Here is a 115,343-nt window from a genome sequence, read left to right on the forward strand (position 1 = left end):
ATTGAAACATTGATGTATCTGCAGCAAAACTTTGAATACTGCTCAAACTAAATAGAGATGCATAAAGAAATACATTTTTTTGCCATTTCATAAAAACCTCCTTTAGATAAAAAAAATCTCCTCTAAGAGAGGAGATAATGGATTACTTTAACTCAGTGTGGTCACCAACCATTGCGTTAAAAAATGCATAAGTCATATAATAATTACCATCTTCACCAGCGGTTTTTCCCCAAGAATTTCTGATTTTTAATAATTGTTGTTTGTCATCATAACCAAATATAACGATTTCATGACCTGCTTTTTGATCAGAGCAATAGTTAGTTGAATTTCCTGGTTGTTTACATGCCCATAAGCCACCATCATAAGATTTATTGGAGCCTTTTATTGTAACATCAAATCCATTTACAGAAATAGGATCGCCACTGTCGTCTAAAAGTCCAGTTCCAATTGTCACCCTATAACCAGCTTTTAAAGTTGCTTTTACAACATTTAAATCAGCTTTTTCAGTATAATGATAAGTAATTTGGCCTGTATAACTTTTATCACTTCTTGATTCATATTTTGCAACGGAAACTTTTTGACTTCTCTTTGGATAAGTTGAACCAAAACATTGACCTTTTGGTATAATTCCATGTTCTTTTAATGGTTGAAGAATTTCAACAGCTGTATATGCTCCATCCCAAACATCGTTTCCAAGAAATTTATTAAGTGCTAAACTGCATTGTTGATCTATGTAATCACCGAGTTTTAATTTAGCATCAAGAGCTGCAGTAGAAGCAAAAGTAACACAAGTACCATACGCTCCTTGATCGAGTACTGGTACTTTACCCATGCCTAAATCAACTGATGTGGCGGAGTTTGTGAAAGGTTGAATTCCTTTTGAATAATCTTGTTCACCGCCATCAGCTTCCATTTGTGCAAGAGCTTTTCTATTTTTCTCTCTAAAAGCTTCTGTCGGAACAATAGTTAAGAGTTGAATTCTTTTCACTCCGGTTAATCTATCTAAATCAAATTCTCCATTAGCCTCCATTGTGGAAGCTTTAATAGGAATGATTACTTCATGAGATCCTTCAATTTTGTAATATTCATGCGCATAAATAGAATATGAACAAAATCCTACTGCAACTAGAGAAAGTTTACTAATCAAAGAAAATTTCATGGCAACCTCCAAAAGAATTATAAAATTAGCAAACATTCATGCAGAAATATTTTGCAATATTAAAATAGTTCAGAGCAAAGGGTCATGAGTGTTTGACTAAAAATACTGTAAAGCATAAAAAAATATTCGTAAAGATTCGTATTATTTTACAAATGGAGTAATTTAGTAGCTTACCAAAAATATTAAGATCAAGTTCTAAGAAACTCATCTTTGTGGTATAATTATCCATAATTAATTCTATTAAAATATTGAATTTATTGATTTAAAATTATTTTTATATTATTTTATAAATTAATTTTGAATATTTTTTCTTGTTCAGTATTTTTATCATTATAAAATGATTACCCAGCCAGAAAGTTTTCAAAATTATAAATTTATTTCAAAATTTTAATTATATTAATTTTATAATTTAAAAAACAAGTTATTATAATTAAAAATATAATAAAAACTTATTAAAATAAAATATTTTTTATTTGTTCTTAATTTGATAAGAATTATTAGCAATAATATTAGAAATAAATGAGTACTAAAAAATAAATTATACTGTAAAAAAAATAAGTACCCTTTTATTTGTTATTAAATATGAAGAAAATATTAATTTTATAAAAAAATAATATATTAAGATAACTTCAGGAATAACAATGTCTTTTGTACCTTAAAAAGTATTCTTTAATTTACATTTTGTTATGTAAGAATTTGTCAAAATTTTGACAAAAAAATCTCTTGAAAAAATATAATTTTCGAAATCATTAATATTTTACTTCTTTTTTGTTTTTTTTCAAACTAATCCATTTGTTATTTTTTATCACTAAATACCGAAATAGACCTTGGAGAGTGCGGTTTTATTTTAATTGTATTGAAGGAGCTTACGATGACTGATGGAAAATCAGAACATCTTCGAGTGGTTGTCATAGATGACCAGTTGAATATGCGTAAAGCTCTATTTAGAATTTTTGATAAAACTGGAAACTATGATGTAGAAGATTTTGGAAATGCAAAAGAAGCAATTGCTTGGTTAAAAACTCACGCTGTTGATTTAGTCATAACCGATATTTATATGTCTCAGGGAGATGGTTTTGAAGTTTTAGCATATATTCGTGGGCGTGCGATGCAAAATGATATACCTGTTTTGTTTATTTCTGGTGAAGCGACAAAAGAGGATATAGTCCGGAGTGTTGACTTAGGTGTTAGTGACTATATTTTAAAACCTTTTGAGCCTCAAGATATTATTCAAAAAGCTGAATCTATTTATGCTAAATATAAAAATCCACCCGAAAATATAAAAAAAGTAAGATTTGCTGAAAATCTTTTTTTTACTGAAAAATATGCAGAAGCCAAAAATGAATTTTTAAGTATCAATGAAAAATTTAAACCAACAGCAAGATCATTAATTGGATTAGCACAAACTGAAGCAAAACTTGGAAATGTTTCGGCTGCGCTTGATTTAGTTAATCAGGCTATTGAAATTAACAGTATGTATTATCCCGCATATGCTGCAGGTGCTGATATTTTATTAGGAAATAAAAAGAAAGTTGAAGCGATTCCTTTCTTGGTAAAAGAATTAAAGATAAATGGAAAACAAATTCATAGACGCATGTTATTAGCTGATATTTATATTGAAAATATTAAAACACCTGGAAATTTTGACAAAGCTATAGAACAAATGAAACTGGCATTACATGATGAACCTACCGATGAGACATTGCTTTTACGTTATGCTGAAATGCTATGGAATTCTGGAAATAAAGAAAAAGGAGTTCACTATTGTTTAAAAGCTCGAAGACAAAACCCCGAAAGTACCAAAGCACTCATGCAACTAGCGAATTTTTATATTCAAGATGGACATCCAATTAAAGCTGTAAATATGTTTTCAGACATATTAAATAAAAGTCCAAATCAGTATGATGTTTATTTATGTAGAGCTAAAATTTTTGAAAAGCTAAATGAAAATGAGAAAGCTATAACAGATCTAAATAAAATCCCTAAAACCATCGTTTCGCTAAGATTAGAAGTGCTAAAAGCAAAAGGCAGAATTTACGCCAAAATGGGAAAAATACCAGATGCAATTGCAGCTTGCGAAGAAGTCGCAAATATGGAGCCAACAGCGGACAATTTAGCAAGAGTAGGTTTATTATTTATAAGGCTTAAAAACTATAGAAGTGCTTTGGGATGGTATGAACAGTCAACTTTAATGGATCCTGATCATTCAAAATATACCTATAATTTAGGTTGTTGTTATGAAGCTTTAAAAGATAAAAAGAAAGCTATTGAATGTTATGAGCGATCTTTAAAATTAGATCCAAATGGTAAGGAAACAATTGTTGCTTTAGCAAGAATAAAAGGAACAGCAGTACCAAATACTAAAACAGTTTCAAAGGCGAACCCACCAAAAGCTAGTTAGGATAGTTTTTGCTTTTCGTTTGTGAATGACTTATGTTTCATATTGACTTTTGCCTGTTAACTGAAAGGCTTAAATATGACACAAAATAAAAATTCTGATAGATTTAAAAAAAGAGTTTCCCCAGATGATGAACATCAAAAATGGCTGGATCGTGAAAATTTTCAAGATTTAGCGAAAATAGGAGGAGATATTTTAAAAAAAACTGTTGCGACAGGTCGTGATGTTATCAAGGAAGTAAAGGAAAATTTCCCGAAAGAAGCTACGCAATTATTAAACAAGGGAAAAGAAGAAATATTAAAAGGACTTAGCCAGGACGTTGTAAAAAATATTATGTCTTTTGGGATTGAAAAATTTTTTTCTGTAGCGAGACAACACAGAATAGAATTTTCTATTCGGTTTAGGAAAAATGAAGAAGAACCCAAGCGAGATGATTTGAAAAAAACTAAAAGACGTGAGGTTTAGTGCTTTTTTTCTTTTACTATTCCCCGATAAATTAAAAATGTTGCTGTCAATCCCAATGCTCCTGCAAAAGTGATCCAAAAACCAGGAGCTGCTTTGTCGTTTATTTTTTGCCATTTATTATAATCATTTTAAAGAGTTTTTTAATGAAGAATATTTTTTTTGTAAATTAAGTTAAATTTTAAACAATATCGATTAAAAATCTATATATAATTATTGACTGTCTGATATAAAAATAGATATAAATATTTTACACAAATTAATATAAATTTAGTTAAAAAAATATTGCTTATATTAATGAAAATTGTATTTATATATAGATACTAAATCTTTATGAAGAATCTTCAGAAGGTAAATTTTAAAAAATAATGTATTTATGGAAATTTAAATGAAAATAGCCGTTTTTGATTTCGATGGTGTAATAGCAGATAGCTATAAAGCTATTTTAGAGGTTATAAAAGAAATTTCAAAAATAAAAAATATTCCTCCTTTAACTCAAGAGGATATTTTAAATAAAAGTACCAAAGATTTATTTAAATATTTAAAGATCCGTTGGTATGAAATTCCTAAATATTATAAATTAGCAAAAAAAATAGTAAACTTAAATAAAAATTTGATAACGCTAAATCCACAAATAACAGAAATGTTTCAAAATTTAAATAAGGATAAAATTGAAGTAATCATTTTATCATCAAATTCAACAGATTTAATTTTGAATTTTGTCAAAACAAATTTAAATTATGTAAATTTTAAAGCAATTATTGGAGATGTCTCTCTTTTTAAAAAATCTAAAAAAATTAAAGAAGTAATGAAGTGTTTTGGAATAAAAAACGCTGACATGATTTATATTGGTGATGAAGTGCGAGATGTTTTAGCTGCGAGGAAAGCTGAGGTATTATCAATCGCTGTATTGTGGGGTAAAGAAAATGCGGCACTTTTATCGAAAGAAAAACCAAATTTTATTGTTAGTACAGGAAAAGAACTTTCCGAAATCCTAAATGAATTTAGTACAAAAAAAAGTAGCTAATTATTACATCAGCTACTTTTTAAACTAGAATAATACTAATTTATTCTGCAATTACATTTTAGTGGCAGCAGCAACAGTTGCAGCAACTTCAGCAGCAAAATCTTCAGCTTTTTTCTCAACACCTTGTCCTAATTCAAGACGGATAAAGGAAACAACTTTAAGATCAGAAATGCCAAGTTTTTTTCCAGTTTCTGCAACATGTGCAGCAACTGATTTACTGTCATCTTTAACAAAAAGTTGATCAATTAAACAGATTTCTTTGAACCAAGTTTTAATACTACTTGGAACTATTTTAGCTAATGCAGCTTCTGGTTTTCCTTGTTGTAAAAACTTGTTCCGAATAATTTCTTCTTCAGCTTTAATTGTTTCAGCAGGAATTTCTTGTTCATTTAAATATTGTGGTTTCATCGCAGCAGCTTGTAGGGCAACGTCTTTTCCTAGATCATTCAATGCAGAATCATTTAAATGATTTTCAATTCCAGTGCCAGAAAGTTCAACAAGAACGCCAATTTTTCCGCCGCCATGGACATAGGAAGTAACAAAGTTTTTGCCTGAACCAACCCGCTCAAAACGACGAACAGTGATATTTTCACCAATTTGTGCAACTAAAGCAGTTGCAGCAGCTTTTACATTTCCTGTTGAGTCATAGTTAGCTGCCAATAATTCATCTAAATGTGCCGGTTTAGTAGCGCTAATAATTTTATGTAAATTTGTTACAAAAGCTTGAAAACCGTCATTTTTTGTTACGAAGTCAGTTTCACAATTCACTTCAAAAACAAACCCAATGTTATTTTCAACTACGGTTGAAACAACACCTTCACTAGCCGCACGTGAAGCTTTTTTCGCTGCACTTGCAAGGCCTTTTTCACGTAAAATAACGACAGCTTTTTCCATGTCTCCTTCAGCAGCATCGAGTGCTTTTTTGCAATCAGACATTCCAGCTAAAGTCATTTCACGTAGTTCTTTAACCATTTGAGCAGTTACAACAGCCATTATGATTTCCTTTTAAAAATGTTTGTAAGCAAGAAAGGTGTTCCTAACGAGGAACACCTTGGAAATTAGTTTGCTTCGTCTTCGTCACGAGATTTCAAGCGTTTTACTTTTACTTGTGAACGCCCGCTATCGGAAGAGAAAGAAGAATCATCTTTACCAGATTCTGCTTTACGACGTTGCTTTCCAGCAATCGCAGCATCAGAGATAAGGCTAGCATAAAGCTTAATCGCTTTAAGGCTGTCATCGTTACCTGGAATGATGTAGTCAACGCCATTTGGGTCACTGTTTGTATCAGTAACTGCAATTACAGGAATTCCTAGGCGATTTGCTTCTGCAATAGCTGTAAATTCTTTCTTTGCATCGATAACAAAAATAGCAGAAGGCAAGCCAGGCATATTTTTGATTCCACCTAATGAGCGTTCTAATTTGATACGAAGACGTTCTTTTAAAGCAACTTCACGTTTAGTAATGTTGTCATAAGTTCCGTCGCTCGCCATTTTTTCAATGCGTTTTAATTTAGTAATACTAGAACGAACTGTTTGCCAGTTAGTCATCATACCACCTAACCAACGGTGGTGAATATGAAACATGTTTGCTCTTTCAGCTTCTTCAACAATAATTTCTTGCGCTTGTTTTTTTGTAGCTACAAAAAGAATGTGTCCGCCTTCAGCAACAGTTTGTTCAATAAAACTTAAAGCATCTTTAAATAGTTTTTGAGTTTTTTGGAGGTCAATAATGTGGATTCCATTGCGCTCACCATAGATAAATGGACGCATTTTAGGATTCCAACGGCGTACTTGGTGACCAAAGTGAACGCCAGCATCGAGTAAGTCACGCATTTGAACTTCAATAGACATAGATAAACTCCTACTTGGTTTATTGGTTTAACCCCTTGTAATACCTAGGTTTTACAACCCACCAAGTTTGGGTATTACAGAGAATGCTCTAATCAGGCTCAGAACTTAAACAATTTTTTGCTAATGAAGTCAAGGATAATTAAAATGAGCATTTACCAACGATATAATTTTAGATAGTCTGCCCATGACTTTCGCATACCCGCACAGTAGGTGGGGAGCGCTAAACTAAGGAGACAATTTGTGAGTTCTTTAAGTATATTTTTGCCAGATGGGTCCTCTCGTTCTTTTCCTTCATCTTCAACTGTATTTGATGTGGCGAAAAGCATAAGTTCTGGGCTAGCCAAAAGTGCTATTGTAGGGAAAATTAATGGAAAATTAGTTGATTTAGATCATCCTATTCACGAAGGGGATAAGGTTGAAATCGTAACAGATAGAAATTCTGAAGGTCTTGAGGTTATCAGGCACTCAACTGTGCACGTAATGGCAATGGCTATTCAAGATGTTTTTCCTGGAACACAAATTACTATTGGGCCTGTGGTAGAAAATCAATTTTATTACGATATTTACCCAAAAGAAGGGGTAAAAATTGGAACTAATGAGTTTCCTTTAATTGAAAAAAGAATGCAGGAAATCATTGAAAAAAATATTCCTTTTACCAGAAGAGTTGTCTCTCGAGAGGATGCAGTAAAGCATTTTGATAGATTAGGTGAAAAATTTAAAGTAGAGATTGTAAAAGATCTTCCAGCTGATAGTGAAATAAAAATATATGCCATAGCTGATTGGGATGATCTTTGTCGTGGTCCTCACGTTCAATCTACAGGAAAATTAGGTCATTTTAAACTAATGAGTGTGGCAGGTGCATATTGGCGTGCAAATAAAGATAACGAACAATTAGTACGTATTTATGGTACCGCTTGGCCAACTAAAAAAGATTTAGATGGCTATTTAAACATGCTGGAAGAAGCCAAAAAAAGAGATCATGTTTTGCTCGGTAAACAATTAAACTTGTTTACTTTAATGAGTGATATTGCTCCAGGCGCAGCCTTTTTCTTCCCAAATGGGGCTAAAATATTTACACTATTACAAAATTATATTCGAGTGAAATGGGCGCAATTTGGCTTTCAAGAAATACAAAGTCCTCAGGTTATGAATGTTAACTTATGGAAAGTAAGTGGGCATTATGAAAAATATCGTGATGACATGTACATTTTTAAAGATGACCATGATGATGAATTTGGTATAAAACCAATGAGTTGTCCGGGACATGTGCGAATGTTTATGGTTGGACAAAAATCCTATCGCGATCTTCCGTTACGTTATGGTGAATTTGGAGTTGTTCACAGAAATGAATTAAGTGGAACTTTGCATGGTTTAACAAGAGTAAGACGTATCACCCAAGACGACGGGCATATTTTTTGTATGCTGAGTCAGGTACAAACTGAAATTATGTCTGCTCTTCAATTTGTAAAAGAAGTCTATGCAGATCTTGGATTTAATGAAGTAATTTATATGCTTTCAACACGGCCAGAAAATCGGATAGGTTCTGATGAAATTTGGGATACAGCAGAAAATGCACTTGAAGAAGCTTTGAAAAAATCAGATGTAAATTATCAGGTAAATCCTGGTGATGGTGCTTTTTATGGGCCTAAAATTGATTTTAAAGTAAAAGATGCTATTGGACGTATGCATCAATGTGCAACCATTCAGTTAGATTTCCAAATGCCTGCACGCTTTGGAATTAGTTATCAGGCTGCAAATAACACTCAAGAATCACCTGTAATGGTGCATAGAGCAGTGTTAGGATCTGTCGAAAGGTTTATGGGAATATTTATTGAACATTGTGCAGGACATTTTCCTGTTGGATTAGCACCAGTTCAATGTCGAGTTGTCACTGTAACAGAAGCTCAAGACGGTTATGCACATAAAGTAACAAATTTCTTAAAAGCGAACGGTGTAAGAGTGGAAACTGATTTTAGCAATGATAAATTAGGAGCAAAAATTCGCGATGCTCAGTTGCTTAAAATTCCTTATATGTTAGTCATTGGTGACAAAGAGGTTCAAACGAATACTCTAACTGCTCGTTATCGTGATGGTAAAAACCTAGCGCCAATGTCACCAGAAGATTTTCTGACTTTTATTAAAAACGAAAGCGGAATTTTCTGGGGCTTAGATACTAATCAAAGATAGTTATTTGGAAGGAATCGAAATGATAAATTTATTAATGAAGACAAATTATGGTGAAATTTCTATCGAATTAAATGATGAAAAAGCTCCGATGACAAGTGAAAATTTTGTTAAATATGTTAAGTCACAACATTTTGATGGATCTATTTTTCATCGAGTTATTCCAGGCTTTATGATTCAAGGCGGTGGTTTTGACTCCAATATGAAAGAAAAATCAACAAATAATCCTATAGAAAATGAAGCAAAAAATGGCTTAGGAAATGAACGCGGTACAATTGCAATGGCGCGTACAAACGATCCTCATTCTGCAACTGCTCAATTTTTTATAAACCTAACAAATAATGATTTCTTAAATAATCGTGGTGAACAATGGGGCTATGCAGTTTTTGGAAAAGTCACACAAGGAATGGATGTTGTTGACGCTATTGCAAAAGTAAAAACTGGAAATCAAGGGTTTCACAGAGATGTACCGGTTACTCCTGTAATTATCGAATCAGTTACTTTGGTTTAAGCATAGTTAAGTAAATATTTTTGAATAGCCATTTCATAATGGCTATTTTTTTTATATTTTTCTTTATAAGGAAATAAAATTAAGGAGCAATAAACATGCTTGAAGAATTAAGAAAACTTCCTAAAGCTGAACTGCATTTGCATATTGAAGGAACTCTAGAACCTGAGCTTCTGTTTACTTTGGCCAAAAGGAATAATATTTTATTGCCTTATAAAGATATCGATGAATTGAAAGATAAATATCATTTTCATGATTTACAATCTTTTTTAGATATTTACTATAATGGAACAAATGTTCTTATAACGAAACAAGATTTTTATGACTTAACTTTTGCCTATTTAGCTAAAGCAAAGCAAGATGGGATAAGGCATGTTGAAATCTTTTTTGATCCACAAAGTCATGTTTCGCGTGGGATTGAGTTTAAAGATGTAATTGAAGGTATTAGTGAAGCATTAGAACAAGGGAAAAAAGAGTTTGGGATTAGTTACTTTATAATTATGAGCTTTTTAAGACATTTATCCCAAGAAAACGCTTTAGAAGTGTTAGAGATGGCTTTACCTTATAAAGATAAAATAAAAGCAGTAGGTCTCGATTCTTCTGAATTAGGGAATCCTCCAAGTAAATTTGTTGAGTTATTCAAAAAATGTAAAGAGAATAATTTCCTGACAGTAGCGCATGCAGGTGAAGAAGGGCCCGCGAGTTATATTTGGGAAGCTTTAAATCTACTAGAAATTGAAAGAATTGATCATGGTATACGCTGTACTGAAGATCCTGAATTATTAAAAACAATCATCCAAAAAAATATTCCTTTAACTGTTTGCCCATTGTCTAATATAAAATTAAAAGTGTATCAAGAAATGAAAGAGCATAATGTTAAAAAATTATTTGATTTAGGAGTTAAAGTAACTATTAATTCGGATGATCCTGCTTACTTTGGCGGTTATCTCCTTGAAAATTATATTCAGTGCCACAATGAACTAGGATTCACATATAAAGATATGTGTGATATTTCTAAAAATTCTATTGAAGCATCTTTTCTTTCAAGTGCAGATAAATTAAAATTAATTAAAGAAATTGATTCTCTAAACCAAAAGACAATTGTATGAATTCTGATAAACAAGAAGAAACTAAAAAAATATTAATTATGCTTCCAAGGCAACTAGGTGATGTATTACTAGCCACACCGCTAGCTGCTGAATTAAGAAAACAATTTCCTGCCGCTGAACTCCATTGGTGGTCGCATCCCATGGCAAAGGAAATATTAAATGATAATCCTTTTTTAAATGAAGTTTATTACTTACCAATTTGGGACAAAAAAAAGTATAAAAAAACTTTTTTCTTGAAGAAATTTTTCCTTTGGCTTGGTTATATTTTTTCTGAGTTGAAACTATTTCTCAAACTTATGTTAAACGGATATGATATTGTAATTGATGCTATTAATTATCCTCGTTCTAGTTTACAAGCTGTAGCTACTTTTGCGCCAATTAGAATATCCTTTAAATGTAATTCAGTTCGAGATTTTGCATATAATAAGTTAGTTGACAGAACTAAACTGGATGAGGGATATTTAGGTTATACACGTTTGTTACTTCTTGAGCCTTTAGGTATTAAAATAAGTAACATAGATCCATTGCAAATAAAATTAAATTTACCAATACTTTCCGAAAATAAAATTAATCCAGAGCTTTGGTTAAAGGAACAATTGGAAATATTACATGCTAAAGAATTTGTTGTAATGAGTCCCACATCTCGTTATCTCGATAGATGCTGGCCAATAGAACATTATACTGAATTAGCGTTGCTTATTATCCGTGAATTTAATGTCCCAGTTGTTTGGTCCAGAGCTCCAGGGGAAGAAGAATATATTTTAAAAGTTCATCACAATTTAATTAAAAAATTGCGTCTAAATAAAATTCAAGAAAATTATAGTTTATTACCCCCTTTAATGACTATCCGTGAAATTACATACTTGACAAGTTTATCGTTAGGCTGTGTAGCAAATAGTAATGGAATGAGTCATTTTGCTGTTGCTTCTGGAACAAAAATGATTCAATTGCATGGTCCAACTGTTCCGTTAAATTGGATTCCACCTGATACTAAGAAATATTTAGGTATCCAAAAAAATACGGGTTGTTTTGGTTGCTCGAGTAATATTTGTAAAATGCCAAGACATGAATGCATGGAAGATATTTTGCCAATAGACGTATTTAAAAAAGCTGTTGAGTTATTTGCTTTAAAGAAAGAATAGGTTGAAAATAAATTATTCAATATCTATTCAGTATAAAGTTGAAATTAGTAAGTATAATAAACAACAACTTATTTAAAATTAAACATCGTATTTGTATTTGCTAAATTTTGTGTTGGTATTTCTTGAATGACATCCCAATGTTCAACAAGTTTATTATCTTTTACCCGGAATAAGTCATAAAAAACTTGTTGTTTTTTATTCCAGTTTCCTTCACTAATAGCAAGAATAAAATTTCCTTCTCCTAAAATTTTATGAATTTTAGTATATTTAGACATATTATTTTGTGATGTAAGATATTTCACTGCTTCATAGATTCCTTCTAAACCATCTTTAACCATAGGGTTATGCTGATGATATTCTTTACTACTAATATATTTTGTTAAGTTATCAGGATTTTTACCCATCAATATATCTTCTAAAAAGCCTTGCACAATTTTTTTATTAGCTTCAGTGCTGTTTCTATCTTCAGGTGTTATGGGCCCGTCTGTTTGGGATCTGCCGCTAGCCGTTTTTTCAACCAATGTGGTCATAGCATTCCAATGTTCCGCAATCATCCCTTTGTCATCAACTCTTAGAATATGAAATGCAACCATTTTATCTGCACCAAATGGTTTAGCATTTCTCCATATGTTATGCAAAAAAAAGTAATTCCCATCTTGGAACATTCGTACATTTTCAAGTGTGGTTTGGTTTTGCTGTAAAATATTTAGCATAGAAATAAATGATTCTAGTCCTGTAGGAACATAAGGGTTGTGTTGAATATAATCTGAATTGGCTAATTTGCGTATTGTTGAGGGGTCGTTATTTTTTACAGCTCGCAGAAAATTACTCACTGTTTCTTTCGGATTTTTTGCAGTGTAAATTTGGGTATTTTCTTGGATTTTTAAATTTTTTTCTGTGGTGATTTTTTGATCACTTTCTTGAATCGTTTTACTTCTTTCTTGGGTTGAAACGCAAGCAGTCGATAAAGCTAAAATTGATATTAATGAAAAAAGTAAATTCACAGAATCTTTAAAAGATACATTCAACTTGTTCAGCATTTCGTTACCTCAGGTTAGAATAGTTATTGCATTTATAGAAAAATATTTTTATGTTTGATATTCATATCTTTATCTTAAATTTTTTACAATTTAAATTATATTTGTTTCTTAATTACTTTTTGTTACTAAGTGTATATCAGAAAGTATTATGTAATTACTTTATTTATATAAATTTAAGCATAAAATTTTCAAATTCTATGATATTTCCATAAAGTTGAGAAACGATTAAATTTTGTCAAAAAAATAATAATTATTAATTTTTTGCAAATTTATTTGCAATAATTTTTTTTTTAATATTATTTTTAAAATTTACTAAGAATTTTAAATAATTAATTCATACTAGAATGTATTGACATACAAAATTTATTGATTTAAAACAAAATAATATAAAATAAATAAATTTCTAAAGGATAGGTATGAACAATCTTTTTGACATGCTAGAATATTCTGCACAATTAAATCCAAATAAAGTAGCATTTACTTTTTTAGAATTTGAAACAAAAAGTGAATGTAGTATAACATATTTAGAGCTTTCTGAAAAAGCGAAAGAACTAGCATGTGTTTTGCAGTCAAAACTTAATCAAAGTAACATTGCAGAAAGAATTATTTTAATATACCCACCAGGACTCGATTTTATTGTGGGTTTTTTTGCCTGTATTTATGCTGGTTATATTGCTGTTCCAGTCGTCCCTCCTGAAAATAAAAAAAATATTGACAAACTAAATCTCATAATTAATGACTGCGATGCTAAAGTTTGTTTATCTACAGAAAGTTTGCTGAAAAAATTTGAAGAAGATATAACAAATTGTATTCCGTGGTTAGACAGTACTTTAATTGTCTTAAATTCGCCTGATAAATGGGTTCAGCCTTTAATCAAAGATTCTGATATCGCATTCTTGCAATATACATCTGGTTCTACTGGAAATCCGAAAGGAGTGATGGTATCGCATGGAAATATAATTAGTAATTTAGAAATGATTTCTGCACGTACTGCAACAAATCAAGATTCCATAATGGCAAACTGGTTACCGCATTTTCATGACATGGGATTAATTAATGGAATTTTACATCCAATATACAAGCAGTTTTTTTGTTTAGTAATGTCACCATTATCAATCATGATAAAACCATTCCGTTGGTTAAAAGCTATTAGTGATTACAAAGTTACTATTAGTGGTGGGCCCAATTTTGCATATGAACTTCTTATAAATAAAATAAATGCTGAAGAAAAGCTTAACATTGATTTAAGTTCATGGAAAATTGCATTTAATGGAGCTGAGCCCATTCGCTCTAATATTTTAATTAAATTTGTTGAAGAATTTAGTATTTGTGGATTTAAAAAAGAAGCTATTTATCCTTGTTATGGGCTTGCAGAAAACTGCTTATTCGTAGCAAGTGAAAAAATAAATAATGGTGCAGTAATTAATTATTTCAAATTTCATAAAAATTCTGATTTAGAGTCTTTTGAATACTTTGAAAATATTTCTGAAAAAAAAGATAATGTTAAAGCAATGGTTAGTTGTGGTTTTGGGCACGAAACACAAGTAATTAAAATTGTTGATTATGAAAATAAAAGTGAAATTACCGACAATCATATCGGTGAAATATGGGTGAGAGGACCTAGTGTCGCTTTGGGATATTGGAATAAAGCAGAATTATCAAAAGAAATATTTCAAGCTTACTTAAAAAATGGAGAAGGTCCATATCTTAGAACTGGTGATTTAGGTTTTATAAATAGTGATCAATTATTTATTGCTGGCCGAGTTAAAGATTTAATTATTATCTCTGGAAAAAATTACTATCCTCAAGATATAGAAGAAGTGTTTGATCGCATTTATCATAATAGTAGAAATTCTGGCAATACAGCAGCATTTAGTATTGATTTATTTGATCATGAGCAATTAGTTATTGTTACCAAGTCTATTCAGAGAATGACTGAAGTTGAATTAGAAGATAAGGTAGCAGAAATATGCAATGAAATTTCAAAAAATTTTGGGCTACTTGTTTATAGTATTTTATTTGTAAACAAAAATTGTATTGAAAAAACAAGTAGTGGTAAAATAAAGAGGCAAGCTATCCGATCTAAATATTTAAATCGGGAACTAAACTGTATAAATGAATGGATAGATAATAGTCAACAAAATACAAATTTTGATAAAAACACAAATTTGTCATCTACAGTTTTTGATTTAGCTTCAATTTATTCAAAAATGCTTACAATATGGTCTGATATACTAGAAATTTCTGCTAGCGAAATTAAGTTCCATTCTGATTTTTTTAATTTAGGTGGAAATTCATTAAAGATAGTGCAGATTTATAGGGTTATCCAAAAACATTTTGGAGCGTCTATTTCAATAAAAGAATTATATGATAAAACAACTATTGGAGATTTATCTAAATTAATCTTCGAAAAGCAAAAAAATAGTAGTGATTTATATCAAGACACTCTGGAAATTGAAGTAGACAGCAAAAATCGTTTTCAACCATTTCCTTTGACTGATGTTCAGCATGCTTATTTAATAGGACGCAATAATCAGTATTCACTTAGTGGTGTATCTACTCATGGGTATAGTGAATATCATTTTTCTGATTTAAATTTACCTCGGTTTGAAAAAATATGGAATTTATTAATTAAGAGGCATGATTCACTGAGATTAATTTTTCAAAGTGATTTGCAATACGTTCTTGAAAACGTACCATATTATGAAATTAAAGAATATGATTGCACTGTATTATCGGAGATAGAAATTGAAAAGCATTTCACTTTTATTCGCAATGAATTATCTCATCAGGTTTTTTCTGCCGATAAGTGGCCTTTATTTGAGATTCGAGCAAGTAAGTTTTCAGATCATATTATATTACACTTAAGTCTCGATGCTTTAATATTAGATATGTGGAGTGTCCAAGTTTTATTTAATGAAATTAAAGATCTTTATTTTAATCCCGAATTTAATTTAGCACCGTTAAAAATAACATTTCGTGACTATGTTGTAAATGAAAATAAAAGAAAAGAGACAACTCAATATAAAAAGGATGAAGAGTATTGGAAAAATAGAATAAAATATTTTCCAAATTCCCCGCAACTACCAATAAAAAATTCACCTGAAAGTATTAAGAAAACTAAATTTAAAAGAGAATCGTGGATTTTAACTAATGACAAGTGGGAGAATTTCAAAGAAATATCTAATCAATATAAAATCACCCCTGCAGCAGCTTTAGGTGCTTTATATGCTAGTATTTTATCTGTATGGAGTAGCAATTCAAAATTTGCAATTAATTTAACTCTTTTTAATCGCTTGCCGGTTCATCAACAAGTAAATTCTATAGTTGGAGATTTTACTACTTTATTGTTACTTGAGGCTCAATGTGAAAAGTTAGAGATATTTTTAGATCAGGCAACACGTTTACAAGAGCAATTGTGGACGGACTTAGAACATAACTTATATAGTGGTATAAGTTTTCAACGTGAATTAACTAAATATCAGCAAAATAAATTAAGTTCAATGCCAATCGTGTTTACCTGTATGTTAGGAAATGAAAATAATGATTTTAATCTTTTAAATGGTAGAGAGATTTATGGAATAACACAAACTCCACAAGTTTGGTTAGACTTTAAAGTATATAACCGTTCAAATAATTTAATAATTGAATGGGATTATGTTGAAAATTTATTCCCAGATAATTTAATTGAAACTATGTTTAGTATGCTTAAAAAAAACCTGTTGGTGTTATCAGAAAGTAGTAAAGAATGGTCGAATAAATTAGTGATTTTACCCGCAGAACAAAAAGCTCAACAAGAAATCTTGAATTCAACTTATTGGCATACAAGTGAGGTATTACTCCATGAACTTTTTTGTAAACAAGCACTAATAACACCTAATAATATAGCTGTAATTAATGATAAAAAAGAAATTACATACTCTGATTTATATTATTCAGTTAATGTAATTGCAAACGAATTACGCCAACTTGAAATTAAAAAAAATGAAATTATTGCTATTATAATGGATAAAGGATGGGAACAGGTTGTTGCCTGTTTAGGTATTATGCTATCAGGTGCAGCTTATTTACCTATTGATTCAAATACTCCCATATTAAAAATACAGCAAATATTGGAGGAAAGTGATTCAAAAATTATTATAACACAATCCACAAATAAAAAGATTCAAAATGAATTACCATATAGTAAAACAATTGGCGAAAGTAGAGTTATTTTACTTGACATTTTTATTGATAAAATTTCAGAAAAACAATTAAATTCTTATCCAATTTTATCATCTATTCAGTCTATAAGTGATTTAGCTTATGTAATATATACTTCTGGTTCTACTGGAAAACCTAAAGGTGTAATGATAGATCATAAAGGAGCTGTTAATACAATATTGGATTTAAACGATCGTTTTAAAGTAACTGAAAATGATCGTATTTTAGCTCTTTCAAATTTAAATTTTGATTTATCCGTTTATGATTTTTTTGGAATTTTAGCGGTTGGTGGTTGCATTGTGATCCCTTCATCAAACAAGCAAAAAAATCCAGAATATTGGTCTGATTTAATTTTGAAACACAATATTTCTATATGGAATTCTGTTCCAACTTTTATGTCAATGCTCATTGAATCCTTAGATTTAAATTACATAAATAAATCATACTTAAGATTGATTTTATTAAGTGGGGATTGGATTCCCCTAGATTTACCTGAAAAAATTAGAAAATATTTTAAAGAATCTGAAATAATTAGTTTAGGAGGAGCTACTGAAGCATCTATTTGGTCAATTTATTATCCTATTAAGTCAATTGATAAAAATTGGAAAAGTATTCCTTATGGAAAACCGTTAAGAAATCAACATTTTTATGTGTTAAATGATAGAATGGAAAATACTCCGCACTGGGTGGTAGGTGAGCTTTATATTGGTGGGATAGGTTTAGCAAAAGGATATTTTAACAATGAGGAGCAAACTTTAAAATCTTTTATCCATCATCCTGTAACTAATGAACGACTTTATAAGACAGGAGATTTGGGTAGATATTTACCAGATGGCAATATCGAATTCCTAGGCCGAAAAGATTTTCAAGTAAAAGTAAATGGATTTAGAATTGAACTAGGTGAAATTGAATATAATTTGCAACAGTATCCAGGAGTGAAAAAAGCAATTGTAAATATAGTAAAAAATAATTCAAAATTAATTGCTTATATTTTATCTGACTCTTATGTTGATAATGATATTATAACAAACTCTATAGAGCGAGCTCAATTTAAAATAGCAAGACATAACATTATAAATGATTTAAATGAACCTAGTGAATCTATACTGCTCTCTATTCAAGAAGATAAAGAACAAAGATTAAGTAAATATTTCTTTAGGAAAAGTTATCGGAATTTTGATGAAAAAATATCTTCAAAAAAAATAATTGAAGAATTAATATCAAGAATTACAGGATATATTTTAGAAATAAATCAAAGAAAATCTTTATTAGATAGTTTGAACTTTGAAAAATTTAGCTTATTATTATCTGTTCTTGCTTCAATTAAGTTTAAAGAAGATCAATTACCAAAATATTTATACCCTTCCGCAGGAAGTCTTTATCCAGTTCAAGTGTTTATAGAATTTTGTGAGTCAGTTCATTCTAAATCTAATTTTTATTATTATCATCCTGATAAAAATCAATTAATCTCTGTAAGAAATAATAGTAATAGTAGTGTAGACTTAAATTCTCAAATAAAAGTTCATTTAATTGGTAAACAATATGCAATTAGGCCAATGTATGGAAAATTAAGTACTTCCTTTTGTTTACTTGAAAGTGGTTATATTTTAGGATTATTAACTGAACAAGCAAAAGAACTTAATTTAGAGTTACTTTTCCAAGAAAGTAATGGTATTAATTTAAGGCAAGAATTAAATCTTGATATTGAAGATACTATAGTTTCAGTTGAAATTAGTAATAATTTAAATAGACAAAATGATAAAATTAAAAATTCATATAATCTACCCGATTTATATGTATACGTAAAAAATATTAATGAAACAAATGAGAGTCAATGGTATTTATATAATTTTAATAAAGAATTATTAGAGTTAGTTAGCATATCAATCGATTTAAAAAATGAGTTACTGCCGTTTGGAACTGAATGCATGGTTTTTAATGACGCATCTCTGGCAATATTTTTAGTAGGAAATAGCAATCAATATGTAGCAGCAGGTATGCTATCACAATGGCTTATGGATGAAGGTATTAAAATTAATATTGGAATGTGTCCCATAGGTATCCCAAATCAAAAAATTAGCAAATATTTTATGGAAAATGATAATAAAAATATTTTACATTCTTTATATGTTGGAAAAATCAGTGATGCACAAAAGCAAGAAAAAAAGGAATCAAAAGTCCAAGAAAATTACAGTTTTTTAAAGGATTACTTAAAATTAAATTTGCCAGAATATATGATTCCAAATTATTTTCAAATAATTGATAGAGTTCCCTTAAGTAATAATGGAAAAATAGATAGGAATTTATTAGCAATACCTGTTGATGAAGAAAATTTAGATTTTAATAAAAAAGTTTATCCAGTAACTGACTTAGAAAAGAAAATTGCAAAAATTTGGTCTGAATATTTGCATATTGATGCAAATAAAATTGGGGTTTATGATGAATTCTTTCAAATAGGAGGAAATTCTTTAACTGCAATAAAATTAATAAATCATATGCGTAAGTTGTTTAATATAGAAATTCCTTTTCAAAAAATCTTTGAACTTCAAACCATTTCAGAATTATCAAATTTGATAATAAAAATGCAGAAAGTAGAAATGTAAATATAACTAATTAAAGGAATTTAAAAATGCAAAATCAATCATCAAGTATTTACCATGTCTCAGATACAGCATTGTGGATTGCTGCTTATCGAGCAATGGAATCTAAAAGAAAAGATTCAATTTTTGAAGATCCTTTAGCAATACTGCTTGCAGGAGAACGTGGTAATCAAATGGCGAAAAAAATGAAATCAACTTCACTTATGGCTTGGGTTGTTGCTATTAGAACGAGTGTTATTGATAGACTAATTTTGAAAACTATAGAAAGTCAAAATATTGATACTGTTATCAATTTAGGATCAGGATTAGATACAAGACCTTATCGTTTAAATTTTTTATCAAATATAAATTGGTTTGAAATTGATTTTCCAAATATGATTAATTATAAAAAAGAAGTTTTAGTAAATGCTAAACCTAAATGTTCTTTAAACCATATAGAACTTGATCTCTCTAATATAGAGGGTAGAAGAAATATTTTTTCTTCTTTAAATTCATCTGCGAAAAATGTATTACTAATTTCTGAAGGTTTTATTTCTTATTTAAAAGAAGATGATGTTTCTTTATTATCACAAGATCTAATAAGTAATTCAAATTTTAATTACTGGATACAAGATTGCTATACATTAAATATGTATAAAGTTTTTCCAAAGAGATGGAAAAAGAATATGAACAGTTCTCCTTTTCAATTTTTTCCTAAAGATTGGTTTGATTTTTTTACAAAACAGGGATGGAATAAAAATGAATTTATTTCCTTTTTAGCTGAAGGAAATAAATTGGGACGTTTAACTCCAATGCCTTTTCCTTTTAATGTATTTAATTTTTTGTTATCTAATTTATCACATAATCCATTTGAAAATTTATATGGAGCAGTTCTTTTTTCAAAGAACAATATTTTACCAATTAATTAATAAAAAGAAATGAATTAATATGTTATTAAAGCTTAAATCGGCAATTAGTGGTAATAAAATTTATCTTATATGTTTTCATCATGCAGGGGGTAATGCTTATTCGATTTATCCCATGATAAAGTATTTAAAAAATATCCCTGAGCTTGAAATATTGTCGTATGAATTTAAAGGAAGAGGTAAAAGATCTAATGAAAATCTATGTGATAGTTTCTCAGATAATCTAAAAGAAGTAATAAACTGTTTAGATATGGAATTAGACAAAGTATCTCCAAGAATTTTTTTGGGGCATAGTATGGGTGGTATATTTGCATATGAATATCTCAAGCAAAATATAAACGAAGCAATACAGTATGGGCTTATCATTTCATCTAAGCTACCCCCTATTTTTCAATATTTACAAAAAATATATTTCCCAGCTATGGAAGATAACGATTTTTTTAATTTAATTACTGAATTTGGTGGAATTGAGCCAGAAGTTTTAGATAACAAAGAATTAATAAATTATTTCTTTCCCATACTTAGAAATGACTTTAACTTGATATATAATTATGAACAACACATTAGTGATCGAAGTATTGTAAAAATTAATGCAGATATTCTGGTTATATATGGATTAAATGATAAATTTATTACTTCCAATGATATTAAAATGTGGCAAAATTATTCTAATTTAAATTGTAAAATTTTGCCATTAAGTGGTGAGCATTTTTATTTTAAAGATAATCAAAATATTTCTTTATTAGAAAAAGAAATAATACAATTTTTTAAAATTCCTAGGATAGTAATTTAAATCAATACACTTCTATATTGTGAGTAAAAAATTTTAAAATTTTAATGAATTAATGAGATAAAATAAAATACTTTATCTATATAGATAAATTTTGTATAATATATTGTATAAAAATATTATTTTTTTTCTACTCTATAATATACTGTTTGAAAAATATTATAATTTTTTTTAGTTTTATTTCTTTTGATAGGTGAAGTTGTTATAAGAAATGGTGGAAGATTTACTGGTACGTTAACAGGAGGAACAGTGGAAAAATAGTTTTGAAAATAGTAAACTGTCTTGTTAAATTTCCTTAATAAATTTCTAATCCATATGTTTTGAATTGTTCTAAGGCAATAAGATATTTTTTTTAAATACATTTAGTCGCATACCGCAGCTTCTAAAATCTCAAAATTAAAATTTTCATTTTCTGCTTCAATTTTCACATTGAGCATTTGCGCTAATGTGTGTGACGGATGCGTATGCCCACAATCAAATTGGCTTATTATAGGGTAGTTGCGTTTACCTACAATCTCCAATATAAGATCTTCATAAGTGAACGGAGCATTTTTATTTTCTAAAACCTCTGGTTTGCCGATGATTAGACCGACAATTTTATCGAATACACCCAAAAATTTTAAATGTGTTAATGAGCGTTCTTCTTCGGGAAAAGGGGCTTGTTCTTCTTCAATTAGTAATATTTTTCCTTTTAAATCAGGAAAATATTTTGTTCCTGCAAGTGCACATAATGTATTTAAATTAGCAATAATTATTGGAGCTTCAGCGTAACCATTATTTAAAATTTTTCCACCATTATTTGAATTGTATTTCCTTTCACCGGTTTTCCATTCTAAATTTAATGCATTGCGAAAATGATTGCTCCAATATTTAAAAGGTTTTATTTTATAATTATTTAATTTGCTTTCAGAAGATAAATTTTTAAAAGAGGCAATTGAATCAGAAAATCCTTCGGGCCATTCACCAAATGTAGGGATCACTGCGGGACCATAAAATGTAGATAAATTCGCTTGAGTTAATATCCCCATGTGGAGTGAAGTGATGTCGCTATAACCTGAAATTATTTTTTTAGCTTCGGCAATTTTTTCGAAATTAAGATAGGGTAACAAGGAAGAAGAATTATAACCTCCTATTGTAGCAATTAAGAAATCTACTTTGGGATTTTCAATCAGTTCCATGAATTCTTGCGCACGTTCTTTAGGAGGAGCTGTTCTATATCCCTGGGAAATAAACTGTCTTGTTAGATGTCCTTCATAAATTTCAAATCCATTTGTTTTGAGTTGTTCCAAAGCATGAAAATATTTTTCCTTAAACCAAATATGGGCTGGTGAAGATGAAGTAAATATTCCTGCTGTAGCGCCTAATTTCAAAGATTTTGGTTTAATAATTTTGTTAAGAATCATTGCAACGTAATTCCTTAGCAGCAGAGACCATATTTTTTAAGGCAGGTTCAACCTCATTCCATGATCTTGTTTTTAAACCACAATCTGGATTTACCCAAATTTTATTTTTCGCAAAAATATGTGCAGCTTTTTTCAATAAAGAAACAATTTCTTCTTTGCTTGGAATTCTTGGTGAATGAATATCATAAACCCCAGGCCCAATTTCATTTGGATAACTAATTTTAGAAAAATCAGAAAAAAGTTCTAGTTGTGAACGAGACATTTCAATTGAAATGACATCTGCATCCAGTGCTATGATAGCAGGTAGGATATCGCCAAAACTAGAATAACACATATGGGTGTGAATTTGTGTTTCATCTTTTACTCCACTAGTGGCTAACTTAAAAGCTTGAACTGCCCAAGATAAATAATTTGGCCAATCTTTACTTTGCAAAGGTAATCCTTCGCGAATGGCTGGCTCATCGACTTGAATAATTTTAATCCCTAACTTTTCTAGTTCAAGAATTTCTTCACGTAAAGCGAGTGCAATTTGAAAGCACGTTTCACTTTTTGGTTGATCTTCTCTGCAAAATGACCATTGAAGGATTGTTACAGGTCCTGTTAGCATTCCTTTTAAGGGTTTGTGAGTCAATGATTGCGCATAAGTTGTCCATTCGACTGTTAAAGCTGATTTTCTGGAGACATCGCCATAAATAATTGGTGGCTTCACGCAGCGTGAGCCAAAACTTTGCACCCAACCATTTGTTGTAAAGGCAAAACCATTTAAATTTTCTGCAAAAAACTCGACCATGTCATTTCGCTCAAATTCTCCATGAACTAAAACATCAAGTCCTATTTCTTCTTGTTTATTTAGACATTTTTGAATTTCCTGTTGCATAAAGTGATTATAATTTTCACTTGATAAATTTCCATTCCGCCAGTTAGCTCGAGCTTTTCTAACTTGTTCTGTTTGTGGAAAAGAACCAATTGTAGTTGTTGGATAGTCAGGCAATTTTAACTTTTCTTTTTGAATTTTTTCTCGTACTTCATGGGGAGAATTTCTGTTAAAGAAATTATCTTTTATTTTTGTTTGTTCTTCTAATGATATTATTTGGGAGTTTAGACTAGAGTTATTTCTATTTGCTAAAATTTCAACATTTTCTTTTAGTAAATCTAAATTTTTTGTCAGAAATACATTTTTTAATAGACTTAGTTCTTCTAGTTTTTGAACGGCAAAAGATAACCATTTTTTTATTTTTAAATCTAACTTTTCTTCATAGTTCAAGTTAATTGGTGAATGAAGCAAAGAACAAGATGGAGCTAGTATAATATTTTGTGAATTTCTTTTTGTAATTACATAAGTTAAAATTGAGTAAGCATGATTTAAATTACCTTTCCATATATTTCGTCCATCAATTATTCCAAGGGATAGTATTACATTTGTAGGAATTTTTGTTAATGCGAGTTCGAGTTGTTCTTCTGCTCGTATTAAATCAAGATGAATTCCATCGAGATTTATTTTTGCAAATAAATCAAAATGTACTTCGACAGAAGAAAAATAAGTAGTTAACATAATTTTAGGTCTTGATATTATTGCTGTTAATTTATGGTATGCTTTTTCAAAATATTGCAATTTGGTGTAGTCAAGATCACAACTAAGACAAGGTTCATCTATTTGGATCCAATCAACTCCAATTTGGGTAAGTGCTGAAAAAAGTTCTTCATAAATTGGTACAATATTGTCGAGAAGTGTCAAAGTAGATTTTTCGATTTTACTATCTGAAAATTTTGCTAACAATAAAAAAGAAAATGGGCCAATTATTACTGGGCGTGTATTTATTCCTAAAGATTTTGCATCTAGAAAATCATGCATTATTTTAGTTGCATTTAATTTAAAGGTTTGAAATTCGTCTAATTCAGGAACAATATAGTGATAATTTGTATCAAACCATTTTGTCATTTCAAGTGCTACTAAATCAATATTTTTGTCACTATTTTGGAAACCTCTTGCCATTGCAAAGTATCTATCAAGAGGATTTTCAATCACTAGAAATTTTTTTGGGATTGCTCCTAATAAAATAGCCATATCTAAAACATGATCATAAAAAGTAAAGTCGTTGCTTGGGATGTAATTTATCCCTAATTCTTTTTGTAAAAACCAATTATTAAGTTTAATTTTATAGGCAACGACATTTAACTCTGATTCACTTATTTTTCTTTGCCAAAAATTTTCCAACGCTTTTTTTAATTCTCTATTATCTCCAATGCGGGGAAAACCTAAATTTGCTAACGAAACTGACATAAGCTCCTCCTTCGGGAGAGAGCGAAATATTCAAAACTGAAAAGGTTTAAAACCTTCAAAAAAATAATAATATTTTTGTGAAAACCCTTTCCATCGAAGAGAACATTTCACTCATTGTTAGGCAGTTTGGGGGGATCGGACTAAGAAAGATGATCTTTCATCACCGTTGCGGGACAGAGCCAGAGTTTCACTGGGCTTCACCACACCAAATGCAGTTATAAATTGAATTATTAATTAATGTTAAGATTAGATATTTGTCAACTATTTTAAAAGAATAAAATAAATTAAATAAATTTAAAATTTATTTAATGAAAAAAAATATTTAATAAATTTATTTTTATTTTTTTTGACATAAAAATAAATTTCTAATAATGAATTAATTGATTTTTATTTAACTCATAAGGAAATATTTATGAAAATAAAATCTTTAATTTTTAGTACCTTAATATTTGTAAGTTTTTCTGCATCAGCTAGTGTGATAAATAATTCAGCACTAATTATAAATAAAGAGGAAACGCTTTATGATAAAATGCAAAAAATAGATGATGCAATATGGAAAACGAGTTTATGTATTTATAGCAATAGTGAAACTGACAGAATTTTGACAATGGAAGTTAAATTAAATATTCTCATTGCAGAAACTAAAAAAATCCACGAATTTTATCAAAGTAAAATTGAAATTGCATTAGCTGAAAATAATCAAAATATTGTCCAATTTTTAAATAAAAATATTAAAGACACCAAAATTTTTAATGACATTTTAATTGACTTACAAAAGAAATTCTCATTTTTTATAAATAAAAATGATCTAAAAAATAAACTTGATTTCAATTGTAGTGACGATAAACTAAAGTTCTTAGAAAACGGCAATATTTTTCATTTTTATGACGAAATTAAAGAAAAAAATGATAAACTTATGGAAGTAACAGAAAATATTTTTAATTTTTCTAAACAAAGAATTTATGTTGAAAAATTTGAAGATGTAAAGTATTTATATACTGAAAGAAAGGTTTTTGATCTTACAAATATAGAATTATTTAATATGTCTCGGATGTTAGATAAAATGTTAAGTGAGGTTAAAGATATGATTGACATAATATTAGATCCCGAAACCTCTCAAGAGGAAGGTATATTATTTTAAAATTGTTTTTTTTCTGTTAATATTTAAATTTATATAAAAAATTTTTTTGTTGACAATAATTCTTTTTTTATGTACTAGATAGTAAATATAAGCTTCAAATAAAAAAGGAATAATAAAATGAAAATAACAAAAATTTTGTCAATTTTTTCTTTACTTACAATTAACTCAGCAAATGCAACAACTGTATTACAAACTTTGAATTGTGTAGTCTTTCAAAGATTTGGATATGTTTCAGGAGATAAATTTTATTTTAATATAAAAGAAAACAAGAGCACAAATCCTGCGACTGTTGAAATAGCAAGCTTGCTTATTCCAACTACTGGAATTGCAAAAAATGTAGTGATTGAATTAGTTGATCAAGATGATACAAAAGCTTATTTTGCTTATAATGAAATTTCTGCGACTTATGATAAAATTTCAAAAACTGCTTCATTTACAAAATCTTTAGATAATGGTTTAAATCAAGTTTATGCATATTGTGCAAAATAGTTTTATTAATTACTTTCTTCAAAGTATTTAAATCTATAATCGATCCAACTTTTTAGTACTGAATTATTTCCTTTTATATAGTTTTTTGGATTACATGCATTTGAATAATTTGGCCAGTTTAAAAGAATTTTATGCATTTTTTCTAATTTATAAGTTTGAATTTTTGGAAATAAATGATGAGTTAAATGATAATTATCTCCAAATGGGAAAAAAATAAACTTTGTAATTTTATCAGGATGGTTTCTTGTTCCTTTTATAATTCCATTTAGTGGTAGTCCTGCATGATCTGAAATTTCCATGAATACTTTAAGACAATGATATATGGTTAATTTTGCACTAAACCAAAGGATTAAAAAAATAAAAAAGCTTTGTAAAGAAAAACAAAAAATTATTACTATGCTTAAAAAAATCCACCATGTAAAAGCTCTTATAATTTCACTGAAAGAAAATATAAATAAATTTCCAAGATAGGAACTTACTATCCAACGTTTACTTTTTAGTGCTGTTATAAAAATAGAAAGACTATTTTTTTGGTTTGTGGGATCAAGTAACTCTATACTAACAAAATCAGGATCTTTTTCTTGTATACCTAAAAATTTGTGGTGTTCTAAATGTGATTTGCGAAAGTACTTAATATTTTCAAAAAATGAATAGCCTGCAAATAAATTAGCTGCTAAGTCATTGATATATTGATTTTTAAATAGACTATAATGTGATGCATCATGTAGTATATTTCTCATTGTTCTTTGTTGAATTCCAAAAATAATAATTGCTAATGGGAAAAAATAGAAACTTTTATAAGCAACTAAATACCATGCAGCAAAAATACTTAACCAAATATAAGTAATGAAAAATATACTAAACAAATTTGATGTGTTTTCTAAATTCTTTAAATCATATATCTTATTTTCTTGTGATATGAATTTTATAGCATCTGTAATATCACGAATATTATCTTTTAACATATAAAAAGCCCTATTTTTTTAGTTTTGTATATTAAACATGAAATTGTTTCTTTAGTAAATATTTTTTCTTAATATTTTTGAATATTTTAATGTTTAAATCATGGGTTAAGTGAATTTAACCATTTATTTGAAGAAACAAAGTTACTACAAAATATCTTGCGAAGAGTTTAGTTTCGATTTTCTGACTAGAAAGTGGATTATTTTACCATTCCCAAAAAAAATTGCTCAAAGTTTTAGCGAAACTATTTGATATTGGAATGATTGATTTCTAAAAAATTTAAGATATAGATGCATTCTTTGCGTATTTGTTTATTTATTGAAATTTAGTAAACAGTATTTATTTATAAAAATATTTTATAAGGAATTGTATGAAATTTAGTATTTTAATTATTTTTTTAAAATTCGTTTCTTTTTCTTCTGTTTTTGTAATTATATCCTGCAAAAATAAAGAAGTAAAATTTGCGGAGATTGACAGCAAAAATCATATCCAATTAAATTATTCAAAATGGAGTGAATTAGATTTTTATTCTGAAGAATATTTAAATGAGTTAAAAAATGTATTAAAAAAAGAACGAACAATATCAGCAAATGTTTTAAATCAGATTAATTTCTTAAAATCTTTAAAAAACTCAACTAATGTAGAAAGAAAGTATCTCGCATTAATAGATTTCATAAAAACTCTTCCTAAGCCATACTTAAATACTCCTTACAAACTAAAGTATGAAGAATTAATACAGCTCATGCAAAATTATTATGAAAAAATTTCCAAACCTGTGCCTCGAATAATTCATTTTATTTGGCTTGGCGGTCCTCTTGGTGATGCACAAAAAAATTACATTAAAATTTGGGCTAAACTAAATTCAAGCCATCAAATTCATATCTGGTATGATTCAAATCATCTGTATGCCTACAATACAAAGAAGCATATGAAAGAATTTGCAAGCTTAAGTCTTTACCACTATCGAAATGAGAAAAACTATGAAACATTACTAGCAGAAAAAATAATTGAAGAGCAAAATAAATTATTTGAGTATTTTAAAAAGGAAGTTAATTCTGATTCTGCTAGAGTAAAATATTTACATGAAAATATAAAAAGTACAATAAATTTTGAAGAAGAATTTAAATTAAATTCTTTAAAAATGAATGATGATATTAAAAATATTGAAAATGAAATAAAAAATATTAAGTTTAAAAATATTAATGATAATTTAGAAAATTGGAAATTAAAAGAATTTTATATTCATGAATTAAATTTAAGGAGCAACTATGCAGGAGCTGCTGATATAGTGCGAGCAAAAATTTTAAATGATTATGGAGGAATACATATAGATGCTGATTTGCTTCCAGCCTCTTATATTTTTAATAGTTTTATAGAAAAGAATACTGAATTAAAATCATCATTTGCATTGCCTCTAAAGTTAATAAGTTTAGTATTTTTAGAAAAGCTGTTTAAAGTAAATAAAAATTTGAATTTAAGTGAAACTGTAACTTCAATTTACACTTCGAAATTTCGTGATAATATGTTAAAAATTCAGAATAATCAGACTTTAGATGCAAATTTTAAGGAAAAATTTAAAAATTTAGAAGCAATTATTGATGATTTAGTTTATGAAAATAAATTTAAAGAAGTAACTAATATTTTCAGTAATTTAAATGATATCTATGTTAGAGAGGGGGAATTTAAAATAGTTTATGGAAATAATTCATTTATTGCAAGTCATCCAACTAAAAATCCCAATGACTGGATGTTTAAAATTAATGAAAAAATTTACAATAATTATCTTGAAGTTAGTAGTATTAAAGAAAATAATCCAAAATTATCACTACCATTTAAAAAAATTGAATACTTAACTAATGAAAATGTATCTAAATATAGATATGATAGCTTGATCTTTAATAGTAGTGCTACAGTAGTCATTTCAGGTCCAATGGTATATCATCAGATTTTGCAAAAAGAATCAAAGTTTAATAGCATAAATAGTTTTGAATATTTTAACGATAAATTTAGTTACTATACTCCTGAATCTGAAATATCAAGTTGGTATAAAAATAGCACTGAAAATGTGAAATTAGGAAATGGGATTATCTTACAAATTGGGGATGATGAAAATACAAAAACTGCTGCTGATAATTACTTTAAAAAATACGCTGAAAAAAATATTTTTTTTCAATTAATTAACGACAATTTAATAATTGAAAATAATCAATTTAAAGCAACAGGAAAGTTTGATTTATATCCAGAAGAAAATTTAACGTTTAGTATTATAGGACATTCTGAAAAATTAAGTGATAATTCAATGTCTTTAGGCGGATTAAATGCTGATTTTATTGCTGAAAAAATAGGGCAAAATTTTTCTGGACTAAAAAAAATAGATTATCTAAATATCATAACCTGTAATCCTGAATTTAAAAATCAAGATACATCAATTATTGAAAGTTTTACCAAAAAATTAATGGATGCAATTAACGCAAAAGGTATTATTGTTAATTTAGCAAGTTTTAGAGCCACGCAAATTAGAATTGATCAACAAGGTGAAAAATTTTATTTCCATGAGAATAAATTTACTGCACATAGAAATAATGATAAGATTTATATTCTAAGAAATAGTATTGATAATTACTTAACAATCAAAGCAGAATATCATGAAACAGATTTTACTGAAAACTATAGAACTGCTGCAAGAAATTACTTCGAAAATATTCCAATGCATTTTAGGACAATTTCTGAGCAAGGCGCATCAGGTCCTCTTGGTGATTTATCTATATATCTTGATAATTTACAGCAAAAAATTTCAAATTATAATGACTATCATTCATTGGCAATAAAAATTTCAGAAATTACAAAAGAAATTAGAAATAAAAAAAATTTAAGTGAAAAGTATGCTCCATTTTTTTCTACAATAGATGAAAAAAATAAGTCAATTAGTTTTACAAATGTTGAAACAGGTCATTTTTCCAAAGACATTATACTTAAAGATGATGAGTTTAAAGTTTTTAAAGAAACATGGAATTTACTGCAAAATGAAATGAAATCATTAGATGGGATAAAAATAAAAACAAATAACGACGGAGTGATCAATTATCTAAATGAAGGAGAAGGTTTAGGAATGACTCCTTTATTTATGGCTCAAACTCTTTATAGTATTTTCAAAACTGAAACATTAAAAACCGAGAATGCATTAAGCAAAATTTTTCAATTTCAAGCTTACTTATTTTACTCACAATTAAGTTTAGATATTTTAAGTAAAATTGATCAACTTGAATTCATTATAAAGCAACTTATTCAATCAAAAGCTTTTCAAGAAGAAAAAAACTTTGTTTCTAATATTGATCATTTACTCGGAAAATTACAAATTTCTAGGTACTTAGGAGTTGGGTTTAGCTTTGCAAATGTGGCATTAGATGCATTTGAATTAGCCTATGTGGATAATAATAAAAAATCTATATTTGCAACTCAATTAGCTTTTGATTCAGTAAATGCTTTTTCAACTTTAGCAAACATTTCAATCGGGGAAGGAATAGCATCAAGTGTTTTAGGATATTTGAGTACCCCCTTAGCCGGTTTATCTATTGGATTTACTGGTTTTGCAACGGCTTCAATAAATGCACAAGAAGAAGCAATTTCAATAGCCAAATATTTTAATGAATATGCCAAAGATCATTCTAGGATTGGAATTATGGATGTTTGTGGAGAGAAAAATAAAAATACTATCTCATTAATGCACAGCTTATTTATACAAAATAGTGATAAAGAGTGTAAAGGAATGCTAAATTCTGCAGTTATAACGACAATTGATTTACAAACAGAAAATAAACTAAAATTAACTTATGGTTCTCATTCTGTGTCGAAAACTAAAAATTGGGATGCGGGTGTCTTTCATAATTATTTTTCAAATTTTCAAGGAAGCTCAAAATTTCCCGAGTCTAATAAAAATGAATTTTTTAATTTAAGAGAATCTATTTCACAAAATATGCATAAGGAATTTGACATAACAGGAAAAGATAATATAATTTTACCTTTTTTAGTAGAGAAAAATATATCTTATAGTTACTCATATACTCCAGGTATTATGTCAAGAAATAATGATAGTTTAACAACGGTAGATATTCTTGCAAGTGCTAGAAAAAATGAATTTATATTCAGATATTTTGTAGATTTATTTGAATATGGAATGCGTAATCTCTTTTTTGAAACTAAAAATATAAATATAAATGTACTTCTTGGTAAAAAATCAAGAAATCTGATATTTCCTGAAATACCTCTTCAATATTTAGATAAGTTATCTTATACATTGAAGGGAAGTGAAGGAAAATATTCTCTTTTAATTAACGACAATTTGAGTATTAATATTATAGCTAAAGATAAAGATAAATGGATTTTCAATTTGCAAGATAAAAATATTCAACTTAAATTTATTTCTAAAGGAGTTTTCTTTGGTGGAAGAAATTTGAAAATTTATTTTACTGGAAACTTACCAAAAGAAATTGTAATTAATGAAGAGAAAAAATCTTATAAGTTAGAACCTGCAAATGGAAAAATTTTAGAAATATTAGAACTTGATTTTAATGAATTTAAAAAATATGGCATCAATGAAAAATTATTCAATACAATATATCTGTCTGGAAGTCATAACTCCTTTATTAAAATAAATAAATATGTTGAAAATAATGTAAATAAAATTGCCTGGTATGATGTTAAAAATTCTGAAATATTATCACCTTATCTTGAAAATGAAGAAAATTTTAATTTCTTTAATTTAAAATTTATGGGAAGAAATAAAGAAAAAATATATTATTTTGACCTTGATACAAGAATAATATTTGAACAAAATATTTTAGTAAAAAATAAAGTTAACACTAAACCTTTGGCAAGGGTAATGAAAAATACTGAGCCATTTTTTGATTTAGAAAATGGCTTAATTTATTATAAAATGAATTTAGAAAGAAGTTTACCAGCATCAGCTCAAGAATGGGAATTTCTTGTCGCAAGGAATTCCGATGAAAGAACATTAATTGAAGTTAATATCAATGCTGAAAATATTAAACCAGAAGATATAGAATCAATATTAAAAAATCAAATAGCGTTTAATATAAATCAAGCTGTAAAGTTTACTTTTAAAAGTAATTTCATTCTTGGTTGGTACATTAAAAAGAATAAAGATATTAATTTTAATAAATTTATTAAATTAAAAAATACCAAGATAAATAATCTCAATTATGTTGGATATTATAAAAATAGTAAAAATGAAATTTTCCATTTGTTTAGTAAGAAAGATAAAGAAAATAAGATATTTCTATTTAGATACGATGAAAAAAGATCTATCTTTGAGAAAATTATCCTTCCAGTAATTAATTTTGAAAAACAAAATATTATTTCTTTATCAGTTTTAAATAATATTCCTATTATTATGTCAAGTAGTAGATTTCTGTATCACTTTAATCAGCAAGGGGAGCTTGTGCTAAGTGGGATAAATTTTTCTTTTCCCAGCGACAAAACTGACAATCTTGAATTTAAAATAAAATCAATATTAAAAAGTCATATCAAACATGAACCTGTTATTACTTTAGTTGATTCCATTGGGAATTTAGCATGGTATCATTTTTCAAATGATTTATTTCTTTTATTTGATAGTAATAAAAAATATTTGGGGAATAATAAAAATGGAGTATATTTTTTTAAAGAAGTTGGGAGCAATAAAATTTATGTAAAAAATTTAAAATCAGGAAATTTAAAGAATTATAAACTTGAGCAATTCGGAGAAAGAATATCTTTTAAGTCAAATTCAAGTGAAGAAGATTTTATTCTTGCTAAAAATCTTAAAGATACTATCTATTTTTCCACTCCTATAAATTTTTCAAAAGAGAGTGTTTCTTTAGGTGATAAGGAACTCCAGGAATTAAATTACTTTAAACCTTTATATAAAGAAAGGTCACTTGTTGAAAGTAATTTAGCTGCAAGTTATTATTCAGGTATTTTAAGACAAAATTCAAAATTAACTTCCCAAGTAAAATTAGATGAAAAATATCCTAAAGAATCTTTTCCTAGAAGAAGTATTATGTTTGTAAATGAAGGTTGGTATAATTCAGCTATTGAAATTGAAATTCAAGACATAAAAGGTAAAAAATCATTATTCCATAGTTGGTGGGGGTCACGAAGTAAATTTACAATAACACCACAAATACCTATAAATACAAGTGATATCAAAATCTCAATTCAATCATATCTTTTTGGTTGGGATGATCCTTTTTTTGTCGGTTACTATAAACTTTCAGATTTACCTTTGTGTTTAAACACAAGTGGAACTATTTTTAACCAAAAAGCTTCTGTAAATAGTTGCAATCATTAAATATGAATTTTATTTACTACATTCGTTTTTTATTAATAAATATGTATTATTTGTTTTAGTTATAGAATTTTTCAATAAGATTTCGCTGAAAGTTTTATCATCTACTATATCTAAATTTAATTCATTCTTTATATTTTCAGTATATTTAGAGGATATAAATTGGATAAGGTTACTTAAAGAAGTAATTTGAGTAATTGATCCATTTTGTTGAATTTCTAAATAACAAGCTTTTGATTCATAAGGTTTTTTTATACTAAAAAACGAGTGTTGTTCAAAGTAACAATTTTCAGTAATTTTAGCTGTTTCACTTATTTCATCAAATCCATATACATTTTGGTTTAAAAATAAAGGAAAAAATATCACATATATTTTGGGAAAAATTTTTTTCATAAGATATCTCAAAAAAAGAGAAAATAATTGCTTTATCAATTTTCAGGAAACAATTCAGATGCTTTATAGGAACTTCTAACTAAGGGACCTGCCGCAACAGCTTTGAATCCCATTTTTTTCGCTAGGGTAGACCAAAAATTAAATTCATCAGGATGAACAAAGCGTTTAACAGTTAAGTGCTTTGGTGTAGGTTGTAAATATTGTCCAATAGTGATGATTTCAACACCAATTTGTCTAAGATCAAACAAAGCTTCTTCAACTTCAGGAAAAGTTTCTCCCAGTCCTAGCATGATAGCGCTTTTTGTAAACATTCCTTTTGGGCCTATTTTTAGAGCCATTTCTAAAACATTAAGACTCTGTTGATATTTTGCGCGAGCATCACGGACTCTAGGACTTAATCTTCGTACTGTTTCAATATTGTGAGCAAAAACATCTAACCCACGCCCAGCATGCACTACTTTACTTATGCTTTCTTCCTTACCATTAAAGTCCCCAGCGAGTATTTCAACTTTTGTCCTTGGGTTTTGTTTTTGAATTTCTTCAATTGTTTTTTTTATATGGTTTGCACCGCCATCAGGTAAGTCGTCCCTGTCAACCATGGTAATTACTGCATAATTTAAATTCATAGTTTTAATGCTATCAGCAACTTTAAAAGGCTCTTCGGAATCTAGCAGTCCCTCAGGATTTCCTGTTTTTATATGGCAAAAACGGCAACCTCTGGTACAAACGTCTCCCATTATCATGAAAGTAGCGGTTCCTGTATTCCAACAAGAAGATATATTTGGACAACGCGCTTCTTCGCAAACTGTATAAAGTTTTTTTTCGCGTAAACTATTTTTAATAGTATATAGTGTTTCACCACCAGTCAGCCCTACTTTTAGCCATGATGGTTTTAATGGTCTACCCGTTTTAGGATGGTATACGGGCTCTACTGCAAGAGAGGCAAGTTTGGCAAAAACTTCTTCCCTATTTTCAATCAGAGAAGAGTAATTTTGATTGAGATTTTGGATAGTTAAATTTTCGACTTGCATGTTTGTCCTCCCATAATCACTTTTCAACGAGTTGTTCGTGGAGATCACAAATAATTCCCTAACAGTGCTTTAGAAAATATGCAAATTATAAGAGGTAAACTCGAGCATGTCACGAATTTCTAGTCTTGAAGTGCAACTCAGCAATGTTAAAACTTTATTACGCACAATGTGTGATGCGGTGAATGCTGGTATTCACACATTGATGCAGCATTTTGAACATCCTAATCCCAACAAACTTATTAAAATTGTTGTGTTAGATTCTGAGATTGACAATCTAGAGAGAGCTATTGATACCCTAATATTGCAAATTCTCGCAACACAACAACCATTGGGATATGAATTACGCTTGGCTTATGCATGCGCAAAAATTGCCCACCATGTCGAACGAATAGGTGATGCGGTTGAAAGTCTTGCGCGTCAATTAGTAAATGGAGATATTCCAGATGAAAAGGAAATTTTTCTGGAAATGCTTAGTAATGCAAAAGATCTCTTTCAGAGATCCTATTCTGCAATGTTTGAAGGAGATTTAACTTTAATACATGAAATTCATGTTTTAGATGACAAGGTTGATTTCAAACAACGAGAACTTTATAGAATTGCAAAAACAATTTTAAAGAAAAATACAAAAGATAATATAGATAAAGCTTTAAGAATTATCAGTATGAGTTCAAAAATAGAAAAAATTGCAGATCTTTGTTGTAACTGGGCAGAACAAATAGATTTAGCTGAAAATGGTGTGATGCGTAGAAAAATTCATAAACAAAAATATAGACTTATTTTTATGGACAATGTGGGTGGATTACAAGCTAGTATTGCTGCTTCTATTCTTTATCAAAACGTGAAAGAAATTGTTGATTTGTCTGTTGTAGCGAGTCAACCTATGAAAAATAATAATATTTTAAATTTTTCAAATGTTTTAGCTGAATTTGAAATTACGCCTCAGATTTTTCCGATTGCGCGCATTACCTCAATGAATTGGAATAAAGCTTTAATGTTGATAATATTGGGAAATTTTGAATTACCGAAAGAGGAGCTAGAAATTGTTCCCTTCAAAACGGTGCAAATTATTTGGCCAGAGATAAATTTTTTTCCTGATGATTTAGAAAATGATGGAAAAAAATTTAAAGAATTTGTTACTCTACTGCAAGAAAGAACAAATCAATTAGTGCAAATAATAGCTAGGACACAAACACAAAACGAATAATAGATAAAATGACATAAGGAATTTTTTTTCTAAAAAAATATCTAATAAATACAGTTATTAAGTATTTGACACGTCAAAATTGCTCTTTCTGACAAATTTCAGACTGCTATCAGTAAACATTAATCATATAAGCTACAAGAAATGGCACTAATTTACCAACAATTTAATTAGGGGAAATTTTTTTTGAAGAGACAATTTTTCACAAATTCAATTACTGCAGTTCTTTCAATAGCTGTAAGTCTTTGCCATAATGCAATTTCTTATGCACAAAATAGTAAATTGAAAAAGGAAAGTGAAAAAAAAGTAACTAATGTTGGAGAAGATAGCTATAGATTAGTGTTTGAGTTAAATGATCCAAGAAGATATGCAACGCGATATGATAAATTAACAAGAACCTTACAAATTAAAATAATTCCAGCAAGAGCGAATGAATTTAATTCTACGGCTTTTTACGACACTCGATTTGTAAAAAGAATATTAATTAAAGAAGAAAAATCTGAAGTAATAATTAGTATTCAATTAAAAAATATGCCAATAGGTTGGGTGATTGCAACACAAAATAAACCTTGGAGAATTTTAATTGATTTTTGGCGAACTGAACTCGAAGAAAAAGACTTAGAAGCTGATTGGAATTGGCAACCAGACTTTATAGAAGGATTAAGTAAAGAAATAGCTCAAGAATTAATGCTTCCTAAAGTTGAAAATAAAGAAACAATTAACAGTAAACCATCTATATCAAGCACAGTGGCTGTTTCAGCTGAAGAAAAAAAAGATTTAAAAATTGAAAAAAACAGTAGTGAAAATCCACCTATACCAAATTTACCAATGAAGAATAAATATGGATTTCCTGAGATTTATGGCAGATTAGAGAAATTTATTCCAATGACTGCTACAAAATCAGGTCAATTGCAAATGCAAATGGGGGCTGCTTTTGGCACTAGAGATGAAATTGATATTGGAAAAAAACTAGCAGAAGAATTTTATAAAAGTGGTAATGAAGAACAATCTTTATCTATATTTAGAAGATTAGCGGCGCTTTCTGAAAAAAGTATAAAATCAGATGCTCGATTACTATGGTATGCAGGTGAATCTGCTTATTTAACTAAAAATTTTAGCATCGCAAATGATTATCTAAGATCAATAATATTAAATTATCCTGGGAGTTATTATTCAAGCTTGGCAAAATTACGAATTATAGATATTGATGAGTTAACAAACTCTAAGGAAAAAGGATTTGGAGTTACCCGTTATCAAAATGCTCAAATCTATTCAGAAATGGCTATTACGGAAAACTCTCCCTCCATTGTTAAGTATGCTGCTACTTTAAGAGTTTTAAATGGAGTTGTAGATAAAAATCCTTCAGCGGCAAAAACATACCAGCAAAATCTCGACGCATGTGTAACAGATAACAGTGTTCCATTTGATTTGATGAAAAATTGTGCATATGATCGAACTAGAGCTTTAATTGAAATAGAGCCTATCAATTCTTCTGATGCGGCAGTACAACAATTTAAAAAATTGTCTGCTGGCGATAAAAGAAGTGTTGAGTTAGAGAAAATTGTATTTAATAGAGTAAAAGAACTTTTAAAGAAAACAGCTCAAACGAAACAATGGGAAGACTGGATAGCTTTTGAAAGAAAGGCAAGGCCTTCCTTACTAGAATTCACTTTTGCCGATGGCGAAGCTCTTTTTACAAGAGCAGAAGCATTTGAAGCTGTAGGTGAAAATCTAAAGTCAGCGCAACTTTATACAGCGTTTTGGCAAGCATCTAATGATCAAAAAAAGAAAAATGAAGCGGCAGCTATTGCAGCTCGCCTTTTGTATCGAAGTAATAAACCCGTAGAAGCAGATGATTTATTACGGCGAATAGAGCTTGATACAAAAAGAAAAACTGAAGGTCTAACAGATCGTTCAGTAACTGCGCTCAGAGAATTATCTGTTGCGCCATACCGTAACAAAATAGCGTTACGTTTACTTTTAGATGAGATGAAACTTGGTCGTTACGTTGAACGAGATCTCCCCACTCTGTCCGAATGGGCCCAAAGACTTCGCGGAACAGCGGATGCTGAACCTTTGTATGCAAAGATATTAGCTTACCCTGCAAAGTCTATGGATGAAACTCAGACAGTTGAAACGTCAATCATGCAATATGCAGAAGATTTACGAGAGGCAGGAAGATTCGCCAACGCAGGAGATATGTTCCTTGCAGTCGCAAATTTAGCACAGGGAACACATCGAGCGGAAGCTGCATATAAAGCAGGAGTTGTATATGCACGAGTTGGGCTTTTTGAAAAAGCTAAAACAGCATGGTTACTTGCTGCCAACGATACTAATGACAAGCGTTTCTCTTCGTTAGCAAGCGAAAGACTAGATCGCTTGAGTAAGTAAACAGTTAAGTATCTTGTGGAGGTTTGTTTATGAGTGAAGTGCGTCCTGTGGGATTGTTTGACTTAGATTCCCCAAATTACGGAACACATCAAGGTAACAATGCTTTAGAAGGGCGTAGTATTCATCCAAATACAGTTCCTTCAGAAGCAGATAATAGAATTTCTGAAGAAGAAATGCTTCGCCACTATCCAACGAGAGATGAAAAGGTATTTAAATTGCTCGAGGTTGCAAGAACGATTGCTCCTACCAAAGTTCCTATTTTAATTACTGGTGAAAGTGGAACAGGAAAAGAAACTTTTGCTAAAGCAATTCATATAGCTGGTGGAAGAGAAAGAGGTCGTTTTATTGTTGCAAATAGCTCAAACATTCCTGCAAATTTCTTTGAAATGGAACTTTTCACAACCCAAAGAAATCCGCATGACTATAATCAAGGCGCTATTAATAGGCCAATTGAAACTTGTTCTCTTATGTTGGATGAAGTAACAGAATTAGACTCAGCTATGCAACTAAAACTTCTTCGGATTTTAAAAGAACAAGATATAAATAAAGGAGCAATTAGAAGAGGAACTGCTGCAGATGCAAGAATTATTGCTTGCAGTCATAAAAATATTCAAGATGAAGTAAATGCTCAAAGATTTAGAAATGATTTGTTTTTTAAACTACATGTAATTCATTTAGAAATTCCATCATTAAGACAAAGATTAGTAGATATAGATTTTTATTCTGAAATATTCTTAAGGGAATTTAACATTCAATTTTCTAAAAATGTTCAATTATCACCAACGGCTAAACAAGCATTAAGAACTTACACCTGGCCAGGAAATACAAGAGAACTAAGAAATGTTATTCAACGCTCAGTTTTATTATCTACAAGAGATTATATTGGAGTTGAAGAACTGCATTTAATGCGCGCAAATAGCCGTACAGAAGTAGCAATGGGGGAGCCATTACCACAAGTTACTTTAATGGAGCTTGAACAAAGACTTATTTTACAAACTTTAAGAAGAATGAATGGAAATAGAACACATACAGCAAAAGCGCTTGGTATTTCTTTAAGAGCATTGCGTTATAAACTTAATGAATTAGTTGAATGTGGGTATGAAGTAGAGGGGAAAAATGTATGAGTACCGTAATTGGGAACCAAATATTTGGTAAACCCGATGCTGTTCTTGAAGAAAGTTTAAACCAAAGATTAAAAAGACAAACGGTAAGTGTTGCTAATATTACAAATTCTCTTACTCCAGGTTATAGAGCGCTTGGGTTTGATTTTGAAAAACAACTCCAAGCAGCAATTGGATCAGACAAAGATTTAATAATGAAAGTAAGTGATTCAAGGCATATAAAAGCACCTGGGATGGGAGCGGATGGGGTTTTAAAGCCTGACATGTATGTAAAACCCACTGAAAGTATTGGAAATGATGGAAATACTGTAGATGTTGATCAGGAAATGACTGAAGTTGCAGGCAATCAAATTATTTATAAAGCAACTATTGAAACGTTAAATAGAAAATTAGGAATGTTACGTTATGCAATAAATGGCGGTAAGTAGCAAGTAACTAGTTTTAGTGGAGAATAGTTTATGAGTTTTATAGAAGGTCTAAAAATAAGTGCTTCTGGATTATCAGCGGAAAGAATTAGAATGAATGTTATTTCTTCTAATTTAGCCAATGCAAATACATCTAGAACAGAAGAAGGTGGACCATATAAAAGAAAAGATGTTTTATTCACAGCAAGAAATTCAGGTTTAAGTTTTGATAATTTAATGCGGTTAGCTTTTGATCCAAATTTGAAAGAGGTCAAAGTAGATGGAATAACTGAGGATAGAAGAGCGCCAAGATTAGTTTTTAATCCAAATCATCCAGATGCAAATGAAAATGGTTATGTAGCAATGCCAAATATTTCTATTATGGAAGAAATGGTAAATATGATTACTAGTAATCGTTCATTTGAAAGTAATACTCAAGCAATAAATGCTACAAAATCAATGGCAACTACTGCAATAAGTATTGGTAGATAAAATAAAAGGTAACAAAAATGGTAAAGCAAATTTCAGCAAGTGATCTAGAATATTTAAGAATGAAACAAAATTTAATTCGCACTGTACCTGCACAAAGTGGCGGAGGAACTCCTCCCGTTAATCCTGGTAAAACAGAATTCCAAGATCTGGTTGAAAAAGGAATTAAAGAAGTAAATACAGCCTCAAGAGAAGCAGAAAAGGCAAGTATGGATTTAGCGTCTGGTCGTTCCAGTAATATTCATGAAACAATGTTGTCTGTTACCAAGGCTGAATTAGGTTTCGATATGCTTGTACAAATGCGGAATAAAGTAATTGAAGCGTATCAAGAAGTGATGCGGATGCAGGTTTAGACTTCATTTAGAAACTATAGGTGAGTAAGAATGCTAGAAAAATATAAACAATTCTTATCGCAGTTTTTCATCCAAAGTAAAGCATTTTATGCTGGATTAACTAAAGGTAGAAAAATTGCTATAGGAATTGGTTTATTTACTATATTTTTTATTCTAGCAATTTTTATTTTTTGGAAACCTACAGTTCGGTATGAACCAGCATACGCAAATCTTTCAAATGAAGATAAAACTGCAATTTTAGCACATCTAAAAAAATCAGGATACAAAGAATATAAATTAGAGGGTGATACAATTTCATTTCCTGAAGATAAAATTCAGGAAATAAAAATGTCTTTAGCTCAAGAAGGACTTCCAAATACGGGAATTGGTGTTGGTTGGGAAAAGTTTGATGATAGATCTTTTGGTATGTCTGATTTTGAGCAAAGAGTTAATAAATTAAGAGCGTTACAAGGAGAGTTATCTAGAACTATTGGTAAATTAGAACCCGTAGCCAACAGTCGGGTTCATATTGTCATTCCTGACAATGCTATTTTTGCAGAAGATAAGAAATCTCCCACTGCAAGTATTTATTTAAAATTAAAGCCAGGAAAAACTCTAAGCCAAAGGCAAATTCAAGGTATAATTCATTTAACTGCAAGAGCTGTTGAAGGGTTAGATCCGAAAGGAGTTACGATAGTTGATCAAGATGGGAACTTATTGACCCAACCAGAAGAGCAGGATGGTGGTATAGATAAAATTACATCTGCTCAACGTGAATATCAAAGAAAAGTTGAAAGAGAATTAGAGCAAAAAATTCGTGAAATTTTGGCTAGAGCAGTTGGTCATGATAAAGTTGTTTCGAAAGTTGATGCTTCAATAGAATATAAGAAAGTAGAAACCACGATTTCAGATGTGGATCCTGAACGGACAGCGGTTATTGCTTCGCAAAGAAATGAGCAGTCTTCTCAAGGAAATGGCCTTAATCCAACAGGTGTTCCCGGGGCAAAAAGCAATCTCCCTGGTGAGCGTGAAGACATTGGAATTGCTGGTGGTCTCACAAATAGTACTAAATCAAGCACTGAAAATTTAAATTTCGAAGTGAAAAAGACTTTAAGTAAAATAGTTGAGCCTATTGGAACTATTACAAAATTAAGTGCTTCAATACTAGTTGATGGAAAGATGGTTGATGGAAAATACGTCCCAAGAACTCCTGAAGAAATGGCTATGGTAACAAAGCTTGTGAAAAATGCGATTGGGTTTAAAGAGGGAAGAGATACAATTACTGTCGAATCAACTCAATTTGAATTAGATGAGTTTGCTCTTGCGGAAAAGGCTTCACTTTCTGCGCGTCAAACAGCTCTTATTCAAACAGCTATTCTAGGTGCAGTTGCTATAGCTGCAATGTTCTTTATCTATTATGCACTAGTTCGTCCTTATTTTAGATGGCTTACCTATGATCCTGAAAAAAGAAGTAAAGAACAGCTTGCTTTGGTTGATTATGAATTAGAAAGAACTGGTGCTGGTGCCAGAAGAGTTAAATTAAAAGAAGATGTGCCATTTGATAAACTTTCACCAAAAGAACAAATTTTATATCTGGCTAAAAATGATCCACAAAAGACGACTGAAGCTATTCGACAGCTTTTAAATCCAAATCATTAATAAAAATAGATTACCAAAAAACTTGATTTTATATTATTTAAGAGGTATATCAGTTATATCTTGAATATCTAACGATTTGTAAAAATTTAATGCAGTTATTATTGAGTTTAATAAAGTAACTTTTTTTTGTTGAAAATAAATTAACAGTGCCTTTAAAATATGCTATTTTATTTAATAAAATATATTGATTTTTAAATGAAAATATTTTATTAAATAAAGATACAATCTTTTTCTTAATTAAATACCATCTTTTTATCCTCTATTTTTGCAAAACTTTGCTAATAAATATATATCTAACAAATGGTATTCCTCTTTAAAAAGAGGAATATAGTCTAAAAAAAAATTGATTCATTTTATATCTTCGCCATAAATTTATAAGATTTAGTTACATAATAATCTTATCATAATATAGGAAACTTTACTTAAAAAAGATTATTAATGTAATACTTACATAATACTATTTTGCGCAAATCGTAATCAATAAAAGTGTATTGTATCCAAGTCGACGCTGGCATGAAAATTGCTAAGTGATAATTAGAAGCTGTTGATTAAGTTTTTGCAGCTTTTAAAACAGCCATTTTTCACTCGAAAGTAAAGGAAAAGAGATGTCAAAAGGTACACAACAAAAATTATCAGTTTATAAACCACCACGCGTACAAATTACTTATGATTTAGAAGTGAATGGTTCTCCTAAGGAACAGGATATTCCTTTTGTCGTTGGTGTAATGGCTAATTTATCTGGTCACTTGCATGAAAAAACTAAAAAAATTAAGAATGAAAAATTTTTAGAAATAAATAAAGAAAATTTTAATTCTGTCGTTCAATCAATTTCACCTAAGCTAAAATTAAAGGTCGCAAATAAAATTAAAAATGATGGTTCCTTTTCTCAAATAGAATTAAATTTTAATTCTATTGATGAATTTAATCCAGGTAAAATAGCTAATAAAGTTGATGCACTAAAAGAATTACTAGAAATTAGAAAAAAATTAATTGAATTGCAAACTAATGTTGAGTGCAATGAAAAATTAGAAGAAACATTAGTTCACTTTGTAAAAACTCCTGAAGCTTTAAAACTACTTGCAAGTTCTGAAGAACAAACATCAGCTCAATAAGTTTTCGCTTAAAAGGAAAGGATATCATTTATGAGTAATACAGAATTTGCTACAGAAACAAAATCTTTTTTTGATTTAGAAAATGGTCAGTCTTCAGTAATTGAACAGTTGCTAAACAAGTCTGACTTAAATAAAAATGATCAACAAATTACTAATGCAAAAGATATGCTTACAGTTTTTGCAAAAGAAGTTGTTAATGAGAAAATGGAATATAAAAAGACAATTTCTCATATGATTAGCCAAAGAATTGCAGATATTGACGCTATTTTAAGTGAGCAAATTAATGAGATTATTCATAATCCGCAATTTCAAAAATTAGAGGCTTCTTGGAAAGGTGTGCAAAATTTAGTTAAATTTGCTGAGCCTGATGATAAGTTAAAAATTAGAGTTTTAGACGTAACCAAAGAAGACATCTTAGCTGATGCAGATGCTGCACCTCAGTTTGATGAAAGTGGCTTGTTCAAACTCGTATACGAACAAGAATACGGTACTTTTGGTGGTTCACCCTACGGACTTTTAGTGGGTGACTATACGTTTGGAAAAGGAATTGAAGATATCGAGTGTTTAAAAGCAGTATCGAGTGTTGCTGCGGCTGCACATGCTCCTTTTATCGATGCTGCAAGTCATGAATTATTTAATATTAACGCATTTGATGAAATTGATAAACCAAAACACTTAGGGAAGCTATTCAATACAGCAGAATACGGTTCTTGGAATCAGTTTAGATCCTTAGAAGATTCTAAATACGTTACTTTAACTCTTCCAAGAGTCATTATGCGTGAACCTTATGGTGGTAAAAATGGTATTCCAGTTAAGGAATTTCATTTCGAAGAAAATCTTGATGGCACTGAACATGAAAAATATTTATGGGGAAATCCTTCCTTCTCCTTAGCAGAAAGAATGGTTGCTTCATATAGAGAATTTGGATGGTTTTCTAATATTCGTGGATCTGAAAATGGTGGGACAGTATCAAGTCTTCCATATCATTCTTTTATAGATAATGAAGGTAACAATACTTTTAAAATGCCTGTAGAAACTATCATTACTGATAGACGGGAAAAAGAATTAGATGATTTAGGATTTTTAACTTTAGTTTACAAAAAAGGCACAGACTCTGCTACTTTCTTCGGATCAAAAACAATCCATAAGTTAACAGAGTATGACAATGATTTAGCAAATGCAAATGCACAACTTTCAGTTCAGTTACCTTATGTTATGGCTGTATCCCGTTTTGCTCATTATTTAAAAGTGATCATGCGCGATAAAATTGGTTCTTTTGCAACACAAGGAGAAATTGATGCGTATTTAAATAGATGGATATCTCGTTATGTTACTTCTGATGATAATGCAAGTACTTATATCAAAAGTATTTACCCATTAAGAGAAGCAAGAGTTGATGTCGTTTCTGTCCCTGGAAAGGTAGGAGCTTATAAGGCTGTTATGTACTTGAAACCCCATTTTTATTTAAATGAATTAACAGTTTCTTTACGCCTTGTAACAGAACTTCCTCAATAATAATTGGTTATTTTTACTCACTAGGAGAATAGATTATGTCTAGTTCAGATTATGTATTAATTTTTATCCCTGGATTCAATGGTGGTTTTAACGCTCATAAAGAAGGTGAAAAAGGGATTTATTGTGCACAAACTACTTTACCAAAGCTAGAAGCGTATGGTGATAAATACGTTCTAAAAGGTCGTTTACTATTTGAAGTAAATGATAGCGCTTCTTCACCAGATTTCTTTGATAAATTGGCTGAATATGAAATTCGCGCACATGACGTTAAAACCGTGAAAATTTATTCTGTCAGTACTAAAGACGATGGTAAAACAAAAACTTTAGTTAAATTAAGTGACATGACTTTATATAACTATCAAATGAAAACTGAAGTTCAAAAAATGGCAGGCGTTGCTATTATTGAATTTATTGTTCCAGATACTGTAAATAAAGAAGAAGTTCCTGGTATTAAATATACAACTTCTTATAAAGAAAGTGAAAAATCTACAGTTGCTGGTCCAGTAATTATGATCAACTCAAGAAACAATACTGTTGAACAAGCAGCACATAAAACTTGGGATGATAAAGCTGTTGATGGTATTAAATAATAATACTTCTCATTAAGAAGATAACTATCTAATGAGAAGGAGCATTCTTTCTCATTAGATTTTTTAGGTAAGAATTATGGAAAATTTACATAAGCTTTTTTATTCACAAGCAAGTAAAAAAGATTTTTTTTTTCCTATTGTAAGAAATATTAGTAATATTTTAAATACTAGAAGTTCTTTGCCATTAGGTGATTTCCTAGATACTGATATAGCTAGTATGAGTGTTGTAAATTATGGTTTACCAAGTTTCACCCATCTTTCAATGACATCAGAACGAGATATTGAGATCCTTTGTTTAACAGTAGCTAAATCTATAGTAGCTTTTGAACATCGTTTATCAAATGTGAATGTATCTTTTACTAGCTATGATCCTCTCAAAAAAGAGGCAAAAATTGCTTTAAGTGCTGTTTATGTAGATGAAGAATTGGTTTTAAATTTACTACTAAAAATTGCGCTTTGGGAGTTTATTGTCCATGTATAGCAAAACAAGTAACCAAGAATTTTTACGGCATTATATTAATATAATTGATGAATTAAGAGAAAATGGAAAAGTTTTTTCTAAACAAAATCCAGATTTGGCACCTTATCTTGATCTTTCATATCGAAAAAGTAATGATCCAGAAACTGAAAGACTAATAGAGTCTTTTGCTTATATGTTTGCACAAATAGAACATAAATCAGTATTAGCGTTAAATGATTATGCCATAAATTTTATTGAAAAATTATTTCCTGAATTGATCTCTCCTGTTTCCGCTTTAACAGTATTAAAATTAACCCCAGAGCTCAACGCATTTAAAAATACAAATCAAGTATTGCTACCAAAAAATACAAAATTTAGTGCATTTAATCAAGAAAAATTTGAATGTCAGTTTTCCTCAACGCAAGAAATGCCTTTATTTCCATTTAGAATAGAATCAACAAGTGTTGTTAATTTTAATCAATATCAAAAATTTAGTTCTCCGCATACAAAGGCTTTTTCAATTGATTTTCAATTAAAAAAGCCGCTGCTTGAAGAAAAAAATAAATCCATTTCTATTCCTATTTATATTGATTCTGATTTTTATTCTTCAATTTTTATTTATGATGCTTTATTTTCTAGTAAACAAAATTTTTTACTCTATATTGATGATAATCCCACTCCAATTTCATTAGCCAGGAATTTGATATCACCTTATATAAAGTTTGAAAGTCAAGATAAAAAAAATAATATGTTATATCCTTTTTTTGACTATCTTAATTACTTTCAAAAGTATTTATTTTTAAATTTAAATATAAAATTAAATTTTAGTGCTAATTCTAAAATGAAAGTTGTTATTCCTTTTTCTTATGAGTTACCTTCACTAACTAAGTTGGGAAATCAATTTCTTAATGTAAATTGTGTACCTGTAGCAAATTTTTTCGAAACAAAACTTGAGCCTATAAAATGTCAAAAAGATAAAGACGAATATCAAGTTAGACCTATGGGAAATTTTGATAATCAAACAGAACTTTTATCCGTTCAAACAATAATTACTTATGATGCAAAAACAGGTGACTCATTTACTTTAAAAAATTTCCATAATGATAAAAATGAAAATTCACAAATTTCAAACCCTTTAGGGTTTGAAAATATTTTATGGTCTGTAAGAAGATCCTTTGATAATTCTACACAAGATAATGGTTCTTTATTTATAAGAATTATGAGCGATATAAAAGATCTAAACTTTGGCAGATGGCCTGATTATCTTTTTCCTGAAGGCATTTGCACGAATGGGATAATGGCAACATCAATAAAACCATACACAGAATTTAAATGTCGATCTCGAGAGATAAAAATAAAAAATTCAGTTTCACTTTTTTGGCCGAAATATTCAAGAAGACCTTTAAAGCACTTTGGAAATATAGAAGTTTTAAAATTGTTATATAAATTAGATCAAGAGCTTATGTCTAAAAATATGTTAAATGTGTTTGAATTTGAAAAAATTGCTGAGTATATGACAAGCTTAGGTAATCCTATCAGATCATTAATTAAGCAGTTTTTAGCAAAATCAGTAAATATCGTACAAGAAGAATCTGTTTCTCAACAGCTATGGAAAAAACAGGTTTATTACATTCCAGGTATAACTTACAAAATAATATTTAATAAAAAAGATAATCTTCCACAAGGTACTTACTTTATATTAAATTTTATGAATAGTTATTTTGAGTACATCCGTGATTTTAATTTTTTTATTCATTTTGAAGTAGAACAAGTATGAATCTTTTGCAAAGTATTTCTAAACAACTTTCTTATTCTGAAAAAGAACTAATTTCTCAATATTTAAGACAAGTTCTTGAGTATAATGGGATTGAGTTTGATGAAAAATTATTTTTCTCTTCAACTTCAATTTTTAATATAAAAATGAATGATGGGAATCTTCTTAAGCAAAAGTTTCCTCTTAAAATACTTATACCAGATTTTATTTTAGAAAATTTTTCGCATCACTCTAGAGATCAAAAAAATATTATAATAAATTTTATAAAAATATTTATTAAAGAAATTTTATATTTAAATTATTATGTAGAATTAAACAAAAAAAATCTTATTTATAATTATTCTATAAAAAATGATGAGAAGCAATTAAAGTTTTGTAGTCGAAGAGATGTGGTTATTTTTCTTAGAAGATATTTTATTTCTGAACCTCAATTTATTGAGGGATGCCCTAAAAAAATAAAAAATAATAAGCAGTTTAAATTAGGAGAAGATCGAATTTCCGCAAGATTAATTAATAAGTCTCCTACTTTGGGTGGGTATTTTTATTCTTTTGTAAATAAGTTTGCTGTTTCAATTGAAGTTTTTGATTTTGAGCTTAATGCATTAGAAAAATTACTGTCTCAGCTTCAATTAACAAAATATATTTTTATTTCTTCCGGAAAAAATCAAGTTGTAAATAGATCTCGCTTGATTAAACTGTTATTTGAAAATAATAAATGCGTACATGTCTATACATTACCTAAATTATTGGAGTTATGAAAATGAATTTTGTCGAAAAAGATAAACAACTTGAATTAGCAAATTTAGATAAATTAATGGCTCCAATTTCTTCTGCTTTGCCTTGTGGAGAATATTTAAAAAGAAATTCTGCTCTTATTCAAATAAAAGAATTAAGAACTAAATTAATTCAAGAAAACGATGAAAATCAAGGAATCTGGGTAAAAAAACAAACAGGTTCATCGAATTGGGGTGAAATAGTAACATTATCTTTAGATTTATTACTTAATCAAACAAAAGATTTAAATTTAGTAACCTATTTATTAGAAGCTCAATTTAAAATTGAAGGATTTGTTGGTTTAGCGAAAATTCTTTCATTATTTGTTCAATATTGTAATGTTTATTGGGATGACATTAATCCGCCAATTCAAGATCAAAATTTTGAATTGAGGGCTGCTTCTTTTAAAGCATTAAGAAATATCACATTGCTTGGAATAAAAAGTTATTCATTTCAAATACAAAATGAACAAAATCTAGAAAATATTACTTGGTCTTGGTTTGAATCTCAGTTAAGTGTTGGAAAAAATGAAGGAATTCAAGCAAAAAATAAGATTATTCAAATTTTTCAGCAAAAGTCAGATACCGAAGTAAAATTAATAAATATGGCTTTAGAAAGTATTTTAAAAAATATTGAGATACTTGAAAATGAGTTTATTCCCTTATTAGTTCTTGATGAAGATGATCATGTTACTTTTGAGGACTTGAGCAATTTAATTCAAGAAATTTATAGTATTCTTAATCCAATATATTTAGAAAGACTAAATTCTTTTGAAAATAAAAATGAGAAAAAATCTTCTAGTATAATTCAAGAAGTAAATGAAATTAATACAATTAATGGAGAGTTTGGAATGACTTTTTTGAATTCAAATTCTGTAAACACCATTCAAGAAGCTTATAATGCAATTGAAAAAGCTAATGAGTTTTTATTAAAAAATGATCCTCACTCCCCTTCTCCTTATTTGATTAGAAGAGCCTTAGAATGGCGGAAAAAAAGTCTTTATAGTGTTTTGCTAGAATTATTTAGTTCAACAACAAAACCGCAAGAAATTTTTTCACTACTTGGGTTATCGCATTTAGATAAATCAAAAAAATAAACTAAATTGATACTTCTGGAGAAAATATGTCTGAAATAGAAGAAATGCTAAATCACTATGAACCTTATAAATCAACAAACGGGATGATCATACTAGATTTGTTAGAACATAAAAAAATGTCGATGGAAGATTTATATTCCGTTTTAGGGACAACGAGTATAGCTATGGAATTTATTCTTGGAAAAAGACTATTATCCCATAAACAAATTGAAAAATTGGCAGAAATTTTTGGAATTTTACCAGAAATTTTTTCTTTAGATGAACAAGGTTTTTCAGGTTCTAGTAGTCCATCATATTCTGAAAATCAGCAAAATAATTTTCAACATTCCTCTAATGAAGAAAATTCATCTTTTCAATCAGAATTTGGTGAGTCAAATAATCAATTTGATATAAATAAATATAATGAAGAGTTCAACGAAGCAGATGAATTTAAACCACCAGCTTTTCAAGCGAAACCATTTTGGGAGGATTAAAAATAAATAAGCTTTTTTTATGAAAGCATTAATTTAACAAATAAAGACTTTTGATAGATATTTAATTACAGCAAAAAAATTGTAACACAGATTAACCTTCATATTTTTTGCTAATAATTTAGCATAATGTATTGAAAAATAAAATTATCTTTATCAATTTTTGCTAAACCAGAATTAAATATATTCAAATATTTTTTCCCATCATTCGATTTATTAAAACATATGTATAGATTTCGATTTATTGAATTTTTTGTTTCAAAAACAAATTGATTTTTAAATTCAGGATTGATTGAGATTAAATACTCAAATATATTTTTTTCAATAACTGCTAAATCAATTCTTGCATGCAATAATTTTGTTAAATTTGTAGTATCATTATTTGATTCTTCAAGTGAAATAGTTTTACTTTCAATAAGGCTATTAAATTCTTTAGAAAAAAATCTGTCTCGAACATTTCCGATTGTTTTTCCAGATAAATCTGCTAATTTAGACCAATTCCATTTATTTTTCGCTAATTTTGCAAAACCCATAGTACTTTTTCCAAGAGGAAATGATTTTTGGAAATCATTTAGTTCGCAATCATATGTTGGAAAGTAGCCTAAATATACTTCTTTTTTTGTTTCTATTGGGGCTCTTGCTGAAGGTAAAAAAATAATTTCTATTTTTATTTTTTCTTTTTTGTAAGCTTCTTTAATTAAAGCACCTAAAAGCCCTGAATCTGGCAGTTCTTCTAAAGTATATGGAGACCAGGTAGAAGTAGCTAATTTTACCGTAGGTTCTGATGAATAAGCTTTTTTTATTAAGAAGCTAAATATTAATAAACTGAAAAGCCATAATTTGAATGCTAGGTATATTAAAAATTTCATAGTATTCCCTATTATGCAAAAAAGAAATTACTTTTTTATTTCTTCAGTCTTATAAATACCAGAACCTAACCACCAAGTTTCATCAACCTTTAAACAGTAACCTAGTTTTTTTTCTACTTTTTTTGAAGCAGGATTAAACCAACTATATTCAACCCAATGATCTTGAGAGTTTAATGATTTTATTAATTTTCGTATTGGATAATTTCCTGAAGGATCTTTTAAATCAAGTAAATTAATACCAACTAGTTTGGGTTTATCACCATGTGCAATAACTTTACCATTATAGTCGTAAGCATAAATATAAAGTTCTTTGTGACTTCCTTTAATGAAATTTCCATTAGGATTCATAAATTCTTTTAAAGCTATATCTTTACCATTTTCTTTTGCAAACTTTACTGCATTTTTTACAAATTCTTCCACATCAATTCTAGTAAATGTACTTTGGCTTTTTGCTGATTCAAAAAATGTTAAATTGAAAATTGCGACCCAAAAAATTATTAAAAATATATTTTTATTTTTCACAAATATTTCCTTTAAGGTGTGTATAATTTTCTAAAAATTAAAGGTTATTAATAAGCATTAACTACTTCTATTTAATAGTAAATTTTAGCTATTTTAAAGTTAATTTTTGCAACAAAATTTTGACAAGTAGAAATTTTTAAAAACTATAAATTTAAATTAATAATATTAAAAAAAGCTATAAAACTGCTTTAAATTTGGAAATATTTTTTCAGTAAAAAGTTCTACTAGCAATAGTAATTAAGAAATAGAGATCTCATTAATTTCAGCACCACCAGAAGCTTTTACTTTAGCTACATTAGATGTTGTTTCTAAATTTTTACTAGCTTTAATAGTCGTATTCTCAGTAGCTTCAATCACCGTGTTTTTAGTAGATTTTGTTTGCAAATTTTCAGTAGCTTCAATCATCGTGTTTTTGGTAGATTTCGTTTGTAAATTTTCAGTAGCTTCAATCACAGTATTTTTTGTTGATTTTGATTCTATATTTTCAGTAGTATTTAACTTAATATTTTTAGAGTTTTTCTCGATTAAACCTTCTTTAGTTAATATAATTTCAGCACTATTTTTAGCTTCATCTCCTTTTTTTTCTGAATCATCAATGAAAGTAAATTTAAGATTCTTTTCAAGAGTAGAATCTAAACCGATACCTCTAAAAATTAAGCCATTTGGGTCTTCGCTTGTTGTTAACTTAGGCGGTATTTGTACTGAATTGTAAAAATATCTAATGATTACAGGGCGTTCTATATCGTTATCAAGAAAGCCTAGTAGAACTTCATCACCTGGTTGGGGATTAAAAATTGCGCCAGAGTTTTTTGAAGCCCAAAATTGACTCATTCTGGCTAATACATACATAGATTTTTCAGATCCACTCGATGAATTATCTGCTTTAGCGATTTTGGGCCAGTCTAATACAACTCCAACATATTGGACAGACTCTTCGATTTCACTAATTAGCTCTTCTGGTTTTTCTCCAAAAATAATGCCAGTTGTAAGTGAAGGTGTTTTTAAACTCGCAATTTGGGGCGCATAATCAGCAATAAATTTTTCTGTAAGAGGATAAGCTATAACATTAACGGAATAATTATAAACAGAAGTTTTTTTACCGTCAGCAAGATGTGGTTCTTTAATAAAGTTGTGTGTCAGTTTAGCAACAATATATTTATCAAGCTTTAGCGGAGAATTTTTATCTGCATTTGATTTATAAACAAATTCTATAATTTCTCCAACAGAGAGAAAATTTAGATGATGCAAAAATGAAACTTTATTATTCAAGGTGTTTTTTCGATTAAGTTCATTTTTAGTATAGGATGTAGAAATAGTATCTGTAAGTAATTTATCAGATTTTCCATGATACGCCTTAGTATGTAAGGTATTGATATGATCCTGTTCTATTTTAGTATTTGCAGTGAATATATTTTTTATATTTCTAGGATCTATATATTGGGTATTTATTTGTTGAGTACCATCAATTAATGAATGTTTATAGCCAAAAAAGTTGTTAATAAATGTATTTATATTTTTATTTAAAATAGAATGGCTTAATTGAATTTTAACTGGTATCGCTTTTTCAATTTCAAAAACTTTATTTTCTAAGTCATCAGTTATTATTAATTTAGCACCTTCTTCAGACTGAGTATGAATAAAATTTAAATGTTCTTCATGCATTAGTCTACAAATAAATTGATAATCAGTTTCCCCATACTGAACTATATTTTTTCTAGTTAATATATCACTAGGTTTAGTTAAGATAAAATCAAATTTTAATTCTTGCTTAGTATAAGTATTTAAGACATCAGAAATTACATTTTTAGCTGTAGTTTTATTCCAGCTCCGATAAGCATTATTCTGAGTTGTTAAGAAGATCGGAGGAACAATTTTTAATTCAAGTAAAAAGTCTTCAGATGTAAAAGCAACAAAAGTAGCTTCCTTAATAATGCCATTTAAGAATTTTACTTTTTCATTTTTTTCATCAGATAGTTTATTGTAGACAATTTTTATTTGGATTTTTTTATTTAAAATATCAGTCTTTAAATTTTCCTCTTTAAAATTTTTATAAGGAAATTTAATTACTAATTTTAAGTTATATATTTCTGATATCGAATCTTCATCAAGTTCAAATGATTCTACAATTCTATTGTTTTCAGGAATTTTAGAATCAAAAAAAATTGCTGAATTTTTCGTTATGCTTACTTCACTAATGGATGAAAAAATAGTCATGGTTTCAACTCTTTCCTTAGCGATTCAAAAAGTGTTTAATCTACTTCCTGATTTTTTGCAGATTTTCTATCTAAATAAGGAGCTTCAGTCGGAAGTTTTGGGATATTCAAACGTAAACCCTTATTGTTTTTAATATTAATTGTGACAAAAAATAAGACTTTTTTGTCATTATTAATTGGAAATTCAAATTTTAATGTATTTTTAATGCAATAATTAATGTTTGCACAATCTGCGTAGTCATTTATAAATTTTAATAATGACCAGCGGTTTCTTATATTATAGTATATAGTATTATTAGTAATAAATATATTTTTATCTTGAGAAAATTTATCTAATGAATACTTGGAAGTATTAGCTAATGTTACATAAAATTGCAAAGGATCTGAATAACTCCAAGTGAATTTTCCTTTAAAAATATTGCCTTGATCTGATCCAATTACTTGGTTTCCACTCTGTAAAGACCAATTGATAATTTGATTTCCTAAGATTTCTCTATCTGAATTTGTGCGAAAATCAAAATCAACATTCCATTTAGTAGGAGTGATGTTTCCATCTTTATCAGTTTGGATGCTGAAAAAACTTTGAGCATTTGCAATACTTTGAACAAAGTTTTGCACATCACTTCTTCCTTTATAGAGATTGCTAAAGTTTCTTAAAGTAGGTAAGTCTTGTTTTTGAAACTCATTAAAACTTTGAAAAAAGTTTGCCATATCGTCCATTGAAGCGCTGTCTAAAGACTTGTTATCGGAAGTAAAAGGAAATTTTCCTGCTAATAAATTATTGTATTTCAAAGCTATTTTATCATAACTTTGATAAGCTTGTTTGATTAATAAGCTTTGGCATCTTTTACTCAAAGCTGCGTATAACTCTCTTTGCTTTAAAGAAAAGTAATCTCTTGCACCTATCACGGGAGGTTGTGCAAGAAATCTGCTACAGGTTTCTGTTCTAAGATTATTCATATTTGTACTTATAAAATTAGAAAAACTAGCATAAGAATTTACTTTAGGCGTTGCTGACAACGCATCTTGAAGAGAGATTAAATTTTCTAAAGATTTATCATAAACTGCAGAAGTATCTTTAAAAAATAAACTTCTTGTCTGCAATAATGGCGAAATACTTTTATTAAAAAATTGTTCTAAATTTGACTTTTGGGTACTTAAATACATTTTTAAGTCATCATCAGATCCTACCCCAAAACCTAAAAATGCTGGTGAACTATCACCAGACCAATTCATAAAGTCAGAGGGATTTGGATTAAAAAATGGACTCAGTTCAAGTAATCTAGAATAAATCTTAGCTTGTCTTACTATTTGTTGGTTTAGTATTGAGCTTAAATAAATATTTAAATCGGAATTATTACTTGCTATCAGTAGATCTGAGATAGATTTTAAAATGGGACCAGAAATCTGAATATTTTGAATATTAGGATCTACTTGATTACTAAATACTGACGGCTGTTGGTCGCTAGCAGCACTAAAAACTTTAATAGAATTAGCAAGTTTAGTATTCCAGTATTGGTAGCTTAATGTTTTAGATATATTTTGAAAATAAAGAGCTAGGCTTTCTGGTAACGAGTTTTGATTTACACTTGTCATTGCCGAAGCAAAGATGGTTCCTTTTTGCAGATGGTTTTGCAGAGCCTCTATATCCCATAAAGAGTTTGAGGGTAGATTTAAGGAAACAAGTTTTAGATCTGAATTTATGTCCTTATTACCAGACTGAGAAAAGGTATTATCTTGATTAAATGTATTTTCCATTTTAGCAAGAGCCATAGCAAGCTGGCCTAATCCTGAATTCAATATAAATAACCCACCATTATTAGAAATAATTGGGAAATTGGCTCCTAATGGAATAAATAAAACAAGATCTGTTTTAAATTTCTCAAAATTTCTTTTTGCATCTTCAAGAACTTGAGCTGAAAAAGGTTTTCCAAACAATGCATGTTTTTCTAAGTCTGCTAATAATGAAATAAAATTAGGGCCATAAAAACTATTAACATCTTTCAATTCATTTTGACTTTTTAGTAAATTATCTTGCAAATTATTTAAGTCATTTATAAAGTTGTGAAGAAATTGTAATTCATCAGATTTGTTGTTAGTATGACTTCCGCTTTTTATAAATATAATATCTGAATCTACTTTGTCTAAAGCTTTATATAACGGGTGGCTTTGCTCAGAATGTATAAAATATGCTGCTAAATTGCTTTTTAAAGCTTCAACTGATCTAGCATTAAAATCAGTAATAGTTGGTTTTACAAATTGCGATAAATTAGTTGAATTAAGAGCAGAAAACACATTTTTTTCAGCAATGGATTTACCGCAATCAAGACCATACAAATAATTAGCCATTAAAGTTAACGCTTCAGTATTATTTTTTGAATTCCCATTTAAATATGAATAAATATCACTAATTTTTTTGTTATCTTTTACAAAGTTATTAATTACTTTCAAAAACTCTTCATGATTTTGAAAAGAGGCTGGTTGAATAGCTTTAAAAGTATTTAATTGAGAAGTAACTTTATCATTAAAACTTTGTACCATAACTTTTGAAATAAATTTAGCTAAATTTAAATTATATTTTTCTGTATATTGTTCGGAAATATCAGAATTCCAAGATGGATATAGTAGTGGATAATGAAAATTAGTTTTTGATAATGTATTAGAATTATTTATTAGTGAGCAAATTTTATTTTGCAGTAAATTTGTATGCTCTGTTTCAGCGATTATTTTATTATATCCAGTATTTATAAATTTATTAAGTTCATCAAAACTTTTTAGAAATATAGAACGTTTTTCAGTTAAAAAATTAGTAGAACTGAATAAGGAGTATCCAACAAAAAGAAGATTTACTGCAGTTAGAGCTGCTAAAATTGTCCTATTTCTTAATTTTTCTTTAATATATTCTTTAGAAAGAATTGATCCATTAATTAAATTAATTGAAATATATTTAAAAAAGTTATGAAGTTGTGAAGTTGTTTCATCAAAAGAATCTTTTTTGTAAAAACTGCTTAAATTTATAATGTAATGAGAATTTGTTAAATCTTTTTCTGAACCGGTTAAATTTTTATAAAAATAATCATTATAGTTTTTGTTAAAAGAAATTAAGTTTGATTTTAAATTAAAAAAGAATTGTATAACTTTTAATTGAAAGTTTTGATCAAGTGTAAGTAAATAGTGCTGTGTTTGAGCTTCATAACTATCGACACATAAATCTAATGCTATTTTCATTTCTCTATATAAATCATCAGCATTGCTTAAAGTTTTGTGATAAAATGAAAAGATAGAAGAATGGTCATTTTGCAAAGAATTTAATGGAAATAAATGAAAAGGAGGTACATCATTCATTCTTGAATTATCTATAAAAAATAATGGTACTTTTGCTTTTAATTTCCTTGTTATGGATTTGAAAATTTTCGCAAAACTTGACGCTTCTTCTGAGAGCTCTTTATAGTTAGTTGTTGTTCTTGAAAAGGCATTTTGATTGGGAAAAAATATGATTCCATCAATGCTTAAGCTTTTTCTAAGTTTTATCAAATGACGCAAATGCAAACTCAAGCGCATGGATTGTAGATCTTCATTATTCTGTAACAAGCAGTGATTAAAAAAGACAAAAGATGTAGCATTAATATCAATAATTTCAAAAGCATTTTTTTGGTCGACAAAGAAATTTAATATTTCAGGTCTATCTAGTTCTTCAGATAATTCTTTGAAGTATTCAGAAAAATCATGAGAAAAAACGAGAAATAAGTTTTTATTTTTAAATATTTTTTTATTATTTATAAACCAATATCTATCATATAAAAACTTTTTAATTCTTTCACTCTTAAATAATTTTGAAACATCAGGATTCCAATAATTAAAAACAGACCATGAAAAAACCAAAATTGCTGTTAGAAAAATTGCGATATAAAATAAAATTAGTGTCATTTTTAACCTACTTTATGTTTTACTGGATACTTTTTGTTAATATATTGTTATTTAAAACCCAAATGTAAATAGAAAAAGCAAGAAAAACAGCAAAGAGGAAGATATTTGTTAACATTAAGGAATAATTTATTTTCTTATTTCGTATTTCAAACTCATTGTCACTAGGTTCATAGTTTGATGTTGGAAGAACACCAAGCATATTTCGATTTTCTATTTCAGAATTACTTTCAATGTAAAATTGGTATAGATTTGTTTTTATAACTTCAATTTTTTCAAAATCGCTTGAATTATGATATTTACCTTTAAAACCAGCAGATAAACAAAGAAAATAGCAGTATGCCAATTCTCTTGTTTTATAATCACGGTTCAACAAAATTTTCTCACAATTATCATAAAATAAGTCACCAGCCGAATTTGAAAAAAGCAGTCTGCTTTCTAAACTGTGCTCTTGCCAATAGTTTTGGCCTGGCCAATTTTGAGTGATCATCATTTCGTCTACAACGGCTATTAAAGCAAAGTTTAAGTACTTTAAAACTTCCGAACCAAAATATTTTTTATTTTTCTTTAAAGAGTCGATTTTTCTTGAAATAAATTCTTCTATTTCAGAAGAAATTAAATGAAAATCTTGGTTGTTATTATCATGAGAGATATTGTCATTATCTTCAATATTTCTTATTTTTGAATTATAGTCAGTAATTTTTGTACTGAAATATGTTATTGCATCTTCAGTTGTTAAAATTAAACATTCTATTGAAGATAAATCTAAACTTTTCATGTTGTTTATTTCCTAGAGTATAAAATGACTTCTTGGGGTTGATATTGTATATTTTCTTGAACACTAGAAGAAATAATTAAATTTATTTTATCTTTTTTCATTCCATCAAGCTTAATATAGACTAAATAAATGCTTTTTTTAGGGATAAGAGAGTCATATTTTTCAATAATAGTTCTTGACATACCTAAAGATTTTCTTTCAATCGTTGTACTGTATAGCTCTTCATCACAAATGACTGCTGATTTTATCCAATTAGAAAAATTATCGTGAGAAACTGTATAATTCTTTTTAAATCCTATGATAATATGTGTATGATTATCCACAGTATTTTCATTAGTAAAAATCGTTGTTTGGAAGCGCTTATCAACTTTAGATATTTTAGATAGTTTGAACCCAGTAGGAATCTCACGCTCTAAAAATTCGATGATTTGCTGCTGCAATTTTTGAAAACAACTCATGATATTAAAATGATCATAATTAATTAAAGATTTAGGTAATTCATCAATATCACTTGAAGTAATTGCGCTATAAACATCATATAAAGCTAAATAAAGATGAAAAGGATGAAGTTGTTCAGAATATACAAATGCTTCGAACTTAGGTAAGCATAGCTTAAGATTTTTTAGAGATTCTTTTCTACTAAAGAATATACTTTTAAAATCATCATTTTCAAATTTATGGATATCTTCCATAATGTCTTGAATTTTATATCTTAGAAGCATACATATTGAGTTACAAATTTTCCATATTTCAGAAGTATTAGTTACTTTAGTAATGGGAGGAGTAAATAATTCAGTCTTATAAAAATTATTTTCCACATATACTTTTGCAATTGGAATAGCTAGATAATTTGAAACTAATTCATGCTCAAATGCTAAAGAAACATTAGGTTTTAATCTTGGGATATAAATTTCGTCTTCACCGGTATTTTCATCTAAAGAATAAGCATCAATATTAACTGATTTATAACGGGAAAATGCAGAGTTTAATACGTAGTTATTTTTTTCGTTCTTAGGTACGCAAACAACTAAAGTTAAAGGTTTTTTAATAAGAAGATCTTTATATTTAGTTAGATCAAATTCAAGCGAAAATTTATCTTTGAAAGAATTAAAGTAATATTCTAAACCATCTTGAAAAATACATTCCAATTCTTCAATTTTTAAAAGACCATTAGTAAAGGTATTTTCTTCATATCTGAAGTTAATAATTCCAAATGGATAGTATAAATTTTGATTCATTGAGAATTGAAAAATATTTTCTACTCTATTAAATGCTTGCTGAAAATGTTGAGGCGAAAGTAACATACCATCATGCCACATTACTTTATCAGGAATATCTTTCAAACTTTTCATAATGAATTCCTTTTAATTATTTGAAGTTATAAGAAATAGAGGCAACCCCTTCAATATTTGAAGTGTCACTTAATTTTTTATAATCTGACATGATTAGTTGATATCCAGCTCCAATATTAAATTTAAAATTTTCTGAGATATTAACTTCAGCAGAAACTACAGGGGTTAAAGCCCAAAAATAGTGAACAATGCTTTTGTTTATAATGCCTGGGGTACTATTCTCGCCAAATGCTTGACCAGCACCACCATAAATTTTTATTTTTGGATGAACGACGGAAGAAGCAAAAGGAACTACTGCGAGACTATTCCCACAGTACCAAAAGTTTTTTATTGTTTCGTTATTTTTTTCATCAATTGTAAATTCTTGAAAAGTATAAGTACAAAATAATGAAGTTTGAAAATAGTGATTTAATTCAATACCTAATTCGGTAGTTGTAGGAAATATATTTTGTCCATTCATTTGAGTGTAAGCTGCACTTTGGGAGGCAAAAATATGAAAATTATCTTTGCTACTATTTTGAGATACTTCTGTAATTAAATTTTGTTGAATATACAGATCGTTATCTTGTGGTATTTGATATGCATTAAATTCCATTTTTTACTCCGGATATTGGTTAAAATTAAAGCCAAATGTAAAATATTTTATTCTTGTATTTTTATAAGGATTTAATTTAATAGGTAATGAGTTTAAATTATTTTGAGTACGAGTGAATAAAAATGCACCAACAGCGCTAGAGTTAACATCAAGTAAGTACTCTGAATAAGTTAGATCTGGAGTAGTTTCGAAACGATAAATTTGGAGATCATTTGAAATACGCAAATTTTTGTTAGCTTGTGATAAGGTAAACCAGTCTTTAACTTTTGTATCTAGTATTTGTTGATAAAGTTCTGGTTTATAAACAATAACAATTTCGCTTAAAATAGAAGAATTATTATTTGCATTTTTTTGAGTATATATTTGTACACCAGTTACTCTACCAAATAATCTATCAAATAAATTGCCCGGTTTTTCTCTAGATTGTAATCCAGTACTATTTTGCTTAGGATTTAATTCTTTTCCTTTTGGATCATCTTCTGAGCTGAAAAAGTCATTTATAGATTTTGAGGTATCTTTAGCTGAATTAGCTGTACTAGTAGCTGATTCTGCGCCGGATTGGGCATTTTCCGCATTAGTCTTTAGGTTATCATGTCCAGAGGGGTTATCCTGCGCTAAGGCAGTATTAGAATAAGAAATGCCTAGTAGAGCAATTAAAGAGGTGCTTAAAGCGGTTGCAATTTTTTTTTTTGCTTTTTTCACTGATGAAATAAACCTCTCAAATTAATAGAATAGAAGCTAAGAAGTGCTCTAATAAGTAATTATTTAAGCAGTTGTTTAACGCTATCATGGAAGCGTTACGTTTTACTATAATTACTTTAATTTTAATTTCAACAAAAATATAGTTGCAAAAAGAATTGACAAAAAGCAGACCAATAATATAAAACTTAATAATAACAGATAGTTATATATTTAATAAATTATCTTTTCTAGCATTCCAAAATATCAAAAAAATCCCTTGATACAAATAGCTAATCAAGTTACCTTTCTGCTGGAAGTTTGTTTTGCAAGTGTGATATGAATTATAGTAGAAAATATCCATGAAATTAAAGAACAAATTGCATTAAATAATGTGGAGGCTAATTTTAATGGAGGAGCAATTTGTTAAAAGTTCTAGCAAATTACAAAAAATTTATAATCCAATTAAAAAATCATTAAAATTTAGCAAATCTAAGACAGTTTACAGGTCTATATTATTTTGGATTTCTATCCTTTACGTTATTATTGGTGGATTAAGTTTTTTAACGAAAAAATATAGAGTTGATAGTTTTCTTGATTTTAATCAGGAATATTTGTTAAATATATCTTTGCAGCAACAAAAAAAATTACTTCAACTAGTACTAAGTAACATGAAAATAGGCACAGATGATGACTTATTTTCCCTATCAAAAGAATTTTTTTTAAGTGAAGATAATTTTGTTTATATTTTTTATGATCCTTTAAAAAATAGTCTTATAACTCCTTATGGTTTTGATGAGAATCAAATTATTAAAACAAGTAATTTAAAAGGAATTTTAAATGATACTGAAAAAAGTAATAATAATGAATTATATTCTGCAAATAATCTGGGTTTGAATAGTCTCTTTCCTAATTACTTATTTGTATCAAAAGTAGTTAAAATAAATGTAGATAAAAATTTACTTGTTTTAATTGGATCTAATAAATCAAATTTCAAAATAATGAGTAATCAATTACTAGCTAAAATGTTACATATTGATTTTATTGTTATTTTTGTTTTTTTTGTGTTGTATTTATTGATAACAATTTTTGCAATTGCTCCTGTTTTTATCTTTATTAAAAAATTTAATCTAAATAATTTAAATTCTTCAGTATTTAAATTTAAAAATAAATTTGAGTTTAACCATATACGTTGGCTAAGAGTAACTTTGCTAAAATCATTAAGAAAATTAGAAAAATTTGAAGCTGAAAAAATACAAATGTTGAATTCCTTAATAAAACACCAAAATGATATTAGCAATGGTAAAATTGTTTCGCAAATTGTTCATGATTTAAAAAGTCCTATTTCTGTTTTTGAAGAATTACTTCACGATAAGGCGTTAATTAATAATGAAGAACTCTATAAAAGATCTAATATCGCTTTACTAAAAGTCTATTCTTTAATAGAAAATATAAGGGATCCAAAAAAAGAAAAAATAATTAATTTAAAAAATGATAATTTTGATTTTTCTAAAATTATTTCTGAAGTAAGCTGGTATGCTAAAAAGAAGGAAATAAAAATAAATTGTAAACCTAGTTGTAATACTCCAGTAATTTATTGTGATCACATTAAATTAGAAAGATGTATACAAAATTTAATTAGAAATGCTATTTTTTATTGTCAAAGTACTTGCTCTATTGAATGGAAATTAACAGAAAGTAATGAATTATATATTGAAGTTATCGATGATGGTAAGGGTGTTTCTAATGAAATGCTTGACAAAATGTTTGAATGGAGAATTACAAATAATAAGTTGGAAGGTACGGGACTAGGTCTTAGTTATGTTAAATTTGTTGTAGATATTCATCAAGGAAGAGTTTCATACTTTAGAAGAAATAATTTAACTGTTTTTTCTTTGATAATTCCAAATGTTTTAACTTATTTTTCTGAAAATACTAATAAATTGAATTATACAAACAGTTGTAAAAAAATTGATAAACCAATTTGTAATAAATTAATGTTCATTATCGAAAATAAAGATGTTCTTGAAAAGTTAAAAAATATAGATTGGCCTGAAAATATAGAAGTGGATTTTACTTCACATCTAGAAAAATCTTATGATTTACTAAATTGTTTTTGTATTTATACTGATACTAGTTCAGATTTAATAGAAAAAGCTTTATCTCAAGGGATAGCAGTTGTATTGCATAAAGGCTATTACACTGATGAAAAAATATTAAAAAAAGTTATTCAATTTATGAAGAAATAATGGTGGCTAGTTATGCTTTATGATGAATTAAGTATTTTGATTGTTGAAGATAATAAAGAAGAGCTTGAAAAATATATGGCTTTTGCTCAAGGTTGTGGTTTGCATTCATTTGGAGCCACTAATTTAGAAGATGCCAAAAATTCATTAGCCCTTAATGGTTTCGATATTTTATTAACTGATATTCATTTAAAGAATTTAAACGATCATAATATTGAAGATTCTGGATTTGATATAATCCAATTTGCTTTAGAAACTCAGCCTCAATTAACTGTATTGGCTATGTCGCATGATCTAGATAAAACTATATTTGATAGAGCTATTAAATTAGGAGTAACTCACTTTCTAAGGAAACCCATTTATAACTCCGATGAAATATTAATTTATATAAAGCTAGCTTTGCAAAAAAAACATACAACAAATCAAACTCAACTTGAAAAAGTAAATTATAATAAATTCCTTGATAATAATCCCTATTTTAAAATTTATAAAAATGGAATAATAGTCTCAAATAAACATGATAAATTTTTAAGTGGTGTAGCAAAAAATAAAAAAATTCCTTTAGTTTTAAATGGAGAAACTGGTACAGGAAAAGAAGAATTTGCAAAAATATTACACAAAAAAAGAGTAGAATTAGAAGGTATGATCCCATTTATTACAGTAAATTGTGCATTACTTGATAATGATTTAACTTCTTCTCTTTTATTTGGACATAAAAAAGGTGCTTTTACAGGCGCAAATGAAACTACAAATGGCTATGTTGCAGCAGCTGATGGTGGAATTTTATTTTTAGATGAAATTCATACTCTCGATCTTACTACGCAAAGGAAACTTTTGCGTGTTTTAAATGATGGAAGTTATAATAGAGTTGGTGATATGCGAATGATTCACTCGTATTTCCAGCTCGTAGTAGCAACTACAAAAGATTTAGATGAAGAAGTTGAAGAAGGAAGAATGCTTGCTGACTTTAAGTACCGAATCAGTGGAGCAGAGATTGTTCTTGATCCTTTACGCGATAGGTTAGAAGACATACCTCTATTTATCAGTGTATTTTTTAAAAGAGAAAATATTGATGTATCTGATGAACTTATTTTACAAATAAGTAAAATGTGTCAAAAATGTCTCTGGAAAGGAAATATCAGACAACTTTTTCGTGTATTACAAAGAATGCTCATAAATTCCCAATTACATGAAGAAGAGCTTAATATTAATCATTTAGTTCTACCGCATAAAGAACCTATGACTTTTAAGTTTGAGCAAATAAAGTCACCGTCATTGCAAAATCAAAATTCAGAAGTTTCTTTCAAAGATGTTAATAGTACCGATGTAGGAATTATTAAGTTGCTAGAAAAAGCTTTGCAAACTGATACTTCTTTGAATGAGACAATAGATGAAATTGAAAAGCAAATTTTAATTAAAGCTATGAAAAGACATGACAGTATTGCGAAGGCGCATTTGGCTTTAGGGATCAGTCGGAATGCTATCGATGCAAAACGGAAAAAATATAGAATTTAAAATGATAACTATTTTTGTCTGAATATTCCCCAAGCAATTGCAATTGAGTAGACATCAGGTGTATCTCTTTGTTGGATTCGGTTAGGAATCTATATGAAGGAGAATTTACAAATGAGTGCCTTGCTTCGTGGGAAAGAGTTTTTAGAAAAAAATCCAATTCTTCAACTAGATAAGCTTTTCTCGCATTCTCTATCTGATCCAAAAAAAGCAGATCCTATTTGGGAGTTTATCCCTCCAGAAAATAGTGAAACAGTTTTTTTTCCGCATGAATTTATTCATTTATTACTTTATATCCGAAATCTAAATAAACTAGCCTTTAATACCTTAGAAGGTGAAGAACTTTGTTCAGTCAAGTCGTGGGATGCTCGTCAGCATAATCCAAGTAGGAACTTGAATGGTGGCGGAGTGATGACGGTAATTCGAGCGAATCATCTTGAAAAGTCTGCTGTAAATTTAAGTTGTGTCTGGGGAGAGAATTACCCATCAACCGAATCAGAATATGCAAACAAACCTTTTGCTGCAGCGGGAGTTTCGCTTATCTCGCATCCTAGAAATCCATTTGCACCCATTATGCATATGAATATTAGGTGTCTAAAGGTCTTTGACAAAGAAAATCCTGTAACTTGGATAGGTGGTGGTGCAGATTTAACACCAATGTTACCTTTTAAAGAGGATACCAATTTATTTCATTCAGCTATGTCAGATGTGTGTGAGCAAAATAAACAAATCGCAGATTATCAAAAATTTAAAAATTGGGCTCAAGATTATTTTTTCATCCCCCATAGAAAAGAAGAGCGTGGTGTTGGAGGAATATTTTTTGATTACTTAAAAATATCTAGTCCAAAAGATTTCTCATTACTTCTAGATGTAGGTCAATATTCAGCTAGGGCGTATGCTGAAATTTTAGGAAAAAGATTAGATACTCCTTATGATCAAGATCTTATTGAGAAGCACCACTATTGGCGAGGAAGGTATGCTGAATTTAACTTGGTTTATGATCGAGGAACAAAATTTGGACTTATGTCTGGAGGCAATTATGAAGCCATTTTTTGCTCATTGCCTCCTCAAGTAAAGTGGTGATTTTTTATGATTGAAGTCGGGTATTTTTCGTTTTGTCTTGCCTTTTTATTTTCTATTTATGGATTAATAATGGGGGGGTATGCATTATTTAAACCAAAAGTTGCCGTTATAGCAAGCGCAAGAAATGCATTAATTTGTGTATTTTTTTGTGTTCTATTTTCTTCCTTAGTTTTATGGAATGCAATATTTTTTCATGATTTCTCTGTAAAATATGTTTATAGACATTCTTCGATAGATATGCCTCCTTTATATTTATTTACTGCATTTTGGAGTGCTCTCGAAGGTAGCCATTTGCTTTGGACTCTTTTAATGAGCGCTGTTGTTACGTTATCCTTAGTAACTGTAAAAAAAGAAAATGCATCTTACTATCCTGCATTATGTCTTGCTTATGGTTGTGCCTTATTTTTTATGTTATTTTTAAACATTACTTATTCAGCTCCCTTAGAAAGATTATTTCCAGCTGGAAAATTTGGCGAAGGCATGAATGCTCTTCTTCAAAACCCCTATATGGCAATTCATCCGCCAATGCTTTTTACTGGATATTGCTTACTGATAGTTCCTTTTGCGTATTCTTTTGCTGCATTAATTTATGGGAAGTTTTCAAACCAATGGATTTCAACAGTCAGAACCTGGAGCCTATATAGTTGGGCGGTTTTGACCATCGCTATTTTTTTGGGAGGAAAGTGGGCTTACGTAGAATTAGGTTGGGGCGGATATTGGGGTTGGGACCCTGTAGAAAATAGTTCTTTTATGCCTTGGCTAGCGCTAACTGCCGCTTTGCACACACTTCTTGTTACCGATAAGACAGGCAGATTGCCAAGATTATTGCTTTTTTTAAATATGTTGGCATTTGCGTTAACTTTTCTCGGTACATTTATTACCCGTTCAGGTGTAATAAGCAGTGTCCATTCTTTTGCTGAAAGTGAAATAGGCCCAGCTTATCTAATTTGGGTTGTGTTTTTATTAACATTAGCGGCAGGATTAGTTTTATTGAGAGGCTATTTATTACCTGGAGCTGCTAAAGCAAACGATTGGCGAGTTTCTAAAGAAAGCGCTTTGCTTTTTACTATTTTCTTTTTTCTTTTTCTCTTAGCTTTAGTTTTTATTGGTACAATATTGCCTTTAGTAGTTGAAGCCACTCGCGGTATTAAAATATCTATTCAGCAACCATTTTTCAATGCTTTTGCTCCTTGGATAGGATTTGGATTAGTTTTACTCTTAGGAGTTGGGAATTTATTACGTTGGAAAAATGGGAAAATTCCAAATCCAATTTATTGTCTATTGTTACCTTTTATTTTGGCAGGTATTTTAACTTACTTTATTAAAAAACAACATTATTTAGATCTCAAAAATACGCTTGCATTTCAAATTATAATCTGGACATCTTTGGTATTAATTATGGATTTAATCTATAAATTAAAAGCATTAAGATGGAATACCAAACTTTTTTTAATTTATAATAGACCTTATTTAGGTTCAATCATTATCCATCTAGGTTTTTTGTGTGCAGTTGCCGGTTTTTTAGGTAACTACCGAGGGTTATCTGCCGAGGTTAATTTAAAACTGCATGAATCAACAGAATTTAATGGTTATATAATAAAAAATGAAGGATTAGGATACAATCGCGAATATAATGCTCAATATGTAATAAGTAAAATAAAAGCTATCAAACAAGACTCAAAAGAAGAAGTTTTTATTTTGCCAATGCGCAGTAAATTTACGAATAATGAACAATGGTTTAATGAAATTGGTATTCATTCAACAATATGGCATGATCTTTATATTGTTTTAGCATCTTTTGATATCAATACTCAATCAGTTTCTTTAAAAATGAATTGGAATCCTACTGTTAAATTAGTTTGGACAAGTTTATTGATTATGATACTTGGAGCTGCAATTGCTGTTTCACATAAAATTAGAAAAAGATCTTTAGAAATTGATGAAAATGGGAAAATTAAAGATACAAATATTGATGACTATTTGTCAATGATAATTGCAAATACCTCTAGAAGTTCTTCAGCAAAAATAAGTTCTAGCTTATTAATAATTTTTATTATTTCTCTCTTTTCTTTTGGGTTATCAGGAACGGTATATGCACAATCAAATTCTAGTCAACCTCAAACGAATATAAAGTTAATACCTGCACAACAATTAGATCCTAAACTTGTAGATGTCGCTCAGGAACTTAGATGTCCAACATGTATTGGAATGAGTGTCCTTGAAAGTGATACTTTGCAAAGTGTTGCTATGCGAACAGAAATTGAAAAACAATTATCTGAAGGAAAAGATAAAGAACAGATAGTAAATTACTTTAAAAAAGCATATGGGCCATGGATTTTGCGCGAACCAGATGCGAAATCGTCTTTAGGTTTCCTTATTTGGCTAATACCAATTTTGGGTATTATATTAGGACCTATGCTAATTATTTTTTGTTTAAAAAGAGCAAGAAAGAACATGAAAATAGAAAATGATAAATTACTATTAGAATTAAAAGAGTTTGTGAAAATAAAAAAGGAAGAAATTGGAAAATGTTAATAAATTTAATAATCTGTATTGCATTAGCAATTCCTTTAATATTTTTTATAATATACCCTTTGCTTAGTAATTATGGAAATACTAACATCCTAAAACGAAACTTTACATTTCAAACGGAAAATGAATTAAATAATATACTAATTCTAAGGAATGCGCTTTTCCAAAAATTAGTGTATGGAAGATCAGAATTAAAAGATATTGAATTGCTCAGTGAAGCAGAAATTTATCAAAGTCTTTTGGCGATCTGTGCAAAACTTGAAGATGAAGAGTTGCCTAAATTCCCAACTGAGGTTAAAAATCCTGTTAACAATCAGGAAGAAGGCAATATAAAAAAAGACTTTTTGTATTCTCTAGTTATTTTATTGGGAGTACTTTTTATAGTATTTAATTTTTTATCGTCTAGTGCGTTTGCTTTAGGAGATCAAAAAAATGAAAATATACCCACTGATGTGGTTATTCCACCACCAACTATTTTAGATAAATCCGGATATTGGCTTCCTGCAGTAAATCAATATATTTTAATGCCAGCAATGGGTGAAGTAAAAGTTTATTATGTAGGAATGTTTACAAATACTTTTCATGCAAAGGGAACTCAATTATTGTTACCTTTTCCACAAGGATTTACTGATCTAAAAATATTAGGCGCGCAAAATGCTACTTTGGAAAAAAATGGTGGTCAGGAAAGTCCTGTATTGAATTTAGAATTAAGTGAAGGAGTCAATCAGATCAGTGCTGAATTTTCATTACCTGCTTCGCAAGGGATTGCTAAGTGGCAAGCTGCTAATTTACAGACGTTACCTGGAGTTACTATTATAATGATGCCCGAGCATAATGCTGCTTTGCGGAATTTACTGTCAAATTTTTTTCGTACACCAAATGTTTGGCCACCTAGATTAGAAAACATCAGTACACAATTTCGATCTATTTTAGGGCCAGATCCTTTAGATTTATCAAATTCAAAATTAAAAGATCCTAACCAATTATCGCGCCAGCTAGTACGAGTTGGAGATAAATCCGCTGATTTTCCAAGTTTTGAAATTTATGGGGTGATTCCTAGTCGAGCATATATTTATCTCACCATTTTATTTTTTGCTTTTTTTCTTTTTACAGTTACAGCCATCTCAATTTTTAAAACGTCAAAATAATTTGTGTAGTTACATTTTATCAGAAAAAAAAACTGATACTCTTCTTGCTCCTCTTGCTTCTCCTAGCTAAGATATAAATGAGTTTGATAAGGAGGTTTTTTTTTATGATTTTAAATAGTGAGTCTGTAGAATTAATTCGCATAAATGCAATTCGGTTAGCTAGCTCTATCCGTAGTAAAGATGATTTGGTTGATCTTGCTACTGCTAGTTCTTTTGAACAAGTTTTTTCCGCAATTGAAACCATTCTAACAAATACAGAAATGTATTTTGATGATGATTTGCTTATACAACTTGATGTTCAAACATGGCAAAGTTTTAAGGCAGTATTGCTTGTCTACACATTAAATGTAGTTAATCGTCAAATTTATCTTGCACGTGAGTCAAGTTTTTCACACCAACAAGGCCGCGATTTTGGTGCAAGTACAACAAATCTTTAATTTATTTCTTTAGCTCGCTTGCACAATTCGGATTCCTCAAATATGATGTAATGGTATTTAATTAAAGTCTGTTTCGTTAGCTATAGGTAATATTGTCAACAGTTTTTATTGTTACTTTATTGGAGGCTCTACATGAACCGTCTACTTAAGACTACGTCACTTCTTGCTTTAGTTTCTGCTCCGTTTTGTGCAAATGCGCAATCCCCGACTGATTTTTCTAATTTCTCTCCTAGATTAAAGTTACAAAGCCGTTATAGCTTGTACGATTCCTATCGTAACAATCAAAGCGACTTAATAACTAATACTGCTCGTTTTGGTTTAAATTATCGTTATAAAAATGTTATGGGCGTATTAGAAGTACAAGCGGGCTCCCCATCTGATACCTATACTCAAGCGAGTAAATCATCTACGACAACTGGTAGCAGTACAACATCTACAACAAATGGTTCCCAAAATTTATTCCAAGTAAGAAGAGCTTTCATTGGATTAGAGCTTGTTAATATGGAACCTGCGACCGTTTCCTTAATTATGGGACGTTATCGTTTCGTTGCTTCCCAAGTGTATGCACCTGATGCAATTACTCAAATATTAGCTACTAACTTAGACAACGTTTCCAGCTCCACAAGTTCTGATGGACTCATTGCTAAATATGCAGGTAAATTTGATTTTGGTAAGGTTGGTGCAGAATTTGGTGTTGTAAATAATATTGCGGTAGCAAAATATTCAACTGGTTCTTCTTGGTTTGGTAACACTTCTATAGTGTCAAGTGACAACTCATTCAGTGCAGCACCAAAAACTCAATCCCGTGGTATGCAAGGTGTGTTAACTGGTGACATCGATGTTGGTGATGGAACTGTTGAAGCAAGATTTGGCTACGGTATGCAAAATGGTGCTGTAACATCAGTAAGTGCAAGTACTTATACAAATCAAGATGTAACTAACCTAGAAGCGTCTGCTGGTTACAACTACATGAAAGGTCAAATTAAGGGCGGTGTGTGGTACCAAGCTGTTACTTTAGCGAAAGCGCAAACTGGTACTATCGTCGGCGTTAATAATGTTCCAGCTTATACAACTGTTACTTCACCAACTGCAGATCAAGACTCTCAAAATATATCAACCATTGGTGTAGGTGTGACAGGAAATTCTAAATTATTTGGAATTACAGGCTTGTTGGCTGATGGAGATGCCTTTACTTATGGAATAGGTTATCAAAATGTAAACGGACAAGAAGCAACTGGTGGTGGTTCTAATGGTGTGACTGCATTTACAAATCAATCACTCCAAATTAGTCAATACAACGTTGGAGTTGGATACAATCAAGGGGTATTCAATCTTGAGTTGAACTATGCAATGTCAAGTGCAAATTATGAAATTTATACTAACAATGATGGAGTTGCAAAAGAAAAAACTGCAAGTATCGTGTATCTAGTTGGTACAATTTCTCTATAATAAGATTTTTTTATACATTTCGAAAATAGGTGCTGATTTAAATTAGCATCTATTTTTTTAACTGTTTTAATAGAAAAAGATATGAAAATGCTGAAAAAAACTTTCTTCTTTTTCCTAATGACTCTTGCCTTAAATGGAGCTGCTAAAGCAAATACTGAGCAGCAAGTTTTAAAACCATTTATCCGCATTCAATCTCGCTATAGTATTTATGATAGTTATAGAAATAATCAGTCAGATACAATAAATTCTTTAGGACTAGGTATACTATATAAGGCTAAAAATATTTTTGGTGCTTTTAATTGTCAAGTCGGCTTGCCTGCCGATCCTTATTCAAGTCAAATAAATACAAGCCCATCAACAACAAATGGCTCACAAAATTTATTGTCAATAAGAAGAGCCTTTGTTGGAGTGAGTGGGATTAATTTTCAGAATAATTCATTATCATTTATAATTGGAAGATATAGAGTAACAGGACCTGTTTTATATACCCCCGATGCGCTTGATTATGTAATAGCTACAAATTTAACTTTGCATTCTAGTTTAGTTGGTTCAGATGGTATCTTTCTAAAATTTTCTGGTGATTATGATACTTGGAAATTTAGTAGTGAATTTGGGTTTGTAAATTCAATTCAAGTTGCTCAAATAAGAACAGGAGGAAACTGGTTTTTTATTCCCCAAATTGTGAATAATGCTGACACAACCTTTGGTTCTTCTCCGAATACACAATCCAGAGCATTTATAGGCAGTTTAGGAAGTGATTTTTCAATCTCTGATGGTGTTCTTGAATTAAGAGCTTTATATGGTTCACAACAATCAGCAGTCACTAAAGTTTCAGGAGATACAAATTATACTGCACGAGATGTTTCTGATTTTGAATCCTCAGTTTCATATAATTATAAATCTGGGATAATTTCAGGTGGTATTTGGTTTCAATCTGTTTATTTAGGACAAAGTAAATCAGGTATTAAGTCAGCAACGAATCAAGTCAATTATTCAAATTCTACTAATGATGATTCTCAAACGATAAATACTTCTGGGTTAAGTTTTATTTTGAATAGTAAATTTTTCAATTTAAGCGATTTTCTTGAGAAAGAAGATTCAATTTTCCTTACTTTAGCTTATCAAAAAATATCTGGTCTTTTAGTTTCTGGAGGCGGAGCCTCGACAGGAGTAACAAGTTTTTCTAATCAATCTTTGAATAATGATATCATAAATGCAGGATTTGGATATAAACAAGAAGCATTTTCTTTAGAAATAGATTACTTATATACAAAAGCTAATTATGAAATTTACACAAATAATAATGGCATTCAAAATCAAAAAGAGGCAAGTATTCTTTATTTAATTGGAACTTTATTGCTTCAATAATTATAAAGTACTAGTTACTTTATTTAAGTTTTTTGGTGTATCTGGATTTCTTCCTAGGCTTTTTGCAAATAATGCGGAAAATTTATAAAACTTATGAATAAATAAAATACTATTTGCTATAGGATGAATCGAATTTCCTATACTAATGACTGGAAGATTTAAAAATAAAGTTTTATTTTCTTTTAAAATTTCATTTGTGCCTATTATAAAAATATTAGCTTCTTTTTTAAGGAAATTTTCAATTAATAAAAGCATATTCGGTAAAGTTTCATCTTTATTTAAAAAAACTATTACTGGAAAACTTTTATTTATTAATTCAAAAGGACCATGCATTACCTCTGCACCACTAAAAGCTTCGGCATGAATACCGCTTGTTTCTTTTAATTTTAGAGCGGCTTCCATTGCAATAGGAAAAGTATAACCTCTTCCTAATACAAGAAAATTTTTTGCATTTTTAAAAGTTTCAATTGGAAATTCATCTTTATCATTAGCAAATTCATTTAATCTTTGACTTATAACTTTAAAGCAATCAATATTTATACTATTTTGGGGATTTAAATAATATGCTAATTGAATAATTCTAACTAAGCTAGCAATAAAACTTTTAGTAGCAGCAACAGAATATTCTTTTCCTGCCAGTAATGGAATATTAAATTTACTTTGATCTGCAAGAGGTGAATTGTTTTCATTAATAAACGAAACAGTAACTGCTCCATTTTGCTTTGCATATTTCATTGATTCAACTAAATCAAAGCTTTTTCCAGATTGCGAAATTCCAAGCACTAAAGAATTTTTATAATTTATATTTTTTTGATATATTGTGTGGATTGATGGTGCTATAGATGCAGTTGCTATTTCCAATTGCGTTTCAAAAACATATTTTGCAAATGTTGCTGCGTGATCAGAACTACCTCTTGCTATAGTAGCAATAAAATGAATTTCTACATTTCTTAATGCAGTTATTATTGGAAGAAAAAGAACGTCTGAGTTAAGTATCAAATTATTAATGATACTAAGCGTTTCGTTTGTTTCTTTTTCCATTAATGTTGTTTCCATTTAGGTATTTTCCTATCAATTGGATTACATTAATAAAGGATATTTGTTTTCTTCTTTTTCAACATTTTTTGTCAAAAAAGTTTGCAATAAACTTTGTGCTGTTCCTGCTAATTTATCTTTAAAAGACTCTTTTTTAGGAGTAAAAATATGATAAATATCATAGTCTTTACTTAAATTTAGAAGATAATCATCACTTGTTTTTAATTCATCGACTAAATTTAATTCAATTGCTTTTACCCCAAACCAATATTCACCTGTTGCTACTTTAGCGATGTCTACAGAGTTTCTATATTTACTGACATGATCTTTAAAAAGTTCATGCACTTCTTCTATTTGTTCTTGAAATTTAGCTTTTTTCTTTTCAGTTACTTCGCCAAATGGTGTAAGTGTTCTTTTATACTCGCCGGCAGTCATTTCTAAATATTCAATATTATTTTTGTGTAGAAGTTTATTTAAATTTGGTAACGAGGCAATTACACCAATAGAACCTAAAATGGCAAAAGGTGCTGCAATAATTTTATTTGCTAAACATGCCATCATGTAACCACCACTCGCTGCTACTTTATCTACACAAATGGTTAAAGGAATGTTTCTTTCTTTAATTCTCGCCAGTTGTGAAGATGCTAAACCATAAGCATGCACCATTCCCCCTGGGCTCTCTAAACGAATCACTATTTCATCTTTGGGAAGTGCAGTTTGCAAAAGAGCGGTAATTTGCTCGCGAAATGTTGTGACAGAGCTAGCAGCGACATCACCGTTAAAATCTAATACATAAACTTTTTTTGGTAGTGGTAAATCTTTTTGCTCTTCTTTTTCTTTTTTCTTTGCTTGATTTTTTTCTTTTAAAAAAAGTTTTTCTTTTTTTAAGTAAGTTTTATATTCTGTTTCTTCCATAATTTCTTTTAGTATTTTTTCTTTGTTTTCTTTATAAGTTTCATTCAATTTTTTTATTTCAATTTTAATTCCTTGCGCAAGTTTTTTCTTTCGTAAACTTATTAATGCTAAAATACCAAAAAAAACTAAAAATAAGCCAAGAACCCCCAGAACTGCCAGAGATAATTGGAACCAAGAAAACAGGGACTGTGACATAGATATAGCTCCTCAGAGTTTCAGTTGATAAGATTCATAGCAGTATTCATTAGTTTTCCTGCAGAAGCGTAACCTTGTAATAAGATAGTTGGTTTTGCATCGAAATCGCTACTCGCTTTAAAATATGCAATTGCTGGCAAACCATTTATTTGCCATCTATTTACAAGAATTTGAATATCATCTGGTAAATTTGTGTAATCAAGTTTTACAACAATAAAATTTTGGTGGAGAAATTCAATGAGCTTTGGATCTTGCCAAGAAGTTTCTTCCATTTCTAAACAAGCTGTGCACCAATCTGCCCAAATATCAATTAAGATAGGTTTATTTTCGGTTTTTGCAATTTCAACTGCCCTTTGGTAGTCATTTAACCAATTTAATTTATTATTTGTTAATTTTGTCGAGATATTAATTTCAGATCTCTTTAGATAAAAACTATTTGTAGTATATAAAGTAACCCAAAGAGCTAAAAAACAAGTTGTTAAGATAAGGCCACATTTTGAAAGAAATCCAATTAAATTGTTTTTTATTGTGAATACAGTAAAGATAGAGGCGCTAAGTAGTAATATAAAAACTGTTAAAAACTTTGGTTTTAAATAGATATCCTGTACATAAGAAATTTTTTGGAGGTAAATTCTTAAGTAATATAAAGCTAATGCAAACATTAGAGCGGCAAAAAATATTTTTATAAAATTAACTAGGCGGGGGAACTTAGGAACTTTAGTGAGACCCTGCCCAAAGTATCCCAGAGCTATGTAGGGTAGGCCAAAGCCTAAGGCAAAGAAAAACATATATGTAAAACCTACAATAGGATTTTTATTTTGTGCAATTAAAATAAGTATTGTGCTCAGAACAGGGCCTGTACAAGGTGCAGAGATTAAACCAGAAACAGATCCCATTGTTAAAACAGCTATCTTAGGATAATTTTGTGCGAGCGGAATTTTATTTCCAAAAGATTGCAAGCTACTTAAATTAAATACTCCAAGCATAGACAAACCAAGCAAGAACATAATTCCTGCAATGATCAAATTAAAGATGGGATTTGCTAATTGAGATCCAAAAATACTTCCCGATAATGCTGCAAAAACTCCAAGTAATGAATAGGTTAAAATCATCCCTAAGACATAATAAAGCGGTAGTAAACCTTTTTTTCTCTTGGCGTTTATTCCAGAAAATTGTGACATAACATTTAAAGTAATTGGAATCATCGGATAAACGCAAGGTGTTAAATTCATCAGAAGTCCAGCAAGTAATAAAGCTGGAAATAATATCCAACTTCCTTTTCCAATTGCATCTTGTATTTTAATGGCTAAATTATCATTTAAAAGAGTGATTTTGTCACTGACTACACTTTCATTTTTCGCTATTTGCGAATCAACTTCATTTCTAGGTTGAGAAAAATTTGAGTTTCCAGAATTGAAAGAAAAATTTTCTTTGGATAAAGTAGAAATACTACCAACTTTTAAGTCAATTTGTAATTTAGCTGGAACTAAACAAACCGAATTTGAACATGACTGAACATTGATTTCTAAAGTGTCATTTATATTAAAATGTTTTTCTGATTTTATGATAAATTGTGTTTTATTTTTAAATATTTTTTTCTCAGTTTTAAAAAAAGGATCATGATAACTTTCTGGCAATTTATCAGATTCGTATTTTAACTCAAAAGGTAGTTGTTGAGAGATATTAAGAAAAAATTTTAATTTATCTTGATATATTTTAAAATCATCTTTTGTGGTAAGTGATAAAATAATAGCAGGATGTTGTCCTAAATCAATTTTTATAACTTCAAACTTAATCACGTTTTCTATTTTAACTTGTTGATCAAATTGGGAAGATTTAAATTCTTCAGGAAAATAAGTAGATTCCGCATATGCTGCAGAATTCATAAAAATTATTCCAATAAAAGTGCAAAAAAATTTAACTAAAAAAGCAGGAACTATTTTCACCTTTGACCTCAAATTCTAAACATAAATTGACCTGTCGCCATTGCATCGGTAAATTAACCGAGAACTTCGTACTTGTTTTACGGAGACTAATATTGGAGCAAAACAAAATGAGTTCTACTAATTTGTATCAGTTAAAACGCATATCACCTACAATTCCTAATCTCAAAATTCTCACTATCGTGATGGATGGTGTCGGTTTAACAAACATTCAAGCTAATATAACTTCTGAACTGAAGAAGCAAAATGGAATTTTACCTGCAGAAGCCTTTCAAGTTGGAAATGCGGTAAATGCGGCTTATACTCCTAATTTGTCAAGTCTTTTTTCTCATCCATTATTTCGAACAATAAAAGCGCATGGTTTAGCTGTAGGTTTACCAAGTGACGAGGATATGGGAAATAGCGAAGTAGGCCATAATGCTTTAGGTGCGGGAAGGGTTTTTGCGCAAGGTGCAAAATTGGTAAATGCAGCCATAGAAACGGGTGCTTTGTTCCAAGGTAATGCATGGAAAAAATTAGTATTAAGGCAAGAATTAAAATCAGGACAAAATACATTGCATTTTTGTGGTTTATTTTCTGATGGAAATGTACATAGTCATTTAGAACATCTTTTTGCATTAATTCAGCAAGCAAAAAAAGAAAATGTGAAAAAAGTCCGTCTTCATCTTCTTCTTGATGGGCGTGATGTAGGGCCTTTAACTGCAACTGAGTATATTGCCAAATTGCAAACTTTTTTATCCGAAATAAATAGCGGCAGTTTTGATTGCAAAGTTGCATCTGGAGGAGGAAGAACTTTTGTCACGATGGATCGGTATGAAAGCGATTGGAGTATTGTTGAAAGAGGTTACCAAGCGCATGTGTTAGGAGAAGGTCGTGAATTTTCTTCTATTTTGGAAGCAGTTGAAGTTTTAAGAAAAGAAAAAAATTATTTTGATCAAGATTTGCCTCCGTTTGTCATTTTTGAAAATGGCAAACCAGTTGGAACAGTTGAAGATAATGATAGCTTTGTTTTTTATAATTTCAGAGGCGATCGTGCAATAGAAATAACCCGCGCTCTCACGGAAGAGAACTTCTCAGCATTCCAGAGAAAAAGATTTCCAAAAATATTTTATGCTGGAATGATGCAGTATGATGGTGATTTAAAATTACCAGAATTATTTTTAGTATCACCTCCAGCAATTGATTGTACTTTAAGTGAGCTGCTTAGTAATGCTAATATAAAACAATTTGCTTGTAGTGAAACACAAAAATATGGGCATGTAACTTATTTTTGGAACGGCAACAGAAGTGGAAAATTTAATCCGAGTTTAGAAAATTATATTGAAATTCCTTCTGACCTTATCCCTTTTCAAGAACGACCTTGGATGAAATCAGCTGAAATAGCTGATGAAACTATTAAGCAAATGTATAATAATTCTTTCGAAATAGGGCGAATTAATTTTGCGAATGGCGATATGGTTGGGCATTCAGGTCATTTTGCTTCTGCTGTTTTATCAGTTGCAGCCGTTGATCTTGCCTTAGGAAGAATCATGCAAGTTGCTAAAGAAACAAATACAATATTGATTATTGTTGCTGATCATGGAAATGCTGATGAAATGTTTGAATTAGACAAGAAATCGAAGAAGGTTGTGTATGAAAAAAATGGTTTTCCTAAATTAAAAACAAGTCATACTTTAGCGCCAGTACCATGTGCATTTTTTAATACTGAGATATTAGATAAATCTGTAACTTTACGTGAAGATTTACCTAATGCAGGATTGGCAAATATTGCTGGAACTATTCTTCATTTAGCTGGTTTTGATACTCCCCCTAATTATGAACCCTCATTGCTAATCATTGGTGAAAAAAAAAAGAATTAAGTAGTAATGAAATTTTGCAAAAAAAAGTTCTTTATTGCCAAGATAATTTTTCACAACGTTACAATTTGGCTCTTGAAACATTAAGTTTTGCCGACACAATAGCTCAGTTACGTTCCCCAGAGGGATGCCCTTGGGATAAAGAACAAGATTTAAATTCTTTACAGTCATATTTAATTGAAGAATCTTATGAAGCTATTGAAGCTGTTCAAATATATTTGCAAAATAAAACATTAGAAAATGCAAAAAATTATGCTGATGAATTAGGTGATGTTTTATTGCAATTATATCTAAATTCACAAATAGCTTCTGAAGAAAATTTATTTAATATTTTAGATGTTTTTAAATCTATCAATAAAAAAATGATCGATAGACATCCACATGTGTTTGCTTCGAGTGAAATGCTTAATATTAAAAATTATTCAGATGTTATAAAGCAATGGGATGAAATAAAAAACAATGAAAACGGAACAAAAAAAATAAGTAATTCCTCTTCATTACTAAAAAAAGCTATAAAAAAGAAAGGAATACCTACTCTAAATTTTGGACAAGAAATATCAAAAAGAGCAAAAAAATTAGGCTTTAGTTGGAATACATTACCTGAAATATTTGGAGATGTTTTATCAGAAATTGAAGAACTTAAAGAAGAATTTGCACAAAATAAAATTAATATCGAGCGAGTAGCTGATGAAATAGGAGATGTGGTATATGCTCTTTGTAACTTAGTGCAATTTCTTAAAGAAACAAACATTGAAGCAAAGAATTATGATTTTGATTTATTAGCAAGAGGTGCAATTGATAAATTTATCAACAGATTTATGGAAATGGAAAAGATCATGGAAGAAAATGGCACACCTTTAAGCGAAAATACTGTAAAAAATATTTCTTTGGAACAATGGAATGATTTATGGAAACAAGCTAAAAAGAGACGTTATCGTTAATATTATGCCTTGCCAAAGTAGGCTTGGTGTAGCATGTTTCGCTATGTTTTATGATTGAAGATAAAGGAAACTTTTATGGTACTCAAAAGTCTGTTTGGCAAAAAAGACCCAACTAAAAAAACTGAAAATTCATCTACTATTGAAAGCTCTGAAGAAAGTATTCCTTCAGAATCCCAACCACAACAAAATGAACCTTCACCGGCTCTACATTTAGAAGGTGCTATGGTTGAAAATGCAAGAAATGATAATGCTGAAACAAGAGCAAAGGTCTATCAAGAGCTTCTCTTTTCAGACCTGTTATTAGCGTTGGCTGATACAGGAGCTCCTAGTGCTGCAGTAAATGAAGCTACAGCCATTGCTGAAAATCCAAGCGTAAATGTCGCTATTCTTGCTAATAATCAAGGAATCCAATTTGCAGCTGCATTTACAAGTGCTGCTGCTGCAAGACGCTGGCGAGCTGAAGGCGGTCAATATGTTTCAATAAGAGGTCAAGATGTTTTCAAGCTGTTGGAACCAAGTCCAGCTGAAGTCATTGTTATAAATCCAGGTAGTGCTCCATTTGTCGTATTGAATAAGGTTGAGTACAAGCAGCTTGCAATGGGAATAGTTCCACAAACTCAACGCAGTCCTGTACAAGTAAATGTTTCTAATGAAACGAACCCTAATCAAGCACCTGCCGATGGTATGCAAATAGCTTTCCCACCAGATGCGTTTAATGAGTTGCAAAAACAACACGCTTTGAAAGTTTTAACTGATTTTGAAAATATTGAAGCAGCTGCATTAGGAGCTATTTTACCGCCTAATACTTCTCAAGAAAATGGTTGGTTAAGAACTATCTTTTTAAGAGTTGTTGGATTGGAAGAATCTCAAGAAGCTGTACAAAAATTTTGTTTAAACGTGCGTGATACGATGCGGAAAGATAATGAATTTTTCCTTGAAACCCAGTTTGAAGTAGGGGTTATGCCTGATCCTAATTTTTGGTTAGCAATGCACCAAAATAATTTTATTTTGCTTGATAAAAATCCACCTAATATAACTACAGAAAATGTAATTAAACAATAATTAAAAGCTTTGGAGAGTCTCTGGATATGTTAGAACCCATGATTAAAAGTGCAATTGAAAGAACAGAGCATTTTTCTCAAGCAATTAGCTGGTATAAAACAGCTTTCCAAGAAAACGATGATTTTAATCAAACATTTCAAACATTAGCTAATGAATTAGTAGCATGTTCAAGATTAAATACTTCATTGAAGCAAGTGTTTTTTGTGGCAGTTGGCAAATCAGCACAAGTGGCTCAATTAGCTGTTTCAATGCTTGTTAGTGTTGGCATCGTGGCGCGTTTTGTGCATCCAACTGAAGCATTTCATGGAGATTTAGGTGTAGTTGGAAAACAAGATACCGTCGTTCTAATTTCAAATAATGGGAAAAGTAGCGAATTATTGCAGCTAATTCCAGGTCTTCAAGATAGGGAAGTTAAAATCTTTGTTCTTACATCCAAAGCAGACTCTCCATTAGCAAAAATTGCTAAACATGTTTTATTCATTCCTCCCTTTGAAGAAAAATGCCCTTTAAGTCAAGCACCTATAACAAGTTCAATAACATCCCTTGCGCTTTGTCAATTACTAGTAGCTGCAACCGTTGAACTAAGAAATTTTCCCATAGAAGAATATGCTAAAAATCATCCAGGTGGGGCAATTGGAAAGAGAATATTTTTAAAAGCAGATACTTTAATGATCCAGGGAGAAGATTTACCGTTAGTGCATAAAGATGAAAGCTTTAAAACTGTAATTTCTATTTTTACAAAATTTTCAAAAGCTGCTGTTTTAGTAGTTGAAGGAAAAAAGTTTTTAGGTCTTATTTCTGAAAAAGATCTGCGGACAGCTATGGAAAAATTTGGTGCACAAGTTTTTGAACTTAAAGCAAATGAATTTATGAATAAAAATCCTACCGTAATTTCGCCAGGCATGTTAGCTGTTGATGCATATAAGAAAATGTGTTCAAAAAATCCTCCTTTCAATTTACTACCTGTAGTTGATGAAGAAGGTAATGCAGTAGGAATGCTAAGAATGTTAGATTTTATTTCGGCAGGAATTCATATTTAGCTTTTGATTTTATTTTTTTTGAATATTTTTTGTTTTTTCAGTCTTTTCTAGTTTTTCACTTACAACGCTGTCTAAAGTTGCACTTGCTAAGGATCTTAATTTTGGATCCTGATGATATTTTGCTAACCATATTATTTCTCTTTTTATATAACCATCTTTTTTTCCAAGTGCTTTCATGATTGGAAATAGACGAAATTCAACCCAAGGTTCTTCACAGCGAAAACTAGAGATCCAAACTTTAGGATTATTCTCGACAATTTTAATTATTTGATCTAAGAAAGTTTCTCGATAAGATGTTGTCGAAGCTGCAAAAATAATATTTAAATCATTAAATTCACTTTCGGTTAATTTTTCTTTTCTAGAAATCATTTCAGTTAAATATCTCCCCATTAAGATTGGAGTCCATATTCTAACCATGTCAGGATATTTTATTTCTTTTCCCAATTGAGCTTTTCCATATTCTGAAACGTTTAATAATTTTGTATTGTCTTTTTCACGGATTTCTTTTCCAACTCTTTTTATCCAGCTTTTTAACGAAAGAATGTAACCCTGTTCATTAGTTTCTTTAAGTACGTCTATCCAGCTACTCAAATATCCTTTGTCAATTTCTAATTCAATCATTTTTGTAGCTTCAGGAATTTTGGCTACTAGAGCTAGTGATAAAATAGATTGTTCTCCAGCTTTTGGTTTGTATTCTTTTTCTGAAATTATTTTTTTTATGTATTCTGTCAGAATTTCAATACACGAGGGGTACTTTTTTTTCGCTAAACCAGAAATGAATTCGACTCTTTTTTGTTCGTTGGATAAAATTTCTTTTCCAATGTTTGCTAAAAATTTTTCTTGATTCGAATTTTTTTCACAAAAATTTATGTAGTATTCGTCTGAATTACTAGCTGATTGTGCAGATGCTACATTAGCTGTTAAAATTAACAGAGAAAAGATATAAAAGTTTTTAAACATTTGTATTTTCAACTTTCCAAATAAAAGAATGATTAGTATCTAGCATTAAGATAAAACTTATAGCTTTAGTATGAGATAAGTTTTTTAATTTAAATAATAGGTCATTGAGAGAGATATATTCATTTGCATAGAAGAAAATTTTTTCATTGCTTTCTGGTGCATTGGAATTTAATCGGGCAAAAGGATAAAGTATATCTATGGGGAGTTTTGCAAGTAACTCTACTTTATAATGAAATTTTATTTTTTTTCCTGTCATTCGTGAGAGTTCTTCAGAAATATAAAGTGTACTTCTTCTGAATATGCTTCTATGTTTTGGAAATTCAATTTCTTTTTGGCATAGTATTGGTAGTAGAGAGGTTCTTAACTCATTTAATTTTTTATGTAAAATAATCCATGCGAGAAGACCCCATACTAAAAAAACAGCAAAGATAAAATGAAAAATAAAATTTGCTAGCAAACAACTCTCCTTAACTTTACAAAAAGCTTGTCTTTGTGCAAAATCTACTATGCAAATTATTGCATATTCTTTTGATTCTTAACACAAAGGGAGTTAATCCTGAATGGGAAATGAAAATAATAAAACATTTCTTCCGTACGTTGAGCCGATGAAACCTGAAACCGATTCTCCCTTGGAAGACCCTGAGAAAATAGCGCAAAATGCATACCTTTCATTAAAAGAGAAATGCTTACAATATTTGGAACCTTCAGTTGAGCCCATTTTATACAAAGCTTTTCAATTTGCCCACAATTTGCATGCTGGGCAAATGCGAAAGAGTGGTGAACCCTATATTATCCACCCGTTGGCAGTTGCTGAAATTCTATCCGAATTTAAAATGGACGAAACTTCTTTAGTTGCAGCAGTTTTGCATGATGTGGTCGAAGATACTCACGTCTCAGTTGAAGAGGTATCTAAGGAATTTGGTGAACAAGTTGCTGCGTTGGTTGAAGGTTTGACCAAATTGGCAAAAGTGCAATTTCGTTCTTCGCAAGAAAAAATGGCCGAAAACTTTCGCAAAATGATAGTCGCAATGTCTCGAGATATTCGGGTGATTATCGTTAAACTTGCGGATAGAACGCATAATATGCGGACTCTGCGCGCTTTAAGTTTAGAAAAAAGACAACGGATTGCTGAAGAAACTCTAGAAATATATGCCCCTCTTGCTGGACGCTTGGGGATGTATAAAATAAAAGCTGAATTAGAAGATTTATGTTTACGCGAATTAAAACCTTCGGTTTACTATAGCTTAATTGCAAGAGTTGCGCAGAAAAAAACCGAGCGGGACAAAATAATAGAGCAGGCTAGAGATCACTTAGACCAACGATTAAAAGAAGCGCAAATTAATGCCAAAGTTTATGGAAGAGCTAAACATTTTTATTCTATCTATCGAAAAATGTCTGATAAACAAATTGAATTTGAAGATATCTATGATTTGTTTGCGCTGCGCGTAATAGTAAATACAGTGAATGAATGTTATGAAACATTAGGTATTATTCATAATATTTACCGCCCAGTTCCAGGTCGTTTTAAAGATTTTATTGCCATGCCAAAAGCAAACTTATACCAAAGTTTGCATACGACAATTGTTGCCGCAAAAGGTGAATTATTGGAAGTTCAAATTAGAACTGCGCAAATGCATCATATCGCTGAAAACGGGATCGCCGCACATTGGGCTTACAAAGAAAGAAAAAAAGATCCTTCATCTGCTGGGCAAGTGAATCCAGCTGCTTTTGAAAAATTTAAGTGGTTAAAACAAATTGTAAAACATCAAAAAGAACTTTCTGATCCAGATGAATTTTTGGAAGCAGTGAAAGTCGATTTATTTGATGAAGAAGTTTATGTGTTTTCTCCAAAAGGGGACGTCTTTGAATTGCGAAAAGGAGCAACTTGCCTAGATTTTGCTTTTGCGATTCATACCGATCTTGGTCTTAAAACAACTGGAGCAAAAATAAATGGTAGAATTGCAACATTACGTACACGTTTACACAGTGGTGATGTAATTGAATTATTGGTTGGAAACAAAGTTCGAGCTACTAAAGATTGGTTAAACTTTACTACTACTACAAAAGCTAGAAATAAAATCAGAGCATGGCTTAGAAGCGAAGAAAGAACCCAGGCAAAGCAATTGGGGCAAGAATTGCTTGAAGAAGAATTAACTAAAAATTCTTCGAGCTTTGAAAAACTCCAAAAAATGGGAGTCTTTCAAGAATTAAATAGATTATTTAGTGTAGGGGGATATGAAGATTTTATTCTCCAAATTGGATATGGAAAAATTGATGTAAAGCCTGCTGTGCAAAAATTATTAACTTCATTACAGCTTCCTAAAATTCAAGAGACTATACCGATTGCGACTGAACCTGTTAAAACGATGCAACAAGAGCTCCAAGAAATGCGTTCGGTACAAGAAGCAATAAAACAGCGACAAGGTAAAAACAGAGCTGGTGGTGAAGATGCAGTCAGAGTGCAGGGTATGACTGGAATTGTGGTTCGGATGGCTCGCTGTTGCGAACCCTTGCCCGGACAACCTATAGTCGGTTTTGTTTCACGCAGTCGTGGGGTTACGGTTCATGCTGCAAGTTGCCAATGGGCCTTGTCAAACGATCCTGCGCGGAGAGTCGATTGTTCTTGGAATATTGTATCTGCAACTACACACAATGTACGGGTACGAATTACAGCACACGATAAACCAGGAATTTTGGCGGCTATTACTAAGATGGTTTCTGCTTCGCATATTAATATTGCTGGGATGGAATGTTTTACTAACCCACAAAAAAGAGCTGTCATTTTATTAAAGCTAGAGCTTACTGATATTCATCAGTTAAAAGATATTCATCAAAAGATTGAGGCTGTTGATGGGGTTATTTATGTAGAAAGAACAATGGGATGAATTACCTAAAAAAATATAAGGTTCTTGGAGTTTTAATTTTTGCTGAAAGTATTGAACGCTTTGCCTATTATTTTGTTTCTTTTTTGATCCCAGCTTATATGATGTCTAATAGTGAAAATGGCGGATTGGGGTTGACGCAAAATTTTTCAACTTTAACTTCTAGCTATTTTTCATTTGGAATTCTTCTTTTTCCATTAATATTAGCCCCTGTTATAGATAGATATTTTGGGCACTTAAAATCAGCTTTGTATGGTGGAGTTTTTTTAATTTTAGGTTACTTTACTGCATTTATTTCTGAATTCTTTTTTAATTATATGATTGTTTTAGGCTTAATTCTTTTAATGCTTGGTACTTCTTTGGTTAAACCAGCTTTTTCTGTGTTAGTAGGTAAATATGCAGGAACATCATATAAGTTACAAGAATTTTCATATGTGCTTTATATCATATTTGTAAGCATTTCATCAATTTTGTCTGCATATTTATCTGCAAAGTTTTTAAATGAATTATTACAGTTTAAACCTTTATTTTTGTTTTCTTGCATATTAATGAGTTGTTATACTTTTATTTTAGCCTTTGTTTATCGCAAAGAAAAAAATGTGAAAGTAAATTACTGTTCAGGATTTAAATTCAAGCAATCAAATAGTATCATGATCCAAAGTTTACTTTTTTGTTTACTAATAGGGGTGTCTGTCTCACTTTCTGGAAGAATATTTACTTATCCTAATCAAATAAGTTTTTGGTTAATTTCATTCCTTTGTGTTTTCATTTTGCTTATTCTTTTTGTTGCTAAGATTAAATTGATATCTAAACTAAAATATTACTTTATTGTTATTTTTAGTATACTAATTTTTTATGTTTTAAATAATTTATTTTTAAGAGAGTTAGGAACTATTTCTCCTTCAATTCCAAGTGTTTTTTCTGGTTTTGATATGTTGAATAATTTTTTAATTTTTCCTTTTTGTCTAGCTTTTATTTTAAGATATTCTCCGCCAAAAGCTTTAGCTACAATGCAAGCTTTAGCATTTTTTCTGTTTAGTTTATCTACTTTACTAGTTAAAAATTTTTTGGCGCAATACACATTTGCGCCAAGTACTCAACTTATCTTTTTAGCTTTGTTAACATTAGGAATATTTTTAAGCTTTTTAAAATTGATAAATTCTGTTGCAAAACATTCATACTCCTGAAAATAAATGCTCTAATTCTTTAGGGTTTTTTAACCAAATATTGCCATTCGTTTTCGACATGTTATCAGGAAATATATCTTCGTTTTCATTTTCTATACCTTTAAGTATGTTAATGGCAGCTTCATGCGTAGATGTTTTATCTAACGCAAATTCTTTGGCCATGTCCGTATCTATAGGACCAGGAAAAATGGCAAATACTTTTGTACCAGTAGATTTTAATTCGGCGCGCAAAGATTGAGTTAATGACCACAATGCGGCCTTTGAGGCACTGTAACCGGCTATACTTTCCATACTTGCTAATGCTACAATAGAAAGAACATTTGCAATTGCACCTTCTTTATTTTGAGTAATACTTGGGGCAAAAGCACGAATCACATTTAAAGTTCCAAAGAAATTTGTTTGGAAATCTTTTTCAATGTCTTCAATTTTTGCGTTAAGTGTCGAGCCAAATCCCAGAACACCTGCATTATTAATTAATATTTCAACATCTTTGATTTTCAAAGCTAAACGCTCAATTGATTCTTTTGAATTGATATTTAATTCTACTTTCTCAATGTTTTTAGCATTAAAATGACTTAATTTATCAATGTTGCGTGCGGTTGCATAAATTTTTTGCGCCCCAAATTCTAAGGCTTGTTCCACTAATGCTCTTCCAATTCCTCTATTGGCTCCAGTAATTAGAATTGATTTACCTTTTAATTTCATAATCAAACCTCTTTAAATGCTTGATGTTACAGGGAAGGGAGGTTGGTAGCATACAGACTATTTTAAAAATTTTCTATTTTAGAAAAAAATGAATTCCTTCTTGCCAGAATCAAAAAAACAAGGTAATTGAATAATTATCCAAATAATGAATAAATATTCATTATGATATTAAAAAATACAGTGAAACAACTATATAGGAAATTATATATGAACAGTAATTCTAAAGGTAGTAATATTTGGGGAGGGAGATTTACAAAGTCTTTAGATCCTCTTGCTGTTACTTTCAATGCCTCAATTTCTTTTGATTATAAATTAGCATACTACGATATCTGGGGAAGCCAAATACATGCAGAAATGCTAGGAAAACAAGAAATTATAACTAAAAAAGAAGCAGAACAGTTAATATCAGGATTAGAAAAAATAAAAAATAAAGTAATGCATGGAGAAGTTATTTTTTCCAATGATCTAGAAGATATTCATATGAATATTGAAAATTTATTATTAAATGAAGTTGGAGATGTAGCTAAAAAATTACATACAGCGCGCAGTAGGAATGATCAAGTAGCTTTAGATTTAAGACTTTATTTAAGAGCTGAAATTAAAGAAATTCTGTTACTTTTAGAGAATTCAATTAGATCTTTAAAATTTTGCCAACAAAAGTATGTGGATATTCTTTTACCAGGATATACTCACTTACAAAGAGCACAACCCATTAAATTAGAAAATTATTTTGGTGCATATATATCCATGTTTAGCAGAGATCTAACAAGATTAGAAGATTGTTTAAATCGGTTAAATTTTTGTCCTCTGGGAGCAGGTGCATTAGCAGGAACAGATCTACCAATAGATAGAGCTTATGTAGCAGAAAAACTTCAATTTAAAGGTACTATTGAAAATACAATAGATGCTGTAAGTGATCGGGATTTTGTTATGGAATTTCTTTCGGTATCAAGTATTATTATGACGCATTTATCAAGGTTTTCTGAAGACATTATAATTTGGGCTAGTGAAGAATTTTCTTTTGTGAAGTTGGATGATGCTTTTGCAACAGGATCGTCACTCATGCCGAATAAAAAAAATCCTGACATCCCAGAATTAATAAGAGGAAAGTGTGGGCGAGTATTTGGTAATTTAGTAGGAATTCTTTCTGTAATGAAGGCTTTACCTCTTGGTTATAATAAAGATTTACAAGAAGATAAAGAATCTCTGTTTGATACAGTTGATACTATAAAATCTTGTTTGCAAATATTTTCACCATTTTTAACAAGCTTGTCATTTCAAGTGGAAAATATGCAAAATGCAACAAAAAACAGTTTTATTTGGGCGACTAAACTTTTAGAAGAACTGGTAAAAAATAAAGTTCCATTTAGAGATGCACATGAATGCATAGGAAAAATAATTTTATATTGTATAGAAAGTAACAAAAATTTTTCAACACTAAATAAAAAAGAATGTGATTTATTTTCTCCATATTTATATTCATCTATTTTAAAACTTTCTTACTAGTATTCTGAGGGATAAAATGAATAATTTAATTAAATTTACTCTATTCTTAATTTCAAGTGGATTTTTGATAAGTAAAGGATATGCACAAGAGCTTTCAACTTTTCAAAAAATAAAAACTGAAAGTAAATTTACAACCTGTACTGCTGGAGGATTTCCACCTTTTTCTGTCCATGGGAAAGATGGTTGGGTTGGATTTGATATTGATATGATTAAATCGTATGCTAACTTTCTTAAAGTTAAATATGAAATAATTGATTATCATTTTGATGGTATTATTCCTGCATTAAATACAAAAAAATGTGATATGATAGTTTCAGGAATGACAATAACAGATGAACGTAAAAAATCAGTGCTCTTTAGTAATTCATACTTTAAAGACGGTATTAGTACATTAATGAAAAAAAATAATTCTGCACTTTTGAATGATTTTAGTTTTGAGAAATTGAATTCTGAAAATATTAAAATTGGAGTTCGTTTAGGTTATACAAGTGATTTTTATGTGGGAAAAAACTATAAAAAAGCAAAAATTTTAAAATTTAATGAAACGGTAGATTTAATAAATGCATTGAAAAATAATCAAATTGATGTGATATTTACCGATACAAATAATGCAGTTAATATTTCTTCTAAGTTTAGTGATTCTTTTATTTATAAAAATACAGAAGTACAAGATGAATATTTTGGAGTTGCATTTCGTTTAAAAGATAAAGATTTGATGGAAAACTTTAATCAATTTTTATCTTCTTGGACGAAAACTAAAGAATATACAGAAATTTATGAAAAGCATTTGGTGAAATGAAATATACTTGATGTTTATATAGAAAGGAAAATTGATTCAGAAATTATTTTTATCCCTATTTATCTCAAATGTAACATAATAAAAAAAGAATACAGTATTTACTGGATTAAAAAAAACTTGAAAAATTTATATTTTTATGTTTTGAGTTCGATAGAAGGAGACTAGAACGTGCAAGATTCAATTTTACTTTTTGATCAAACTATTGAGCCTAGATGGTGTGACTTTGATATGTACAACCATCTAACTAGTTCAAAATATATTGATTTATCTATTGAAGCAAGATACACATACTTTAAAAATCAAATACATAAAATGCCAGGAATGCAATTAGTCACGAAATCTGTTCAGGTAGACTATAAAAAACCAATTTATTTTTCTGAAAGTATAAATTTAAAATTATACTTGTTAGAACTTTCAGCAGTTTCATTTGTATTGCAAACGCAATTTTTAGTAAACAATAGTATAAATGCAATAGTAATAACAAAGCTTGTAACTATTATGGATAATAAAATTATTAAAATTCCAGAACTTTTTATGAATAAGTTAACAGGAATAAAGTAAATAATTAGTTCATTTAAAGCAATTTTATTAATTAATATAAGAAAGATTTTGAAAGTTTGCAAAAATTTTCATGTATTCATAATTAGACTTTTGATTGTTTAAACTTGAGCAATTTATTGAGACATAATCCAGTGTACATGGCTTATCTCTTGAAACAGACCACATATGCAACCCACCTAAGTTATTTTGTTTTGCAAATATTGTTAAATTATATGCATCAGTTAAAGTAAAATTTTCAGAACGAACGTCATTTAAACCTATCATCGGTGTTAATTCAATCAGATTCCAAATCTGAGAAGCAGAAAATTTAGGATAAATTTTCTCTAAAAAAAGATATAAACTATTTGCAGCTTGAATAGCATAATTAGCCATATTTTGATCGTAATTATAGCCATAATCCATAGTCATAATATTTACTTTATATTTAATGTTTAATTTTGCAGCTAAATTTAATAACCATTGACCATCAGCAGTGAGTCCGTCTGGCATTGTTGGTAAGGTAAAAGAAATTAAAATATTAGGATGCTCATTTTGAATTTGTTTTACTGCAAATAGTAGCTTTGTTAAGGCAGAACGATTTGCAAGAAGTGCCCCCTCAAGATCAAAGTCAAGTCCATTTGGCAGGTAGGTTGAAATTATATTTTCATATTCTTTAGTTAAGTTATCCACAGTTGAGCAGGTTATACTTAAGTCTGTGCCACTCGCTCCTCCTAAAGAAATAAAATATTTTATTGAATTTGTTATAAGTTGATTTGTTAAATAAATACCCCATTTATTTTGTACAGATAAAGATTCCGTTCCTGCCCAAGCGGCCTTACATGAGTTTCCTACCGCCTGAATAAAAGCGAGGGTGTAAGCTTTTGTATTGGTTTGTTGAGAAATAGGCAGAAGATCTGCTGGTCGGCCTTGCGGAAAGTATTGCCAATCCGACCACACTGCGTTTACAGTGACGTCATTGTAAGGAGAAAAATAGTTATTAGCACTTATCTTTGCTTCTTGAGCAAAGGTATTTAGGGAAAATTTTAAGAAGAAAATTAAAAATAATAATTTTGCAAATAAATTTTTGGGCATTATAAGTCTCCTTGATTAATTGTTCAAAGAATAATAAACAAGGAAGAAAGTAACTAAAAATGGATTGAAAAAATTATGACGTTCATTATCAATATTGCAATAGTTAAAGGATACAAAAAATGTTCCTAAAAATATTTAGGAACATTTTAATTGCAAATAAACGAGAATATTTTTCTTAATGCTTAGAGTGTGGATCTGCTTGGGGCATGACAGATTTTACTTCAGCCATATTTATCATTGGCAAAAATCTAACAAACAAACAGAAGAGAAAGAAAAACAAACCTATGGAACCGATAAACAAAGAAATATCCCAAAATGATGGAATAAAGTAACCCCAAGAGCTTGGCATAAACGTACGACTTAAAGTTGTTACTATTAGAACAAATCTTTCAAGCCACATCCCGATATTGATTAAAATAGCAGCGACGAAAAGCCAAATAATATTATTCCGAGCTTTTTTAAACCAGAAAGTTTGCGGAATAGCGATATTCAGAATGACCATAGACCAATAAGCCCAGCCATATGGTCCAAAAATACGATTCCAGTTCCAAAAGCGTTCGTAAGGATTTCCACTATAAAACACGGTAAAAAATTCTATAATATAAACATAAGCCATAATGATGCTAGTAAACAAAATAAATTTTGCGCAAATTTCTATGTGTCTTGCAGTTACTAAATCTTTAAAATTAAAAATGGAGCGAACCATAATTAATAGGTTTAAGCACAAACAAAATCCAGAAAAAATAGCTCCAGCAATAAAATAGGGGGGGAAAATTGTAGCATGCCAGCCTGGTAAAATAGAAGTTGCAAAGTCTAAAGAAACGATTCCAGCAGTAGAGAAAACGGCTGGAGTTGCAATGCCTGCAAGTAAAATACACGCTCTTTCATAATTTACCCATTGGCGCGCTGAACCTGTCCAGCCTAAGGCAACGAGTCCGTAAGCAAATTTACCAATTTTCGATTTCGCATTGTCTCTTAATGTAGCAAAGTCTGGAATCATACCAACAAACCAAAAAATTACACCTATGCTTAAGTAAGTATTTACAGCAAAAACGTCCCATTCAAGCGGACTTTTAAAGTTATTCCACATTGACATTTGGTTTGGTAAGGGAAATAGCCAATAGGCAAACCACGGACGACCAATATGTACAGCCGGAAAAATTGCTGCGGCCATTACTGCAAAAATAGTCATCCCTTCAGCTAAACGGTTTATTGATGTCCGCCATTTTTGCCGGAACAATAGGAGAATTGCTGAAATAAGTGTTCCTGCATGGGCAATTTCAATCCAAAAAACAAAGTTTGTAATATCCCACGCCCAGTCAACTCTGTTATTGTTTCCCCAGGTTCCAATTCCTTCCCAGAATAGATATGCAAGTGAAACAGTTAAAAGTCCAACACCAAGGGAAGACAATAAAAAAGCAATATGCCAGCCAGGTCCTACTTTGCGTCCTGCAAGGGGGGCAACAGTTTGAGTTACCATATGAAAAGAAGGATCTTTTCCAGTTACAAGAGCAGGTCTTTTATCGACGGGGTCCCTGCCTTGAAGTTCAACCGAATGTTCCATGGTTCACCTGTATTAACTATAGGTCAAAAATAAAAAACCAAGTGAGGTTTAACGAATTTAAACTTTGTGATCAAGTATACGGAAAATTTTATCAAAAAAATACTTCACAACTGCTTCGCACCAAATTATTGTCGACGTTCTGTGAGAGTTTTTCTTTATTTTGCAACAAAAAGGAGATTTATGCAAAGAATTGAAGCTTCTAAGTTATTGCAACTCCTGTTAGAACAAGAAAAATCACCGAATATAAAAGTTATTCTCAGTGATAATTCCATTTATAAAAAAATTATCGAAGAAAAATTGGCGAAGGAAGTTCAGGGGTCAGTTCCTTCTTTCTCTGGAAAAACGGCAATCACAGATTATGTTGAATATGCTGCATCTGGAACTTTATTTTTTGCACAGCAAAAAAGCATAGTTGTTTTACCTGATAAGTTAACAGCTAAACAGTGGGAAGAAGAAAAAATACATCTCCAACGTTTGCCAAAGGTACAAGAAACTAGCGCGTATTTTTTGGCAAATATGTCCTATAAAAACATTATTAAACTAAATGATTTTCAGCAATGGGGAATGGTTTATCTTTGCTATGAGCCTAATGATTTAGAACTTTATAAAACTCTAGAAGTTCTAATGAATCGATACCCAACACTTCAAAGACTGAACAAAGCTGAGATGTCTGCTTTACTGCAAGTTGCAATAGAAACCTATTCATCAGATTTAATTGCTAGCGACTTGCACTTTTCATTAATGGACAAAACAGGGCTCAAGTTTTCAGAAGCTATGGCAGGAAATCCAGAAATAAATGGTTTTCACGTGGTTGACGCAATTGCCAAGGGGGATTTGTATTTAATTGAATTGCGTATGTCACAATGTGAAGCTTGCGGACAGGAAGCAACTAGTATTTTAATGGCTGTAGTGTATTTTTTAAAACAAGTAGCTTCTGTGCTAAAGCATTATGAGGAATCAAAAAACTTAAAAGCATCTTTTGAAAAAGCATTTATCCCATATCCTGCTCAAGCTCGTATCCAAAAAGCAATGCATGTTTTGACCAAAGAAAAATTATTTCATTTTTTTATTGTGGCTGCTAAACTTGAAATGTCATTACGTGGACAAAAAAACGGACATAAAATCCTAGCTGCTGAATTTATTGCTTGGTTGAGCTAGAAAAAAATACTTATATATAGAGGATTCAATAATAAAGATAAATCTATTCTTTTAAAGCTTGAGAGTCATAAATTATCTAATCTTTTATTTCATGAATATTTTTTATTATTTGTTGTTTATTTAAGGAAAATTTACAGCCAATAAAAAATACTACAATACTAAAAATAACAGCGATGATATTGCTTTTTAAAGTGCTCATCGTTCCAATACCATTTCCAAAAACAGAAAAGTAGTTTATCAAAGTAAATCCCATTAAGTAAATGAGTATCCAAATACATCCTTTTAAGTCTAAAGTTTTTAATTGACTTTTTCTTTTTCTATAAAGTAAAAAAGAATATAAAGCGATTAAAAATAGAATAATTCCAGTTAAACGGATTAACACAGAAAAACCTATCCAATGCATCATAAGGCCGCAAATCGAAAACGCTGTTAGTGCAATTACTCTATAGAAAGGAAGCTTAAATGGCCTTTTATATTGAGGATATTTTTCCCTTAAAACAACTAATGCAATTGGTGTCACAGATAATGTCATTACGTAGGAAGAGGTTAAAAATGCAGCCATCTCTTTCCAACCTGGAAAAGGAAAAATAAGGATTAATCCAACTACAAAAGATAACCATAATGAATTTTCAGGTGCTCCATTTTTATTTAATTTTGTTACAAATTTGGGAGCAGCATCCATTGTGCCTAAACCATGCATTACACGCGCAGTAGTCGATGTCATTATCAAACCTGTGCCAAATGGTGAAATAATAGCATCAATATATAATAAAATACCAATGAACGTGAGACCCAAACCAATAGCTAATCCTGCGAACGGACCAAGATCTCCGGTAAAATTTAATTGTCTCCAGCCATCATGTAAGAGATGGTTTGGCACCGCAACAATAAATGATAATTGAATAAGGACATATAAAATTGTTACAATAACTAAAGCAGTTATTGTTGCGAGAGGGATATTTCTCTGCGGGTTTTGGGTTTCTCCAGCTAAAATAATTCCACTTTGAAAACCACCAAAAGCAAAAATAATTCCACCTACAGAAAGGCTCGACATAATGCCTTCAAATCCATATGGTAAAAAACCTTGTGTTTGAGTTAAATTCCCAAAATTACTATTGCTATGTGAAATAAAAACTATCGCAATTCCTAAAGGAACAAGAAGTTTCCAGATTGTTGCTAAAGAATTGGTATTTGTTAAAAACTTAATTGAAAATCTATTGATAAATATCATGATAAACAAAGTAAAAGCAGCAGAAATATATCCTATGATTGATAACTCATGTTTACCAGCGGCATCTGTTACGGTAAGAGTTGGAATATAAGTGCTTGCATATTGAATGACCGCTAAAGCTTCAATTGGAACAATGGTTGCAAAACAAAGAAAATAAATCCAACCAGTAATAATTCCAGTAAATTTTCCGTGCGTAAAAAATGAATAACTAGTTAAGCCTCCCATAATAGGAAACATTGCAGCTAATTCACAAAAAACTAAGATAATAAATACAAAGAAAAAACCGCCAATTAGCCAAGACATAATTGCTGCAGGGCCAGCCATTTGTGCTGCATAGAGTGGACCAAATAACCAACCAGAGCCAACCATGCTGCCAATTGCAGCTAAAGTAACTCCCCATAAACCTATATTTCTTTTTGGTGTCACTTGGTTGTACTCCTTAAGTTTTGAACTGCAGTCACAATGCAATTTAGGAGACTTTTAAACTAGCGAGCGGATTAGTGTCAAGTTTGCGATGGATTTCTTATTATTGATATAGATATATAAAATTTACATAAAATAATTAGGAAAGATAAATAAAATTTATTTATAAATCAAAAAATAGAAGTTATGATTTAAATAAATTTTTTAAAACAAAAAATACATTTTCTTTTCTTTCAGTTAGCCTTCTTGAATAATAAGCTTGCCAATCTTCGCCATAAGGAACATAAATTGTCATATTGTGGCCTTTTTCTCGAATTCTTGACCAAGTTTTTTCACGCATCCCATAGAGCATTTGAAATTCATAACGATCTTTTGGAATGTTATTTTTTTCAATGAATTGCATGCAAAAATCAATTATTTCATCATCATGACTTGCAATACAAACTCTTTTGCCATCAACAAGTAGTTTTTGAATGAGTTTTTTATAATTTTCTACAATTTGAGGCATTTTTTGAAGAGCTTTTTCGACGGGTTCTTTATAGGCACCTTTGCAAAGTCTCAATTTTCCATTAGCAGCAATTACTCTATTAATGTCATTTTCAGTTCTATGTAAATAAGCTTGCAATACAATTTCAGGACTTGAAAAATCTTTTGCTGCACGTTCATACATTGCTAAAGTTCTTTCAGTATAGTCAGTTCCTTCCATGTCTAAAGCAACTCTGCAATTAAATTGATCTGCTGTTTTTAGAATTTTACATAAGTTCTCAAAACAAAATTCGTGATCAATATCAAGTCCAAGCATAGTTAATTTAACAGAAACGTAACTATCAAGTTTTTGTTCAGCAATGCGTTTTAATAATAAGTCATATTCTTCGGTAAATTTTAGAGCTTGGTTTTTTTCTTTTATATTTTCACCAAGAACATCCAAAGTAACAGATATTTTTTTTTGGTTTAATTTTTCAACTATGTTAAAAGCTTCTTCAAAATTAGAGCCAGATACAAATCTTTTTGCGTAAAATGGTATGCTTCCCATATCATTAACCTCTCCAAAACGATCTAAATACAAAAATTCTATGCCGTTTTGTTTTTACAGTAAATTGAGGGAATGACAACTTATGGGAATATTATTTATTTGGTTTGTCTGAAATTTGTCTTAATTCTTCAATAAGCTTATTGATTCTTTGAACGCTTTGTTTAATATTATGAATTTTGTTTGATAACTCAACTTCTTCTAGTAATTTTGAATCTTTAAAAAGAATAATATTATTATGCTTCTGTTTTATTAATAGCAGTTTATTTTCTGTAGCTTTTTTTCTTGATTTAAACATTTCAAAATCAAGAATATTCCTTTTAGGATTGAAAGAATTATTTAGCATTTTTTCCTCTGCTTAAAATTAATAAAAAAAGGCAAGTTAAAATTGGGACGCTTTTTAAAATAGCGTCCTTTCAGCTTTATTTGATTCGATAGCTTTTTATTACATTCTTGTTTGCTTGTTCGCGTTCTTTCCGTAGTCTTTCTTGATTTGCTTTATTACGTTGCGTTTGTTTTTCAAAATGAGACTTTGGCTCATCAACTGGATTGTTTTTTGCAACTGCAGAATTATCTTTCAGAATTTTTTTAGAGAAAATGTCGATTACGTCACCCATAGTTTAAACTCCATCAAATACGTTTAAGTTTAGGTCAGCAAGTTCAATGCCAACCTTTGTTTGTCTTTTTGTTAATGAAAACAAGGTATAATGATTTGTCTTTCTTCCAAGGTTTGTTGAAAGACTAAACACCCTTTGCTTATAAAAAGAGCTAATAGAAAATAGGCAGATGTTCAAGTATTAGCTTTCGTTTTGAGCAAAAATTTTTAAAGCAATGTTATTATTGATAAAAAAAGAAATCATCCTTTCCCAAAAAAATAAAATATTTTTCTAATTTCCTAATAAATTGGATTTTTTTCAATCATTCTTTTAGACATAGAGAAATTGTATAATTTATTTACACTGCCTAAGAAATAATTGTCAATTTACAATTATAAGAACTTGAGTTAATGCTATAAAGTACGATTGTAGATGCTACGTCTATTTCATTATGACAAGGAGATTCTCTGAATGAAATTAGTTTTCTTTTTTGGTGGTGGTTTAGCTGATGGAAATGCTTCTATGAAATCAGAGCTTGGTGGTAAAGGAGCAAATTTAGCTGAAATGACACTTTTGAAGCTGCCAGTTCCTGCAGGTTTCACCATTTCTACAAAAGTATGTTTGGATTATCTGCATGATAATGCTTCTTTTTCTCCTGAACTAAAAGAACAAGTTCTTGAAGCCTTGAAAAAGACTGAAAAAATAATGGAAGCTAAATTTGCTGACATTGAAAATCCTCTCCTTGTTAGTGTTCGTTCTGGGGCAAGAGTTTCCATGCCGGGTATGATGGATACTGTTTTAAACTTAGGACTAAATACAGTCACTGTGGAAGCATTGGCTAAAAAAACTCAAAACCCTAAGTTTGCGTATGATTCCTATAGAAGATTTATCCAGATGTATTCAAATGTTGTAAAAGAACTTGAAACACATCATATGGAAGATGCTTTAGAAAACTATAAAAATCAACGGGGTTTGAACGAAGATACAGAATTATCTGCCGAAGACTTAATAGAAATATGTAATATTTTTAGACAAATATACGTTAAGCATTTTCATGAACCGTTTCCAGAAGATCCATCAGAACAACTTTGGTCTTCCATTGCTGCCGTATTTAAGAGTTGGAATTGTGCAAGAGCTAAGAAATATAGAGAAATTCACTCTATTCCAAATGATTGGGGTACTGCAGTTAATATATGCTCGATGGTTTATGGAAATATGGGAGATCAATCAGGAACGGGGGTTTGCTTCACAAGAGATCCATCGACTGGGGAAAACATATTTTATGGAGAATATCTCTTAAACGCTCAAGGTGAAGATGTTGTAGCTGGTATTCGAACTCCTAAAAATTTGAATTTATTAGAAAAAGAAATGCCTCATGTTTATGAACAGCTTTTAGAAGTGCGGGACAAGTTAGAAAATCATTACAGAGACGTTCAAGATATCGAGTTTACCATTCAACAAGGGAAACTTTATTTACTCCAAACAAGAAACGCAAAAAGAACAACCCAAGCTGCATTAAAAATTGCAATAGATTTAGCTAACGAAGGTAAAATTTCAAGGCAGGAAGCCTTATTAAAAGTAAATCCCCAAGATTTGGATAAATTACTTCATCCAACACTCGATCCAAGAGCGCATAAGCAAGTCATTGCTAAAGGATTACCTGCATCTCCGGGAGCTGTTTCTGGTAGAGCTGTATTTTCTGCAGTGGAAGCTGAAAGCTGGGCCGCTAGGGGAGAGCAAGTCATTCTTGTTCGGGATGAAACCTCGCCAGAAGATATTGGGGGCATGTACGCTTCTCAAGGGTTTCTGACAGCAAGGGGTGGAATGACTTCGCATGCAGCTGTTGTTGCCAGACAGATGGGAAAATGTTGTGTAGCAGGTTGTTCTTCTTTAAGTATTTCACAAATCCATAAATCAGTCAGAGTTGCTGGTATTGAAATTATGGAAGGTGATTGGATGACCTTGGATGGTTCAACTGGTGAGGTTATGCTTGGGAAAGTTGAAACAAAAAATGCTGAGCTCAGTTCTGATTTTGTTACATTCATGGCTTGGGCGAAGGAATATCGTACGATGCGTGTCAGAGCAAATGCGGATACTCCAAGAGATGCAGCCTTTGCGAGAAATTTTGGTGCTGAAGGGATTGGTTTGTGCAGAACTGAACATATGTTTTTTGATGAAAATAGATTGCCATTTGTGAGACAAATGATCCTTGCAAAAAATATTCAAGAACGGAAAGAAGCGTTAGAAAAATTGCGACCTTTTCAACGAGATGATTTTGTTGCAATTTTAAGTGCCATGGAGAATCTACCGGTAACTATTAGACTTCTTGATCCGCCTTTACATGAATTTTTACCGCACACTGACAAGGACATGATGACCCTTTCAAATCAATTGGGACTATCGGCTGATGATATAAAGCAAAGAGTTAAAAGTTTGCACGAAGCAAATCCAATGTTAGGACACAGAGGGTGTCGTTTAGGAATATCACATCCAGAAATTTATGAAATGCAGGTTAAAGCAATAGTAGAAGCTGTTGAAATTTGTAAAAATCAAGGGAAAAAAGTGTTACCAGAAATTATGATTCCTTTGGTTGGTATTCAGCAAGAACTTGAATGGTTAAGAAATAGATTGCAAAAAATAGCGCCACATTTTCCTTTTGGAACTATGATTGAAGTCCCTAGGGCTGCATTAATAGCTGATAAAATAGCGATTCAAGCCGATTTTTTCAGTTTTGGAACAAATGATTTAACTCAAACTACTTACGGATTTAGTAGAGATGACTCTGCTCCTTTTTTAAGGGTGTATAAGCAAGAGGGTATTTTAGTCGAAGATCCTTTTGCTTCTCTTGATCAAGAAGGTGTAGGGCGACTTGTTGAGTTAGCTTGTGAGCTTGGTAGAAAACAAAAACCAGAAATTAAATTGGGAATTTGTGGTGAGCATGGTGGAGAGCCTTCTAGTGTTAAGTTTTGTCATAAAATTGGGTTAAACTATGTAAGTTGCTCACCTTTTCGGATACCTATAGCCATGCTTGCAGCGGCACAAGCTTCAATTTCACAAAATTTTGGATAAAAATTTACAATTAATTGTATTTAAAACATTTAATTAATTGTATTTATAATATTTTTTAAGTGTTTTTAAGTCTCATATTAAAAATATATCCTATTAATATCTATGCCTATTTTATTTCATTGTTGTTTTTAGTCAATAAAAAATAAAAACTCTAAGTGAACTCCCTGTGAATATTTTTAAGATGCTTTGGGTTTATGATAGTAAATCCTTGGATGTATTTTAGAGGTATCCATTTATTGAATTATTAGATTTAAGAGGTTTTTAATGGTTTCTGCTGTGAAGTTTCCTCAGCCAAATCAGCATAATGTTGTGCAAAATCAGCAAAGTCACACATTTGCCATTGGTGTTGTTTCAACTCTGTTTTTCCTTTTTGGTTTTATTACATGCTTGAATGATATTCTTGTACCGCATTTAAAAGAAGTTTTTAATTTAACAAACACAGAAGCTTCAATGGTGCAGTTTACCTTTTTTGGAGCTTATTTTTTAATTTCTATCCCTGCAAGTAAACTTATTTCTAAATATGGTTATAAGCTCAGCTTTATTATTGGTCTTGGATTAACGACCCTAGGTTGTTTGTCATTTTTTATTTCTGCTGATTATATGTTTTACACTTTCTTTTTGGGTGGACTATTTATTCTAGCAAGCGGAATAGTAATTTTACAAGTGGCGGCAAATCCTTATTTAACTATTTTGGGTGGACCTGAAAAAGCATCAAGTAGGCTGATATTTGCGCAAGGATTAAATTCTTTAGGGACAACACTTGCTCCTTTATTGGGGTCAAGAATACTATCAGATACTAATCCGGCCGAAGGTATTGTAAAAACTCAAGAAGAACTTATTAAAGCTGCTCATGCAGTAGAAATTCCTTATTTAGGTTTAGCGGCTTTTGCAATTTTAATAGCTGTAGCTCTAGCCTTTTATAAGTTTCCAGCTAATAAACCTGCTAAAAGTACTTTAACTTCGCATGAAGAATCCCAATTTAAATTATTTGATTATCCAAGTTTAGTGCTGGGTGTAATAGGAATTTTCGTTTATGTTGGAGCAGAGGTTTCTATTGGTAGTATCATGGTTAACTTCATTTCTTCCTCTGAAATTGGTAATATGAGTCACCAAAAAGCGGCGCAATTATTAACTTATTATTGGGGTGGAGCAATGGTAGGACGTTTTATTGGAGCTTTTGTTACAACAAAAGTAAAACCACATAAAGTTTTATTTGTTCATGCCATAGCGGCAGCACTTTTGGTAACTGTAACTGTGTTTGCTACAGGTCATTTGGCAATGTATAGCATCATAGCAGTAGGCTTTTTCAACTCTATTATGTTCCCAACGATATTTGTTCTTTGTACACAATCAATAGGGAAATACATGGAAAAAGCTTCTGGTATTATCTGTGTTGCTATTGTTGGCGGCGCCCTTATCCCACCGCTACAAGCATTTGTTGTCGATCATATCAACATTCATATCAGCTATATTGTTCCATTAATTTGCTACTTGTATATAGCTTTCTTTGCTTTAAAGGTGAAATCAAAAGTTTAGTACATTGGTTCTGCTGAATTATTAGTAAATCTATTTTCCTCTCCCTATTGAAGGGTGAGGGCATTTTCTTACTAGGGTTAAATCTTTTAACCCTTTTACATAAAAAATATTTTGTCATAACCAACATTCTGGCAAAATTGTCTATAATTTATCTCCCACATCATATTGATAATGGTTATCATCAATGCTAGTTTTCAATTACAAAAGCTAGTAAGTCATTAGTTTTTTGTTTTTTTTAAGTAATAATAAAAAGTTATGGAGCATTCTTATGTTTCCCCCTTCTCATCTGAAGCATCAGAATGAAATATCTTCTTCTGATCCATTGGTAAATAATTTAAAAATACCAGTTGTTCCTTTATCTGAATTAAAAAAAGGGGAAAAAGCTGAAGTAATAAAAATTACTGAAGAATATTTAAATGAAAAACATACTCTTCCTAAAGGTGAGCTTGAAAGGCGTTTATTGGAAATGGGTTTTGTTGAAGGAACTGAGCTCACAATTCAACATGAAGGGTTTGTTGGGAAAGATCCAATTGCTGTGTTGCTTCGTTCCTGTTCACTTGTTGCTATTCGCCGTAAAGAAGCACAAGCTATTTTAGTAAGAAAGCTTAATTAATATGTCTACACATTCACTATCCACTCCTCGAATTGCATTGGTTGGCAATCCTAATTGCGGGAAAACTGCTTTATTTAATGCATTAACAGGTGCTCGTCAAAAAGTTGCAAATTACTCAGGTGTTACTGTTGAAAGAAAAGAGGGTGTATTTATTGCTCCTCAAGGAAAAAAAATAAAAATTTTAGATTTGCCTGGGACTTATAGTCTAAGAGCACGTAGTCCTGATGAAGCAGTAACAAGGGATGTGGTGTTAGGAAAAGTAACTGATGAAGCCATACCTGACGCTATTGTCTGTGTAGCAGATGCGACCAATCTCCATTTAGGTTTACGCCTTGTGCTAGAAATGAAGAAAATAGGAAAGCCTATTGTATTAGCATTAAATATGATGGATGTAGCTCAAAAAAGGGGCTATGATATAGATATTAATATTTTATCTAAAGAATTAGGTGTTCCTGTTATTCCTACGGTTGCTATTAAGAAAAATGGTATCGTTGATTTGGTAAAAGCAGTTGAAGGTGAACTTGAAAAAGAAACAAAATCTGACAAAGAAGCAGTTAATTGGAAAGAACCTATAGCTCAAGAAGTTCGTGCATATCATAAAGAAGTTGAACGGATATTAAGTCAAGCTAATAGAAAGCAAGGTAACGTTTCAGAATGGACTCTAAAATTAGATTCATTACTACTCCATCCTTTTTGGGGAGTTTTAACTCTTTTGTTCACACTATTTGTTGTCTTTCAAGCAGTATTTGTTTTACCAGAATATCCAAAAGAAATGATAGAAGCTGGAATGGCTGCATTACAGCATTGGATAGCAGCTGCCATGCCTGATGGTGTTTTAAAAAGTTTAATAAATGACGGATTAATTGCTGGTGTTGGTGGAGTGCTGGTCTTTGTCCCTCAAATAGTTTCTCTATTTTTCTTTATTCTTTTATTAGAAGATTCGGGCTATATGGCAAGAGCTGCGTTTTTAATGGATAAACTTATGGGTGGAGTTGGCTTACATGGGAAGGCTTTTATTCCTTTATTGTCGAGTTTTGCATGTGCGATTCCAGGAATTATGGCTTCAAGAACTATTGAAAATAAAAACGATCGCTTGATCACTATTTTAATTTCACCATTAATGACTTGTTCTGCTAGACTTCCAGTTTACACTTTAATCATTGCAGCATTTATTCCTTCTGTTACTTTTTTAGGTTTCATCAATTCACAAGGATTGGTGATGTTTGGTTTATATGCAGCAGGAATTTTTTCTGGACTTATCGTTTCTTTTATTATTAAAAAATTCTTTTTAAAGGGTGAATTGCATCCCTTGATGTTGGAATTACCTTCTTATCGTATGCCGTGTTTAAAGAATATTTTATTTGGATTATTAGAACGTGCATTTGTATTTATAAAGCGAGCAGGAACAATTATTCTGGCTTTAACAATTATAATTTGGTTTTTAAGTACCTACCCAGGTGCGCCAGAAAACGCTACTGAAGCAGCAATTGATTATTCTTTTGCTGGAATGTTAGGTAAATTCTTTGCTCCGATTTTCGCACCCATAGGATTCAATTGGCAAATCGTCATTGCTCTTATTCCTGGAATGGCTGCTAGAGAAGTAGCTGTGGCAACTCTAGGAACCGTTTATGCAATTAGTGGTAGCGAAGAAGCTTTACAACAAGGCCTTGCTGCGACAATAGGAAGTTCTTGGGGATTGCCAACTGCTTTAGCTTTTCTAACTTGGTATGTATTTGCTCCTCAGTGTGCGTCTACTCTGGCAGTAACTAAAAGAGAAACTAATTCTTGGAAATGGCCAATTATTATGTTTGTTTATCTATTTGCTTTAGCTTACTTTGCCTCGTTTGTTGTTTTTCATGTAGCTAAGTATTTTGTTTCTTAAGATTACTTTGCTACATTAGGAGAGAGCTATGTTCCAGCATATTCTTGTTTTCATTATTGTCCTAACTTCTATCAGTTATTTAATATATCAATGGAAGTTAAAAGAAATTTTTGGAAATAAAGAAAATTCAAAGAAATTAAAATCCTCATCATGTTCAAATGGTGAGTGTCATGGTTGTGCTATTCCTAAAAAACCCAAAAAAATAACTTAAGAATTACATAAAAGTAACGAATTCACCTCTGCACAATATTTTTATTTTATTAGGTGGTGGTATGGCAATAAAACATCAATATCATTTAGATAAAGATGTTTTTTATGTTATTCACGTTGATGATGATATTCTCGAATTGCGAAGCTTTGCTAGAAATCTTCAAGTAAATAAAAATAATCTAAAATTTGCAATTACATCATGCTTAAATGGAACAGAATTTAAAAATTCATTAACAAAATTAAAATTTGTTGATTTTGTAATTTTAGATATTCATCTTTCGGAAAAAGAAAATATTACAGGTATATCTTTAGTTAAAGAAGTAAAAAAATTCCATCCCAATGCAATTATATTAATGAGCTCAAACTTAGATGATCCGTCTACTATTCTCCAAAGTTTAAGAGCTGGAGCAGATGAATTTATATCAAAAAAAATGAATAATCAAAATTTAGTTGAAAAATTACTTCTTGTAAGAACAACTATTTTTAACAAAAGAGGAATTATTTTTTTAAATAAAAAAGATGAAAATTTAAGTAAAAAATTTTCAGGAGAAACAATTAAAAAAATTAGCAGAAGAATTCCACAAATTGTTCATTCAGCGATAACCTCAGTATATATTGAGGGAGAATCAGGTACAGGTAAAGAAGTTGTTGCTGAGTTATTTGAAGATTACATTAAAGAATTACCTTTTGTAAAAATGAATTGTGGTAGCATTGCACCTAATTTAGTGGAGAGTGAATTGTTTGGGTACGTTAAAGGTTCTTTTACTGGAGCTTTAAATAATAAAGTTGGTTTACTTGAGGCTGCATCTGGTGGCTGGCTTTTTTTAGATGAAGTTGCAAGCTTATCAGATAGTGCCCAAATAGCCTTATTAAGAGCTATTGAAAATCAAGAGGTAACAAGAATTGGTGATTCTGTTGCAAGAAAAATCAATGTTCGTTTTATTGCAGCTTCAAATGTTTCTTTATCTGAAATGGTTCAAGAAGGTAAATTTCGAAATGATTTATGGCAGCGACTTTGTGAAACAGAAATTCTGTTAATGCCTTTAAGAGAAAGAAGAAATGAAATTCCTGATTTAATATATTTTTTTTGTAGAACTATGCGAGGTGGGCCTTATCAAATCGAAGAAACTGCTCTAAATGTTTTATGTCAACTTCCTTGGTTTGAAGGAAATGTTAGAGAATTAAGAAATTGTCTTCGAGCAATGACAGAGCATCATGTAAATAAAATTCTTACCCCGCTTGGAATACCTGAACGAATTTTAATGAAAAGTAAAGATAATTATTATTCTTTGAATAATAAGATAGAAAATGTAGGGTATATAAAATTATTTTATAAAAATAAGTCTGGAGAATATTATAAATTTGAAGAATTAGAAGTACAACTTTTTGAAAAAATATTTGAATTATTTAACTCTACAAATAAAAAAAGTATTTCAGAATTTTCTAAGACTTTTGGATTAGCAAGAAGTACTGTTCAAATAAAGATCAAAAAAATGAATCAGCAATGAAAAAAATTAAAAACTAATTGCAACTAAATTCATGGAGACATTTGTTCTTCAGAAAACTCTTCCTCTTTTTCTGACCATTTGCTTTGATACCTTGTTTTTTTATTCATAATATTAAAAACATCTTGCATGTATTCTCTATTTCCAGCTCTTTTTTCAATCATAGACAAGTGCATTTTTAAGCAGTCAAATGTATTGTAAGTAGCATTAATAATAACATCTGATTGTTCATAGGCATCTTTTCTTTGAATATAGAGTTCATTAACTATTTTTTGTACTTCATCTAAAGTTTGGCAATGTGAAAACATGGGTCTGGTTTCTTTTTGGGCAAAAATTCTTTTTGCAATTTCAGTCAAATCCAAATCAAGCATCACTATTAATCCTAATTTCCTAGCAAAAGCTATAGATTCAGGTTTTAATAAGGTCCCACCTCCAAAAGCGATAACAAAATTATGTCTTCGTTCTAATTTAAGAAGAATTTTGTCTTCTATGTTTCTAAAACCCTCTTCTCCTTCTTGCGAAAAAATTTGAGGAATTGTTTTTTTTGTTGTTGATTCTATAAATGCGTCAAAATCTAGGAAAAAGCGTTCACTATGCTGAGCATAGAGCTTGCCAAAAGTTGATTTGCCGGTTGCTGGCATACCTGTTAAAATGATATTTCTAAATCTTTTAGCCCAATATTTTGTCATTTTTTACCTCATGCTTTACTTCTCAATTTTTAAAAGATTGCTCAAGCAGAAAAACATTAGTAAACTATATTTTAAGAAAAAGTAATACAGTTTATATTAATTTTGCCTTTTTTTTTCTAATTATGGAAAGGAATCTATATGCCCTTGAAAAGTTTTTTGTCATTTTTATCAGTAGCTTCCCTTCTAGCAGCAGCTAATTCATTTGCTGCAGAAGGACACCACTGGAAATATATAGGTGAGGGTGGGCCAGCAGAATGGGGAAAACTTTCGCCAGATAATAAAGCTTGTTCTATGGGAAAAAGGCAGTCACCAATAGATATTAATGATGGAAATAAAAAAGAAAATAAGTCTCTTCCACAACTAATGTTTTCATATATTGCAGCCCCATTGAAAATTTTAAATAATGGGCACACCATTCAAATGAATTATCCAAAAGGAAGTAAAGTAACTATCGGACCTTCAACATTTGATTTACTACAATTTCATTTTCATACTCCAAGTGAGCATGCATTTAATGGAAGAAGAACTGAACTAGAAGTTCACTTTGTAAATAAAGGAACAGATGGGAGTTTAGCTGTTGTAGGAGTGTTGATGAAGAAAGGTAAGAAAAATAGTGAGCTTGAAACTTTTTTTAATAAAATGCCAACCCAAGCAGGAAAAGAAGATGCTGTTGAAAATTCTTCTTTAAATCCAAATGCCCTAATTCCAAAAGATAAAGATTACTACACATATCCAGGTTCTTTAACAACACCGCCTTGCTCAGAAATTGTCACATGGTACGTTATTAAAGACAAAATTGAAGTTTCTGAAGATCAAATTAAAAAATTTCAAAAATTGTTTCCTATGAATGCACGCCCTTTACAGTCCATTTCTTCTCGTATTGTTGAGGAAAAAGATTAAAAATGAACGCAAGTGATTACTTTGTTGGAATTGATGGTGGTGGAAGTAAAACACACCTTCGTATTGTTTCTTCTTCTGGCAAAGTAATTGCTGAATCATTTGCGGGACCTGCTAATATACGTCTGTCAGTTGATACTGCAATCCAATCTATTTCAGAAGCATTAATTATGGCTTCGAAAATAGCAAATATTCCCCTATCTCAAATAAAAAAATTTCAAACAGGAATTGGAGTTGCTGGGTATGAGGTACAAACGGCAAGAGAAGAGTTCTTAAAAAAAATTCAAAAAATAGGAATTCTAGAATATAAGTTACAATCCGATGCTTATATTGCTTGTCTTGGAGCACATAATGGCAATTTCGGAAGCATTATTATTGTTGGTACTGGTGTAGTTGGATTAACAATAAATAAAACAGGGAAATTTCAAGTTGGAGGTTGGGGGTTTCCGCATGGAGATGAAGGTGGTGCTGCTTGGTTAGGCTTAGAAACTATTCGACAACTGTTACATTACTGCGATGGTCTTGCAGAACCGACTCCGCTATTGAAATATTTACAAAAGAGATTTGCTAATAAAGTTGAAAATATAACTGAATGGGCTTGTTACGCTAATGCAAGTCAATTTGCCGAATTAGCAAGAGATGTATTCAGGTATGCCAAAAAGAAAGATAAATTTGCTGAATTCCTTTTAAAAAAATCAGCAAGTGAAGTTGAGCAAATTTATTTAGCATTGAAAGTAAAAGCAAAACATAATCCAAGAAACACTTTTTCTTTACTTGGAGGAGTCGCTCCTTTTATATTTGACTATCTAAAACCTTCAATAAAAAAACAATTAAATAAACCTCTAGGTGATGCGTGCGATGGCGCAATTCTTATGATAAGAAAACATATCAATCATTTAAAATAACTGATTGATAAAGAGGTTTTTATGCTTTGTATTGAAAATGCATTATTATTTGATGGTGAAGTATTTAAAAAAAACAAAAAAATCTTCATTAAAGATAAAAAAATACATGATATTAGTAACAAAAGATCTAGTAAAAAGTGGAAAACCATAGATGCGAAAGACAATATTGTTTGCCCTGGATTCATAGATATACAGGTTAATGGCGGAGGGGGATTTTTTTTTAATGATGCCATTTCTATTGAAGATATTAAAAAAATTTCTTTAACTCATGCTAAATTTGGGACAACCGCATTTTTACCAACTTTTATTACTGACAATAAAACTAAACTACCAAAGTTTATTCAAACTTTTAATAGTGCATTAAAGCAAAAAATTCCTGGCATAATCGGAATTCATCTTGAAGGCCCTTTTATTAACAGCGATAAAAAAGGTATTCATGCAGTAGAACACATTCGCTCTCCAACAGATTCTGATTTTCAAGAGCTTAAAAAAATAATAAATTGTTTTAAAGTTATAACAATTGCACCAGAAAAAGTATCTAAAGAATTTATTAATATTTTGCTAAAAAATAATTTTAATGTTTTCGCAGGGCATACACTAGCAACATTTGATGAAATGCAAAATGGTATAAATTTAGGAATTAAAGGGATTACCCATTTATTTAATGCTTGTAGTCAATTAGGAAGTAGAGAACCTGGCGTGATAGGTGCCTTTATTTTAAATGAGAAACCTTGGGCTGGTATTATTGCTGATGGGTATCATGTTTCATTTGATACCTTAAAAGTTGTTTTAAAAGCTAAAGAAGCAAAAAAATTTATCTTGGTTTCCGATGCTATGGCTCCAGTCGGCACAAAGCTAGATAAATTTAAAATTTATACTAAAGAAATCTTTGTAAAAGAAGGAAAATATATTGATAAATCTGGAACTTTAGCAGGCTCAGCCTTAACTATCCATCAAGCACTGCAAAATATTTTGCAACATAAATTAGTATCTGTTTCTGAAGCGCTCCAAATGACGTCAACGAATGCTGCAGATTGTTTGGGAATAAATAAGAAAAATAAAATAGGTTTAAAGGGAATGATATTACCAAATTTTGATGCAGATATCGTAATTTTAAACAAAAAAAATTTTAATTTATTAAATGTTATTCAACTAGGTGAAGTTATAAGTTGAAGTAAAAGGAGTTATTAGTTTTGAAAATAAAAGTAAATTGGTATGGAAAAGAATATCCGCAAGATTGGGAGTTTTTTGCGGAGTGTGAAGAAGGTAAAAATATAGATATTTCAGGGAAAAATGGTTCTGAAAGCAAAAAAACAGCACCTAGTCCGAAAGAATTGGTATTGCAAGGAATGGCTTCTTGTACTGCAATCGATGTCATTAGCACTTTAAAAAAAATGCGCCAAGTTGTTGAGTCTTTTACCGTTGAATGCTCTGCTGCGCAAACAGAAATACATCCTAAAATATTCAAAGAATCTACTCTAACTTATAAACTTACAGGAAAAAATTTAGAGATAGAAAAAGTTATTCATTGTATTTTTTTAAGCTTCACAAAGTATTGCGGAGTCCATGCTATTTTAGAAAAATCTGGATGTAATATAAAACCACAAATTTTTATTAATGATAAATTAATAGATCTTTGGGATCCTCAAAATAAAACGCAAATAAAATTGCAAGAATGGTATGAAAATTTTGGCAAAAATTGTTCAAAAGGTGTAGCTTTAGTTATAGGCACTTCAAGAGGAATTGGAAAAGAATTAGTTTTTAAACTTGAAAAAGAAGGATACGCTGTTCTTCCTGCTGGACGCACTAGTTTTAACTTTGAAAATGAAAATATTTTTGACTCTTTATTTTTAGATATTACAAAACCCTATACAACTGATTATGTAAAAAATTTACTAATAAAAACAAAAATAAAAATATCTTTACTGGTTCAAAATGCTGGAATATCTTCTACTGACTTGGTTCAAGATGATGTAAATGCTTTGCAGCTTACAATGCATGAATTAAGACATGTTTACGATACAAATGTTTTTGGAATAATTGAATCAACTAATAATTTAATCTCAGTTTTAGAAGCAAGTGCAAAAGTTATTTTAGTTTCAAGTACAATGGCATTAAGAGAAAGAGATTCCTTTTTAACATCTGTTTACCGAATGACTAAAAGGACAATCAACCAATATGTGAGACAAGCAGCAATGCAAATAACCCATGAGCAAAGAGATGTATCTATTTTTGCTTTGCATCCAGGGAGTGTAAAAACAGATTTAAACCCATCAGGTAAAATTTCTGTAGAAGAAAGTACTACGCAAATTATGGAAATTTTAGCAGATAATTTTGCTCTAAATTTAAAGAATAATAATGGTGAGTTTTGGATTTATGATACTGAAGCAAAAACTTGGAAAATAAAATTTTAGTCTTGCAAAAGAATTTTTTGTTTGAGGAGTGAGGAATGCAATCAGCAGGGTTATTAATTACAGGAAATGAAGTTCTATCTGCGAAAACAAAAGATACAAATGGTCCTTTTATGGGAATGCATTTAAGAAAAATAGGAATGGCAGTTACAGCATCGATGATGTGTGGAGATAACGAAACGGAGTTACTAGATTGTTTAGATTATTTAGCAAAGAAATCTGATGTAATATTAATGACAGGTGGTTTGGGCCCAACATCAGATGATTTAACTGCACAAGTTGTAGCAAAATTCTTTGGAATTTCTACTGAATTTAATACTGAAGCATGGAATTCTTGTACAGATTTTTTTATTAAAGCAGGTAGGAAAGAAATCCCGGAAAGTAATAAAAAACAAGCATTTTTACCTAAAAATTGCAATTTAATACCTAATGAATTAGGCACTGCTGTTGGTTTTGTTGTTGCTGGCGAGAAAAATGGAAAACGTATAAAAGTTTTTAGTATGCCAGGAGTACCATATGAAATGGAAAAAATGTTTCTTCGACATGTTTTACCAGAGCTTGAGGATAAATCTTTTTTTCCAGTTGTAAAATATTGGCAAGTTTTTTTTATGGGTGAATCTTTTATGCAAAATGCTATTAATACAGCAGAAAAAAACTTACAATTACGGTTTCCTAATTCTTCTGTATCTTATCAAGCTCATCCCTATTATGTTTCCTATTCTGTAACTATTTTCGCAGATAGTGTTGAAAAAAAACAAAATTATGAAGAATTTTTAAATAATGAATTCAATTATGAAGTTGAAAAGGCTTTTCAGGATAATATTTTATTTTCTGAAGATAAAAAAGTATCTGTTTATTTATATGAAAAGTTGAAGCAAAATAAATTATCAATATCTTTTATCGAAAATACAAATTGTGGATTTCTTAGTAAAGAATTTTCACAATTTTCAAATGATTTTGATGTTTTTAAAGGTGGGTTAGTTTATCCATCTGCATCTTTCATAACTAGTATCTTAAATTTGCCGAGTAATATTTCTATTTTGTCTGTTTCTGAACCTGAACAATATCTTGCTGAAGTTGCACTAAGAATGCTAACATTAAGTCATTCAAAAATATGTCTTGCTGAAATAGGTACGTTAAAAGAATTAAATAATGAAAATAAACAAGAATTAGCATCATTTAATTTTGTTCTTGCCTTCACAAAAAATAACTTTTTTGATTTTGAACAAATTGCAAAAACATTGTCTGTCTATGGGTGGAGATTTTTAGATTCATATTCAGTAAAAGATTATTTTATTTTTGGCTGTCAGATAAAAAATAATGCGAGACATTCAAGAGAAATTCAACAAACTAGAGCCTCGTTATTTTTGCTCTGTTCACTAGCGAAAATTTTAAGTAACCCATAAGTATTGCTATATTGATAGTCATGTATTAAATAAATTTTGCTATGTAATGATTCATAAATCCCTAAATATTGCTATGTAGTTAATCATAAATAAAATAAAATATTGTCAAAACAAGAAAAACTTGCTAGGTTTTTATTGATAATAAATATTATTATCATTTATCTTTTCTATTACCGAGAATTTTATGAACCATATACATGCTAAAGAAATAAATTTTTCATATTCAAATGAAACATTTTTAAAAAATATTTCCTTAACTATCCAAGCTGGCAAAATGATTTCTATTATAGGTCCAAATGGTTCGGGAAAATCTACTTTAGTAAAATTGCTAGCAGCCTCAATTCTGCCACAAAGTGGACATGTTTTTTTAAATGAGTTGCCAATTTTGAAAATGAAACGGAAAGAACTTGCAAAAAAAATTGCATATTTATCTCAATCACCTGTAGCTCCTGATGATTTAACAGTTCGGCAGTTGGTTCAATATGGGCGTTATGCGCATCAATCTTATTTTAAAAATACAAAGAATAATGATGAAAATATTGTTAATTGGGCTTTACAAGTAACAGGACTAACAAATTTTGCTGAAAATTGTGTTTTTGAACTTTCTGGTGGGCAAAGACAACGCGCCTGGATAGGTATGGCTTTAGCACAAAATAGTCAATGTTTATTTTTAGATGAACTTACGACTTATTTAGATATAAGGCATCAAATTGAAATTTTAAATTTATTAAAAAATATTAATCAGGAACAAAAGAAAACTATTGTTATGGTACATCATGATTTAAATCACGCCATTCATTATTCTGAGGAAATAATTGTTATGGCTGATGGGAAAATAAAAGCTTTTGATAAGGTGCAAAATATTTTAGAAAGTAAAATACTAAATTCTGTATTTAATATTGAATTTAAATGTTTTTTTGATCAAAATAAAAGGCCAATATTATTTTATTCACATACTGTAGCATAGGGCATTATGGCAGAAAATTTAAAGTTACTTATGTTTTAAAAAATTAATTATGTTTACTAGTTTTTTTTAAAAGAAAGAGAAAGTAAGGAACTCCTAAAATGATTGTAATAAGCCCAACTGGAATTTCATAAGGAGGGTAAATTATTCGGCCAAAAAAATCAGCCAATAGTGTAATGCTTGCTCCAATAAAAGCAGAACCAATTAAATTAAATTTATGTTGACTTCCGAAAAGTAATTTTGAAATATTAGGTGAAATAAGTCCAATAAAACCTAAACTACCACATCCAGAAACTGCAACTGCTGATAAACCTAGTGCCAAAAAGATATAATATAATTTCCATGGTAACGGTGAGAAGCCCAAATTTTTAGAATCTGTATCCTTTAAAAGTAAGAGATCAAGTTTTTTTAGAAAAAGAAAAGTTAGGAAAAGAAAACAGCAACCTGGAATAAAAATTTGCTCGATGAGTTCCCAACTTGAATGGTATAATGTACCAGTAATAAATTTAAGTATTGCACTAAATTTTTCATCTGTCTGCATAACTAAAAATTGGCAAAGAGCTTTAAATAAAACTCCGCAAGCTATTCCCACAATTATTAAGCGTATTTGTAAAATTTGTTTTTTTTCTAGAGTAAAAATTATTGCTAAAAGAAAACCTAAGATAGCACCAAAAATAGAAAAATAAATATTAGGAAATGCAAAAAATTTAGAAAGATAAAAAGTATTTATTAAAATAAAAAATGAACTTGCCGAATTAATACCAAGAATATCTGGAGCTGCCATGGGATTATGAAATACACTTTGCAAAATACTTCCAGAAACTGCAAAAAGAATTCCACAAAAAGCACCAATAATGATTCTTGGTAACCTGACATCGTGAAGAATAAAAAAAGATTGATCAACGTTGTTTTTTTCAATTAGAACCATAAAAATATTTTTTAAAGAATAATTCACTATCCCAAATTTTAAAGATATTATTGAAATAAAGATTAAAAATAACAAATATATCATGATAAAAATTATTTTATTGGATTTAGTTCTAAGCATTTTTTTTGTGCTGCTTTAATTTAGAGGTTA

Annotated in this window: 91 protein-coding genes (2 of these 91 only partly in view); 58 read left to right on the forward strand and 33 right to left on the reverse strand. The window is 29.9% G+C overall.

From position 1 onward, the window contains the following. Together QEJ31_RS11610 and QEJ31_RS11615 are read right to left on the reverse strand one after the other, a co-directional pair. Window positions 1-91, reverse strand: partial view of a C1 family peptidase gene (locus QEJ31_RS11610; protein ID WP_280590307.1) — the start only. The gene continues 932 nt to the left of window position 1, outside the view; the window shows 91 of its 1,023 coding nt (coding positions 1-91); the start codon lies at window positions 89-91; its stop codon lies off the left edge, out of view. Between the two features lie 51 nt (window positions 92-142). After that, the gene (locus QEJ31_RS11615; protein WP_280590308.1) at window positions 143-1,159 is read right to left on the reverse strand and encodes a C1 family peptidase; all 1,017 of its coding nucleotides are present in this window, start codon (window positions 1,157-1,159) and stop codon (window positions 143-145) included. A gap of 871 nt (window positions 1,160-2,030) precedes the next feature. Between QEJ31_RS11615 and QEJ31_RS11620 the strand changes: the two genes are divergently transcribed. The 3 genes from QEJ31_RS11620 (at window position 2,031) to QEJ31_RS11630 (ending at window position 5,046) form a co-directional block, all read left to right on the forward strand. Next, a complete protein-coding gene (locus tag QEJ31_RS11620; RefSeq protein ID WP_280590310.1) occupies window positions 2,031-3,560 on the forward strand; it encodes a tetratricopeptide repeat protein in 1,530 nt (509 codons plus the stop codon). Between the two features lie 75 nt (window positions 3,561-3,635). Then, on the forward strand, window positions 3,636-4,022 hold the full coding sequence (locus QEJ31_RS11625) for a hypothetical protein (protein ID WP_280590312.1): 387 nt from the start codon (window positions 3,636-3,638) through the stop codon (window positions 4,020-4,022). A 385-nt stretch (window positions 4,023-4,407) separates the two neighbouring features. Beyond that, window positions 4,408-5,046, forward strand: a complete 639-nt coding sequence (locus QEJ31_RS11630; protein WP_280590314.1) for an HAD-IA family hydrolase — start codon at window positions 4,408-4,410, stop codon at window positions 5,044-5,046. Between the two features lie 51 nt (window positions 5,047-5,097). On the opposite strand, the gene tsf is transcribed toward QEJ31_RS11630, so the two are convergent. Together tsf and rpsB are read right to left on the reverse strand one after the other, a co-directional pair. Further along, window positions 5,098-6,039: a translation elongation factor Ts gene (gene tsf, locus QEJ31_RS11635; RefSeq protein WP_280590315.1), complete on the reverse strand. Its 942-nt coding sequence runs from the start codon at window positions 6,037-6,039 to the stop codon at window positions 5,098-5,100. Window positions 6,040-6,104: 65 nt separating this feature from the next. Then, on the reverse strand, window positions 6,105-6,896 hold the full coding sequence (gene rpsB, locus QEJ31_RS11640; RefSeq protein WP_280590317.1) for a 30S ribosomal protein S2: 792 nt from the start codon (window positions 6,894-6,896) through the stop codon (window positions 6,105-6,107). A gap of 240 nt (window positions 6,897-7,136) precedes the next feature. Here rpsB and thrS point away from each other — a divergent pair, with 240 nt between their 5' ends. From thrS to QEJ31_RS11660, 4 genes are all read left to right on the forward strand, one after another. Continuing rightward, window positions 7,137-9,083: a threonine--tRNA ligase gene (thrS, locus tag QEJ31_RS11645; protein WP_280590319.1), complete on the forward strand. Its 1,947-nt coding sequence runs from the start codon at window positions 7,137-7,139 to the stop codon at window positions 9,081-9,083. A 19-nt stretch (window positions 9,084-9,102) separates the two neighbouring features. Continuing rightward, on the forward strand, window positions 9,103-9,591 hold the full coding sequence (locus QEJ31_RS11650) for a peptidylprolyl isomerase (protein ID WP_280590321.1): 489 nt from the start codon (window positions 9,103-9,105) through the stop codon (window positions 9,589-9,591). An 89-nt stretch (window positions 9,592-9,680) separates the two neighbouring features. Beyond that, window positions 9,681-10,697 (forward strand): adenosine deaminase, encoded by a 1,017-nt coding sequence (locus QEJ31_RS11655; RefSeq protein WP_348524560.1) that lies wholly within the window; start codon window positions 9,681-9,683, stop codon window positions 10,695-10,697. Continuing rightward, entirely contained in the window at window positions 10,694-11,839 is a 1,146-nt protein-coding gene (locus QEJ31_RS11660; RefSeq protein WP_280590325.1) for a glycosyltransferase family 9 protein, read from the forward strand. The genes QEJ31_RS11655 and QEJ31_RS11660 overlap by 4 nt, the downstream gene beginning before the upstream one ends. Before the next feature lie 68 nt (window positions 11,840-11,907). Here the strand turns inward: QEJ31_RS11660 and QEJ31_RS11665 are convergent, their stop codons facing one another. Then, a complete protein-coding gene (locus tag QEJ31_RS11665) occupies window positions 11,908-12,879 on the reverse strand; it encodes a hypothetical protein (RefSeq protein ID WP_280590326.1) in 972 nt (323 codons plus the stop codon). A gap of 416 nt (window positions 12,880-13,295) precedes the next feature. Here QEJ31_RS11665 and QEJ31_RS11670 point away from each other — a divergent pair, with 416 nt between their 5' ends. From QEJ31_RS11670 to QEJ31_RS11680, 3 genes are read left to right on the forward strand one after another with little or no spacing between them, the layout of a single operon-like run. Continuing rightward, window positions 13,296-19,685 carry a non-ribosomal peptide synthetase gene (locus QEJ31_RS11670; RefSeq protein ID WP_280590328.1) on the forward strand — a complete coding sequence of 2,130 codons (6,390 nt, stop codon included), beginning with the start codon at window positions 13,296-13,298 and terminating at the stop codon, window positions 19,683-19,685. Window positions 19,686-19,711: 26 nt separating this feature from the next. Next, window positions 19,712-20,590, forward strand: coding sequence for an SAM-dependent methyltransferase (locus tag QEJ31_RS11675; protein WP_280590331.1), 879 nt, complete (start codon window positions 19,712-19,714; stop codon window positions 20,588-20,590). Window positions 20,591-20,609: 19 nt separating this feature from the next. Next, window positions 20,610-21,380, forward strand: a complete 771-nt coding sequence (locus QEJ31_RS11680) for a thioesterase domain-containing protein (protein WP_280590333.1) — start codon at window positions 20,610-20,612, stop codon at window positions 21,378-21,380. A 359-nt stretch (window positions 21,381-21,739) separates the two neighbouring features. On the opposite strand, the gene QEJ31_RS11685 is transcribed toward QEJ31_RS11680, so the two are convergent. Continuing rightward, on the reverse strand, window positions 21,740-22,780 hold the full coding sequence (locus QEJ31_RS11685) for an LD-carboxypeptidase (RefSeq protein ID WP_280590335.1): 1,041 nt from the start codon (window positions 22,778-22,780) through the stop codon (window positions 21,740-21,742). Next, window positions 22,770-25,061, reverse strand: a complete 2,292-nt coding sequence (gene metE / locus QEJ31_RS11690; RefSeq protein ID WP_280590337.1) for a 5-methyltetrahydropteroyltriglutamate--homocysteine S-methyltransferase — start codon at window positions 25,059-25,061, stop codon at window positions 22,770-22,772. The genes QEJ31_RS11685 and metE overlap by 11 nt, the downstream gene beginning before the upstream one ends. Window positions 25,062-25,473: 412 nt before the next feature. Between metE and QEJ31_RS11695 the strand changes: the two genes are divergently transcribed. Together QEJ31_RS11695 and QEJ31_RS11700 are read left to right on the forward strand one after the other, a co-directional pair. Beyond that, complete coding sequence (locus tag QEJ31_RS11695) at window positions 25,474-26,202, forward strand: hypothetical protein (RefSeq protein ID WP_280590339.1); 729 nt, start codon at window positions 25,474-25,476, stop codon at window positions 26,200-26,202. A gap of 117 nt (window positions 26,203-26,319) precedes the next feature. Beyond that, window positions 26,320-26,691: a hypothetical protein gene (locus tag QEJ31_RS11700; protein ID WP_280590340.1), complete on the forward strand. Its 372-nt coding sequence runs from the start codon at window positions 26,320-26,322 to the stop codon at window positions 26,689-26,691. Between the two features lie 5 nt (window positions 26,692-26,696). Here the strand turns inward: QEJ31_RS11700 and QEJ31_RS11705 are convergent, their stop codons facing one another. Continuing rightward, on the reverse strand, window positions 26,697-27,656 hold the full coding sequence (locus QEJ31_RS11705) for a fatty acid desaturase family protein (RefSeq protein WP_280590342.1): 960 nt from the start codon (window positions 27,654-27,656) through the stop codon (window positions 26,697-26,699). 368 nt (window positions 27,657-28,024) lie between these two features. Between QEJ31_RS11705 and QEJ31_RS11710 the strand changes: the two genes are divergently transcribed. Continuing rightward, on the forward strand, window positions 28,025-34,003 hold the full coding sequence (locus QEJ31_RS11710) for a TcdA/TcdB pore-forming domain-containing protein (protein ID WP_280590344.1): 5,979 nt from the start codon (window positions 28,025-28,027) through the stop codon (window positions 34,001-34,003). Window positions 34,004-34,012: 9 nt separating this feature from the next. Here the strand turns inward: QEJ31_RS11710 and QEJ31_RS11715 are convergent, their stop codons facing one another. After that, window positions 34,013-34,393, reverse strand: a complete 381-nt coding sequence (locus QEJ31_RS11715; RefSeq protein ID WP_280590346.1) for a hypothetical protein — start codon at window positions 34,391-34,393, stop codon at window positions 34,013-34,015. 35 nt (window positions 34,394-34,428) lie between these two features. Then, window positions 34,429-35,424, reverse strand: a complete 996-nt coding sequence (gene lipA, locus QEJ31_RS11720; protein WP_280590348.1) for a lipoyl synthase — start codon at window positions 35,422-35,424, stop codon at window positions 34,429-34,431. Window positions 35,425-35,530: 106 nt separating this feature from the next. Between lipA and QEJ31_RS11725 the strand changes: the two genes are divergently transcribed. From QEJ31_RS11725 to QEJ31_RS11795, 15 genes are all read left to right on the forward strand, one after another. Beyond that, the gene (locus QEJ31_RS11725; protein ID WP_280590349.1) at window positions 35,531-36,628 is read left to right on the forward strand and encodes a phosphate uptake regulator PhoU; all 1,098 of its coding nucleotides are present in this window, start codon (window positions 35,531-35,533) and stop codon (window positions 36,626-36,628) included. A gap of 183 nt (window positions 36,629-36,811) precedes the next feature. Continuing rightward, on the forward strand, window positions 36,812-39,016 hold the full coding sequence (locus tag QEJ31_RS11730) for a hypothetical protein (protein ID WP_280590350.1): 2,205 nt from the start codon (window positions 36,812-36,814) through the stop codon (window positions 39,014-39,016). Window positions 39,017-39,045: 29 nt separating this feature from the next. Then, complete coding sequence (locus QEJ31_RS11735; protein ID WP_280590351.1) at window positions 39,046-40,140, forward strand: sigma 54-interacting transcriptional regulator; 1,095 nt, start codon at window positions 39,046-39,048, stop codon at window positions 40,138-40,140. Continuing rightward, complete coding sequence (flgB, locus tag QEJ31_RS11740) at window positions 40,137-40,565, forward strand: flagellar basal body rod protein FlgB (RefSeq protein WP_280590352.1); 429 nt, start codon at window positions 40,137-40,139, stop codon at window positions 40,563-40,565. Before QEJ31_RS11735 ends, flgB begins: the two co-directional genes overlap by 4 nt. A 30-nt stretch (window positions 40,566-40,595) precedes the next feature. Continuing rightward, a complete protein-coding gene (gene flgC / locus QEJ31_RS11745; protein WP_158996996.1) occupies window positions 40,596-41,033 on the forward strand; it encodes a flagellar basal body rod protein FlgC in 438 nt (145 codons plus the stop codon). Window positions 41,034-41,050: 17 nt separating this feature from the next. Then, window positions 41,051-41,383 (forward strand): flagellar hook-basal body complex protein FliE, encoded by a 333-nt coding sequence (gene fliE / locus QEJ31_RS11750; protein WP_280590356.1) that lies wholly within the window; start codon window positions 41,051-41,053, stop codon window positions 41,381-41,383. A 30-nt stretch (window positions 41,384-41,413) separates the two neighbouring features. Then, the gene (gene fliF / locus QEJ31_RS11755; protein ID WP_280590358.1) at window positions 41,414-43,021 is read left to right on the forward strand and encodes a flagellar basal-body MS-ring/collar protein FliF; all 1,608 of its coding nucleotides are present in this window, start codon (window positions 41,414-41,416) and stop codon (window positions 43,019-43,021) included. A 605-nt stretch (window positions 43,022-43,626) separates the two neighbouring features. Then, window positions 43,627-44,133 (forward strand): type VI secretion system contractile sheath small subunit, encoded by a 507-nt coding sequence (gene tssB / locus QEJ31_RS11760; protein ID WP_280590360.1) that lies wholly within the window; start codon window positions 43,627-43,629, stop codon window positions 44,131-44,133. A gap of 30 nt (window positions 44,134-44,163) precedes the next feature. Further along, window positions 44,164-45,648 (forward strand): type VI secretion system contractile sheath large subunit, encoded by a 1,485-nt coding sequence (gene tssC / locus QEJ31_RS11765; RefSeq protein WP_280590362.1) that lies wholly within the window; start codon window positions 44,164-44,166, stop codon window positions 45,646-45,648. A 35-nt stretch (window positions 45,649-45,683) separates the two neighbouring features. Beyond that, window positions 45,684-46,238 carry a hypothetical protein gene (locus QEJ31_RS11770; protein WP_280590364.1) on the forward strand — a complete coding sequence of 185 codons (555 nt, stop codon included), beginning with the start codon at window positions 45,684-45,686 and terminating at the stop codon, window positions 46,236-46,238. Window positions 46,239-46,314: 76 nt separating this feature from the next. Then, complete coding sequence (tssE, locus tag QEJ31_RS11775; RefSeq protein ID WP_158997002.1) at window positions 46,315-46,719, forward strand: type VI secretion system baseplate subunit TssE; 405 nt, start codon at window positions 46,315-46,317, stop codon at window positions 46,717-46,719. Beyond that, window positions 46,712-48,475, forward strand: a complete 1,764-nt coding sequence (locus tag QEJ31_RS11780) for a type VI secretion system baseplate subunit TssF (RefSeq protein ID WP_280590366.1) — start codon at window positions 46,712-46,714, stop codon at window positions 48,473-48,475. Before tssE ends, QEJ31_RS11780 begins: the two co-directional genes overlap by 8 nt. Then, window positions 48,472-49,230 carry a hypothetical protein gene (locus QEJ31_RS11785; protein ID WP_280590368.1) on the forward strand — a complete coding sequence of 253 codons (759 nt, stop codon included), beginning with the start codon at window positions 48,472-48,474 and terminating at the stop codon, window positions 49,228-49,230. Before QEJ31_RS11780 ends, QEJ31_RS11785 begins: the two co-directional genes overlap by 4 nt. Window positions 49,231-49,232: 2 nt before the next feature. Then, the gene (locus QEJ31_RS11790; RefSeq protein ID WP_280590369.1) at window positions 49,233-50,342 is read left to right on the forward strand and encodes a type VI secretion system ImpA family N-terminal domain-containing protein; all 1,110 of its coding nucleotides are present in this window, start codon (window positions 49,233-49,235) and stop codon (window positions 50,340-50,342) included. Window positions 50,343-50,368: 26 nt separating this feature from the next. Continuing rightward, window positions 50,369-50,815: a hypothetical protein gene (locus QEJ31_RS11795; RefSeq protein WP_280590370.1), complete on the forward strand. Its 447-nt coding sequence runs from the start codon at window positions 50,369-50,371 to the stop codon at window positions 50,813-50,815. A 110-nt stretch (window positions 50,816-50,925) separates the two neighbouring features. Here the strand turns inward: QEJ31_RS11795 and QEJ31_RS11800 are convergent, their stop codons facing one another. The 8 genes from QEJ31_RS11800 to QEJ31_RS11835 form a co-directional block, all read right to left on the reverse strand. Continuing rightward, window positions 50,926-51,681, reverse strand: a complete 756-nt coding sequence (locus QEJ31_RS11800; protein WP_280590372.1) for a transporter substrate-binding domain-containing protein — start codon at window positions 51,679-51,681, stop codon at window positions 50,926-50,928. A 27-nt stretch (window positions 51,682-51,708) separates the two neighbouring features. After that, complete coding sequence (locus QEJ31_RS11805; protein ID WP_280590374.1) at window positions 51,709-52,203, reverse strand: cache domain-containing protein; 495 nt, start codon at window positions 52,201-52,203, stop codon at window positions 51,709-51,711. A 237-nt stretch (window positions 52,204-52,440) separates the two neighbouring features. Continuing rightward, window positions 52,441-54,417 carry a contractile injection system protein, VgrG/Pvc8 family gene (locus QEJ31_RS11810; RefSeq protein ID WP_280590376.1) on the reverse strand — a complete coding sequence of 659 codons (1,977 nt, stop codon included), beginning with the start codon at window positions 54,415-54,417 and terminating at the stop codon, window positions 52,441-52,443. 35 nt (window positions 54,418-54,452) lie between these two features. Then, window positions 54,453-58,343, reverse strand: a complete 3,891-nt coding sequence (locus QEJ31_RS11815; RefSeq protein WP_280590377.1) for a hypothetical protein — start codon at window positions 58,341-58,343, stop codon at window positions 54,453-54,455. Window positions 58,344-58,362: 19 nt separating this feature from the next. Continuing rightward, a complete protein-coding gene (locus QEJ31_RS11820; protein ID WP_280590378.1) occupies window positions 58,363-59,118 on the reverse strand; it encodes a DotU family type IV/VI secretion system protein in 756 nt (251 codons plus the stop codon). 5 nt (window positions 59,119-59,123) lie between these two features. After that, window positions 59,124-60,470 (reverse strand): type VI secretion system baseplate subunit TssK, encoded by a 1,347-nt coding sequence (tssK, locus tag QEJ31_RS11825; RefSeq protein WP_280590380.1) that lies wholly within the window; start codon window positions 60,468-60,470, stop codon window positions 59,124-59,126. Window positions 60,471-60,486: 16 nt separating this feature from the next. Continuing rightward, the gene (locus tag QEJ31_RS11830) at window positions 60,487-61,065 is read right to left on the reverse strand and encodes a hypothetical protein (protein ID WP_280590382.1); all 579 of its coding nucleotides are present in this window, start codon (window positions 61,063-61,065) and stop codon (window positions 60,487-60,489) included. A 3-nt stretch (window positions 61,066-61,068) separates the two neighbouring features. After that, on the reverse strand, window positions 61,069-61,767 hold the full coding sequence (locus tag QEJ31_RS11835) for a hypothetical protein (RefSeq protein WP_280590383.1): 699 nt from the start codon (window positions 61,765-61,767) through the stop codon (window positions 61,069-61,071). Between the two features lie 386 nt (window positions 61,768-62,153). Between QEJ31_RS11835 and QEJ31_RS11840 the strand changes: the two genes are divergently transcribed. From QEJ31_RS11840 to QEJ31_RS11875, 8 genes are all read left to right on the forward strand, one after another. After that, a complete protein-coding gene (locus QEJ31_RS11840) occupies window positions 62,154-63,992 on the forward strand; it encodes a HAMP domain-containing sensor histidine kinase (protein ID WP_280590385.1) in 1,839 nt (612 codons plus the stop codon). 12 nt (window positions 63,993-64,004) lie between these two features. Further along, the gene (locus QEJ31_RS11845) at window positions 64,005-65,504 is read left to right on the forward strand and encodes a sigma 54-interacting transcriptional regulator (RefSeq protein ID WP_280590386.1); all 1,500 of its coding nucleotides are present in this window, start codon (window positions 64,005-64,007) and stop codon (window positions 65,502-65,504) included. Window positions 65,505-65,597: 93 nt separating this feature from the next. Further along, window positions 65,598-66,584, forward strand: coding sequence for a coproporphyrinogen III oxidase (locus tag QEJ31_RS11850; RefSeq protein ID WP_280590387.1), 987 nt, complete (start codon window positions 65,598-65,600; stop codon window positions 66,582-66,584). Window positions 66,585-66,590: 6 nt separating this feature from the next. After that, complete coding sequence (locus QEJ31_RS11855) at window positions 66,591-69,119, forward strand: cytochrome c-type biogenesis CcmF C-terminal domain-containing protein (protein ID WP_280590388.1); 2,529 nt, start codon at window positions 66,591-66,593, stop codon at window positions 69,117-69,119. Continuing rightward, a complete protein-coding gene (locus tag QEJ31_RS11860; RefSeq protein WP_280590390.1) occupies window positions 69,113-70,264 on the forward strand; it encodes a hypothetical protein in 1,152 nt (383 codons plus the stop codon). The genes QEJ31_RS11855 and QEJ31_RS11860 overlap by 7 nt, the downstream gene beginning before the upstream one ends. Before the next feature lie 77 nt (window positions 70,265-70,341). Continuing rightward, window positions 70,342-70,701: a hypothetical protein gene (locus tag QEJ31_RS11865; protein ID WP_280590391.1), complete on the forward strand. Its 360-nt coding sequence runs from the start codon at window positions 70,342-70,344 to the stop codon at window positions 70,699-70,701. A gap of 132 nt (window positions 70,702-70,833) precedes the next feature. Continuing rightward, window positions 70,834-72,150, forward strand: coding sequence for a hypothetical protein (locus QEJ31_RS11870; protein ID WP_280590393.1), 1,317 nt, complete (start codon window positions 70,834-70,836; stop codon window positions 72,148-72,150). 87 nt (window positions 72,151-72,237) lie between these two features. Continuing rightward, complete coding sequence (locus QEJ31_RS11875; protein WP_280590394.1) at window positions 72,238-73,518, forward strand: hypothetical protein; 1,281 nt, start codon at window positions 72,238-72,240, stop codon at window positions 73,516-73,518. On the opposite strand, the gene QEJ31_RS11880 is transcribed toward QEJ31_RS11875, so the two are convergent. The 3 genes from QEJ31_RS11880 to QEJ31_RS11890 are packed head-to-tail and all read right to left on the reverse strand — an operon-like array spanning window position 73,519 to window position 77,549. After that, window positions 73,519-74,574, reverse strand: a complete 1,056-nt coding sequence (locus QEJ31_RS11880) for an SIS domain-containing protein (protein WP_280590396.1) — start codon at window positions 74,572-74,574, stop codon at window positions 73,519-73,521. Window positions 74,575-74,598: 24 nt separating this feature from the next. Then, entirely contained in the window at window positions 74,599-75,663 is a 1,065-nt protein-coding gene (gene sohB / locus QEJ31_RS11885) for a protease SohB (protein ID WP_280590398.1), read from the reverse strand. A 20-nt stretch (window positions 75,664-75,683) separates the two neighbouring features. Next, a complete protein-coding gene (locus QEJ31_RS11890) occupies window positions 75,684-77,549 on the reverse strand; it encodes a cytochrome c biogenesis protein CcdA (RefSeq protein WP_280590399.1) in 1,866 nt (621 codons plus the stop codon). 167 nt (window positions 77,550-77,716) lie between these two features. Between QEJ31_RS11890 and gpmI the strand changes: the two genes are divergently transcribed. The 4 genes from gpmI to QEJ31_RS11910 all read left to right on the forward strand — a co-directional run bounded on the left by gpmI (window position 77,717) and on the right by QEJ31_RS11910 (window position 82,505). After that, a complete protein-coding gene (gene gpmI, locus QEJ31_RS11895; protein ID WP_280590400.1) occupies window positions 77,717-79,465 on the forward strand; it encodes a 2,3-bisphosphoglycerate-independent phosphoglycerate mutase in 1,749 nt (582 codons plus the stop codon). Window positions 79,466-79,479: 14 nt separating this feature from the next. Beyond that, complete coding sequence (locus QEJ31_RS11900) at window positions 79,480-80,403, forward strand: MazG family protein (RefSeq protein WP_280590402.1); 924 nt, start codon at window positions 79,480-79,482, stop codon at window positions 80,401-80,403. 75 nt (window positions 80,404-80,478) lie between these two features. Further along, a complete protein-coding gene (locus QEJ31_RS11905) occupies window positions 80,479-81,465 on the forward strand; it encodes an SseB family protein (RefSeq protein WP_280590404.1) in 987 nt (328 codons plus the stop codon). Window positions 81,466-81,491: 26 nt separating this feature from the next. Next, on the forward strand, window positions 81,492-82,505 hold the full coding sequence (locus QEJ31_RS11910) for a KpsF/GutQ family sugar-phosphate isomerase (protein WP_280590406.1): 1,014 nt from the start codon (window positions 81,492-81,494) through the stop codon (window positions 82,503-82,505). Window positions 82,506-82,514: 9 nt separating this feature from the next. Here QEJ31_RS11910 and QEJ31_RS11915 read toward each other — a convergent pair whose 3' ends face one another. Beyond that, window positions 82,515-83,465, reverse strand: coding sequence for a hypothetical protein (locus tag QEJ31_RS11915; RefSeq protein ID WP_280590408.1), 951 nt, complete (start codon window positions 83,463-83,465; stop codon window positions 82,515-82,517). Then, a complete protein-coding gene (locus QEJ31_RS11920) occupies window positions 83,458-83,922 on the reverse strand; it encodes a hypothetical protein (RefSeq protein ID WP_280590410.1) in 465 nt (154 codons plus the stop codon). Before QEJ31_RS11920 ends, QEJ31_RS11915 begins: the two co-directional genes overlap by 8 nt. Before the next feature lie 103 nt (window positions 83,923-84,025). Between QEJ31_RS11920 and QEJ31_RS11925 the strand changes: the two genes are divergently transcribed. Continuing rightward, window positions 84,026-86,350, forward strand: coding sequence for a bifunctional (p)ppGpp synthetase/guanosine-3',5'-bis(diphosphate) 3'-pyrophosphohydrolase (locus QEJ31_RS11925; protein ID WP_280590412.1), 2,325 nt, complete (start codon window positions 84,026-84,028; stop codon window positions 86,348-86,350). Continuing rightward, window positions 86,347-87,534, forward strand: coding sequence for an MFS transporter (locus QEJ31_RS11930; RefSeq protein WP_280590414.1), 1,188 nt, complete (start codon window positions 86,347-86,349; stop codon window positions 87,532-87,534). The genes QEJ31_RS11925 and QEJ31_RS11930 overlap by 4 nt, the downstream gene beginning before the upstream one ends. Here QEJ31_RS11930 and QEJ31_RS11935 read toward each other — a convergent pair. Continuing rightward, window positions 87,523-88,239 carry an SDR family oxidoreductase gene (locus QEJ31_RS11935; protein WP_280590416.1) on the reverse strand — a complete coding sequence of 239 codons (717 nt, stop codon included), beginning with the start codon at window positions 88,237-88,239 and terminating at the stop codon, window positions 87,523-87,525. The two genes, QEJ31_RS11930 and QEJ31_RS11935, sit on opposite strands and share 12 nt — an antisense overlap. Before the next feature lie 207 nt (window positions 88,240-88,446). On the opposite strand from QEJ31_RS11935, the gene argH reads away from it, so the two are divergent. The 3 genes from argH to QEJ31_RS11950 all read left to right on the forward strand — a co-directional run bounded on the left by argH (window position 88,447) and on the right by QEJ31_RS11950 (window position 91,105). Further along, window positions 88,447-89,745: an argininosuccinate lyase gene (gene argH / locus QEJ31_RS11940; protein ID WP_280590417.1), complete on the forward strand. Its 1,299-nt coding sequence runs from the start codon at window positions 88,447-88,449 to the stop codon at window positions 89,743-89,745. 16 nt (window positions 89,746-89,761) lie between these two features. Continuing rightward, window positions 89,762-90,544, forward strand: a complete 783-nt coding sequence (locus tag QEJ31_RS11945) for a transporter substrate-binding domain-containing protein (RefSeq protein WP_280590418.1) — start codon at window positions 89,762-89,764, stop codon at window positions 90,542-90,544. A 168-nt stretch (window positions 90,545-90,712) separates the two neighbouring features. Next, window positions 90,713-91,105, forward strand: coding sequence for an acyl-CoA thioesterase (locus QEJ31_RS11950; protein ID WP_280590419.1), 393 nt, complete (start codon window positions 90,713-90,715; stop codon window positions 91,103-91,105). Window positions 91,106-91,132: 27 nt separating this feature from the next. On the opposite strand, the gene QEJ31_RS11955 is transcribed toward QEJ31_RS11950, so the two are convergent. Together QEJ31_RS11955 and nrfD are read right to left on the reverse strand one after the other, a co-directional pair. Further along, complete coding sequence (locus QEJ31_RS11955; protein WP_280590420.1) at window positions 91,133-92,176, reverse strand: chitinase; 1,044 nt, start codon at window positions 92,174-92,176, stop codon at window positions 91,133-91,135. Between the two features lie 175 nt (window positions 92,177-92,351). After that, entirely contained in the window at window positions 92,352-93,740 is a 1,389-nt protein-coding gene (gene nrfD, locus QEJ31_RS11960) for an NrfD/PsrC family molybdoenzyme membrane anchor subunit (RefSeq protein ID WP_280590421.1), read from the reverse strand. Window positions 93,741-93,920: 180 nt separating this feature from the next. Between nrfD and QEJ31_RS11965 the strand changes: the two genes are divergently transcribed. Then, on the forward strand, window positions 93,921-94,898 hold the full coding sequence (locus QEJ31_RS11965) for a hypothetical protein (protein ID WP_280590422.1): 978 nt from the start codon (window positions 93,921-93,923) through the stop codon (window positions 94,896-94,898). 76 nt (window positions 94,899-94,974) lie between these two features. Here QEJ31_RS11965 and QEJ31_RS11970 read toward each other — a convergent pair whose 3' ends face one another. The 4 genes from QEJ31_RS11970 to QEJ31_RS11985 form a co-directional block, all read right to left on the reverse strand. Continuing rightward, on the reverse strand, window positions 94,975-96,555 hold the full coding sequence (locus QEJ31_RS11970; protein WP_280590423.1) for an APC family permease: 1,581 nt from the start codon (window positions 96,553-96,555) through the stop codon (window positions 94,975-94,977). 181 nt (window positions 96,556-96,736) lie between these two features. Beyond that, a complete protein-coding gene (locus QEJ31_RS11975) occupies window positions 96,737-97,585 on the reverse strand; it encodes a proline dehydrogenase family protein (RefSeq protein ID WP_280590425.1) in 849 nt (282 codons plus the stop codon). Window positions 97,586-97,676: 91 nt separating this feature from the next. Further along, window positions 97,677-97,928 carry a hypothetical protein gene (locus tag QEJ31_RS11980; protein WP_280590426.1) on the reverse strand — a complete coding sequence of 84 codons (252 nt, stop codon included), beginning with the start codon at window positions 97,926-97,928 and terminating at the stop codon, window positions 97,677-97,679. Window positions 97,929-98,004: 76 nt separating this feature from the next. Beyond that, entirely contained in the window at window positions 98,005-98,199 is a 195-nt protein-coding gene (locus QEJ31_RS11985) for a hypothetical protein (protein ID WP_280590427.1), read from the reverse strand. A 450-nt stretch (window positions 98,200-98,649) separates the two neighbouring features. On the opposite strand from QEJ31_RS11985, the gene ppdK reads away from it, so the two are divergent. The 6 genes from ppdK to QEJ31_RS12015 all read left to right on the forward strand — a co-directional run bounded on the left by ppdK (window position 98,650) and on the right by QEJ31_RS12015 (window position 106,996). Beyond that, window positions 98,650-101,247 carry a pyruvate, phosphate dikinase gene (gene ppdK, locus QEJ31_RS11990; RefSeq protein WP_280590428.1) on the forward strand — a complete coding sequence of 866 codons (2,598 nt, stop codon included), beginning with the start codon at window positions 98,650-98,652 and terminating at the stop codon, window positions 101,245-101,247. Window positions 101,248-101,511: 264 nt separating this feature from the next. Then, on the forward strand, window positions 101,512-102,783 hold the full coding sequence (locus QEJ31_RS11995) for a sugar MFS transporter (RefSeq protein ID WP_280590429.1): 1,272 nt from the start codon (window positions 101,512-101,514) through the stop codon (window positions 102,781-102,783). A gap of 268 nt (window positions 102,784-103,051) precedes the next feature. Then, window positions 103,052-103,396 carry a FeoA family protein gene (locus QEJ31_RS12000; RefSeq protein ID WP_280590430.1) on the forward strand — a complete coding sequence of 115 codons (345 nt, stop codon included), beginning with the start codon at window positions 103,052-103,054 and terminating at the stop codon, window positions 103,394-103,396. A 1-nt stretch (window position 103,397) separates the two neighbouring features. After that, on the forward strand, window positions 103,398-105,278 hold the full coding sequence (gene feoB, locus QEJ31_RS12005) for a ferrous iron transport protein B (RefSeq protein ID WP_280590431.1): 1,881 nt from the start codon (window positions 103,398-103,400) through the stop codon (window positions 105,276-105,278). A 28-nt stretch (window positions 105,279-105,306) separates the two neighbouring features. Beyond that, window positions 105,307-105,489 (forward strand): hypothetical protein, encoded by a 183-nt coding sequence (locus tag QEJ31_RS12010; RefSeq protein WP_280590432.1) that lies wholly within the window; start codon window positions 105,307-105,309, stop codon window positions 105,487-105,489. Window positions 105,490-105,550: 61 nt separating this feature from the next. Beyond that, window positions 105,551-106,996, forward strand: a complete 1,446-nt coding sequence (locus QEJ31_RS12015) for a sigma 54-interacting transcriptional regulator (RefSeq protein WP_280590433.1) — start codon at window positions 105,551-105,553, stop codon at window positions 106,994-106,996. Between the two features lie 29 nt (window positions 106,997-107,025). Here QEJ31_RS12015 and QEJ31_RS12020 read toward each other — a convergent pair whose 3' ends face one another. After that, window positions 107,026-107,682, reverse strand: coding sequence for a shikimate kinase (locus QEJ31_RS12020; protein ID WP_280590435.1), 657 nt, complete (start codon window positions 107,680-107,682; stop codon window positions 107,026-107,028). 138 nt (window positions 107,683-107,820) lie between these two features. On the opposite strand from QEJ31_RS12020, the gene QEJ31_RS12025 reads away from it, so the two are divergent. From QEJ31_RS12025 to QEJ31_RS12050, 6 genes are all read left to right on the forward strand, one after another. Continuing rightward, window positions 107,821-108,582: a carbonic anhydrase family protein gene (locus QEJ31_RS12025; protein WP_280590437.1), complete on the forward strand. Its 762-nt coding sequence runs from the start codon at window positions 107,821-107,823 to the stop codon at window positions 108,580-108,582. 2 nt (window positions 108,583-108,584) lie between these two features. Then, window positions 108,585-109,484, forward strand: a complete 900-nt coding sequence (locus QEJ31_RS12030) for a BadF/BadG/BcrA/BcrD ATPase family protein (protein WP_280590439.1) — start codon at window positions 108,585-108,587, stop codon at window positions 109,482-109,484. A 21-nt stretch (window positions 109,485-109,505) separates the two neighbouring features. Next, window positions 109,506-110,657 carry an N-acetylglucosamine-6-phosphate deacetylase gene (gene nagA, locus QEJ31_RS12035; RefSeq protein ID WP_280590440.1) on the forward strand — a complete coding sequence of 384 codons (1,152 nt, stop codon included), beginning with the start codon at window positions 109,506-109,508 and terminating at the stop codon, window positions 110,655-110,657. A 20-nt stretch (window positions 110,658-110,677) separates the two neighbouring features. After that, window positions 110,678-111,898, forward strand: a complete 1,221-nt coding sequence (locus QEJ31_RS12040) for an SDR family NAD(P)-dependent oxidoreductase (RefSeq protein ID WP_280590441.1) — start codon at window positions 110,678-110,680, stop codon at window positions 111,896-111,898. A 35-nt stretch (window positions 111,899-111,933) separates the two neighbouring features. After that, window positions 111,934-113,301, forward strand: a complete 1,368-nt coding sequence (locus QEJ31_RS12045; RefSeq protein ID WP_280590442.1) for a competence/damage-inducible protein A — start codon at window positions 111,934-111,936, stop codon at window positions 113,299-113,301. 184 nt (window positions 113,302-113,485) lie between these two features. Continuing rightward, window positions 113,486-114,268: an ABC transporter ATP-binding protein gene (locus QEJ31_RS12050; protein WP_280590443.1), complete on the forward strand. Its 783-nt coding sequence runs from the start codon at window positions 113,486-113,488 to the stop codon at window positions 114,266-114,268. A 43-nt stretch (window positions 114,269-114,311) separates the two neighbouring features. On the opposite strand, the gene QEJ31_RS12055 is transcribed toward QEJ31_RS12050, so the two are convergent. Then, window positions 114,312-115,313, reverse strand: coding sequence for an iron ABC transporter permease (locus QEJ31_RS12055; protein WP_348524541.1), 1,002 nt, complete (start codon window positions 115,311-115,313; stop codon window positions 114,312-114,314). Then, window positions 115,306-115,343: the 3' end of an iron ABC transporter permease gene (locus QEJ31_RS12060; RefSeq protein ID WP_280590445.1), read on the reverse strand. Its footprint extends 970 nt past the window's final position; 38 of the gene's 1,008 nt are visible here — the last part of the coding sequence; the start codon falls outside the window, past its right edge; the stop codon is at window positions 115,306-115,308. Before QEJ31_RS12060 ends, QEJ31_RS12055 begins: the two co-directional genes overlap by 8 nt.

It is taken from the genome of Pigmentibacter sp. JX0631 (assembly GCF_029873255.1).
GTDB lineage: Bacteria > Bdellovibrionota_B > Oligoflexia > Silvanigrellales > Silvanigrellaceae > Silvanigrella.

Bases quoted from the DNA above. Each gene is read 5' to 3' on its own strand.
- QEJ31_RS11985 (WP_280590427.1), bottom strand. From the start codon at position 98,199: ATGGGTGACGTAATCGACATTTTCTCTAAAAAAATTCTGAAAGATAAT.
- QEJ31_RS11725 (WP_280590349.1), top strand. From the start codon at position 35,531: ATGTCACGAATTTCTAGTCTTGAAGTGCAACTCAGCAATGTTAAAACT.
- QEJ31_RS11615 (WP_280590308.1), bottom strand. From the start codon at position 1,159: ATGAAATTTTCTTTGATTAGTAAACTTTCTCTAGTTGCAGTAGGATTT.
- QEJ31_RS11860 (WP_280590390.1), top strand. From the start codon at position 69,113: ATGTTAATAAATTTAATAATCTGTATTGCATTAGCAATTCCTTTAATA.
- QEJ31_RS11675 (WP_280590331.1), top strand. From the start codon at position 19,712: ATGCAAAATCAATCATCAAGTATTTACCATGTCTCAGATACAGCATTG.
- QEJ31_RS11680 (WP_280590333.1), top strand. From the start codon at position 20,610: ATGTTATTAAAGCTTAAATCGGCAATTAGTGGTAATAAAATTTATCTT.
- QEJ31_RS12045 (WP_280590442.1), top strand. From the start codon at position 111,934: ATGCAATCAGCAGGGTTATTAATTACAGGAAATGAAGTTCTATCTGCG.
- QEJ31_RS11850 (WP_280590387.1), top strand. From the start codon at position 65,598: ATGAAGGAGAATTTACAAATGAGTGCCTTGCTTCGTGGGAAAGAGTTT.
- QEJ31_RS11840 (WP_280590385.1), top strand. From the start codon at position 62,154: ATGGAGGAGCAATTTGTTAAAAGTTCTAGCAAATTACAAAAAATTTAT.
- QEJ31_RS11810 (WP_280590376.1), bottom strand. From the start codon at position 54,417: ATGACTATTTTTTCATCCATTAGTGAAGTAAGCATAACGAAAAATTCA.
- QEJ31_RS11695 (WP_280590339.1), top strand. From the start codon at position 25,474: ATGAAAATAAAATCTTTAATTTTTAGTACCTTAATATTTGTAAGTTTT.
- tssC (WP_280590362.1), top strand. From the start codon at position 44,164: ATGAGTAATACAGAATTTGCTACAGAAACAAAATCTTTTTTTGATTTA.
- lipA (WP_280590348.1), bottom strand. From the start codon at position 35,424: ATGCAAGTCGAAAATTTAACTATCCAAAATCTCAATCAAAATTACTCT.
- QEJ31_RS11925 (WP_280590412.1), top strand. From the start codon at position 84,026: ATGGGAAATGAAAATAATAAAACATTTCTTCCGTACGTTGAGCCGATG.
- QEJ31_RS11660 (WP_280590325.1), top strand. From the start codon at position 10,694: ATGAATTCTGATAAACAAGAAGAAACTAAAAAAATATTAATTATGCTT.
- fliE (WP_280590356.1), top strand. From the start codon at position 41,051: ATGGTAAAGCAAATTTCAGCAAGTGATCTAGAATATTTAAGAATGAAA.
- QEJ31_RS11670 (WP_280590328.1), top strand. From the start codon at position 13,296: ATGAACAATCTTTTTGACATGCTAGAATATTCTGCACAATTAAATCCA.
- QEJ31_RS11910 (WP_280590406.1), top strand. From the start codon at position 81,492: ATGTTAGAACCCATGATTAAAAGTGCAATTGAAAGAACAGAGCATTTT.
- QEJ31_RS11845 (WP_280590386.1), top strand. From the start codon at position 64,005: ATGCTTTATGATGAATTAAGTATTTTGATTGTTGAAGATAATAAAGAA.
- flgC (WP_158996996.1), top strand. From the start codon at position 40,596: ATGAGTTTTATAGAAGGTCTAAAAATAAGTGCTTCTGGATTATCAGCG.
- QEJ31_RS11665 (WP_280590326.1), bottom strand. From the start codon at position 12,879: ATGCTGAACAAGTTGAATGTATCTTTTAAAGATTCTGTGAATTTACTT.
- QEJ31_RS11830 (WP_280590382.1), bottom strand. From the start codon at position 61,065: ATGGAATTTAATGCATATCAAATACCACAAGATAACGATCTGTATATT.
- QEJ31_RS11650 (WP_280590321.1), top strand. From the start codon at position 9,103: ATGATAAATTTATTAATGAAGACAAATTATGGTGAAATTTCTATCGAA.
- sohB (WP_280590398.1), bottom strand. From the start codon at position 75,663: ATGTCACAGTCCCTGTTTTCTTGGTTCCAATTATCTCTGGCAGTTCTG.
- QEJ31_RS11855 (WP_280590388.1), top strand. From the start codon at position 66,591: ATGATTGAAGTCGGGTATTTTTCGTTTTGTCTTGCCTTTTTATTTTCT.
- QEJ31_RS11735 (WP_280590351.1), top strand. From the start codon at position 39,046: ATGAGTGAAGTGCGTCCTGTGGGATTGTTTGACTTAGATTCCCCAAAT.
- QEJ31_RS11790 (WP_280590369.1), top strand. From the start codon at position 49,233: ATGAATTTTGTCGAAAAAGATAAACAACTTGAATTAGCAAATTTAGAT.
- feoB (WP_280590431.1), top strand. From the start codon at position 103,398: ATGTCTACACATTCACTATCCACTCCTCGAATTGCATTGGTTGGCAAT.
- QEJ31_RS11870 (WP_280590393.1), top strand. From the start codon at position 70,834: ATGAACCGTCTACTTAAGACTACGTCACTTCTTGCTTTAGTTTCTGCT.
- nrfD (WP_280590421.1), bottom strand. From the start codon at position 93,740: ATGGAACATTCGGTTGAACTTCAAGGCAGGGACCCCGTCGATAAAAGA.
- QEJ31_RS12015 (WP_280590433.1), top strand. From the start codon at position 105,551: ATGGCAATAAAACATCAATATCATTTAGATAAAGATGTTTTTTATGTT.
- QEJ31_RS11865 (WP_280590391.1), top strand. From the start codon at position 70,342: ATGAGTTTGATAAGGAGGTTTTTTTTTATGATTTTAAATAGTGAGTCT.
- metE (WP_280590337.1), bottom strand. From the start codon at position 25,061: ATGTCAGTTTCGTTAGCAAATTTAGGTTTTCCCCGCATTGGAGATAAT.
- QEJ31_RS11905 (WP_280590404.1), top strand. From the start codon at position 80,479: ATGGTACTCAAAAGTCTGTTTGGCAAAAAAGACCCAACTAAAAAAACT.
- QEJ31_RS11710 (WP_280590344.1), top strand. From the start codon at position 28,025: ATGAAATTTAGTATTTTAATTATTTTTTTAAAATTCGTTTCTTTTTCT.
- QEJ31_RS11955 (WP_280590420.1), bottom strand. From the start codon at position 92,176: ATGCCCAAAAATTTATTTGCAAAATTATTATTTTTAATTTTCTTCTTA.
- QEJ31_RS11715 (WP_280590346.1), bottom strand. From the start codon at position 34,393: ATGAAAAAAATTTTTCCCAAAATATATGTGATATTTTTTCCTTTATTT.
- QEJ31_RS11705 (WP_280590342.1), bottom strand. From the start codon at position 27,656: ATGTTAAAAGATAATATTCGTGATATTACAGATGCTATAAAATTCATA.
- QEJ31_RS11685 (WP_280590335.1), bottom strand. From the start codon at position 22,780: ATGATTCTTAACAAAATTATTAAACCAAAATCTTTGAAATTAGGCGCT.
- QEJ31_RS11980 (WP_280590426.1), bottom strand. From the start codon at position 97,928: ATGCTAAATAATTCTTTCAATCCTAAAAGGAATATTCTTGATTTTGAA.
- QEJ31_RS11995 (WP_280590429.1), top strand. From the start codon at position 101,512: ATGGTTTCTGCTGTGAAGTTTCCTCAGCCAAATCAGCATAATGTTGTG.
- QEJ31_RS11780 (WP_280590366.1), top strand. From the start codon at position 46,712: ATGTATAGCAAAACAAGTAACCAAGAATTTTTACGGCATTATATTAAT.
- QEJ31_RS11700 (WP_280590340.1), top strand. From the start codon at position 26,320: ATGAAAATAACAAAAATTTTGTCAATTTTTTCTTTACTTACAATTAAC.
- tsf (WP_280590315.1), bottom strand. From the start codon at position 6,039: ATGGCTGTTGTAACTGCTCAAATGGTTAAAGAACTACGTGAAATGACT.
- QEJ31_RS11890 (WP_280590399.1), bottom strand. From the start codon at position 77,549: ATGAATTCTGCAGCATATGCGGAATCTACTTATTTTCCTGAAGAATTT.
- ppdK (WP_280590428.1), top strand. From the start codon at position 98,650: ATGAAATTAGTTTTCTTTTTTGGTGGTGGTTTAGCTGATGGAAATGCT.
- QEJ31_RS11930 (WP_280590414.1), top strand. From the start codon at position 86,347: ATGAATTACCTAAAAAAATATAAGGTTCTTGGAGTTTTAATTTTTGCT.
- argH (WP_280590417.1), top strand. From the start codon at position 88,447: ATGAACAGTAATTCTAAAGGTAGTAATATTTGGGGAGGGAGATTTACA.
- QEJ31_RS12050 (WP_280590443.1), top strand. From the start codon at position 113,486: ATGAACCATATACATGCTAAAGAAATAAATTTTTCATATTCAAATGAA.
- fliF (WP_280590358.1), top strand. From the start codon at position 41,414: ATGCTAGAAAAATATAAACAATTCTTATCGCAGTTTTTCATCCAAAGT.
- QEJ31_RS11815 (WP_280590377.1), bottom strand. From the start codon at position 58,343: ATGACACTAATTTTATTTTATATCGCAATTTTTCTAACAGCAATTTTG.
- QEJ31_RS11620 (WP_280590310.1), top strand. From the start codon at position 2,031: ATGACTGATGGAAAATCAGAACATCTTCGAGTGGTTGTCATAGATGAC.
- QEJ31_RS11785 (WP_280590368.1), top strand. From the start codon at position 48,472: ATGAATCTTTTGCAAAGTATTTCTAAACAACTTTCTTATTCTGAAAAA.
- QEJ31_RS12010 (WP_280590432.1), top strand. From the start codon at position 105,307: ATGTTCCAGCATATTCTTGTTTTCATTATTGTCCTAACTTCTATCAGT.
- rpsB (WP_280590317.1), bottom strand. From the start codon at position 6,896: ATGTCTATTGAAGTTCAAATGCGTGACTTACTCGATGCTGGCGTTCAC.
- QEJ31_RS11945 (WP_280590418.1), top strand. From the start codon at position 89,762: ATGAATAATTTAATTAAATTTACTCTATTCTTAATTTCAAGTGGATTT.
- QEJ31_RS12020 (WP_280590435.1), bottom strand. From the start codon at position 107,682: ATGACAAAATATTGGGCTAAAAGATTTAGAAATATCATTTTAACAGGT.
- QEJ31_RS11795 (WP_280590370.1), top strand. From the start codon at position 50,369: ATGTCTGAAATAGAAGAAATGCTAAATCACTATGAACCTTATAAATCA.
- QEJ31_RS12055 (WP_348524541.1), bottom strand. From the start codon at position 115,313: ATGCTTAGAACTAAATCCAATAAAATAATTTTTATCATGATATATTTG.
- gpmI (WP_280590400.1), top strand. From the start codon at position 77,717: ATGAGTTCTACTAATTTGTATCAGTTAAAACGCATATCACCTACAATT.
- QEJ31_RS11880 (WP_280590396.1), bottom strand. From the start codon at position 74,574: ATGGAAACAACATTAATGGAAAAAGAAACAAACGAAACGCTTAGTATC.
- QEJ31_RS11965 (WP_280590422.1), top strand. From the start codon at position 93,921: ATGCAAAGAATTGAAGCTTCTAAGTTATTGCAACTCCTGTTAGAACAA.
- QEJ31_RS12025 (WP_280590437.1), top strand. From the start codon at position 107,821: ATGCCCTTGAAAAGTTTTTTGTCATTTTTATCAGTAGCTTCCCTTCTA.
- flgB (WP_280590352.1), top strand. From the start codon at position 40,137: ATGAGTACCGTAATTGGGAACCAAATATTTGGTAAACCCGATGCTGTT.
- QEJ31_RS11630 (WP_280590314.1), top strand. From the start codon at position 4,408: ATGAAAATAGCCGTTTTTGATTTCGATGGTGTAATAGCAGATAGCTAT.
- QEJ31_RS11625 (WP_280590312.1), top strand. From the start codon at position 3,636: ATGACACAAAATAAAAATTCTGATAGATTTAAAAAAAGAGTTTCCCCA.
- QEJ31_RS11875 (WP_280590394.1), top strand. From the start codon at position 72,238: ATGCTGAAAAAAACTTTCTTCTTTTTCCTAATGACTCTTGCCTTAAAT.
- QEJ31_RS11915 (WP_280590408.1), bottom strand. From the start codon at position 83,465: ATGTTTAAAAACTTTTATATCTTTTCTCTGTTAATTTTAACAGCTAAT.
- QEJ31_RS11770 (WP_280590364.1), top strand. From the start codon at position 45,684: ATGTCTAGTTCAGATTATGTATTAATTTTTATCCCTGGATTCAATGGT.
- nagA (WP_280590440.1), top strand. From the start codon at position 109,506: ATGCTTTGTATTGAAAATGCATTATTATTTGATGGTGAAGTATTTAAA.
- QEJ31_RS12000 (WP_280590430.1), top strand. From the start codon at position 103,052: ATGTTTCCCCCTTCTCATCTGAAGCATCAGAATGAAATATCTTCTTCT.
- QEJ31_RS11935 (WP_280590416.1), bottom strand. From the start codon at position 88,239: ATGAAATTAAAAGGTAAATCAATTCTAATTACTGGAGCCAATAGAGGA.
- QEJ31_RS11800 (WP_280590372.1), bottom strand. From the start codon at position 51,681: ATGAAATTTTTAATATACCTAGCATTCAAATTATGGCTTTTCAGTTTA.
- QEJ31_RS11975 (WP_280590425.1), bottom strand. From the start codon at position 97,585: ATGGGAAGCATACCATTTTACGCAAAAAGATTTGTATCTGGCTCTAAT.
- QEJ31_RS11820 (WP_280590378.1), bottom strand. From the start codon at position 59,118: ATGAAAAGTTTAGATTTATCTTCAATAGAATGTTTAATTTTAACAACT.
- tssK (WP_280590380.1), bottom strand. From the start codon at position 60,470: ATGAAAAGTTTGAAAGATATTCCTGATAAAGTAATGTGGCATGATGGT.
- tssB (WP_280590360.1), top strand. From the start codon at position 43,627: ATGTCAAAAGGTACACAACAAAAATTATCAGTTTATAAACCACCACGC.
- QEJ31_RS12030 (WP_280590439.1), top strand. From the start codon at position 108,585: ATGAACGCAAGTGATTACTTTGTTGGAATTGATGGTGGTGGAAGTAAA.
- tssE (WP_158997002.1), top strand. From the start codon at position 46,315: ATGGAAAATTTACATAAGCTTTTTTATTCACAAGCAAGTAAAAAAGAT.